The sequence below is a fragment of the Bacillus sp. ChL18 genome (assembly GCF_026241425.1).
Classification (GTDB): Bacteria; Bacillota; Bacilli; order Bacillales; family Bacillaceae; genus Bacillus; species Bacillus velezensis.
The window spans coordinates 57,672-173,014 of record NZ_JAPHWE010000004.1; the positions used below are offsets into that span (position 1 = coordinate 57,672).

93 protein-coding genes and 4 pseudogenes (2 of these 97 cut by a window edge) are annotated in these 115,343 nt (G+C 47.0%); 71 read left to right on the top strand and 26 right to left on the bottom strand.

Features of this window, described 5'->3' with window-relative positions:
* The 6 genes from purL to purD all read left to right on the top strand — a co-directional run.
* Nucleotides 1-203 carry the 3' portion of a phosphoribosylformylglycinamidine synthase subunit PurL gene (purL, locus tag OQ477_RS18715; protein WP_265973462.1) on the top strand. It extends 2,026 nt beyond the left edge of the window, so 203 of the gene's 2,229 nt are visible here — the last part of the coding sequence; the start codon falls outside the window, past its left edge; its stop codon occupies nt 201-203.
* Entirely contained in the window at nt 179-1,609 is a 1,431-nt protein-coding gene (purF, locus tag OQ477_RS18720) for an amidophosphoribosyltransferase (protein ID WP_007609856.1), read from the top strand. The genes purL and purF overlap by 25 nt, the downstream gene beginning before the upstream one ends.
* Nucleotides 1,610-1,700: 91 nt before the next feature.
* Nucleotides 1,701-2,741: a phosphoribosylformylglycinamidine cyclo-ligase gene (gene purM / locus OQ477_RS18725; protein WP_029973746.1), complete on the top strand. Its 1,041-nt coding sequence runs from the start codon at nt 1,701-1,703 to the stop codon at nt 2,739-2,741.
* Nucleotides 2,738-3,325 carry a phosphoribosylglycinamide formyltransferase gene (gene purN, locus OQ477_RS18730; RefSeq protein WP_007609858.1) on the top strand — a complete coding sequence of 196 codons (588 nt, stop codon included), beginning with the start codon at nt 2,738-2,740 and terminating at the stop codon, nt 3,323-3,325. Before purM ends, purN begins: the two co-directional genes overlap by 4 nt.
* On the top strand, nt 3,322-4,860 hold the full coding sequence (gene purH, locus OQ477_RS18735; RefSeq protein WP_265973463.1) for a bifunctional phosphoribosylaminoimidazolecarboxamide formyltransferase/IMP cyclohydrolase: 1,539 nt from the start codon (nt 3,322-3,324) through the stop codon (nt 4,858-4,860). Before purN ends, purH begins: the two co-directional genes overlap by 4 nt.
* Nucleotides 4,861-4,875: 15 nt before the next feature.
* On the top strand, nt 4,876-6,144 hold the full coding sequence (gene purD / locus OQ477_RS18740) for a phosphoribosylamine--glycine ligase (RefSeq protein WP_265973464.1): 1,269 nt from the start codon (nt 4,876-4,878) through the stop codon (nt 6,142-6,144).
* Between the two features lie 169 nt (nt 6,145-6,313).
* On the opposite strand, the gene OQ477_RS18745 is transcribed toward purD, so the two are convergent.
* A complete protein-coding gene (locus tag OQ477_RS18745) occupies nt 6,314-6,544 on the bottom strand; it encodes a DUF2892 domain-containing protein (protein ID WP_017419030.1) in 231 nt (76 codons plus the stop codon).
* Nucleotides 6,545-6,665: 121 nt separating this feature from the next.
* On the opposite strand from OQ477_RS18745, the gene OQ477_RS18750 reads away from it, so the two are divergent.
* Genes OQ477_RS18750 through OQ477_RS18760 form a run of 3 tightly spaced genes read left to right on the top strand, consistent with a single transcriptional unit; the run spans nt 6,666 to nt 9,742 of the window.
* Nucleotides 6,666-8,408 (top strand): adenine deaminase, encoded by a 1,743-nt coding sequence (locus tag OQ477_RS18750; protein WP_265973465.1) that lies wholly within the window; start codon nt 6,666-6,668, stop codon nt 8,406-8,408.
* Nucleotides 8,409-8,432: 24 nt separating this feature from the next.
* Nucleotides 8,433-9,428: a DUF3048 domain-containing protein gene (locus OQ477_RS18755; RefSeq protein ID WP_265973466.1), complete on the top strand. Its 996-nt coding sequence runs from the start codon at nt 8,433-8,435 to the stop codon at nt 9,426-9,428.
* A 2-nt stretch (nt 9,429-9,430) separates the two neighbouring features.
* Complete coding sequence (locus OQ477_RS18760) at nt 9,431-9,742, top strand: YerC/YecD family TrpR-related protein (protein WP_003155745.1); 312 nt, start codon at nt 9,431-9,433, stop codon at nt 9,740-9,742.
* 34 nt (nt 9,743-9,776) lie between these two features.
* Here the strand turns inward: OQ477_RS18760 and OQ477_RS18765 are convergent, their stop codons facing one another.
* Nucleotides 9,777-11,351 (bottom strand): FMN-binding glutamate synthase family protein, encoded by a 1,575-nt coding sequence (locus OQ477_RS18765; protein ID WP_265973467.1) that lies wholly within the window; start codon nt 11,349-11,351, stop codon nt 9,777-9,779.
* 195 nt (nt 11,352-11,546) lie between these two features.
* Between OQ477_RS18765 and OQ477_RS18770 the strand changes: the two genes are divergently transcribed.
* The 5 genes from OQ477_RS18770 (at nt 11,547) to OQ477_RS18790 (ending at nt 18,989) form a co-directional block, all read left to right on the top strand.
* Entirely contained in the window at nt 11,547-12,236 is a 690-nt protein-coding gene (locus OQ477_RS18770) for a heptaprenylglyceryl phosphate synthase (protein ID WP_003155740.1), read from the top strand.
* A 57-nt stretch (nt 12,237-12,293) separates the two neighbouring features.
* Complete coding sequence (gene pcrA, locus OQ477_RS18775) at nt 12,294-14,513, top strand: DNA helicase PcrA (protein ID WP_105938001.1); 2,220 nt, start codon at nt 12,294-12,296, stop codon at nt 14,511-14,513.
* 24 nt (nt 14,514-14,537) lie between these two features.
* The gene (gene ligA, locus OQ477_RS18780) at nt 14,538-16,544 is read left to right on the top strand and encodes an NAD-dependent DNA ligase LigA (RefSeq protein ID WP_032872523.1); all 2,007 of its coding nucleotides are present in this window, start codon (nt 14,538-14,540) and stop codon (nt 16,542-16,544) included.
* Between the two features lie 15 nt (nt 16,545-16,559).
* Complete coding sequence (locus tag OQ477_RS18785) at nt 16,560-17,756, top strand: CamS family sex pheromone protein (protein WP_007609871.1); 1,197 nt, start codon at nt 16,560-16,562, stop codon at nt 17,754-17,756.
* Nucleotides 17,757-17,993: 237 nt separating this feature from the next.
* Nucleotides 17,994-18,989 (top strand): phosphotransferase enzyme family protein, encoded by a 996-nt coding sequence (locus tag OQ477_RS18790; RefSeq protein WP_101670769.1) that lies wholly within the window; start codon nt 17,994-17,996, stop codon nt 18,987-18,989.
* Nucleotides 18,990-19,025: 36 nt separating this feature from the next.
* On the opposite strand, the gene OQ477_RS18795 is transcribed toward OQ477_RS18790, so the two are convergent.
* Together OQ477_RS18795 and putP are read right to left on the bottom strand one after the other, a co-directional pair.
* Entirely contained in the window at nt 19,026-19,718 is a 693-nt protein-coding gene (locus OQ477_RS18795) for an MgtC/SapB family protein (RefSeq protein ID WP_007609875.1), read from the bottom strand.
* A 120-nt stretch (nt 19,719-19,838) separates the two neighbouring features.
* Nucleotides 19,839-21,317: a sodium/proline symporter PutP gene (putP, locus tag OQ477_RS18800; protein ID WP_265973468.1), complete on the bottom strand. Its 1,479-nt coding sequence runs from the start codon at nt 21,315-21,317 to the stop codon at nt 19,839-19,841.
* 421 nt (nt 21,318-21,738) lie between these two features.
* Here putP and gatC point away from each other — a divergent pair, with 421 nt between their 5' ends.
* The 3 genes from gatC to gatB are packed head-to-tail and all read left to right on the top strand — an operon-like array spanning nt 21,739 to nt 24,945.
* Entirely contained in the window at nt 21,739-22,029 is a 291-nt protein-coding gene (gene gatC, locus OQ477_RS18805; protein ID WP_003155732.1) for an Asp-tRNA(Asn)/Glu-tRNA(Gln) amidotransferase subunit GatC, read from the top strand.
* 14 nt (nt 22,030-22,043) lie between these two features.
* Nucleotides 22,044-23,501 carry an Asp-tRNA(Asn)/Glu-tRNA(Gln) amidotransferase subunit GatA gene (gene gatA, locus OQ477_RS18810; RefSeq protein WP_007609878.1) on the top strand — a complete coding sequence of 486 codons (1,458 nt, stop codon included), beginning with the start codon at nt 22,044-22,046 and terminating at the stop codon, nt 23,499-23,501.
* A gap of 13 nt (nt 23,502-23,514) precedes the next feature.
* On the top strand, nt 23,515-24,945 hold the full coding sequence (gene gatB / locus OQ477_RS18815) for an Asp-tRNA(Asn)/Glu-tRNA(Gln) amidotransferase subunit GatB (protein ID WP_105937997.1): 1,431 nt from the start codon (nt 23,515-23,517) through the stop codon (nt 24,943-24,945).
* Nucleotides 24,946-25,006: 61 nt separating this feature from the next.
* Here gatB and OQ477_RS18820 read toward each other — a convergent pair whose 3' ends face one another.
* A complete protein-coding gene (locus OQ477_RS18820) occupies nt 25,007-25,855 on the bottom strand; it encodes a TetR/AcrR family transcriptional regulator (RefSeq protein WP_007609880.1) in 849 nt (282 codons plus the stop codon).
* 128 nt (nt 25,856-25,983) lie between these two features.
* Between OQ477_RS18820 and OQ477_RS18825 the strand changes: the two genes are divergently transcribed.
* The 6 genes and pseudogenes from OQ477_RS18825 to OQ477_RS18850 all read left to right on the top strand — a co-directional run bounded on the left by OQ477_RS18825 (nt 25,984) and on the right by OQ477_RS18850 (nt 35,825).
* Nucleotides 25,984-29,127 carry an efflux RND transporter permease subunit gene (locus OQ477_RS18825; RefSeq protein ID WP_265973470.1) on the top strand — a complete coding sequence of 1,048 codons (3,144 nt, stop codon included), beginning with the start codon at nt 25,984-25,986 and terminating at the stop codon, nt 29,125-29,127.
* 152 nt (nt 29,128-29,279) lie between these two features.
* Nucleotides 29,280-30,191, top strand: a complete 912-nt coding sequence (locus OQ477_RS18830; protein WP_007609891.1) for a diacylglycerol kinase — start codon at nt 29,280-29,282, stop codon at nt 30,189-30,191.
* A gap of 147 nt (nt 30,192-30,338) precedes the next feature.
* On the top strand, nt 30,339-31,715 hold the full coding sequence (gene rlmD, locus OQ477_RS18835) for a 23S rRNA (uracil(1939)-C(5))-methyltransferase RlmD (RefSeq protein WP_265973471.1): 1,377 nt from the start codon (nt 30,339-30,341) through the stop codon (nt 31,713-31,715).
* 205 nt (nt 31,716-31,920) lie between these two features.
* Nucleotides 31,921-32,167, top strand: a pseudogene (locus tag OQ477_RS21105) (ATP-binding protein); the annotation flags it as partial.
* An 881-nt stretch (nt 32,168-33,048) separates the two neighbouring features.
* Complete coding sequence (locus OQ477_RS18845) at nt 33,049-34,896, top strand: HsdM family class I SAM-dependent methyltransferase (RefSeq protein WP_265973472.1); 1,848 nt, start codon at nt 33,049-33,051, stop codon at nt 34,894-34,896.
* Complete coding sequence (locus OQ477_RS18850) at nt 34,896-35,825, top strand: restriction endonuclease subunit S (RefSeq protein WP_265973473.1); 930 nt, start codon at nt 34,896-34,898, stop codon at nt 35,823-35,825. Before OQ477_RS18845 ends, OQ477_RS18850 begins: the two co-directional genes overlap by 1 nt.
* A gap of 48 nt (nt 35,826-35,873) precedes the next feature.
* Here OQ477_RS18850 and OQ477_RS21110 read toward each other — a convergent pair whose 3' ends face one another.
* The 9 genes and pseudogenes from OQ477_RS21110 to OQ477_RS18890 form a co-directional block, all read right to left on the bottom strand.
* Nucleotides 35,874-36,005 carry an immunity protein YezG family protein gene (locus tag OQ477_RS21110; RefSeq protein ID WP_416346539.1) on the bottom strand — a complete coding sequence of 44 codons (132 nt, stop codon included), beginning with the start codon at nt 36,003-36,005 and terminating at the stop codon, nt 35,874-35,876.
* A gap of 28 nt (nt 36,006-36,033) precedes the next feature.
* Nucleotides 36,034-36,495 (bottom strand): annotated as a pseudogene (locus OQ477_RS18855) (immunity protein YezG family protein).
* Nucleotides 36,496-36,511: 16 nt separating this feature from the next.
* Nucleotides 36,512-37,000 (bottom strand): immunity protein YezG family protein, encoded by a 489-nt coding sequence (locus OQ477_RS18860; RefSeq protein WP_265973474.1) that lies wholly within the window; start codon nt 36,998-37,000, stop codon nt 36,512-36,514.
* 83 nt (nt 37,001-37,083) lie between these two features.
* Entirely contained in the window at nt 37,084-37,560 is a 477-nt protein-coding gene (locus tag OQ477_RS18865; RefSeq protein ID WP_265973475.1) for an antitoxin YezG family protein, read from the bottom strand.
* A 19-nt stretch (nt 37,561-37,579) separates the two neighbouring features.
* Nucleotides 37,580-38,050: a TIGR01741 family protein gene (locus OQ477_RS18870; RefSeq protein WP_265973476.1), complete on the bottom strand. Its 471-nt coding sequence runs from the start codon at nt 38,048-38,050 to the stop codon at nt 37,580-37,582.
* A gap of 76 nt (nt 38,051-38,126) precedes the next feature.
* Complete coding sequence (locus OQ477_RS18875) at nt 38,127-38,597, bottom strand: antitoxin YezG family protein (protein WP_265973477.1); 471 nt, start codon at nt 38,595-38,597, stop codon at nt 38,127-38,129.
* 4 nt (nt 38,598-38,601) lie between these two features.
* Nucleotides 38,602-40,605, bottom strand: a complete 2,004-nt coding sequence (locus OQ477_RS18880) for a T7SS effector LXG polymorphic toxin (protein WP_265973478.1) — start codon at nt 40,603-40,605, stop codon at nt 38,602-38,604.
* Between the two features lie 91 nt (nt 40,606-40,696).
* Entirely contained in the window at nt 40,697-40,996 is a 300-nt protein-coding gene (locus tag OQ477_RS18885) for a contact-dependent growth inhibition system immunity protein (protein ID WP_265973479.1), read from the bottom strand.
* A gap of 5 nt (nt 40,997-41,001) precedes the next feature.
* Nucleotides 41,002-42,882 carry a ribonuclease YeeF family protein gene (locus OQ477_RS18890; RefSeq protein WP_265973480.1) on the bottom strand — a complete coding sequence of 627 codons (1,881 nt, stop codon included), beginning with the start codon at nt 42,880-42,882 and terminating at the stop codon, nt 41,002-41,004.
* A gap of 299 nt (nt 42,883-43,181) precedes the next feature.
* On the opposite strand from OQ477_RS18890, the gene OQ477_RS18895 reads away from it, so the two are divergent.
* The 9 genes from OQ477_RS18895 to OQ477_RS18935 all read left to right on the top strand — a co-directional run bounded on the left by OQ477_RS18895 (nt 43,182) and on the right by OQ477_RS18935 (nt 48,379).
* Nucleotides 43,182-43,901, top strand: coding sequence for a YebC/PmpR family DNA-binding transcriptional regulator (locus tag OQ477_RS18895; protein WP_265973481.1), 720 nt, complete (start codon nt 43,182-43,184; stop codon nt 43,899-43,901).
* A 179-nt stretch (nt 43,902-44,080) separates the two neighbouring features.
* Nucleotides 44,081-44,374 carry a hypothetical protein gene (locus OQ477_RS18900; protein ID WP_265973482.1) on the top strand — a complete coding sequence of 98 codons (294 nt, stop codon included), beginning with the start codon at nt 44,081-44,083 and terminating at the stop codon, nt 44,372-44,374.
* A gap of 190 nt (nt 44,375-44,564) precedes the next feature.
* Nucleotides 44,565-45,434, top strand: coding sequence for an aminoglycoside 6-adenylyltransferase (gene ant(6), locus OQ477_RS18905; RefSeq protein ID WP_265973483.1), 870 nt, complete (start codon nt 44,565-44,567; stop codon nt 45,432-45,434).
* Nucleotides 45,435-45,567: 133 nt separating this feature from the next.
* Complete coding sequence (gene cotJA, locus OQ477_RS18910) at nt 45,568-45,816, top strand: spore coat-associated protein CotJA (RefSeq protein ID WP_003155704.1); 249 nt, start codon at nt 45,568-45,570, stop codon at nt 45,814-45,816.
* Nucleotides 45,800-46,063, top strand: a complete 264-nt coding sequence (gene cotJB / locus OQ477_RS18915) for a spore coat protein CotJB (protein WP_007408934.1) — start codon at nt 45,800-45,802, stop codon at nt 46,061-46,063. Before cotJA ends, cotJB begins: the two co-directional genes overlap by 17 nt.
* Before the next feature lie 14 nt (nt 46,064-46,077).
* Nucleotides 46,078-46,647 carry a spore coat protein CotJC gene (gene cotJC, locus OQ477_RS18920; RefSeq protein ID WP_003155700.1) on the top strand — a complete coding sequence of 190 codons (570 nt, stop codon included), beginning with the start codon at nt 46,078-46,080 and terminating at the stop codon, nt 46,645-46,647.
* An 88-nt stretch (nt 46,648-46,735) separates the two neighbouring features.
* The gene (locus tag OQ477_RS18925) at nt 46,736-47,269 is read left to right on the top strand and encodes a GNAT family N-acetyltransferase (protein ID WP_265973484.1); all 534 of its coding nucleotides are present in this window, start codon (nt 46,736-46,738) and stop codon (nt 47,267-47,269) included.
* 28 nt (nt 47,270-47,297) lie between these two features.
* Complete coding sequence (locus OQ477_RS18930; RefSeq protein ID WP_017419062.1) at nt 47,298-47,576, top strand: YesK-like family protein; 279 nt, start codon at nt 47,298-47,300, stop codon at nt 47,574-47,576.
* 113 nt (nt 47,577-47,689) lie between these two features.
* The gene (locus tag OQ477_RS18935) at nt 47,690-48,379 is read left to right on the top strand and encodes a YetF domain-containing protein (RefSeq protein WP_265973485.1); all 690 of its coding nucleotides are present in this window, start codon (nt 47,690-47,692) and stop codon (nt 48,377-48,379) included.
* Between the two features lie 32 nt (nt 48,380-48,411).
* Here OQ477_RS18935 and hmoA read toward each other — a convergent pair whose 3' ends face one another.
* Entirely contained in the window at nt 48,412-48,738 is a 327-nt protein-coding gene (hmoA, locus tag OQ477_RS18940) for a heme-degrading oxygenase HmoA (RefSeq protein ID WP_265973486.1), read from the bottom strand.
* 84 nt (nt 48,739-48,822) lie between these two features.
* A complete protein-coding gene (locus OQ477_RS18945) occupies nt 48,823-49,185 on the bottom strand; it encodes a VOC family protein (protein ID WP_265973487.1) in 363 nt (120 codons plus the stop codon).
* A 160-nt stretch (nt 49,186-49,345) separates the two neighbouring features.
* On the opposite strand from OQ477_RS18945, the gene OQ477_RS18950 reads away from it, so the two are divergent.
* From OQ477_RS18950 to OQ477_RS18965, 4 genes are all read left to right on the top strand, one after another.
* A complete protein-coding gene (locus tag OQ477_RS18950; protein ID WP_007408939.1) occupies nt 49,346-50,212 on the top strand; it encodes an STAS domain-containing protein in 867 nt (288 codons plus the stop codon).
* 312 nt (nt 50,213-50,524) lie between these two features.
* A complete protein-coding gene (locus OQ477_RS18955) occupies nt 50,525-50,698 on the top strand; it encodes a YezD family protein (protein ID WP_003155693.1) in 174 nt (57 codons plus the stop codon).
* Nucleotides 50,699-50,727: 29 nt separating this feature from the next.
* Nucleotides 50,728-51,030, top strand: a complete 303-nt coding sequence (locus OQ477_RS18960; RefSeq protein ID WP_015416995.1) for a hypothetical protein — start codon at nt 50,728-50,730, stop codon at nt 51,028-51,030.
* 90 nt (nt 51,031-51,120) lie between these two features.
* Complete coding sequence (locus OQ477_RS18965; protein WP_007408941.1) at nt 51,121-51,765, top strand: Bax inhibitor-1/YccA family protein; 645 nt, start codon at nt 51,121-51,123, stop codon at nt 51,763-51,765.
* Nucleotides 51,766-51,803: 38 nt separating this feature from the next.
* On the opposite strand, the gene OQ477_RS18970 is transcribed toward OQ477_RS18965, so the two are convergent.
* A complete protein-coding gene (locus OQ477_RS18970) occupies nt 51,804-52,316 on the bottom strand; it encodes a MarR family winged helix-turn-helix transcriptional regulator (protein ID WP_105937986.1) in 513 nt (170 codons plus the stop codon).
* A 150-nt stretch (nt 52,317-52,466) separates the two neighbouring features.
* Between OQ477_RS18970 and OQ477_RS18975 the strand changes: the two genes are divergently transcribed.
* Nucleotides 52,467-53,588 (top strand): FAD-dependent oxidoreductase, encoded by a 1,122-nt coding sequence (locus OQ477_RS18975; RefSeq protein WP_265973488.1) that lies wholly within the window; start codon nt 52,467-52,469, stop codon nt 53,586-53,588.
* Between the two features lie 36 nt (nt 53,589-53,624).
* Here OQ477_RS18975 and OQ477_RS18980 read toward each other — a convergent pair whose 3' ends face one another.
* Complete coding sequence (locus tag OQ477_RS18980) at nt 53,625-54,695, bottom strand: DUF3900 domain-containing protein (protein ID WP_007609950.1); 1,071 nt, start codon at nt 54,693-54,695, stop codon at nt 53,625-53,627.
* A gap of 164 nt (nt 54,696-54,859) precedes the next feature.
* Between OQ477_RS18980 and OQ477_RS18985 the strand changes: the two genes are divergently transcribed.
* From OQ477_RS18985 to OQ477_RS19035, 11 genes are all read left to right on the top strand, one after another.
* The gene (locus OQ477_RS18985; RefSeq protein WP_265973489.1) at nt 54,860-58,042 is read left to right on the top strand and encodes a bifunctional cytochrome P450/NADPH--P450 reductase; all 3,183 of its coding nucleotides are present in this window, start codon (nt 54,860-54,862) and stop codon (nt 58,040-58,042) included.
* A gap of 489 nt (nt 58,043-58,531) precedes the next feature.
* On the top strand, nt 58,532-59,125 hold the full coding sequence (locus OQ477_RS18990) for a hypothetical protein (RefSeq protein WP_167340539.1): 594 nt from the start codon (nt 58,532-58,534) through the stop codon (nt 59,123-59,125).
* Nucleotides 59,118-59,429: a winged helix-turn-helix domain-containing protein gene (locus OQ477_RS18995; protein ID WP_007609957.1), complete on the top strand. Its 312-nt coding sequence runs from the start codon at nt 59,118-59,120 to the stop codon at nt 59,427-59,429. The genes OQ477_RS18990 and OQ477_RS18995 overlap by 8 nt, the downstream gene beginning before the upstream one ends.
* Nucleotides 59,430-60,320, top strand: coding sequence for an ABC transporter ATP-binding protein (locus OQ477_RS19000; protein WP_265973490.1), 891 nt, complete (start codon nt 59,430-59,432; stop codon nt 60,318-60,320).
* Between the two features lie 14 nt (nt 60,321-60,334).
* Nucleotides 60,335-61,075, top strand: a complete 741-nt coding sequence (locus OQ477_RS19005) for an ABC transporter permease (protein WP_032867543.1) — start codon at nt 60,335-60,337, stop codon at nt 61,073-61,075.
* A 775-nt stretch (nt 61,076-61,850) separates the two neighbouring features.
* A complete protein-coding gene (locus OQ477_RS19010) occupies nt 61,851-63,779 on the top strand; it encodes an LTA synthase family protein (protein ID WP_003155677.1) in 1,929 nt (642 codons plus the stop codon).
* A gap of 215 nt (nt 63,780-63,994) precedes the next feature.
* Entirely contained in the window at nt 63,995-64,759 is a 765-nt protein-coding gene (rfbF, locus tag OQ477_RS19015) for a glucose-1-phosphate cytidylyltransferase (RefSeq protein WP_265973491.1), read from the top strand.
* Nucleotides 64,760-64,765: 6 nt separating this feature from the next.
* Nucleotides 64,766-65,734 (top strand): GDP-mannose 4,6-dehydratase, encoded by a 969-nt coding sequence (locus OQ477_RS19020; RefSeq protein WP_012117042.1) that lies wholly within the window; start codon nt 64,766-64,768, stop codon nt 65,732-65,734.
* Nucleotides 65,735-65,758: 24 nt separating this feature from the next.
* A complete protein-coding gene (locus tag OQ477_RS19025) occupies nt 65,759-66,670 on the top strand; it encodes a putative nucleotide-diphospho-sugar transferase (RefSeq protein ID WP_265973492.1) in 912 nt (303 codons plus the stop codon).
* Between the two features lie 28 nt (nt 66,671-66,698).
* Nucleotides 66,699-67,859, top strand: a complete 1,161-nt coding sequence (locus tag OQ477_RS19030) for a glycosyltransferase family 2 protein (RefSeq protein ID WP_031379279.1) — start codon at nt 66,699-66,701, stop codon at nt 67,857-67,859.
* Nucleotides 67,860-67,874: 15 nt separating this feature from the next.
* Nucleotides 67,875-68,813: a putative nucleotide-diphospho-sugar transferase gene (locus OQ477_RS19035; protein WP_265973493.1), complete on the top strand. Its 939-nt coding sequence runs from the start codon at nt 67,875-67,877 to the stop codon at nt 68,811-68,813.
* A 29-nt stretch (nt 68,814-68,842) separates the two neighbouring features.
* On the opposite strand, the gene OQ477_RS19040 is transcribed toward OQ477_RS19035, so the two are convergent.
* Both OQ477_RS19040 and OQ477_RS19045 read right to left on the bottom strand, forming a co-directional pair.
* The gene (locus OQ477_RS19040; RefSeq protein WP_061861244.1) at nt 68,843-70,072 is read right to left on the bottom strand and encodes an MFS transporter; all 1,230 of its coding nucleotides are present in this window, start codon (nt 70,070-70,072) and stop codon (nt 68,843-68,845) included.
* 117 nt (nt 70,073-70,189) lie between these two features.
* On the bottom strand, nt 70,190-71,575 hold the full coding sequence (locus tag OQ477_RS19045) for an amino acid permease (RefSeq protein WP_265973494.1): 1,386 nt from the start codon (nt 71,573-71,575) through the stop codon (nt 70,190-70,192).
* Between the two features lie 244 nt (nt 71,576-71,819).
* Between OQ477_RS19045 and OQ477_RS19050 the strand changes: the two genes are divergently transcribed.
* The 3 genes from OQ477_RS19050 to OQ477_RS19060 all read left to right on the top strand — a co-directional run bounded on the left by OQ477_RS19050 (nt 71,820) and on the right by OQ477_RS19060 (nt 75,175).
* Nucleotides 71,820-73,277, top strand: a complete 1,458-nt coding sequence (locus tag OQ477_RS19050; RefSeq protein ID WP_265973495.1) for an aldehyde dehydrogenase family protein — start codon at nt 71,820-71,822, stop codon at nt 73,275-73,277.
* 465 nt (nt 73,278-73,742) lie between these two features.
* Nucleotides 73,743-74,147, top strand: a complete 405-nt coding sequence (locus OQ477_RS21115; protein ID WP_370466150.1) for a methyl-accepting chemotaxis protein — start codon at nt 73,743-73,745, stop codon at nt 74,145-74,147.
* A gap of 128 nt (nt 74,148-74,275) precedes the next feature.
* The gene (locus tag OQ477_RS19060) at nt 74,276-75,175 is read left to right on the top strand and encodes an SDR family oxidoreductase (protein ID WP_007408956.1); all 900 of its coding nucleotides are present in this window, start codon (nt 74,276-74,278) and stop codon (nt 75,173-75,175) included.
* 49 nt (nt 75,176-75,224) lie between these two features.
* Here the strand turns inward: OQ477_RS19060 and OQ477_RS19065 are convergent, their stop codons facing one another.
* Nucleotides 75,225-76,292, bottom strand: a complete 1,068-nt coding sequence (locus OQ477_RS19065; protein WP_007609987.1) for a glycosyltransferase — start codon at nt 76,290-76,292, stop codon at nt 75,225-75,227.
* A gap of 158 nt (nt 76,293-76,450) precedes the next feature.
* On the opposite strand from OQ477_RS19065, the gene OQ477_RS19070 reads away from it, so the two are divergent.
* The 3 genes from OQ477_RS19070 (at nt 76,451) to OQ477_RS19080 (ending at nt 80,201) form a co-directional block, all read left to right on the top strand.
* On the top strand, nt 76,451-78,340 hold the full coding sequence (locus OQ477_RS19070; protein ID WP_132106422.1) for an ABC-F family ATP-binding cassette domain-containing protein: 1,890 nt from the start codon (nt 76,451-76,453) through the stop codon (nt 78,338-78,340).
* Nucleotides 78,341-78,530: 190 nt separating this feature from the next.
* Nucleotides 78,531-78,953, top strand: coding sequence for a MerR family transcriptional regulator (locus OQ477_RS19075; RefSeq protein WP_265973497.1), 423 nt, complete (start codon nt 78,531-78,533; stop codon nt 78,951-78,953).
* Between the two features lie 63 nt (nt 78,954-79,016).
* Nucleotides 79,017-80,201 (top strand): MFS transporter, encoded by a 1,185-nt coding sequence (locus OQ477_RS19080; RefSeq protein ID WP_265973498.1) that lies wholly within the window; start codon nt 79,017-79,019, stop codon nt 80,199-80,201.
* A gap of 43 nt (nt 80,202-80,244) precedes the next feature.
* Here OQ477_RS19080 and OQ477_RS19085 read toward each other — a convergent pair whose 3' ends face one another.
* The gene (locus OQ477_RS19085) at nt 80,245-81,801 is read right to left on the bottom strand and encodes an ABC-F family ATP-binding cassette domain-containing protein (protein WP_072588884.1); all 1,557 of its coding nucleotides are present in this window, start codon (nt 81,799-81,801) and stop codon (nt 80,245-80,247) included.
* Between the two features lie 171 nt (nt 81,802-81,972).
* Here OQ477_RS19085 and OQ477_RS19090 point away from each other — a divergent pair, with 171 nt between their 5' ends.
* Nucleotides 81,973-83,103: a DEAD/DEAH box helicase gene (locus tag OQ477_RS19090; protein ID WP_265973499.1), complete on the top strand. Its 1,131-nt coding sequence runs from the start codon at nt 81,973-81,975 to the stop codon at nt 83,101-83,103.
* Nucleotides 83,104-83,176: 73 nt separating this feature from the next.
* The gene (locus OQ477_RS19095; RefSeq protein WP_229041549.1) at nt 83,177-83,623 is read left to right on the top strand and encodes a GNAT family N-acetyltransferase; all 447 of its coding nucleotides are present in this window, start codon (nt 83,177-83,179) and stop codon (nt 83,621-83,623) included.
* 54 nt (nt 83,624-83,677) lie between these two features.
* Here OQ477_RS19095 and OQ477_RS19100 read toward each other — a convergent pair whose 3' ends face one another.
* Nucleotides 83,678-84,697 carry an NADP-dependent oxidoreductase gene (locus OQ477_RS19100; RefSeq protein WP_265973500.1) on the bottom strand — a complete coding sequence of 340 codons (1,020 nt, stop codon included), beginning with the start codon at nt 84,695-84,697 and terminating at the stop codon, nt 83,678-83,680.
* A 128-nt stretch (nt 84,698-84,825) separates the two neighbouring features.
* Nucleotides 84,826-85,176 (bottom strand): DUF3212 family protein, encoded by a 351-nt coding sequence (locus OQ477_RS19105; protein ID WP_265973501.1) that lies wholly within the window; start codon nt 85,174-85,176, stop codon nt 84,826-84,828.
* A gap of 191 nt (nt 85,177-85,367) precedes the next feature.
* Here OQ477_RS19105 and OQ477_RS19110 point away from each other — a divergent pair, with 191 nt between their 5' ends.
* From OQ477_RS19110 to OQ477_RS20965, 6 genes are all read left to right on the top strand, one after another.
* Entirely contained in the window at nt 85,368-85,715 is a 348-nt protein-coding gene (locus tag OQ477_RS19110; RefSeq protein ID WP_003155650.1) for a general stress protein, read from the top strand.
* 162 nt (nt 85,716-85,877) lie between these two features.
* Nucleotides 85,878-87,143, top strand: a complete 1,266-nt coding sequence (locus OQ477_RS19115) for a pectate lyase family protein (protein ID WP_265973502.1) — start codon at nt 85,878-85,880, stop codon at nt 87,141-87,143.
* A 124-nt stretch (nt 87,144-87,267) separates the two neighbouring features.
* On the top strand, nt 87,268-88,704 hold the full coding sequence (locus OQ477_RS19120) for an anion permease (protein ID WP_007408966.1): 1,437 nt from the start codon (nt 87,268-87,270) through the stop codon (nt 88,702-88,704).
* Between the two features lie 106 nt (nt 88,705-88,810).
* Nucleotides 88,811-89,509 carry a hypothetical protein gene (locus OQ477_RS19125; RefSeq protein ID WP_265973503.1) on the top strand — a complete coding sequence of 233 codons (699 nt, stop codon included), beginning with the start codon at nt 88,811-88,813 and terminating at the stop codon, nt 89,507-89,509.
* A 114-nt stretch (nt 89,510-89,623) separates the two neighbouring features.
* Nucleotides 89,624-95,080, top strand: a complete 5,457-nt coding sequence (locus tag OQ477_RS21120) for an NTTRR-F1 domain (protein WP_416346540.1) — start codon at nt 89,624-89,626, stop codon at nt 95,078-95,080.
* 179 nt (nt 95,081-95,259) lie between these two features.
* Nucleotides 95,260-97,908, top strand: coding sequence for an exosporium glycoprotein BclB-related protein (locus tag OQ477_RS20965; protein WP_323054523.1), 2,649 nt, complete (start codon nt 95,260-95,262; stop codon nt 97,906-97,908).
* 151 nt (nt 97,909-98,059) lie between these two features.
* On the opposite strand, the gene OQ477_RS19150 is transcribed toward OQ477_RS20965, so the two are convergent.
* Nucleotides 98,060-99,139, bottom strand: a complete 1,080-nt coding sequence (locus tag OQ477_RS19150) for a response regulator (protein WP_265973550.1) — start codon at nt 99,137-99,139, stop codon at nt 98,060-98,062.
* 72 nt (nt 99,140-99,211) lie between these two features.
* Nucleotides 99,212-101,095: pseudogene (locus OQ477_RS19155) on the bottom strand (ATP-binding protein); the annotation flags it as partial.
* A 234-nt stretch (nt 101,096-101,329) separates the two neighbouring features.
* On the opposite strand from OQ477_RS19155, the gene OQ477_RS19160 reads away from it, so the two are divergent.
* The 9 genes and pseudogenes from OQ477_RS19160 to nosA all read left to right on the top strand — a co-directional run.
* Nucleotides 101,330-102,406 carry a response regulator gene (locus OQ477_RS19160; protein WP_265973504.1) on the top strand — a complete coding sequence of 359 codons (1,077 nt, stop codon included), beginning with the start codon at nt 101,330-101,332 and terminating at the stop codon, nt 102,404-102,406.
* A gap of 179 nt (nt 102,407-102,585) precedes the next feature.
* Nucleotides 102,586-108,495, top strand: a complete 5,910-nt coding sequence (locus OQ477_RS19165; RefSeq protein ID WP_265973505.1) for a SpaA isopeptide-forming pilin-related protein — start codon at nt 102,586-102,588, stop codon at nt 108,493-108,495.
* A 107-nt stretch (nt 108,496-108,602) separates the two neighbouring features.
* Nucleotides 108,603-109,256 (top strand): class A sortase, encoded by a 654-nt coding sequence (locus OQ477_RS19170; RefSeq protein WP_265973506.1) that lies wholly within the window; start codon nt 108,603-108,605, stop codon nt 109,254-109,256.
* Nucleotides 109,257-109,498: 242 nt separating this feature from the next.
* Complete coding sequence (locus OQ477_RS19175) at nt 109,499-111,103, top strand: sensor histidine kinase (RefSeq protein ID WP_265973507.1); 1,605 nt, start codon at nt 109,499-109,501, stop codon at nt 111,101-111,103.
* On the top strand, nt 111,100-111,780 hold the full coding sequence (locus OQ477_RS19180) for a response regulator (RefSeq protein WP_007610021.1): 681 nt from the start codon (nt 111,100-111,102) through the stop codon (nt 111,778-111,780). Before OQ477_RS19175 ends, OQ477_RS19180 begins: the two co-directional genes overlap by 4 nt.
* A 12-nt stretch (nt 111,781-111,792) precedes the next feature.
* A pseudogene (locus tag OQ477_RS19185) lies at nt 111,793-112,756 on the top strand (tripartite tricarboxylate transporter substrate binding protein).
* A gap of 193 nt (nt 112,757-112,949) precedes the next feature.
* Entirely contained in the window at nt 112,950-114,248 is a 1,299-nt protein-coding gene (locus tag OQ477_RS19190; RefSeq protein ID WP_265973508.1) for a citrate:proton symporter, read from the top strand.
* A 51-nt stretch (nt 114,249-114,299) separates the two neighbouring features.
* Nucleotides 114,300-115,094 (top strand): MBL fold metallo-hydrolase, encoded by a 795-nt coding sequence (locus OQ477_RS19195; RefSeq protein ID WP_163114126.1) that lies wholly within the window; start codon nt 114,300-114,302, stop codon nt 115,092-115,094.
* A 123-nt stretch (nt 115,095-115,217) separates the two neighbouring features.
* A protein-coding gene (gene nosA / locus OQ477_RS19200; RefSeq protein WP_012117063.1) for a nitric oxide synthase crosses the window boundary here: on the top strand, nt 115,218-115,343 show its 5' portion. It continues 966 nt past the right edge of the window; the window shows 126 of its 1,092 coding nt (coding positions 1-126); it begins with the start codon at nt 115,218-115,220; its stop codon lies beyond the right edge, outside the window.

Here is a 115,343-nt window from a genome sequence, read left to right on the forward strand (position 1 = left end):
GCTTCGTCGTTTCGGTGAAAAAAGAACACCAAGCGGCGTTTGAAGCGGCTGTGGCCGATGCGGTTCATATCGGCGAGGTAACGGCTGACGGTCTTCTGGCGATTCAAAACCAGGACGGACAACAATTGGTTCACGCGCAAACGAAAGAACTTGAGCGCGCGTGGAAAGGAGCTATTCCATGCTTGCTGAAATCAAAGGCCTGAATGAAGAATGCGGTGTGTTTGGCATCTGGGGACATGAAGAAGCTCCGCAGATCACATATTACGGCCTGCACAGCCTCCAGCACAGAGGACAGGAAGGCGCGGGAATTGTCGCAACTGACGGTGAAAAACTGACGGCGCATAAAGGACAGGGGCTTATTACCGAGGTTTTTCAAAACGGCGAACTGAGCAAAGTGAAGGGAAAAGGCGCGATCGGGCACGTTCGTTATGCGACGGCAGGCGGAGGCGGATATGAAAATGTTCAGCCGCTCCTGTTCCGTTCGCAAAACAACGGCAGCCTCGCGCTCGCCCATAACGGCAACTTGGTCAACGCCACACAGTTGAAGCAGCAGCTTGAAAACCAAGGGAGCATCTTTCAGACTTCCTCCGATACGGAAGTACTGGCTCACCTGATTAAACGCAGCGGACACTTTTCGCTGAAGGATCAAATCAAAAATTCGCTGTCCATGCTGAAAGGCGCCTACGCGTTCCTGATTATGACTGAAACAGAAATGATCGTAGCGCTTGACCCGAACGGACTCAGACCGCTGTCAATCGGCATGATGGGTGATGCTTACGTCGTCGCTTCAGAAACGTGCGCATTCGATGTCGTCGGTGCGACATACCTTCGCGAGGTAGAGCCGGGCGAAATGCTGATCATCAATGATGAAGGCATGAAATCAGAGCGTTTCTCCATGAATATCAACCGTTCCATCTGCAGCATGGAGTACATTTATTTCTCAAGACCTGACAGCAATATCGACGGCATTAACGTGCACAGCGCCCGGAAAAATCTCGGAAAAATGCTTGCCCAGGAGTCCGCGGTTGAAGCGGATGTCGTCACAGGCGTGCCTGATTCCAGTATTTCTGCAGCCATCGGCTATGCCGAGGCAACGGGCATCCCGTACGAACTCGGTCTCATTAAAAATCGTTATGTCGGCAGAACGTTTATCCAGCCGTCACAGGCTCTCCGTGAGCAAGGCGTCAGAATGAAGCTGTCCGCCGTCCGCGGTGTTGTTGAAGGAAAACGGGTCGTCATGGTTGATGATTCCATCGTGCGCGGGACGACAAGCCGCCGGATTGTCACAATGCTCAGAGAAGCGGGAGCGACAGAGGTGCACGTCAAGATCAGTTCACCGCCGATCGCTCATCCGTGCTTTTACGGCATTGACACATCAACCCATGAGGAGCTGATCGCTTCTTCTCATTCCGTGGAAGAAATCCGTCAGATCATCGGTGCCGACACGCTTTCTTTCTTAAGTGTAGACGGATTGTTAAAAGGAGTCGGCCGAAAATTTGAAGACACCAACTGCGGACAATGCCTCGCTTGTTTTACGGGCAAATATCCGACGGAAATTTATCAGGATACAGTGCTTCCTCACGTAAAAGAAGCGGTGCTGACAAAATAAAATCTGAAAATGACATAAAGGCAGCGGGAATTCAGGCTGCCTTTCTCTTTCTGCCTTTTAAGGAGAAACGAATTGACAAGGAGTGATAGGGATGTCTGATGCTTATAAAAATGCCGGAGTTGACATCGAAGCCGGATACGAAGCCGTCAAACGAATGAAAAAACACGTGGAGCGCACGCAAAGGCTCGGCGTTATGGGAAGCCTGGGCGGTTTTGGCGGAATGTTTGATCTGTCAGAGCTTCCGTATCAAAAGCCTGTTTTAATTTCCGGAACAGACGGGGTCGGAACCAAGCTGAAACTCGCATTTTCAATGGATAAGCATGACACGATCGGCGTCGATGCGGTCGCGATGTGTGTAAATGATGTGCTTGCCCAAGGAGCGGAGCCGCTGTTTTTCCTTGATTATTTGGCGGTCGGCAAGGCTGATCCGGTAAAAATTGAGCAGATCGTTCAGGGCGTGGCGGACGGATGCGAGCAGTCAGGATCAGCGCTTATCGGCGGTGAGACGGCGGAAATGCCGGGGCTGTATACGGCTGATGAGTACGATATTGCGGGCTTTTCAGTCGGCGTCGCGGAAAAAGACGAAATCGTCACCGGTGAACATATCGAAGAGGGGCATCTCTTAATCGGACTTACTTCAAGCGGCCTTCACAGCAACGGATTTTCCCTTGTGAGAAAAGTGCTTCTTGATGACGGCGGACTTGATTTGGATACTGTCTATGAACCGTTTGCGCGTCCTCTCGGAGAAGAATTGCTGGAACCGACGAGAATATATGTGAAGCCGGTGCTCAAGGCGGTGAAAAGCGGTAAGGTGGACGGCATGGCGCATGTGACAGGCGGAGGATTCATCGAGAACATCCCGCGGATGCTGCCGGACGGATTGAGTGCGGAAATTGATCACGGATCATGGCCGATCCCGCCGATTTTTCCGTTTCTGCAGGAACACGGCAAGCTGAAAGAAGAAGAAATGTTCAATGTTTTTAATATGGGCATCGGTTTTGTCCTTGCCGTTAAAGAAGAAAACCTGACCGACGTCATCGACACGCTTGAAGCTCAGGGCGAGAAGGCTTATCTGATCGGCCGGGTCAAGCGGGGCGAAGGCATTTCTTTCGGCGGTGCGGCTCTTTCATGAAAAAGTTTGCGGTATTTGCTTCAGGAAACGGATCGAACTTCGAGGCCATTGCCAAACGCATGAGAGAAGAGAAGTGGGATGCGGAGCTCTCGCTTCTCGTGACGGATAAGCCTCAGGCAAAGGCGGTGGAAAGGGCGGAGGCTTTACACATTCCGTCATTCGCCTTTCAACCGTCATCTTTTGAAAACAAAGCGGCCTTTGAACGGGCCGTTATTGAACAGCTGCGCCTGCACGGGGCGGAATTAATCGTTCTCGCCGGCTATATGAGACTGATTGGAGATACGCTGCTTGAAGCATACGGGGGACGCATTATTAATATACATCCCTCGCTTCTTCCGGCATTCCCCGGGATTGACGCTGTCGGACAGGCGTATCGGGCCGGTGTGAAAGTGGCGGGCATTACCGTTCATTACGTCGACGAAGGCATGGACACCGGACCGATTATCGCGCAAAAAGCATTCGAAATACAGGAAAACGATACGCTTGAAGACATAGAGCATACAATACACGAGCTTGAGCACAAATGGTATCCGAGCGTTGTGAAACAGCTGCTGGGACTAAATAACAGAGGTGAAAAGGCATGACAATCAAACGCGCACTAATCAGTGTTTCTGATAAAACAAATCTCGTACCTTTCGTAAAGGAACTGACAGAGCTCGGCGTCGAAGTCATTTCGACCGGAGGAACAAAAAAACTTCTTCAGGAAAACGGTGTGGATGTCATCGGCATTTCAGAAGTGACCGGATTTCCTGAAATTATGGACGGACGGTTAAAAACCCTCCATCCTAATATTCACGGCGGCCTGCTTGCCGTAAGAGACAATGAAGAGCATATGGCGCAGATCAATGAGCACGGCATTGCACCGATTGACCTTGTGGTTGTCAACCTTTATCCGTTTAAAGAAACGATTTCAAAAGAAGACGTAACATACGATGAAGCGATAGAAAACATTGATATCGGCGGTCCCGGCATGCTGCGCGCCGCCTCGAAAAACCATCAGGATGTGACGGTCATCACAGATCCGGCCGATTACAGCTCCGTGCTCAATGAGATTAAAGAACACGGCGGCGTTTCGCTTAAAAGAAAACGCGAGCTTGCGGCCAAAGTATTCCGCCATACCGCGGCATACGACGCATTAATCGCTGATTACTTAACACGCGAGGCCGATGAGAAAGATCCTGAGCAATTCACCGTTACATTTGAGAAAAAACAATCGCTCCGCTATGGTGAAAACCCTCACCAAGAGGCGGTTTTCTACCAAAGTGCACTTCCCGTCTCCGGTTCCATCGCGGCGGCAAAACAGCTTCACGGCAAAGAGCTTTCTTACAACAACATTAAGGACGCGGATGCGGCCGTTCAAATCGTCCGGGAATTTACAGAACCCGCAGCTGTTGCCGTTAAACATATGAACCCGTGCGGAGTCGGTACGGGAGCTTCAATTGAGGAAGCATTCAATAAAGCGTATGAAGCTGATAAAACCTCCATTTTCGGCGGCATCATCGCGCTGAACCGTGAAGTTGATCAGGCAACGGCTGAAGCCCTTCACGGCATCTTTTTAGAAATCATTATCGCCCCTTCTTTCAGTGAAGAAGCGCTGAACGTACTGACGGCGAAGAAAAACCTTCGTCTGCTCACGCTTGACGTGTCCGCTTCAGGGAAGAAAGAAAAACAGCTGACATCCGTACAGGGCGGTCTTTTGATTCAAGATTTAGACGTCCATGGATTTGATGACGCCGACATCAGCATCCCGACAAAAAGAGAGCCGAGCGAGCAGGAATGGGAAGATCTGAAGCTGGCCTGGAAAGTCGTCAAACATGTGAAATCTAACGCGATCGTTCTTGCAAAAGACCATATGACGGTCGGTGTGGGCGCGGGGCAGATGAATCGCGTCGGTTCAGCTAAAATCGCCATTGAGCAGGCCGGAGAAAAAGCAAAAGGCAGCGCGCTCGGATCAGACGCGTTTTTCCCGATGCCGGATACAGTCGAAGAAGCCGCAAAAGCCGGTGTCACGGCGATTATCCAGCCAGGCGGATCAGTCCGCGATGAAGATTCGATTAAAAAAGCGGATGAATACGGGATCGCCATGGTATTCACCGGCATCAGACATTTCAAACATTAAGAGGGGGAACGAAGCGTGAATGTATTGATTATCGGAAAAGGCGGCAGAGAGCATACATTGGCTTGGAAAGCGGCGCAAAGCCCGCTTGTTGACACGGTGTACGCCGCGCCCGGAAATGACGGTATGGCAGACTGCGCGACGCTGGTCAACATTGAAGAAAGCGATCATGCCGCACTCATTGCGTTTGCGAAAGAACATCATGTCGGGCTGACGATTATCGGCCCCGAAGTTCCTCTGATTGAAGGGATAGCCGATGAGTTTGAAAAAGCCGGACTGCTTGTTTTCGGACCGTCTGAAAAAGCGGCAATCATTGAAGGGAGCAAACAGTTTGCCAAGGATTTAATGAAAAAATACGGCATTCCGACGGCGGAGTATGAGACGTTTACTTCATTTGAAGAGGCGAAAGCATATGTGCAGCAAAATGGCGCGCCGATTGTCATTAAAGCGGACGGACTTGCCGCCGGAAAAGGTGTCACGGTCGCGATGACGGAAGAAGAGGCGATTGAATGCCTGCACGATTTTCTTGAGGATGAGAAATTCGGCGAGGCGAGCGCATCCGTTGTCATTGAAGAGTTCCTCGCCGGCGAAGAATTTTCCTTAATGGCGTTTGTAAAAGGGGAGACCGTCTATCCGATGGTAATCGCTCAAGATCATAAACGCGCCTTCGATGGAGACAAAGGGCCGAATACGGGCGGAATGGGCGCCTACTCACCGGTGCCGCACATTTCCGATGATATCGTCAGAAGCGCAGTCGAAACGATTGTGAAGCCGGCGGCAAAAGCAATGGTCAAAGAGGGACGTTCCTTCACGGGCGTGCTGTACGCGGGGCTGATTCTGACGGAAAACGGATCAAAAGTCATTGAATTCAACGCGCGCTTCGGAGATCCGGAAACACAGGTTGTCGTGCCGAGAATGGAATCTGACCTCATCCAGGTGCTTTTGGATCTGCTGCATGAGAAGGATGTTGACCTAAGGTGGAAGGATACGGCCGCCGTCAGCGTTGTGCTGGCTTCTGAAGGCTATCCGGAAGGCTATGCAAAAGGCACGCCGATCGGCAGTTTGACGTCCGCTGAAGACGGGATCGCTGTTTTTCATGCCGGAACGAAAAAAGACGGCGGACAATTTGTTACAAACGGCGGCCGGGTCGCCAATGTCACGGCATTTGCTGAGACATTTGAAGCGGCGAGAGATAAAGTGTACAGCGCCGTTTCAGGGCTGACAAAACCCGGACTGTTTTACAGGAGCGACATCGGCGCCCGTGCGCTGAAAGCTTCTCAACGATAAAGAGGAAAACCCCGTGTCATATAAGATGCGGGTTTTCTTCTGAAAAGACGACTAAGACTGTCGGTTTGCCGTGTGACACGCAGTCATCGATGAAGTCTTCCGGCGTATAGACGGATTCTTCTCAGACTCGCGGGACAGGAGAAAATAAATAACAAGCCGAAACGGCTTGTTATTTTTCTTGCTGATGGCTGTCATCCTGATTCATTCCAGTTTGGAACATATATGTCACCGGACAGAAGCGGAGGATGCCGGACGCCGCTTTCATCGCGCCCATCATCATACAGAAGAGATGCATCTTGCACCAAGGTTTTCTCGTGTATTTCGCTGACGCAGCAGACAAAATGGTGAGGCCGCAAGTGATGCGCATAACGGCATTTAATAAACTGATATTCGGTTTCATCATTTCAGCTCCCTTAGAAAAAGTTTTTCATTCATCTTCAATAATTTGTAACGTTTTAGCCGTGCGATAATTGTGCGGATGTGATACGATGGGTCTAATATAAGCGAAGGAGAGTATGTGAATGTCCGAACGTACCTTTAACTGGAAAAATAAAGACATCAGATCACAGGCGGATGTTGTAGACTCAAAGCTGCTTCCAACGCTACTTTTACGGGATGCTCTCGTATTAAATCCTTTTTTAAAACAATGGCTGAAAAAGAATGTCTGGATTTATGGAGACCGAATTGTATATGTTGGTCATGAGCTTCCTGATGCAGCAGAGCACATTCATACCATAAATTGTGAAGGAAAATACATTGTGCCAGGTTACATTGAACCGCATACACATCCTTTTCAAATATATAATCCCCAAACGCTCGCCGAATATGTGTCTCAATTCGGAACAACGACGTTTGTTAATGATAACTTGTTTTTTCTTTTGCACAGCGGTAAAAAGAAAGCGCTTACTATATTAGAGGAACTGAAAAAACAGCCGGTGCAATACTTCTGGTGGTCCAGATATGATCTGCAGACTGAAGTGCTGAATGAGGATCAGCTTCTTTCTTTTGATGTCCGCAAGCAATGGATGGAGCACCCGGATGTCATTCAAGGCGGAGAATTGACCGGATGGCCGCGCCTCATGGACGGCGATGACTTGATGCTTCATTGCATGCAGGCGACAAAGAAACTGCGCAAGCGGATAGAAGGGCATTTTCCCGGAGCCTCTGAAAAAACACTGACGAAGATGAAACTGTTCGGAGCTGATTCCGACCACGAGGCGATGAATGGCGGCGAGGTGATGAGACGGCTTGAATTGGGCTACTATGTTTCGCTCAGACATTCATCCATCCGCCCTGATTTGAGAACGATTTTGCAGGATCTCCATCAAAAAGGCTTCCGGCATTATGATCATTTCTTCTACACGACGGATGGAGCGACGCCGCATTTTTATAAAGGCGGCATGACGAATGAATTAATCAAAATCGCTTTGGAGGAAGGAGTTCCGGCGATCGATGCCTACAATATGGCGTCCTTTAATATCGCGAAGTATTATCAGATGGACGACTTTCTCGGTGTGATCGGTCCGGGCCGGCTTGCTTCATTGAACATTCTCGATGACCCGATGAATCCGGACCCGGTCACGGTAATCTCCAAAGGCATCCTGCTGAGGGAAGACGGCCGAAATATGAATGCGTTTACAGAAACGGATTGGAAAAAGGGCGGTCTTGTCCCTCTTGAGCTTTCATATGATATGACGATGGATGATTTACAGTTTTCAATGCCGATGGGTGTGACCATGCGCAACGCGGTCATTATGGAGCCGTATATGATTGCGATTGATAATTCTGTTGACCAGCTTTCTTTTGATCATGATGAATGCTATCTCACGCTTCTCGATAAGCATGGAAAATGGCGGGTCAATACAATGCTGAAAGGTTTTGCCGATCGGGTGCAGGGCTTTGTCAGTTCCTACACGACAACCGGAGATATTATCGCTGCCGGAAAAAATAAGGAAGATATCCTGCTCGCTTTCTCTCGGATGAAAGAAATCGGCGGCGGAATCGTGCTTGCCGAAAACGGGAAGATTCTGCATGAGATTCCCCTCGCCTTAAACGGTTCTGCATCCGCGGAAAAGTATGAAGAAGTGCTTGAGAAAGAGCAAAAACTGAGGGCGTTGCTGGAGGAGCGGGGCTACCGATTCTGCGATCCGATCTATACGCTGCTCTTTTTGCAGAGCACACACCTGCCTTATATCCGCATTACGCCGAGAGGAATATTCGACGTGATGAAAAAAACTGTACTCTTTCCATCGATAATGCGTTAAAATATAAAAGCAGGGAGCCGACATATGAAAAGATGGAAAACCGTTTGTATGCTTTGTTTTGCGTTTTTGCTGCTTGCCGCCTGCCGGCAGAACAATGCCGATCAGGTGCAGCCGAAAGAAGCGGAAGCTCCTTTAACGGGGCTGAAAACTGAGCAGAAGCTTGCAGAACGCCGTCCGATTGCAGTCGCAGTGAACAATCATCCGAAGGCGAGGCCCCAATCCGGGCTGTCAAAGGCGGATGTTGTCATCGAAGCGCTCGCGGAGGGCCGGATTACGCGGTTTCTCGCGATTTTTCAAAGTGAGATGCCGGAAACGGTCGGGCCTGTGCGGAGCGCGAGGGAATATTTTGTCACGCTCAGCAGCGGGTTTAACAGCATATTTGTCCATCATGGCTGGAGTCCCGGCGCTAAAAAGCAGCTGGAGTCCGGAACTTACGATTATATAAACGGTTTGGATTTTGACGGCAGCCTGTTTTGGAGAGCCGATTTCAGCAAGCCGCCCCACAATTCCTACACGTCGTATGACAATATCAGGAAGGCGGCGGAACAAAAAGGATACAAGCTGAACGGAAAAACAGAACCGCTCCCATTTCAGACATCAGATGCAAAACCCGGAAACGAAACCTACAATATTCGGATAGATTATGGAACACAAAACGTTACAAATCTTGTCGAATACGATTATGATAAAAAAGCTGATACTTATACAAGAAGCTCTGATGGTGTGAAAGCGACAGACCGGGAGACCGGAAAGCCTTTAGCCATGCACAACATTTTTATTGTTGAAGCCGGCCATCGCATGACAGACAAAGATGGAAGGCGGGCCATCGATATTCAGTCAGGGGGGAAGGGCCTCCTGCTTCAGCACGGCGATGTTATGGAGTCAGACTGGGAATATAAAGACGGCCGTATTCTGCCCGTAAAAGGCGGTGAGATTCTTCCGTTTGTGCCAGGAAAGACATGGATTAATATCGTGCCTGATCTCGATGCAGCTTCCATTAGTAAAGGAGAAGGTGTTTGACGATGCAAATCGATAAATTACGCGGAAAAGAACTGGACCAGTTATTTTTATCTATTTTATCGCTGAAAGATCTGGAGGAATGCTATCGTTTCTTTGACGATCTTTGTACGATTAATGAAATCCAATCGCTGGCGCAGCGTTTGGAAGTGGCAAGAATGCTCCGCGAAGGAAATACGTATCACAAAATTGAAAGCGAAACGGGTGCTTCCACAGCGACGATTTCCCGGGTGAAGCGCTGCTTAAATTACGGAAACGACGCCTATGAAATGGCGCTTGACCGCGTAAACAAAGGAGAATCCTCCTCAGCTACGTAAAAAACCGCTCTGCCGATGACGGCAGGCGGTTTTTTTATGCGTGCTGATTCAAAAGGCCGGGAAGTTCCCTCAGACTTCCGTCTTCCTCCCGGTATACGATGTGTTCAGCTGAGAAATGAATCGGCGAGCTGATGCCCGCCGCCGCGGCGAGGTGAAACAGCCCTTCACGTAACGAGAGCACGTAGTTGCAGACGCGGTGCTGTTTATCCTCAATACTGAGCGCGCGCTGAAGTTTTGGATCGGTTGTCGCCACTCCGACAGGACAATGATTGGTGTGGCATACTTGAGCGCGGATACAGCCGACTGAAAACATCATTCCCCGGGCAATATTGACAAAATCCGCGCCTAACGCGAGGGCAACGGCAATCTTATCCGGAGTGAGCAGCTTTCCGGATGCGAAAATTTTCAGCTTATCTCTTATCCCGTATGTCTTCAAAAGGCCGTCAACAAGGGGGAGGCCGGTCAGAATCGGCAGGCCGACGGAATCCGCCAGCTCATGGAAAGAAGCTCCCGTTCCCCCTTCACTGCCGTCAATCGTAATAAAGTCGGGAAGTTTGCCTGATGAACTCATACAGGAAATAAGGTCTTCAAGGTCTTTGCGGCTGCCCGGGACAATTTTAATGCCGACCGGTTTTTCGCCGACAGTCCTTAATTTCTCAATGAAATCAAGCATGTCCGGAACATTTGAGAACTCGTTGAAGCGGTTTGGGCTGTCAATGGATTGTCCGGGCTGCACATTTCTGATGGCGGCAATTTCTTCGGTCACCTTTGAACCGTCAATATGCCCGCCTCTTGCTTTCGCCCCTTGCGCAAGCTTTAATTCAAAGGCTTTAATCTGCTCGAGGCGGCTTTTTTTCTTAAATTCTTCCCATGAAAATTCTCCTTCTTCGGTGCGGACGCCGAACAGCCCGGGGCCGATTTGGCAGATAATATCCGCGCCGCCTTTCAGATGATACTCAGACAGGCCGCCTTCGCCTGTATTCATCCATGTGCCGCCGGCCTGGTGCAGCCCTTTTGACAGGGCGGTGATTGCCCGGTCGCCAAGTGAGCCGTAGCTCATCGCTGATTGTCCGATTAACCCTTTCACATAAAACGGCTTCTTGCATGTATCGCGGCCGATCATTTGCACATCGTCCGGATGCAGGTAATAAGGGTCCGCCTTTGCTTTTTCGCGGTGTTCGCTGCGTTTCAGCAGGTTGTCTTTGTCAATCTTGTATATCATCGTGTCGATCTTCGGCGTCTGATCTGCGCGCAGCTCCTCCCTTTGTTTCGGGAAGAGGGCGTTACGGATATAATAGCCCGGCTGATTGAAATCCCGTTCTGAGCCGAAGCCCATCATTCTGCTTTTATACTTTCCCGACATGACCGTCTGTTCATATTCTCTCCGGGAAAACGGCTGTTCTTCGTTATCATTGCTGAATAAATACTGCCGCAGCTCAGGTCCGATTTTTTCAAATATATAGCGCAGTTTTCCCGCTGCGGGATAATTGCGCAGCACTGAATGTTCTTCCTGCTTTTCGTCTCTTATGTATATCCAGAGAAACAATACGGCGGGAACTAAAATAATAAAAATCAATATACAAATCAGTACGATAATGGCTTGTTCCATTGAGATCAGACTCCTTGTCTTTTTTCTCTTTGACATTCCACATATTGTCTGTTTTCAAACATAGCCGTTTCCCGTCCGGCGGAGCGCAATCTTTTTTTGTGAATCAGGTGAATGACGTCTTTTTCCGTTTTTCCGGGCCAAACGAATTTGTTATAATGTTTAAATGGCAAGAAACGAATGGAGGAACGAAAACGCATGTACGATGTTAACGAGTGGAAGCATGTTTTTAAACTCGATCCGAATAAAGATTTACCGGATGAACAGCTGGAACGGCTTTGTGAATCTGGGACTGACGCCATTGTGATCGGAGGAAGCGACAATATCACAGAGGACAATGTGCTGAGACTGATGTCAAAGGTGCGGCGTTTTTTAGTGCCGTGCGTACTTGAGGTGTCGACGATTGATTCCATTGTGCCCGGGTTTGATCTTTATTTCATTCCGAGTGTGCTCAACAGCAAAAAGGCGGACTGGATTGTCGGCATGCATCATCAGGCGATGAAAGAATACGGAGAGCTCATGTCAATGGAGGAAATTGTGACGGAGGGCTACTGCATCGTCAACCCTGATTGTAAGGCGGCCGCTTTGACGGAGGCGGATACACATATAGAAACAGAAGATATTCTCGCCTATGCGCGGGTCGCGGAACATTTGCTTCATCTCCCGATTTTTTATCTGGAATACAGCGGGATGCTGGCGGACATAGAAACGGTGGAGAAAACGAAGGCTGTGCTGGACAAGTCCGTCCTGTTTTACGGAGGCGGCATTAAAGACGCGGAAACGGCGGAACGGTTCGGCCGTCATGCCGATGTCATCGTTGTCGGAAATGCCGTATATGAAGATTTTGATCAGGCGCTTAAAACGGTGGCGGCTGTAAAGACAAAGTAGCCAAGCGGACGAAATTGATTTATGATAGAACATATGTTTGATAGGCGGTGAACGGATATGAATTACATTAGCAATCAATTATTAAGCGGATTAAATCCCGTTCAGCAGGAAGCGGTCAAGACGACGGACGGTCCGCTGCTTCTGATGGCGGGCGCGGGAAGCGGAAAAACACGTGTGCTGACGCACAGAATCGCATACTTAATGGCGGAAAAACACGTGGCGCCATGGAACATTCTGGCGATTACATTTACAAATAAAGCCGCCAGAGAAATGAAGGAGCGGGTGGAGAGCATTCTCGGACCCGGCGCGGATGAAATCTGGATATCCACTTTCCACAGCATGTGCGTGCGGATTCTGCGCAGGGATATTGACAGAATCGGCATCAACCGAAATTTCTCCATTCTTGATACGGCTGATCAGCTTTCCGTTATTAAAGGGATTCTGAAAGAGCGGAATATCGACCCGAAAAAGTTTGATCCGAGAAGTATTTTAGGCTCCATCAGCAGCGCAAAAAACGAGCTGATCGAACCTGAGGAATTCGCAAAAACGGCCGGCGGCTACTACGATCAGGTCACGAGTGACGTGTATACCGATTATCAAAAAAAACTGCTGAAAAACCAATCGCTCGATTTTGATGATTTAATCATGACGACAATTAAGCTTTTCGAGCGTGTGCCGGAAGTGCTTGAGTTTTATCAGCGCAAATTCCAGTACATTCACGTAGACGAGTATCAGGATACGAACAGGGCGCAATACCTGCTTGTGAAGCAGCTTGCGGCCCGTCTTGAAAATATCTGCGTCGTCGGTGACTCCGACCAGTCCATTTACAGATGGCGCGGGGCGGATATCGCGAATATCCTTTCCTTTGAAAAAGATTACCCGAGCGCAAACGTGATTCTGCTCGAGCAAAATTACCGCTCAACAAAGCGGATTCTGCAAGCGGCTAACGAAGTGATCAAAAACAACTCAAACCGCAAGCCGAAAAACCTGTGGACGGAAAATGACGAAGGCATCAAGCTTTCTTATTACAGCGGCGACAATGAATTCGGCGAAGGCCAATTCGTCGCGGGCAAAATTTATGAGCTGCACAGCTCGGGCCGGCGGAAGCTTTCCGATATCGCGATTTTATACCGGACAAACGCCCAGTCGCGCGTCATTGAGGAAACCCTTTTAAAATCCGGTCTGAACTACAATATCGTCGGCGGAACCAAGTTCTACGACAGGAAAGAAATTAAAGACATTCTCGCATACCTGCGACTTGTGTCAAACCCGGACGACGACATCAGTTTTACGCGGATCGTCAATGTGCCGAAGCGGGGCGTCGGCGCAACTTCGCTAGAAAAAATCGCTTCATATGCGGCGATGAACGGAATGTCAATGTTCCAGGCGATCAAACAGGTTGATTTCATCGGCGTCAGCGCGAAAGCGGCAAACGCGCTTGACGGCTTTGGCACGATGATTGAAAATCTGACGAATATGCAGGATTACCTGTCCATTACGGAACTCACGGAAGAAATTCTCGAAAAAACGGAATACAGAGAAATGCTGAAGGCTGAAAAATCAATCGAAGCCCAAAGCCGCCTTGAAAATATCGACGAGTTTCTTTCCGTGACGAAAAACTTCGAACAAAAAAGCGAAGACAAGTCTCTCGTCGCGTTTCTGACTGATTTGGCGCTGATTGCGGATATTGACCAGCTCGACCAGAAGGAAGAGGAATCAGGCGGAAAGGATGCCGTCACTTTAATGACACTGCACGCCGCTAAGGGGCTTGAATTTCCTGTCGTGTTCTTAATGGGCATGGAAGAAGGCGTGTTCCCGCACAGCCGCTCCCTGATGGAAGAAGCCGAGATGGAAGAAGAACGCAGGCTCGCATATGTAGGCATTACGAGGGCGGAAGAAGAACTGTATTTAACGAATGCCAAAATGCGCACCTTATTCGGCCGCACCAATATGAATCCGGAATCCCGCTTTATCAGGGAAATACCTGGCGATTTATTGGAGAACCTAAATGAGAAGAAAACACCTCGCATGCAGCCGGGAAGAAAAGTGCAGCCGAAACGCGGCCCCGTATCCCGTCCCGTTTCCTATGCGAACAAAACAGGCGGCGACTCGCTCAGCTGGGCGGTCGGCGATAAAGCGGGCCATAAAAAATGGGGCACCGGAACGGTTGTCAGCGTAAAAGGAGAAGGCGAAAGCACCGAGCTTGATATCGCATTCCCAAGCCCTGTCGGCGTGAAGCGTCTGCTTGCCGCTTTTGCGCCGATTGAAAAGCAGTAACCTGAAGAGGAAAGGAAGAACATGATGGACAAAGAAACAGCGAAACACCGGGCAGAAGAATTGCGCCGCACCATCGATCAGTACAGTTATGAATATTACACCTTAGATGAACCGAGCGTGCCGGATTCCGAGTACGACAGACTGATGCAGGAGCTGATTGCCATAGAGGAAGAGCACCCGGAGCTCAGAACGCCTGATTCGCCCACACAGCGGGTCGGGGGAGCGGTGCTTGAATCGTTTCAAAAGGTGCAGCACGGCACACCGATGCTCAGTCTCGGCAACGCATTTAACGATGATGATCTCCGCGATTTTGACCGCCGCGTCCGTCAGGCTGTCGGTGACGGCGTCGCTTATAATGTGGAGCTGAAAATAGACGGTCTTGCTGTTTCTCTCCGTTATGAAGACGGCTATTTCGTCAGAGGCGCGACAAGAGGAGACGGAACGACGGGCGAAGATATCACGGAAAACTTAAAAACGATCCGCAACATTCCGCTGAAAATGAAACGGAACCTTTCCATAGAAGTGCGCGGAGAGGCGTACATGCCGAAACAGTCATTTGAAGCGCTCAATGAAGAAAGGCTGAAACATGAAGAGGAGCCGTTCGCCAATCCCCGGAACGCGGCTGCGGGCTCACTCAGACAGCTTGATCCGAAAATTGCAGCGAAACGAAATCTTGACATCTTCGTCTACAGTATAGCGGAGCTTGACGAGATGGGTGTGGAAACACAGAGTCAGGGCCTGGATTTTCTGGATGAGCTCGGTTTTAAAACAAACCAGGAACGGAAAAAATGCGCCACGATAGATGAAGTCATTGAAATGATCGAAGAGCTGCAGGCGAAGCGGGCCGATCTCCCGTATGAAATTGACGGAATCGTCATCAAAGTCGATTCGCTCGACCAGCAGGAAGAGCTCGGGTATACGGCAAAAAGCCCGCGCTGGGCGATTGCTTATAAATTCCCGGCGGAAGAGGTCGTGACAAAACTTCTCGATATCGAACTGAATGTCGGAAGAACGGGCGTCATTACGCCGACCGCCGTTCTGGAACCGGTAAAAGTCGCGGGAACGACGGTCTCAAGAGCATCCCTTCATAACGAAGATTTAATTAAAGAGAAGGATATCCGCATTCTCGATAAAGTGGTCGTCAAAAAAGCGGGCGACATCATCCCTGAGGTCGTCAATGTCTTAATTGAACAGCGGACCGGAGAAGAAAAAGAATTCAATATGCCGACCAGCTGCCCTGAGTGCGAAAGCGAACTTGTCCGCATTGAAGGGGAAGTCGCGCTGCGCTGCATCAATCCGGAATGTCCGGCGCAGATCAGAGAAGGCCTGATTCACTTTGTCTCACGCAACGCGATGAATATTGACGGGCTCGGAGAACGTGTCATCACACAGCTTTTCCGTGAACATCTCGTCCGTAATGTCGCTGATTTGTATAAGCTGACGAAAGAACAGGTTATCCGGCTTGAGCGGATGGGGGAAAAATCAACTGACAATCTGATCAGCTCCATCCAAAAGTCAAAAGAGAATTCGCTGGAACGCCTGCTGTTCGGTCTCGGCATCCGTTTTATCGGCTCAAAAGCGGCCAAAACACTCGCCATGCATTTTGAAAGCCTGGAAAATCTGAAACAAGCCACGGAAGAAGAGCTGCTTGCGGTAGATGAAATCGGCGAAAAAATGGCCGATGCCGTTGTCACCTATTTCCGCAAAGAAGAAATGCTTGAGCTATTGAATGAACTTGAGGAACTCGGTGTGAACACACTCTACAAAGGCCCGAAAAAAGTAAAAGCGGCGGACAGCGACTCTTATTTTGCCGGCAAAACCATCGTGTTAACCGGAAAGCTTGAAGAGCTGTCCAGAAATGAAGCCAAGGCGCAGATTGAAGCGCTCGGCGGAAAGCTGACGGGATCTGTCAGCAAAAAAACAGACTTGCTGATTGCCGGAGAAGCGGCCGGAAGCAAGCTGACAAAAGCGCAGGAATTAAACATTGAAGTATGGAATGAAGCACAGCTATTGGGAGAGCTAAAGAAATAAGAGGAGTGTTTTCTATTGAAAAAGATGTTGGCATTGGCGGCGACGGCAACGGCGGCAGTACTCATGCTGTCGGCCTGTTCGCCGAGTTTCGGGGGGAACAAAGAGGAAGAGATCACGCAGAAAACGGCAAAGTCTTCTGAAAAAGCGATCATACCGAAATATAATATCTCTGATTCCTACTATAAAATGGTGCTTCCGTTTAAGGCCGGAAAAGCGCGCGGCCTGACCGCGGACCGGCTGAACACGAGGCTGGACATCGATGAATTCGAGACGGGTCTGATGCGGCTCGCTCAAGACACGTTCCCGACGGATGACTATTTGTATCAGGAAGGCCAGTATTTAGATGAGGACACGGTACTTAGCTGGCTTGACCGCAAAAAAGAGGGCAGTGATCTGAAAAAGGCGAAAAAGGCAGATGCCAATTTTCAGAATCTCGGCTTAAACCCTGTGCTGCCAAGCTCGGGATCGGCAAAAGAGAAAAATGAAAACAGCCCGATTTACTTAGCGTCCATGCTTGAACAGGATTACTTAGTTAGAAAAGATAAAAATTCCATCCAGCTTGGCGGTGTCATGATCGGTCTCGCTCTCAACTCTGTATACTATTACCGCGAAAACACAGGTGATCCGCAGCAGGAAGTTGAGCTCAGCGATAAAACGATCCGCAGCCACGGTGAAGAAATCGCCCAGGAAGTCGTTAACCGCCTTCGGAAAATGGATAACCTGAAAAATGTGCCGATCACCGTCGCCCTTTATAAACAAGCGCCGAAAACATCAATCGTACCGGGGAATTACATTGCGAAAACAGAAGTCAAGGCCGGCTCATCCACCATTTCAAACTGGGATGATGTCAAAGAAAAGTACGTCTTCTATCCGGCGGATACAGACACGGCAAAGAAATACCCTGATGATTCCGAAGTGTTTAAACGCTTCAAAAACGCCATCGACAGCTACTTCCCGAATTACACCGGAGTCGTCGGAACGGCAATGTACGAAAACGATGAAATGAGAAAAATGAAGATTGAAATCCCGATGCAATTTTACGGGAAAAGCGAAGTCATCGCCTTTACCCAATACTTAACAGGTGAGCTGATGGATTATTATTCAAAAGGCTCAGTTGATGTCGAGATTAACATTACCTCGTCTGACGGCCAGGAAGCGCTGATCGTCCGCAATGCGGGTGACAAAGAACCGACCGTCCATATTTACGATTAACCAAGATGCCCTTGTTCATTTCTGTATGAGCAAGGGTTTTTTTATTGTGAATATCGTTGGAGAGAGGGATGAGGTATGTTAAGATATTTGTATAATTAGGAATTAACAGGAAAACACATTTCGTTTCTAAGCGGATGTTACTAATCTGCTGTGAAAAAAGAAGGGCAGGAATGTTGATGAATGACATTTGCTGAGTACACACACCGCCTACAAACGTTATGAAAAGGGTGAATCAGCATGCATAAAGATATTAAAGCGATTTTTGAGGAAGATAAGGTACTGGCTGAGGCCGGTGAAATATACGGCTTTACCAAGTTTCAATTTATTGCGGACGCAGAGAACTACGTATACGAAATTGTGAAAGATAACGAACCGTATATCTTAAAAATTACGCATACGATCAGAAGAACACCGGAATATATTCTCGGAGAAATGGAATGGCTTCATCATCTGGCAAAGGGAGGGCTTTCAGCAGCAAAGCCGATTCCTTCATTAAATGGCAGAGATGTCGAAGAAGTGCCGGATGGAAAAGGCGGAGCGTTTTTAGTAAGAGTCTATGAAAAAGCGCCCGGACGCAAAGTGGAGGAATCAGACTGGAACGGAACTCTGTTTTATGAGCTTGGAAAGTACACGGGGAACATGCACCGGCTGACGAAAAGCTACCGTCTGAGCGATCCGGCATATAAAAGGCAGGAATGGGATGAAGAGGAGCAGCTGAAGCTGAGAAAATATGTGCCCGCAGATCAGCATCTCGTATTTGAGCGGGCGGATGCTCTAATGGAAAAACTGCGCCGTTTGCCGAAGAATCCCGAAAACTACGGCCTTGTGCACGCCGATCTGCACCATGGCAATTTCAATTGGGACAACGGAAAAATCACTGCATTTGATTTTGATGATATCGGCTACAATTGGTTTGTGAATGATATCAGTATTCTGCTGTACAACATGTTGTGGTATCCGGTCATCCCGTATGAAGACAAGGCCGCGTTTACGGGTGAGTTCATGACACACTTTATGAAAGGCTACAGGGAAGAAAATGACCTTGACCCCGCCTGGCTTGAACACATCCCGGATTTTCTCCGGCTGCGCCATATGCTGATCTACGGATTATTGCATCAGGCGTTTGACCTCAATTCACTCGGGGACGAGGAACGTGAGATGCTGAAAGCCCTCAGGCGCGATATCGAAAACGAAACCCCGATTACGGAGTATAACTTTTCTGCATTCGTATAAATAGAAAACGCCGGCTGAATCCAGCCCGGCGTTTTTTTATAACGTATCACACTTCACTCCGACGACACCCTGAATTTCTTTAATATCATAATAGACGTCAGTGGTGTAGCGGTTTTTGTGAACACTGACTTTCACTTCCATAATCGGAAATTCTTTTTCGCGCAGATCATCAATCCGGACGGAGTGAATGCGGAGCCGTTTGCTTTTCATTTCTTTTAGAATCTCGGTCATTTTGTCTTTATCGGAAAGAGACATTCTCACGCGGATATCCTTTTCCTTCAAGCGGTTGGGACCGATTTTTCTGATCAGCCACGGAAGAAATTCGACACTGATCAGGATAAACAAGAGGCTTGCGAACGCCTCTTTATAAAAGCCCGCGCCTGTAGCCAGACCGAGCCCGGCTGCGCCCCAGATGATGGCCGATGTCGTCAGGCCGGATATGACGTCATTGCTTTTACGCAGGATCACGCCCGCGCCGATAAAACCGACGCCGGAAATGATTTGGGCGGGGAGGCGGAGCGGATCCATCATGATACGGTAATATTTTGGGAAATGATATGCCGCGTTAATGCTGACGATCGTCAGCATACAGGAGCTGACGGCGATGACGATACAGGTTTTCAGTCCGAGCGGTTTGTTTTTCAGCTCGCGTTCAAGACCGATGATCATGCCGATCAGCGTGGCAATGCCCAGCTTTAATAAAATGTCTGGTTCGATAGGCCAGCTCAATTTGCACAGCACCTCCGCAATTTTTCTTATAATAAATTGATATGATTTTCTCACAGTATTTATAGCAGGACAAGTGCGGAAGAAAAAAGCCGTCAGGGATAAAATCTGACGGCTTTTTGTCTATTTCTTGTTTTTCAAAAGAGCTTCCATCCGGCTGAACAGCTGATAAGAAGCATCGGCCGGTTTTTTGGTCAGCAGGCTGACGGCAATACCGGCAATCAGACTGAGGAAGAACCCCGGAATGATTTCGTATACGCCGGTTGAAGCGGCAAGCCCTGTGGTGATCCAGATTAAAACGGCCGCGGCCCCGGTAATCATCGCCGCAAGCGCTCCCCATTCATTCATCCGTTTCCAGTACAGACTGAGCAAGAGCGCCGGGCCGATAGCCGAACCGAAGCCTGCCCACGCATATCCGACCAGATCAAGAATGGTGCTGTTCGGATTCATGGAAAGCAGGATGGCGATAACGGCCACGATCAATACCGACAGGCGTCCGGTCATGACCAATTCTTTATCGCTCGCTTCCCGTCTGAAAAAGGCGCGGTATAAATCTTCCGTAATGGCGCTTGCCGTTACGAGAAGCTGTGAAGAAATGGAACTCATGATCGCCGCTAAAATCGCGGACAGCAAGAAGCCTGTAATCAGCGGGTGGAACAGGATTTTAGAAAAAATAATGAAAATCGTTTCCGGGTCTTTTACGGAGACCCCGAAGTGATGGGTATACGCAACCCCGATAATCCCGGTAAGCAATGAGCCGACAACTGAAATGGCCATCCAGCTCATCCCGATTCTGCGGGCGGGTTTTAAATCTTTTACTTCTTTAATCGCCATAAACCGTACGATGATATGAGGCTGGCCGTAATAGCCGAGTCCCCATGCCAAGTAAGAAATAATGCTAATGACGCTCGCGCCTTTAAAGATATCCAATAGTTTCGGGTTAACGGCGTTGATCGAATCAATCGTCGTTGAAACGCTCCCGAGCTGGGTAAAAGCAACGATCGGCACAAGCACTAATGCCGCAAACATGATCGCTCCCTGCACAAAGTCAGTCAGACTGACAGCGAGGAAACCGCCAAACAGCGTGTAAAGCACAACAACACCGGCCGTTAAAAACAAACCGAATTTGTAGTCGGCGCCGAATGCCGATTCAAATAACCTGCCTCCGGATACCATCCCGGACGATGTGTACAGTGTGAAAAAGATCATAATAATCACGGCGGAAACAATTTTCAGCAATGATGACGAGTGGCGGAACCGTTTATCGAAAAAATCGGGAATCGTAATCGCATCATCCGCAACTTCCGTGTAAGCGCGCAGCCTCGGAGCAAGCAGCAGATAATTTGAATACGCGCCGATCGTCAAACCGAGCGCCAGCCATAAGGTCGATAACCCCGTTGCGAACATTGCGCCGGGAACTCCCATCAGCATCCATGCGCTCATATCGGCCGCACCTGCGGACAGCGCCGTTACGAACGGGCCTAGTCCTCTTCCGCCCAGCATGTAATCATTAATATTCGTTGTCTTTCTGAATGCGTACCAGCCGATTAACAGCATGGCAGCAAAGTAAATGCCAAGAGATATAATTAGTTCAATACTCACGTTTTTGGACCCTCTCTTCTTTCATGTAAATGTTGCATCACCTCTGTAGATTAGTAGTGCCGGAATATGCGCCGGCGATCCAGCCTTTAGTCATCATTCCATGCGGATCGCATGATTTAGTGCTGGCTATGGTTACTAAACCTAACAAAGTATCCCCGATCAATCAACTCTCGAAACCTGGCCCGCTCAAGGAAAAAATCCCCGCCAACATAGAACAGCTTAGAGATGAAAACGCTACCAATAAATTATAAAAGTAAAAATTTTCTGACATATAATTCGTTTCTCTTTCTCCCCGATTTAGGATAAAATAGAGAGGGTTTCATCATGCCTCAGAAGGCGGCGTTTTGTTGCTTTAGAGGGCTCATTTTTGATATGATCAGTATTATATGACGAAACGGAGAATTATGCGGAGGTGGATCTTATGTCACGAATTTCTATAGAAGAAGTAAAGCATGTCGCTCATTTGGCGAGACTCGCCATTACGGATGAAGAAGCTGAAATGTTCACAGAACAGCTTGACAGCATCATCTCGTTTGCCGAGGAGCTTAATGAAGTGGACACGGATAACGTGGAACCGACAACACACGTGCTGAAAATGAAAAACGTAATGAGAGAAGATGAAGCGGGTAAAGGCCTTCCGGTCGAGGATGTCATGAAAAATGCTCCCGATCATAAAGACGGCTATGTCCGTGTGCCATCTATTCTGGATTAAAGGAGGGAGACAGTATGTCATTATTTGATCACAAAATCACAGAACTGAAACAAATGATACATAAAAAAGAAATCAAGATTTCTGATCTTGTTGATGAATCTTACAAACGGATCGCATCCGTGGATGATAAGGTGCAGGCGTTTTTACAGCTTGATGAAGAAAGAGCCCGCGCTTACGCGAAAGAACTTGACGAAGCGGTTGACGGACGGTCTGAACACGGTCTTCTCTTCGGAATGCCGATCGGCGTCAAAGACAACATCGTGACCAAAGGGCTTCGCACAACATGCTCAAGCAAAATCCTCGAAAACTTCGATCCGATTTACGATGCGACGGTCGTGGAGCGCCTTCAAGCTGCTGAAGCCGTCACGATCGGAAAGCTGAATATGGACGAGTTCGCGATGGGTTCTTCTACTGAAAACTCCGCGTACAAAGCGACGAAAAACCCTTGGAATCTCGATACGGTTCCCGGCGGATCAAGCGGCGGTTCCGCAGCTGCGGTTGCCGCGGGCGAAGTGCCGTTTTCACTCGGATCTGATACGGGCGGCTCCATCCGCCAGCCGGCTTCTTTCTGCGGCGTCGTCGGATTAAAGCCTACATACGGACGCGTGTCGCGTTACGGTTTGGTCGCTTTTGCGTCTTCACTGGACCAGATCGGACCGATCACAAGAAACGTAGAAGATAACGCATTCCTGCTTCAGGCGATTTCAGGCCCGGACAAAATGGACTCTACGAGCGCCAATGTCGAAGTGCCGGACTTTCTTTCTTCATTAACTGGCGATATTAAAGGCTTAAAAATCGCCGTACCGAAAGAATATCTCGGAGAAGGCGTCGGCAAAGAAGCGAAAGAATCGGTTTTAGCCGCTTTAAAAGTGCTTGAAGACCTCGGAGCGACATGGGAAGAAGTATCTCTGCCGCACAGCAAATACGCGCTTGCGACGTATTATCTGCTGTCTTCTTCCGAAGCGTCTGCAAACCTTGCGCGCTTTGACGGCATCCGCTACGGCTACCGCTCAGACAATGCGGACAACCTGATCGACCTTTATAAACAGACACGCTCAGAAGGCTTCGGCAATGAAGTGAAGCGCCGCATCATGCTCGGCACCTTCGCGCTCAGCTCCGGCTACTATGACGCGTATTACAAAAAAGCGCAAAAAGTGCGCACGCTTATTAAAAAAGATTTTGAAGACGTATTTGAGAAATACGATGTCATCGTCGGACCGACAACGCCGACACCGGCATTCAAAATCGGCGAAAAAACCAGCGATCCGCTCACAATGTACGCCAACGATATTTTAACGATTCCTGTCAACCTCGCGGGTGTGCCGGGAATCAGCGTGCCGTGCGGATTTGCGGACGGACTGCCGCTCGGACTGCAAATCATCGGAAAACACTTCGATGAAGGCACTGTATACCGCGTCGCTCATGCTTTTGAGCAGGCAACAGATCATCATAAAGCGAAACCTGAACTGTAAGGGGTGAAATGAAGTGAACTTTGAAACGGTAATCGGACTTGAAGTCCATGTGGAATTAAAAACAAAATCTAAAATTTTCTCAAGCTCACCGACGCCATTCGGCGCGGAAGCGAATACCCAAACGAGCGTCATCGACCTCGGCTATCCCGGCGTGCTGCCCGTTTTGAACAAAGAAGCGGTCGAATTCGCGATGAAAGCCGCAATGGCTTTGAACTGCGAAATCGCAACGGATACGAAGTTTGACCGGAAAAACTATTTCTACCCGGACAACCCGAAGGCATATCAAATTTCTCAGTTTGACAAGCCGATCGGCGAAAACGGATGGATCGAAATCGAAGTCGGCGGAAAAACGAAAAAAATCGGCATTACCCGTCTTCACCTTGAAGAAGATGCGGGAAAACTGACGCATACGGGCGACGGCTATTCCCTCGTTGACTTCAACCGCCAGGGCACGCCGCTTGTCGAGATTGTATCTGAGCCGGATATCCGCACACCGGAGGAAGCTTACGCATATCTCGAAAAGCTGAAATCAATTATCCAATACACAGGCGTTTCCGACTGTAAAATGGAAGAAGGTTCACTGCGCTGTGACGCCAACATTTCCCTCCGTCCGATCGGCCAGGAGAAATTCGGCACAAAAACGGAGCTGAAAAACCTGAACTCCTTCGCGTTCGTGCAAAAAGGACTTGAGCATGAAGAAAAACGCCAAGAGCAGGTGCTTCTGTCAGGCGGAGTCATTCAGCAGGAGACGCGCCGCTACGATGAAGCGACGAAAAAAACCATTTTGATGCGTGTCAAAGAAGGTTCTGACGACTATCGTTATTTCCCTGAGCCTGACCTTGTCGAGCTCTACATTGATGACGAATGGAAAGAACGCGTAAGAGCAACCATTCCTGAGCTTCCGGACGAGCGCCGCAAGCGTTATATCGAAGAGCTCGGCCTGCCGGCTTATGACGCAATGGTTCTGACGCTGACGAAAGAAATGGCTGATTTCTTCGAAGAAACGGTCAATAAAGGCGCAGAAGCCAAGCAGGCATCAAACTGGCTGATGGGTGAAGTCTCAGCTTACCTGAACGCCGAACAAAAAGAGCTTGAGGATGTCGCGCTGACTCCTGAAGGCCTTGCCGACATGATTAAGCTGATTGAAAAAGGAACCATCTCGTCCAAAATCGCGAAGAAAGTCTTTAAAGAATTAATTGAAAAAGGCGGCGACGCAGAAAAAATCGTCAAAGAAAAAGGCCTCGTGCAGATTTCTGACGAAAGCGTGCTTCTGAAGCTGGTAACAGATGCGCTTGACAGCAACCCGCAGTCAATTGAAGACTTTAAAAACGGAAAAGACCGTGCGATCGGCTTCCTTGTCGGGCAGATTATGAAAGCCTCAAAAGGACAGGCCAACCCGCCGATGGTCAACAAGATCTTACTTGAAGAAATCAAAAAACGATAAAAAAAGCAGCCGCCTCTAAGGGCGCTGCTGACACGGAGACCGGTAAGCGCCGGTCTCTTTTTTATAAGCTGAAATAGGTTTCAATGGAAGCCCGCAGCGTTTCAATCTGCTCATTTCCGCTGCCTGCCAAGTTGGACAGCATTCCTTTAATAATCGGTTTTCGCGGCTCTTCCTTTGCGCATTCCTCTTCAATGACTTCAAGCGATACGAGGACGTCCTCAGGGAGCCCCTGCTGTGCTTTTATCTTTTGAATATCCGCAAGCAGTCTTTCTCTGTCCGCCGCGGGCTGTGTGAAGATATCCTCAGGCAGCAGCGGATCGGGGTTGTCTTTTATCAGTCCCGTAATCAGGTCATCGATTCTGGCAATCAGAAAGGCCGCCACGTTTTCCGTCCGGAATGCCGTATGTTCATTAAAAATCAAGAAATGAATATAGGAGCTCACAATTCCTTGCGCCATAACGGACGCATCCGCTAAAAACGGTGTGACGGCATCTCCGTAAACGGAGAGCAACGCATCCCGATACAGCATGTTAAATTGAATATTGGCCTCGTGAAAATACTGTTTGACCTTTTGATTTTCAGGAATGACCTTTTCGCTCAGCAAGAGAATGATAAAGTCCTTGTGCTCCATGAATTCCTGGAATTGATAAGCGATTTGTTTTCGGAATACGTCCTTAGGCGGTTTATGCTGATGTTCTGTTTTGATTTTCTTTATTTCTTCCATAGACATGCCGATGTAATACTCACATGCTGACAGCAAAAGGTCTTCTTTTGATTTGAAATGGAGATAGAAGGCTCCTTTTGAAATTCCGCATTCACCGGCGATTTCCTGAATGGTTGTTGAAGAAAACCCTTTTTTGGCAAATAAATGGATGCCTGTTTTTATGATTTTCTCTTTTTTTTCGTTCATGACGTGCTTCCCCTTAATCCTGAAAAATTTAGAAAAATTTACTGCCTTATTAGTTGACGATGTTGAGTTATACCGTTTAGTATTATATAGAATGACCAGTCAGTCAATAAAAATTAACGGAGGACATGATGAACCACATTATTAACTTTGTACTGAAGAACAAATTCGCAGTTTGGCTGATGACGATTATCGTTACTGTAGCAGGGCTGTATGCCGGTATGAATATGAAGCAGGAATCCATACCGGACGTCAACATGCCTTACCTTTCAGTAAATACGACTTATCCCGGAGCTGCTCCGAGTCAAGTTGCGGATGACGTGACAAAACCGATCGAGCAGGCGGTCCAGAATTTAGAAGGAGTGAGCGTCGTAACGTCCACATCCTCTGAAAACGTCTCATCGGTTATGATTGAATATGATTACAGCAAGGATATGGACAAGGCGAAAACCGAAGTCGCTGAAGCGCTGGACAGTGTCAGCCTTCCTGACGACGCGAAAAAACCTGACATTTCCCGTTACAGCCTCAACTCTTTCCCGATTTTGACGCTCAGTGTGACAAGCGGCAAAAGCTCGCTTGAAGACCTGACCAAAAATGTGGAAAACACTCTCGTTCCTAAGCTTGAAGGCATTCAGGGCGTTGCGTCTTTGCAAGTTTCCGGACAGCAGGAGGAGCAGGTGGAATTCTCTTTCAAAGACAAAAAAATGAAAGAGTACGGACTTGATGAAGATACCGTCAAGAAAGTGATCCAAGGCTCTGACGTCAATACGCCGCTTGGATTGTACACGTTCGGCAACAAAGAAAAATCAGTTGTCGTTAACGGAAATATTACGTCAATTAAAGATCTGAAAGATATGAGAATTCCGGTCACATCTTCTTCTGCCGCTCAAGGTCAAGCGGGCGGAGCCGGTGCGGCATCTGCGGCGGACGCTCAGGCTATGCAGCAGGCACAGCAAAGCGCGGCAGCAGGGGTGCCGACAGTCAAGCTTTCTGACATTGCTGACATTAAAGATGTGAAAAAAGCTGAATCCATTTCCCGCACGAACGGAAAGGACAGCATCGGAATTAATATCGTAAAAGCCAATGACGCCAACACGGTAGAAGTGGCCGATGCGATTAAAGATGAACTGAATCAATACAAAAAAGACCACAAAGGGTTCAAGTACAGCTCGACTCTTGATATGGCAGAGCCGATTACAGAGTCGGTGGATACGATGTTAAGCAAAGCGATTTTCGGCGCGATTTTTGCGGTCGTGATCATTCTCTTATTCTTAAGAGATATTAAGTCAACGATGATTTCTATCATTTCCATCCCGCTGTCACTGCTGATTGCGCTTCTTGTGCTGAATCAGCTTGATGTCACATTGAACATAATGACGCTCGGTGCGATGACGGTCGCCATCGGACGGGTAGTCGACGACTCGATTGTCGTGATCGAAAACATTTACCGCCGCATGAGGCTGAAAGATGAACCTTTACGCGGGAAGCAATTGGTGCGTGAAGCGACGAAAGAAATGTTTAAACCGATCATGTCATCAACGATCGTAACCATTGCCGTATTCCTGCCGCTTGCCATGGTCGGCGGACAGATCGGCGAACTGTTTATGCCGTTTGCATTAACAATCGTCTTCGCGCTTGCCGCATCGCTGTTGATTTCGATCACACTGGTGCCGATGCTTGCGCACAGCTTATTCAAAAAATCGCTCACAGGCGCGCCTGTTAAAGCGAAAGAGCATAAGCCGGGCAGATTGGCCAATTTCTATAAAAAAGTGCTGAATTGGTCATTAAGACATAAATGGATTACATCTATCATCGCGGTTCTGATGCTTGTCGGCAGTTTGTTCCTCGTACCTCTGATCGGCGCGAGCTACCTGCCTGCGCAAGCGGACAAAACGATGCAGCTCACATATACGCCTGAACCGGGCGAAACGAAAAGCGAAGCTGAAAAAGCTGCGCAAAAAGCGGAAGACATGCTGCTTAAACGCAAACATGTCGATACCGTTCAGTATTCTTTAGGTTCGCAAAGTCCGCTCGGCGGAAGCTCAAACGGCGCATTGTTCTACGTGAAATACGAGGATGACACGCCTGATTTTGACAAAGAAAAAGACAATGTCTTAAAAGAAATCAAAAAAACATCCAGCCGCGGCGAATGGAAATCACAAAATTTCAGCTCGTCAGGCAACAACAATGAATTAACGTACTATGTGTACGGAGATTCAGAGTCTGATATTAAAGGCACGGTCAAAGACATCGAAGGCATCATGAAAAAGCAGAAGGATCTGAAAGACATCAACTCAGGCCTTTCCAGCACATATGATGAGTACACGTTCACCGCTGACCAGGAGAAACTCAGCAAGCAGGGCCTGACGGCTTCGCAAATCTCCCAAGCCCTGATGTCCCAAACGTCACAGTCTCCTTTGACAACGGTGAAAAAAGACGGCAAAGAGCTTGACGTCAACATCAAAACAGAAAAAGACCAGTATAAGAGTGTAAAAGAATTAGAGGATAAAACCATCACATCGCCTGCAGGCCAAGAAGTAAAAATCGGCGATGTGGCGAAAGTGAAAAATGGCACGACATCCGATACCATTTCCAAACGCGACGGCAAAGTGTACGCTGACGTAACGGCAACCGTCACTTCTGACAACGTCACGAAGGTGTCATCAGCCGTTCAAAAGAAAGTTGACAAACTGGATAAGCCGGACAATGTATCCATTGATACCGGCGGTGTATCAGCGGATATTGCTGATTCCTTTACGAAACTCGGCTTAGCGATGCTTGCCGCAATCGCCATCGTATACCTCGTTCTTGTGATCACGTTCGGCGGAGCATTAGCGCCGTTTGCGATTCTGTTCTCGCTTCCGTTTACAGTCATCGGCGCATTAGCCGGCCTGTATGTATCCGGAGAGACGATCAGTCTGAATGCCATGATCGGTATGCTGATGCTGATCGGAATCGTCGTCACAAACGCCATTGTCTTAATTGACCGCGTCATCCATAAAGAAGCGGAAGGCTTATCGACGAGAGAAGCGCTCCTGGAGGCGGGTTCTACGAGATTGCGTCCGATTCTGATGACGGCGATCGCGACAATCGGTGCCCTGCTTCCATTGGCATTGGGCTTCGAAGGCGGCAGTCAGGTCATTTCTAAAGGACTCGGTGTCACCGTTATCGGCGGTTTAATCAGTTCGACTCTGCTTACCCTTCTGATTGTGCCGATCGTATATGAAGTATTAGCGAAATTCCGTAAGAAAAAACCTGGAACGGAAGAAGAGTAAGACAGCGGGCCTTGGCTCCTTAAACGGAGCCGGGGCCTTTTTTCTTCTGGGAATTCCTGTACATATTGTTGCGATTTTCTCAAGTCATAGTATAATTAAAGGTTGTTAGTGTTAATAATGGATCGGATACTCTTAAGTAGGATGATGAGATAATGAAACGTGCACGCATAATATACAATCCGACTTCAGGACGGGAGCTTTTTAAGAAAAATCTTGCCCAGGTCCTGCAAAAATTTGAACAAGCCGGTTATGAAACCTCCACCCATGCCACCACATGCGCGGGGGATGCCACCCACGCCGCAACAGAAGCCGCTTTGCGGGAGTTTGACCTGATTATCGCTGCCGGCGGAGACGGAACGATTAATGAAGTCGTCAACGGTCTTGCGCCGTTAGACAAACGCCCGACACTCGGCATCATTCCGGTCGGCACGACAAATGACTTCGCCAGAGCGCTGGGCATTCCGAGAGAGAATATACTGAATGCCGCTGATACCGTCATTAACGGCGTGGCCCGCCCGATCGACATCGGCCAGGTGAATGGTCAGTACTTTATCAACATCGCCGGAGGAGGCCGTCTGACGGAGCTGACGTATGATGTGCCGAGTAAACTGAAAACGATGCTTGGCCAGCTTGCTTATTATTTAAAGGGAATGGAAATGCTGCCTTCACTTCGACCGACAGAAGTCGAGATTGAATATGACGGCAAGCTGTTTCAAGGCGAAATTATGCTGTTTTTAGTGACGCTGACCAACTCGGTCGGCGGATTCGAGAAGCTGGCCCCTGATTCCAGCCTGAATGACGGCATGTTTGATTTGATTATTTTGAAAAAAGCCAATCTCGCGGAGTTTATCAGAGTCGCGAGCATGGCGCTCAGAGGCGATCATATTAACGATCAGCACATTATTTACACAAAAGCGAACCGCGTGAAAGTCAATGTATCAGAAAAGATGCAGCTGAACCTGGACGGCGAATACGGCGGCATGCTGCCGGGCGAATTCGTGAATCTGTACCGGCATATTCACGTCATCATGCCGAAAGAGAAAGCGGAACAGCTGGATGATTAATACGCGGACAAAATCCTAAAACAGTATTCGTTTTAGGATTTTGTCATCTTTTCAGCGTGATCGGAAACCTTTGAAGGCTGACATTGAATTTGAAGGTTTGCCAGCACGCTGAAACAAGGCAATTGGTAAAACTAGAGGTGATTATAGATGAAAATGAAACCCCCGATAGAAAAAAATGAATACTATGATGTGACATTTGAGGATTTGACGCACGAAGGAGCGGGCGTCGCAAAGGTTCAGGGCTTCCCGATCTTCGTGCCGAACGCCCTGCCTGAGGAAAAAGCGCAAATCAAAGTGACACGCGTCAAAAAAGGCTTCGCTTTCGGCCGCTTAATCGAGCTGAAGGAAGAAAGCCCGCACAGAACGGATGCCCCGTGCCCAATCTACAAACAATGCGGCGGCTGCCAGCTTCAGCACATGACCTATGAAGGCCAGCTTTTGTTTAAACAGAAACAAGTCAAAGACGTCTTAGAACGGATCGGCAAGCTGGACCTCTCAAAAGTCACCGTGCACCCGACGCTCGGCATGGAAGACCCGTGGAACTACAGAAACAAAGCGCAGGTGCCGGTAGGAGAAAGAGAAGGCGGACTCGTCGCCGGCTTCTATCAGCAAAGAAGCCATGACATCATCGACATGAGCGCCTGCCTGATCCAGCAATCCAAAAACGACGAAGCCGTCCAAGCCGTCAAAGACATCTGTGCAAATTACGGCGTCAAAGCCTATAACGAAGAACGCCACAAAGGCTGGCTCCGCCACATTATGGTCAGATACGGCGTCGTCACGGGCGAAATGATGATCGTCTTCATCACAAGAACAAGCGATTTTCCGCACAAAGCGAAAATCATCGAAAACATCACAGCGCAATTCCCGCACGTCAAATCCATCGTGCAAAACATCAATCCAAACAAAACAAACGTCATCTTTGGGAACGAAACAAACGTCATCTGGGGCGAAGAATACATCTACGACCTCATCGGAGACGTCAAATTCGCCATCTCCGCCAGATCGTTCTATCAGGTTAACCCGGAACAGACAAAAGTGCTCTACGACAAAGCGCTTGAGTACGCGGAGCTGCAAGGGGAAGAAACCGTCATCGACGCCTACTGCGGCATCGGAACCATTTCTCTATTTCTGGCGAAGCAGGCGAAGAAAGTATACGGCGTCGAAATCGTGCCGGAAGCCATCGAGGATGCGAAACGCAACGCTGAGCTGAACGGCATCACAAACGCGGAATTCGCAGTCGGAGAAGCGGAAACAGTCATTCCGAAATGGTATAAAGAAGGCATCACGGCCGACACCCTCGTCGTCGATCCGCCAAGAAAAGGCTGCGACGAAGCCCTCCTGCGGACAATCATCGACATGAAACCGAAGCGGGTGGTGTACGTGTCCTGCAATCCAGGAACGCTTGCAAGAGACCTGAGGGTGCTTGAGGATGGCGGGTATCAGACGCTAGAAGTGCAGCCGGTGGATATGTTCCCGCATACGAATCATGTGGAGTGTTGTGTGTTGCTTATAAAAAAATAGAAGGTATGTGGATGCGAGAATCTGTAAAAGATTCTCGTACTTCTGTCTTCCTTTTAACCGGTAAAGAAACTAGTTTGTTTTAATGTGGTGAAATTAACAAAAAGTTTATCGAATAAACAGTTAATAGATATTTATCCAAAGGTATTTTGAGCTATTTTATCATATTAAACTCAAATGCGTATTTATGAAATGAAAAGGTGAAACCATGATAGTTTATAAAGCTACAAAAGAAGAGTTGCTAAGTGATGTGTTAGACGATAAATTGGAACAAAAATCTGTAAAACTACAATGATAAAATTGGCAGAATAAATGAGAGAGAGGTTAGATCTTGGGTTAACTCTATGCATTATATGTATAGAGTATTAAGTGAAAGAGAAATTCCTAAGGAGGCAGGTATTGCTCTTGAGTTCAAAATACCCCATACTTCAAATTTTTTATGCACTCTTTGCAGTATCCTGTGATAACACTGTATCATTATTTACTGTAGTAATTGTCATAGTGAAAAGGAGAGAATACTTTGTGAGGTTAGATTTTAGCTCAGAAAGACAGGGATTACTTTACACTTTCGGAACAAATCGGATGAAAAGAGCTGTAAAATTTTAATGCTCATGATGGGCATAGGCGACTCTGAGGCAGGAGGCTATGTAGATACTTCCTTGACAGATTTTATGATAAGTCAAGGTTAAGTATAACAGCCATTAGCCAGGGCTATAGAGAAGCTCAAGAATATAGGTGTTTTTAAAGTGAAACATAATATAGGAATGTCTACAGACTACAAGTTACTACTGACAGGAGCTATAAAGGATAAAGCTGTTAAGCTGGATGAGGGGGAGAGGCATAAATGAGTAAGGTGACAAGCTGTTAAATGATAAGGACTTTATAGAAACTTCTGATTCTTATTATGATTACAAGATTACAATATTGAGTTTAGGACTAGGATGGCTAAGACATTTGCCAGGCATGAAAAAGAGCTTCAAGTTCAAGCTCCAAAAGACAATTACTCAGACTAAGAGACTGAGTATTTAAAAAGGACACTCAAGGAAATTGAGGAGGAGAGCTATTATAAAGCTCTACAAGAACAAGAAAATAAATAACTGTATAAGAGAGTGATGGAGTTGTAGTTGATGCTAGGACTCTTTTTTATCACTAAAGGTATTTTGAAGAGAATATAAAATGATGAATGAACTGCCCCATTATCTGCATTGGTGAAAGGTTAGAAAGGAAAGTAGCTAATATTATTTTGTCTGTTTTTCAAATACTATAAATTTATTTTTATTATATAGTATAATTACATAAAAGAAATTTTAAGGTTATTGGGTTTGGAGGATAAAGCATGTTAAGTAAGAATGAGAGAATTACTGAAAATTTAGTAAGGGATAAATTGAAACATTTGGGATATTTTGATAATGAATTTCTAAAAGTTGAAGAACAAATAAGCTATAATCCAACTATAAAAAATTGCTTAGCAAAAGCCAGTAAAAATGGTAAGGGTGTTGGAAAACCAGAGTTTATTGTTCATTCCTCTTTAAACAAAGATTTAATTATAGTTTTTGAGTGTAAAGCTGATGTTAAAAAGCATGAAAGTAAAGAGCAAAATAAATTTTCAGAGTTTGCAGTAGATGGTGTACTGAAGTATGCAAAGCACTTATCTACTTCATATAATGTGATTTCCATTGCTGTAAGTGGTCAGAGTGAAAAAGAATTAAAGACCTCTGTTTTTCTGTGGGCAAAGGAAGCTGATGCACCTAAGGTTTTAGTAAATCAATACAATGTTGAAATTGATATGATATTATCCTTTGATGAATTTTTTAAGATTGCAAGTTACAATCCTGATGTTGAAAAGAAAAGGTTTGAGGACTTATTAAGTTTCTCTAGAGAATTGCATAACTACATGAGGGATTATGCAAAGTTGACAGAAACAGAAAAGCCATTACTAGTTAGTGGAATATTAATTGCATTATCTGACTCTGCTTTTTCACTAAATTATCAGAGTTACCCTTTTTCTATACTGCCTACACAAATGTATGAAGCAATTAAAAGGGAGATTGAATCAGCTAAAATACCTAAAGCAAAGAAAAAAAATATGCTACAACCTTATTCATTCATTTCAGTACATCCTGAATTGGCGAAACTTGATAAGAAAACCAATGAAACTCCACTGTTTAGATTAGTATCAGATATTGATGAAAAGGTAAGACCCTTTATAACTATTTATGAAAACTTTGATGTGATAGGTCAATTCTATGGAGAATTCCTTAAATACACTGGTGGAGATAAAAAGGCACTAGGAATTGTTTTAACTCCAAGACATATTACAGATTTATTTTCTAGAATTGCAGGAGTAACATCAGCAAATAAGGTACTAGATACCTGCTGTGGAACAGGTGGCTTTTTAATCTCAGCCATGTCAGAAATGATGAGAAAGTCTAAATCTGAGGAAGAAAGAGAACACATTAGGGCTAATTGTCTTATTGGTGTAGAACAGCAACCTAATATGTTTGCCCTAGCTGCCTCTAATATGATACTTAGAGGAGATGGCAAAGCTAACTTATATCAAGGTAGCTGTTTTGATGAGGCAATTACTAAAGAAGTTAAAAGCCTTAAAGCTGATGTTGGTATGATCAATCCCCCTTATTCTCAAAAGGGAGAAGGCTTACATGAACTTGATTTTGTTTATCATATGTTAAATTGCTTAACACCAGGTGGTACAGGAATAGCAATTGTTCCAATGAGTTGTGCTATTGCATCACATCCTATGAAAGAAGTAATTTTAAAAGACCACACCCTTGAGGCTGTTATGTCAGTGCCTGATGAATTATTTTATCCTGTAGGTGTTATTCCTTGTATCATGGTATTCACTGCACACCAACCACACAGTAATAATAGTTATCATAAAACTTGGTTTGGTTATTGGAAAGATGATGGTTTTATAAAAACAAAACATTTAGGAAGAACAGATTTGTATTCTACATGGGAAAAAATTAGAGATAAATGGTTAGAAAACTATTTTTCAAAGAAAGAGGAAGCAGGGATAAGTGTAATGCAAAAAGTTACTGCACAAGATGAATGGTGTGCAGAAGCATATCTGGAAACAGATTACTCAAATATTTCTAAGGATGATTTTGTAAGTGAATTGAAAAAGTTTATGTTATTTTCTACTATGAATGAGAGTGACAATTAATGGTGATGATTAAGGACATTTTTCATATAGTCTATGGTAATATTTCTGATACAAAAAGAGACCTAAAAGAAGGGGAGATCCCTCTTATCGCTGCAGGAAGTAAGAATAATGGTGTGTTAGGTTATTATGATATAGAAAAAAGATTTAAAAACATCATAACTGTTCCTAGAACTGGGGCAAATAGATGCGAGGGTTTCTATCATCCATATGAATGTAATGTTGCAGATAGTGTATTAGTTCTAGTACCCAAAGAGGAATTAAATCAAAGATTAGCCTTTTATTATATTTTATTAATCAAAAAAGAAAAATATAGATACAACTTCGGGAGAAAAGTAACGCCAGAAAGGTTAGGAAATACAGTGATTCCCAATAAAATTCCAGACTGGGTTTACAATACATCAATACCTGACTTTGATAAGATTAAATTACCTGTTATTAAAGAAAGGACTATAAACTTAAATCCCGCAAATTGGAAAGAATTTATTTATACTGATTTATTTGAGATCAAGAAAGGGAAAAGGGTAACTAAAATGGATTTAAAACCAGGAGATACCCCTTTCATAACTGCTATTGATTCAAATAATGGGTTAAGAGAATATTGTGATTTACCTCCTTTATATCCTGAAAATGTAATAACGGTTCCTTATAATGGAAACGGTGTCGGTGAGGCTTTTTATCAACCTAAACCATTTTGGGCATCTGATGATATTAATGTTCTAATTCCAAAATTTGAATTAAACAAATTTACTGCAATGTTCATTATTACAGTTATTAGGAAAGAAAAGTATAGATTTAATTATGGCAGGAAGTGGCATAAAGAGAGAATGGAAGAAAGTACAATTAAATTACCTGTCAAGAGTAATGGTAAACCTGATTGGGACTATATGGAGGACTTTATTAAAGCATTACCATATACAAATGGTCTATAAGTGTTGAAGAACTAGAGCCTAAGGTTTTAATTAGGCTCTTTTTTATTCCTAGTTACTTTTTAAGCTATTTCTGATAACTACCTGTGAGTGAGGAGATACCCTTTCCCAATCAGACGGTATAATTACGTTTAGTTGCTCAGCGATTTTTTGATATAGTTCACCCATTTTTACAGCTACCATTGATGATCCTCTACCTTTGTTGATAGCATTATTTAATATTTAGATAATCCTTAACAAATTCTTTGTCCTCTTCGTCTTCAGGGAAAATCCCCAAGTTATTGAACTCCCAAATCATTTGTCTTTCGTATTCGTCCAAATCAGATTCAATAACATCTTAATAATCATAATCAATTGAGAACGTTCCATCGCTTTCAAGATTCAGTGTCAAATTTGTCCATGCTTCGGGGTTATTTTCTTTAAATTCAGTGTGTAACTGCATAAACAACTCTTGGAGGTCTAGTAGTAGTCCGGTATAAATTTTTTTACTGACCTGAAATTGTTCTGGAATGTCAAGAGAGTATATATATTCATCGTTTTCGGGTGTTTGAAAGAAAAAATACACTTCTCTGGAACCGTCTAGTATTTCTGCATACAGAACAACTTTGCTCCATTCAGAAGGAATTATTTTTCCTAGGACATCAGTTATTTTTAGATAAGCTTTTTCTAACATCATTATCCCAACTTTATTAAATTGGATTTTCAGGATATTCATCTAAATATTTTTTTATTAATTTTTGTAATGATGGATCCTTAGGTTCTTCCCTTAAATATTTGAATTTCCAGATGATAAGCTGATCACTGAAACTATAATCTGTCTTAAACCAATCTGTATAATCAAAGTTGACAGTTAATTTTCCTGATCTTTCTAGGCTAAGAGTGAAAGAATAAAATAATTCTTGATCATGATCTTTGAAAACATCTCTCATTTTTCCACTTAGTTTAAATAATTCCATCTCATACTGATCGAATTCATTTTCGTCAATATCAAATTCGAACGGAATTTCAAGACTGTACTTAAAATGATTAGGTTCATTTGGAGAATTGTAAAAAAAGTAAGTGCCTCCGCCTGTCTCTGAAATCTGAGCATAGAACAAAAATTTCTCCCATGGTTCTGGTATCATTTCGTTAACGGTTTCAGCCATGCTTCTATATAATGCATTTAATTCATTTTCCAACAAGAATCAGCCTCCAGCATTATAATTGGTAATTTGTAAGGATCATTTGTATCAACAAAACCCCCAATAAAGGAGGGGGAATTTTAATTTTGAGAATTTAGATACTGTTCTAAAAAGGATTTTAAAGGTTTACTCTTAGGATAAATTCCTACATTTTTATAAGTCCAGATTGTTTGTCTTTGAGAGATGGTATATGGAGATTGAATAACGTCTTCATAATTATAATCTATCGAAAATTCTCCGCTTATCCCAAGATTAAGTGTTAGATTAGTCCATATATCTTGATTGTTTTCTTTAAATTCATCTCGTAATTCCTCGAATAAGTCATGCAAGTCAAATAGTAGCTCCTCATAAATCTCCTCACTGACATGATAGTGTTCAGGAATATTATGAGAATAGATATAATCCTCACTTTGCGGAGGATTGAAATAAAAGAAAACTTCAGAAGAATCGTCGAGTATTTCTGCATAAAGAATGACCTTTTCCCATTCAGAAGGAATGATTTCGTTAATGCCTTCTACTATCTGTTGATATAATTCACCCATTTTTTCTGTTTCCATGCTAACCTCCAGTTCAAATTTATAGATTTAGGTAGCTAATTAAAAATTCTTGATCTTCCTCGTCTTCAGGCAAAATTCCAAGAGTTTTGTACTCCCATAATGCAATTCTTTGATACCCATCAAGCTCAGATGCCAAAATATCGTCATCATTATAATCAAGTTGGAATGGACCATTGCTCTCCAATGTCAATGTAAGGTTCGTCCAAACCTGATCATTATTATTTTTGTGCTCAGCTCGTAATTCCTCAAAAAGTTCACGGATTTCTCTTAATAAAGTTTTGAAGATATCTTTACTTACACTGTATCGGACTGGTATATCTTGCGAATAAATCAGTTGACATTTTTCTGGTGTCTTGAAGTGAAAGAGAACCATGGTAGAGTCAGCTAATACTTCTGCATAAAGATATATTTTTGTCCATTCACAAGGTATGATGTCATTTAATTTATCACAAATAATCTGGTGCAAATCTTGCATTTTTTTAGTTTCCAACCTTTTAAACTCCTATTGTCGAGAGATCTTAGTTATAAAAAACAGCCCAGCAGTAAAGTGCTGAGCCATTATTGATTTATAGACCGAAGTAGCTTATTACAAATTCTTTATCGTTCTCATCTTCAGGCAAAATCCCTAAATTTTTATATTCCCATACTACTTGCCGTTGAGTACCGTTTAAGTTTGAGGCGATGACATCGGTATAATCGTAGTCTATTGAGAATTTTCCAGTATTCTCTAGTTTGAGCGTTAAATTGGTCCAAATATCTTGGTTGTTTACTTTAAATTCTTCTCTTAACTCCTCGAATAACTCTTGAAGTTCAATTAATAAACTCACGTATATTTTTTTACTAACATCGAATTGTTTCGGTATATCATGAGAATAGATATTCTCTTCACTTTGTGGTGTATTGAAGAAAAAGAAAACTTCTGATGAATCATCTAATATTTCCGCATAAAGAATGATTTTTGTCCATTCAGATGGAATCATTTCATTAAGCTGTTCTGCTATTTGTTGATATAACTGTCCCATTTTCTCAGTTTCCATAGGTTTAACCTCCAGCTTGGTTTTTTATTGTCACGAATTTTGTTTTATTGCCAATCGTATATTCGATTATGAATTTTGTAGGTCTTAAAGAGTCACCTTTATATAGAGATTCTATGTTAACATTAACTCTTTTAGGAGGTTCTTCTTTAAGAGCTTTTGCCCATTCTTGCTCCATTTCATACCATCTGCCGCCGCTCCTATTAATCTGAGAATTCATCGGCACGATGTTGTCGAATTGGCCTGAGCCTTTGAATTGGGTGGCGATTAGGTGGCCTCCGTCGTCATCTGTCAGACGGTCTGGTTTACCTGCTTTTGACTGTGCATATTGGTTGCGTTTTGCTTCTCCCAGCTGCAAGTCTGCTTTGACACTTGTAATTCTACCATAGTTGTCAGTGGTGTACGTGTAGCCTTCCTTTGTTTTGTAGATGACATTCGGCTTCAATACTTTCTTTCTGGTCCATTTCGCAAAATGCTCGCCGTATTTGACCGTTACCGGCGGTACATGCGGTGCCGGTGTCCGCCTGCCGCTTGCGGAGGTTCCGTACGGTTTCGGCAGGATGACCTTGGCGAATTTCTGAAGTCCTTCTTTAAGTGTGACCCCGTTGACAGCATTGTAAGGCACGCCCGCCGGCACTAAGTCGTGACGCGGATGATACGGGAGAATATCAGCCAGGGTGAGATTTCCGATTTGATTCAACTTGGTTTTGACGCGTTTTTTTGAAACTTCCATGCCTGTGTTGACCTTTTGCTTGATGTGGTCAACGGTTTGTTTTGAGACCGTTATCACTTTTTGTGCTGTGGCGGATTTGCGTGCTGCTGTTTTGACTTTGGTTGTCACTTTGGCGGCTGTGCCTGTTTTTGAGACGGCGCCGACGCCTTTTGTGCCGACGACTGATGTCACAACGGTGCCCACTGCATATGACACCCATCTTGCTCTGGAGTAGGTGTCGCCATTCACCATGTCTTTTTGGTACGATTCTTCGATTGCCGCTGAAATGGCTTCATACGTTTTGATCGGGTGAGCCACCGCTCCTGTAATGGCTTCAACCGTTCCGCCCGGATCTGTGACCATATCCCACAGGCCTGTGACCGCGTCTTTTCCGGAATCATAAAGGCCGACGGCAACGCCTTTGAAACCGTCTGTAAGTTCACGCGTGTTTTCAATTTGAGTGAAGTAGCGCTGCTGTTCTTTTGTCAGGTTTTTATAGCCGATTGTTTTGGCCATTGAGTAGAATTCATCGGCATTCGCATAATCGTAGTTTTTCAGTCTTTCTTTCAGTTTTTCAATCTCCCGCTCTTTCGCTTCTTCCTTTTTAATCGTCAAATAAGCATCCGAATGTCTTGCGATATCGCCTTTTTTCTTATGAATATCACTTTCACGGTACGCTTTGGCGTTGTAGTGAAGCGGAGTAGCGTTTTTCCCTTTTCCCGTAGCGTTTTGGAGCTGCTGAAAATCGGTCTGGATGAACTGTTCGTTCGCTTCGGTTTCTGCGTATTCTTTCGTTAGATCGTGATCAAGTTTGCCGAGTTTATGTATCGTTTCGCTTCTTTTTTTGTCAGCTGAAGAAAGCTTCTGATCTGTGCTTTCGGTTGAAAACAGATCAAGCGAGATGATGTCTTCGATCTCTCTGAGGATGGACCCCATGTCCTTTTTTTGCCCTTCCATAATTGCCTTTGATTTACTGAGGGCGTGGGTGAGCTCATGCTCCAGAAATGATTCCTCCACATGTGAACCGGAAAGTCCGGCGTCTTCGACCTTGCCGGGAAGGCTTGTGAGAAATGCGATTTTCATGTCGATCAGATCAAGCCAGCTGTCTGTGACGCCGGCGTGGTCCTTGAAAAAAGCTTTGATGTTGTCTGCGCCCCGGCCGGAGAAATCATTGTCACCAAGATCAGCCATGCCTTGAAACGCTTTTTTCAGGTTGACCATCTGACCGCGCAGTTTTTTATATTCACCCGCGCGCTGTTTAGCAGCGGCGAGGAGGGTGGTTGCTTCGAAAACTTTCATGACCATATCCTTTCATTCGGGGATTTATAGAGGGAAAGATTAAGAAACTTATCAGAGACTGTGCAAACATAGGAATAAGGTTTCCCTGAATCTATAAAGCCTCAATATTCTTTTCGATTTTTTGAATGACTTGTCTGAGCCATAGTATTGGGGATAGTCCGTAACTATTGATATCTACACCATCTGCAGACTCTTCTATAAAATCATTTTTTTCTTCATCTGAGTAATTGCTATTTATAAACGTTTTGAGTGCTACTACATCGTTTTCTTGTTCTTTTTTAGGTATCTCTGCTAAGTATTCTTCAAGTGCTGTCTCAGGAGTGTCTATATCTTGATGGAAAGTCCCTCCTAAAAATTGAAATACAGGTTCAGAAATATTTGTTTCGATCATTGTTCTCACCTCGTGGGGTAGCCTGTTAATATAAAACTACCATCATTATTCTTTTTCAATATAATTTTAGCATTAGTTAAGTCAGAAATTTCGGTTGTGCCTTTGGTAATTCCTCTGCCTAACACTTCTGATCCTTTATAGGAGAGTACCAAAGGTTTTTTTACATCATTATTTAACCATTTTTCTATTTTATCTTTATTATCTGATAAGGTAATATTAGCAATCTTTTCTGCAGTTGCTCTATCCTTAAAAGTTGATGATCCGGATATTTTCTTGTTACTCATTTTGCTTTTTTCAAGCCTTTTCAGGAGTTCTTGGTCAGTCTTACCAACATGTCTTTCTATAAGGTGTCCGCCTTTTGCTTCGTGAGCAGCTAAACCCCCGCCCGGTGCGAGAGGACTGCTGTCTCCTTGTTTAACACTATGTATGCCGTTATTGTCAGAGGTCACAGATTTACTGAGAACACTCTCTTTCTGATCTTCAATAATACTTTTCAACAAAGGAGTATTCTTCACATTGTGAGTATTTTCAATATCCTGTGCTATTCCGGCAAGTGCGGGTTGGTACTTATTTTTCGAAACGGAATTGATATAGTCTTTTCCTTTTTCAATCCCTGTTTTTACATGTTTTGCAGCCGCTTTTTCACCGGCTTCCAAGACGTTATCCACTTTGGCGGCACCTGTTTTAGCGAGCTTGCTTGAGACTTTCACAGCTGAGCCGGAACCTTTGAGTCCGACAATGCTCCCGATGGCGTAGGTGATGTAATGGGATCTTGAATACGCATCCCCGTTAACCATTTTATCATTCCATGAATCCGCCAGGTTTGTCCATATGATTTTTGCGTAGGAGGGCGTGTTCAATACAGCCGATATGGTTTTAGTGACTTTTTGTTCATCAGAGAGATGGTAAAAATTCCATGCGCCGACAGCCAGATCTTTGACGCCTGTTATGGTGTCTTTCCCGACATCATAAAGGCCGACGCCTACTCCTTTAACGATATCCCAAGCTGTTTCTCCGACTTCTTCGAGCTGTTTTGCCTGTTCGAGCTGCATCACATATTCCACCTGAGCGGGTTCAAGGTTTTCATAGCCGATCTTCTTCGCGATTTCCAAATACTCATCCGGATCGGTGACACCATCAGCCAGCTTTTTCTTCAGATCCTTGATTTCCCGCTCTTTCGCTTCTTCCTTTTTAATCGTCAAATAAGCATCCGAATGTCTTGCGATATCGCCTTTTTTCTTATGGATGTCGCTTTCACGGTACGCTTTGGCGTTGTAGTGAAGCGGCATGGCGCTTTTTCCTTTGCCCGTGGCATTTTGAAGCTGCTGGAAGTCAGCTTGGATGAACTGTTCGTTCGCTTCGGTTTCTGCGTATTCATTCATTAGATCGTGATCGAGCTTGCCGAGCTTATGTATGGTTTCGCTTCTTTTTTTGTCTGCTGAAGAGAGCTTCTGATCCGTGTTTTCGGTTGAAAACAATTCGAGCGAGATGATGTCTTCGATCTCACCGAGGATGGAGCGCATGTCTTTTTTCTGCTCTTCCATAATCGCCTTTGATTTACTGAGGGCGTGGGTGAGCTCGTGCTCCAGAAATGATTCCTCCACATGCGAATTGGAAAGTCCGGCATCTTCGACCTTGCCGGGAAGACTTGTGAGAAATGCGATTTTCATGTCGATCAGATCAAGCCAGCTGTCTGTGACGCCGGCGTGGTCCTGGAAAAAGGCTTTGATGTTGTCGGCGCCCCGGCCTGAAAAGTCGCTGTCACCGAGGTCAGCCATACCTTGAAACGCTTTTTTTAGATTGACCATCTGGCCGCGCAGTTCTTTGTATTCACTCGCACGCTGTTTGGCGGCGGCCAGCAGGGTGGTTGCTTCGAAAACTTTCATGACCATATCCTTTCTTTTGTTCGATATCAAAATTTTACCACGTGAGTCAGGATATACAGTGTAGGAAATAGGTAATAAGAATAAAATGAATCTTTTGGCTTGCGACTTCCTTCCTGTATGAAGGGAGGCTTTTTATGTTTTGTACAATAACCCTCACATTCGGCTTACTGCGCTCCGGTGATTTTAAGCGTGCCTGTTTTTTCTAATGTCTTACACTCGAAACAACCCAACCGCTGAGGTATAATAGAAGGCAGAGTATTTATCATACAGATTCAATTCGTGAAAGAGAGTGGAACAAAATGGGCCGTAAGTGGAACAATATTAAAGAAAAGAAAGCATCAAAGGACGCAAATACGAGCCGGATTTACGCGAAGTTCGGCCGTGAGATTTATGTGGCGGCAAAACAAGGCGAGCCAGATCCGGAATCGAACCAGGCGTTAAAAGTGGTGCTTGAGCGCGCAAAGACGTACAGTGTGCCGAAAAATATTATTGAGCGTGCGATTGAAAAGGCGAAAGGCGGCGCGGAGGAGAACTTTGACGAGCTGCGTTACGAAGGTTTCGGGCCGCACGGTTCAATGATCATCGTTGATGCGTTAACCAATAATGTAAACCGCACGGCGCCTGAAGTGCGCGCCGCATTCGGGAAAAACGGCGGAAATATGGGTGTGAGCGGGTCTGTCGCTTACATGTTCGATGCGACTGCCGTTATCGGCGTTGAAGGCAAGACGGCGGATGAAGCGCTGGAATTGCTGATGGAAGCTGATGTGGACGTGCGCGATATATTAGAAGAGGATGACAGTGTTATCGTATATGCCGAGCCTGATCAATTCCATGCGGTACAGGAGGCATTCAAAAATGCCGGCGTTGAAGAGTTCACGGTTGCGGAGCTGACGATGCTTGCGCAAAATGAAGTCGAGCTTCCGGAAGATGCGAAAGCTCAATTTGAAAAGCTGATCGATGTGCTGGAAGACCTCGAAGACGTACAGCAGGTTTATCACAATGTAGATTTAGGCGAATAAAGACAAAAAGGCCGGGGCGGCATAAGTTCCGGCCTTTTTATTTTGCTTATGCGGTCGGCCTGTATCGAATTTCTCCGTAAGCAATTATTGATTATTTCGCCAAAACTGGGCGGATGCCCATACGTTTCCTTCCGGATGTCATAAACTGGACTGTAACCTATGTGAAGGAGCGATAAATCATGAATGAAAGAAGACCGATTTACGGCGGAGGCTTTGGCGGCGGCTATGGAGGCTTCGGAGGCTACCCGGGGTACGGTTTTGGCGGCTACGGAGGCTACGGAGGATATCCGGGACACGGTTTCGGCGGAGGCTACGGCTACCCGGGATACGGTTTTGGCGGTTACGGCGGTTACGGCGGTTTTGGCGGCTACGGCGGCTTCGGGGGATATCCGGGGTACGGTTTTGGCGGCTATGGCGGAGGCTACGGCGGCTACCCGTTCCATCATCATCATCGGGACAGCCAATATATCTGATCATTCGGGAAAAAGCACTCTTGGAACAGCAAGAGTGCTCTTCTCATGTTATTGCAGCTGTGTTACGATTGGAGCAAAATCATCAAATACATAGGACTTTTCTGTAAATCATGCAAGCTCACAACCTTTTCTTTCTGTTGTTTATAAACTGATGATCTGTAAAAAATCTCTTTATCGGGAGGTTTTACATGTGAGAAGTGAAGACGAAATGATGAAATTGATTCTTGATATTGCGATGAAGGACGAGAGAATCCGTCTTGTCACTTTAGAGGGATCAAGAACCAATAAAAATGTACCGAGAGACAAATTTCAAGACTATGATATTTCTTATTTTGTGACCGATATGGACTCCTTCACATCTGACGACAGCTGGCTGGATCAGTTTGGCGAAAGAATGATGATGCAAAAACCTGAAGATATGGAACTTTTCCCTCCGGAACTCGGAGACTGGTTCTCCTATCTAATGCTATTTAAAGATCATCATAAAATCGACTTAACTTTGATCCCTCTGAGTCAAACAGAGGATTATTTTACACAGAGTGATGGTTTGGCGGAAATAGTATTAGACAAGGATGACCGAATCAACCGTAAGATTATTGCGAGTGATGAACAATATCATATAAAGAAACCGACCTCCAGAGAGTTTGATGATTGCTGCAATGAATTTTGGATGGTTTCAACCTATGTGATTAAAGGATTAATGCGTAAAGAAATACTGTTTGCGCTGGATCATATGAATGACATTTTAAGGCCTAATGTTTTGCGTATGATTGCGTGGAATATCGGGATAGAGAATCAGTTTTCATTAAGTGTAGGGAAGAATTATAAGTATGTTCAACATTACATGAATGCGAAAGATTGGGAAATCCTGCTGAATACTTATGTCGGCAATACTTATGAAAGCGTGTGGAAGGCATTGTTTGACTGCCAAGGTCTCTTCAGAGCATATTCAAAGTCAGTGGCTGTTTTATTGAGATATGAATATCCTGAATATGATCAACAAATTACGGAATATACATTGAAACATTATCAGCGCTTTCAATCAGATTTTTCATTATGATTTTTTTACTTCAAATTCCAGATGAGTTACATTGAGTCCGTTTTTAACGGGCTTTTTTATTTTCTTACAGGGCATAAATGCCGTTACGGGTTCATACCTATTAAGGTCATGTGTTTAGGAAAGGAGGATCGTAATGAAAGAAAATCAGCCGTTTACACCGGTCAAATCCTATAAACCCTTCCACAGCCGGTTTGATCCCTGCCCGCCGATCGGGAGAAAATACTACAGAACGCCGCCGCATCTTTATATGCGGTTTCAGCCGTATCACTTGGAGCAGTTTTCTCCGATGGAGGCATTGAGAAAAGGGACCCTTTGGAAGGATCTTTACGATTTCTATGATAATCCTTATCGGGGGGGAATCGAATATGGCGAAAAAGATTGATGATGAATACTATCGGCTGCTGGAGCAAATTCAGGCGGCGGACTTTGTCTTGGTTGAGCTGACGCTTTATCTGGATACGCATCCCCATGACCGTCTCGCGCTTCAGCAGTTTCATGAATATTCCCGGTACTCAAGACAGCTGAGAAAGCGGTTTGAGCCTGAGTACGGACCGCTTCTGCAATTCGGCGTGAGTCAGGTCGGCGCTCAATGGGACTGGGGCCGCGGTCCTTGGCCATGGCAAGTATAAGGAGGGATCTGTAAATGTGGGTATATGAAAAAAAGCTGCAGTATCCGGTTAAAGTCAGTACATGCAACCCGATGCTGGCTAAGTTTCTCATTGAACAATACGGCGGGGCGGACGGCGAATTGGCCGCAGCGCTCCGGTACTTAAACCAGCGCTACACGATTCCTGACAAGGTGATCGGCCTGCTGACGGATATCGGCACGGAGGAGTTTGCGCATTTAGAAATGATTGCGACGATGATTTATAAGCTGACAAAAGATGCGACCCCGGAGCAGCTGCGTGATGCAGGGCTCAGTGATCATTACGTCAACCATGACAGCGCGCTGTTTTATCACAATGCGGCCGGAGTTCCGTTCACAGCGTCTTACATACAGGCGAAGGGAGATCCGATCGCTGATTTATATGAGGATATTGCGGCTGAAGAAAAGGCGAGAGCGACGTATCAATGGATTATTGATATTTCCGATGATCCTGACCTGAATGATTCACTCCGTTTTCTGCGTGAGCGTGAAATCGTCCACTCTATGCGTTTCAGGGAAGCGGTTGAGATTTTAAAAGAAGAACGTGATAAGAAGAAAATTTTTTAAACGGCCCTCAAACCCGACGGCTGTTTTTTTCCTTTCTGCGTTTGGTCTATAATAAAGGTGTCGAATATTCTGATTACAGGAGGATTTTATGACACCATTTACGATTACGGAGGAGAAGGCGGGGGCATTCCGTGTCACCTCCGCCCGGAAGGATGATGAAGAAGAGGTCATGGATCTGCTCGTGCAAGCGGCAGAATGGCTTCGCGATAAAGGGGCGAACCAGTGGAGCGGCCTTCTAGAAGGGGAAGATACCCACAATATGCGGGAGGCGATCGCCCAAGGGTATGTTTTTTTATTCAGGCAGAATGAAGAGCTGGCCGGCGTCGTCATGCTGCTTCCCGAAGCAAGCGGGTGGGACAGACGTCTATGGGGCGATGAAGGACATGAGGAGTCCGTATATCTCCACCGGCTGGCGATTAACAGGCGGTTTGCAGGGGCGGGGCTCGGCCGGACAATCATGACTTGGGCGGAGACGGGTGTGTCTTGCCCGGGAAAAACGAAAATCCGGCTCGATTGCGTGTCCGAAAACAAGGCGCTTCAGTCGTTTTACAGCGGAATGGGGTACGAATCAAAAGGACTCGCGCCGGGTTATCATTTGTTTGAAAAAAAGGTGAGTAAATAAAAAGCTTCTTATGACGGAGGTAAAAGACATGGGGTTTTTTTATCTGATCTGTCTGGCCGCATTTTGTCTTAACTTTGCCGTATCGGCTGTGCTCCGCAAGAAATGGCCGAAAAAGATGTGGCCTGAGTGCCTTTTGGCGGTGCTGGGCCTGACTGCTTTCGGTACGGTTGTTTACAGCATTTTCGGTGTCGGCGGCTGGGAAGGAATGGGCTTGGGGCTTGCCGCGATGTTTGCGGGTTCCGGAGCGGCCGCCGGTTATGCCGCTGAGGTGTGCTTACGGGTCGTCAGATCGAATCAAAAACAGTAAGCAGAAGTGAAAAAACGCGGCCTCGGCTGCGTTTTTTTGTGTGTTGCCGGCCGCTGTATAGAAAACAGGCGAATGTCCATAATGGTAATGACTTTTAAGAAGAAGGTGCGAATATGGGACATTTACTTACAGTGGCTTGGGAGTTAGTATGCGGTTTGGGTATTTTATTTGTGATTTTAAAATTGCTTGGAAAAACTCAATTCTCGCAAATTACGCCGTTTGATTTTATTTCCGCGCTCATCCTCGGCGAACTGGTCGGAAATGCGGTGTATGATAAAGGCGTCAGGATTTTTGAAATCATTTTTGCCTCTCTGTTATGGGGGATTTTAATTTATCTCATCGAACTGATTACGCAGAAAGTAAAAAGCTCCAGAAAGCTGTTGGAAGGCGAGCCGAGTATTATCATACATAAAGGAAAACTGAAATATGATGTGCTGAAAAAGAATAAGCTGGACATTAATCAATTGCAAAGCCTTCTCAGACAGGCGAATTGCTTTTCCATACAGGAAGCGGAGTACGCGATTTTAGAAACAAACGGGATGGTCAGTGTCCTGCCGAAATTTCAATATGACACGACGAAAAACGGCGACATGCAAATAAAGCCGAAGCAGGTCTCTTTGCCGGTCACGCTGATTATTGACGGCGAAGTGCTGTATGAAAATCTGAAAGAAGCCGGGCTGGAAGAAAAGCAGCTGAATCAGGAGCTGAAAAAGCTGAACATCAAAAAAACGGAGGACGTGCTGTATGCGGAATGGAAGCCCGATAAATCGCTGTTTGTCCTGCCGTATGAGGAGAAAAAATAAAAAGAGCATTGCCCTGGGGCAAATGCTCTTTATTATTTTTTGTGTACGCCTGTTTTAACGGCTCTGACATGATACATACCGACATCCGTTCCAAGCATATAATCAGGTTTCGGCTTGCCTTGGTTTGCTTTGTGGGCCGCGATGTGGTCTTCGCTTTTTTCCCATTGTTTCCAATGGTCTTCTGACTCCCAGCGGATTAACACGACGACTTCTTCATCACCGCGGCGGACTTTTTTTTCCAGGACCGTTACGTCTATCAAACCTTCCTGCTTTTCAATCACGCCTTCTGAACTGAAGCGTTCGATTACTTTGTCGGCATGTCCTTCTTTTACGGTCATTTTTCTGATTTGCACAAACATCTGGCAACTCTCCAATCCGTTTCACGCTTTATCCAACATTTTAAATGAAAATGATTCTCAAAGTCAATTGGGGTGCCTGACGGATTACGATTTCAGGAGAAAGACATGACCATCCTCATCTTTAAATTGCACAAAGCTGCCCCATTCCATTTGTTTCGGTTCATCTAAAAAGGCGATGCCGTTCTTTTTCATCTGTTCATATGCGGCGAAGACATCTTCACACTCAAATACGATAGAAGCCTTCATATGCTCGGCCCCTTTCATCATCGCTTTCGGATAAATAACCAAATGAGTGGCGGCTCCTTTGGGCGCTACCTCAAGCCAGAAGGCGCCCGGTCCCATCGGATGCTCGGCGACGGTTTCAAACCCCGCTTTTTCCGTCCAGAATGTTTTCGCTTTTTGCTGATCATCAGTGTATACGGCGACTGTCGCGATTTTTTTGATCATCATACTGACCTCCTGTTTCATTTCTTTTATAGTGTATCCTCCTGCCGAAAAAAGCAATCAAAAGCTTTAATGTGCGGGTTTTTTTAATTTCTCTAGTGCGATCGGCGATTCCGATTTATAATTTAGACAAAAGTACATATTCTTGAAAGAGGAGACGGCAGTGAACAAAGACCAATTACTTCATGATTATATTATTACACATTCGGCAGAGCTGACGGAAAAATGGCTCAAGCTGAGACGGAAGCTGAGAGGGCGTTTTTATTCTGCGGATCAATTAAGTGAGGAAATGAAACGGCTGCTGATCGAGCAGCATACCTTTACAAACACGGTCATCGCAAGCGCTTTTTTGGAAGATCCGGCCGTTTTTCAGCATAACAAAGAAAAATGGGCCGCACAGGTAGCGAAAAGCAGAGTGGAGCAAGACGCGGAGGTTCATGAGGTCGTTGAGGCGATCGGCAATTCAAGAACCGTCTTTTGGGAGGCGGTCACCCGTTTTATGGATGAGCATCAGGACATCGTAACAAACGAGGATGCCCGCCGCTGGAATCACCTTGTCAACGGCTCGTTTGATCAGCTGATGACGGATTTTACTGAACAGTTTCAGAAATTAATGATCGCGAGGCTGTCATCTCAGCAGGAGCTTATTTCCGAATTGAGCTGTCCGGTTATTTTGATCGCGGATACGATCGGCACTCTGCCGCTCATCGGATCGATTGATACGAGGCGGGCGCGCGTGATTTTGGAGTCGGTGCCGGAAAACTGTGTCGCCAAACGGATCACAAATCTTGTGATTGATCTGTCCGGTGTACCCATTGTCGATACGATGGTGGCGCAGCAATTGTATATGCTGTCGAAAACGTTATTTCTCCTCGGCATCAGAACCGTGTTTTCCGGCATTCGGCCTGATGTGGCACAGACTTCTATCCAATTGGGGCTAGATTTTTCAGAGTATCAAACTTACGGATCCCTGGAGCAGGCGCTCGCCAGCATGGGCGTCACATGTGTGATCGAGGAAGCAAAAGCATAGAAAAAAAGGTGCTCCGGCCAGAGGCGGGGCGCTTTTTTTGTCAGCGGAAAACAATTTAAATATGTCGGAACGGAAGATTGCGTTCTTAAAAAGAGCAATATGACGCCTTGGGGGCGGGGGTCGGCGGCACGGTTTATGTCAAAGCGAAGGAAGTGAAAGTTTTCGCAAAGAAAACATATCCAAAAATTGTGTAAATGTTATTGATTTCTGAATGAAAACATAATAGTATAATTATATATTTCTTATCAGAATAGTATGAATTAAAACACTCATTGTCAAAAGACGAACGGCCAGACATAAAGGGGGAGCATGATGACGTCCAAAGGAAACGTAGATCCGCATGTGATCGAAAAGATTATCAGTGCGCTGGAAACGCTCGATTTCGGGACTGTTCAGATTACGGTTCATAATTCCCAAGTGACACAAATTGATAAGGTGGAGAAATATCGATTTTCCCTGAAGAGCAAAGAAGTAAAACAATCTTAAAAAACAGCCAATGACAGGAGGCGGTACATATGAAGCATTCAACTGTTCCTTTCCGGGAGAGCCGGTATCTGCACCTGCCCGAAGTGCGCTTTCTGCATTGGTGCACGAAGCAATACGGCATTAACAAAGGCGTGCTCAATACAATTGACGGCTGGTTTTATGATGCGGGCGTCATTCCGATTCCCGTCAGGCGTCTTTATGTGCTGGCATTCCTCGATTTCGCGAAAACGCCGGGGCAGAAGGGGAAAATCCGATTCGGGCACGGCGGTTTGACGAAAAAACTGCATGATTTCATGGATATGCAGGAGTGCGCAGCAAAACGTCAGGCCTGACATCCTTAAAATCTTCTTAAAATCATACAAATTTCTCCCATTTTATTTATAATAGACCTATCACGATCATTTTTTGGGAGGACTTTTGACATGCAAACTGCTGCTTATGAGAGCAAACAATCTATTATGCAGCGCATTATAACGGTATTTGTGTTTACACTGTTAGTTGCGACAATCGGCCTGTATACGGGCCAGTTCATTCCGCCGGCATTGATGCTGCCGCTGTCGGTCTTAGAGGTCGTCATGATCATCGCCGCATTTTGGCTGCGCCGAAAAAAAGCCGTCGGATATGTGTTTGTGTTTTCATTCGCTTTCATTTCCGGAATGACGCTGTTTCCGATTATCAGCCATTATGCGTCCGCAGCGGGGGCCTATGTCGTATTGGAGGCATTCGGTTCATCGTTTGTGATTTTTGCGGTGCTCGGCACGATCGGCGCTAAGACGAAAAAGGACTTGTCGTTTTTATGGTCCTTCTTGCTTGTCGCTGTTATCGCGCTTCTCGCAGTGGGGATCTTTAATATTTTCAGCCCGCTGAATTCCGCCGCCATGATGGCGTATTCCGTCATCGGAACGATTGTGTTTTCAATGTATATCTTATACGATCTGAACCAGATCAAGCACCGGGACATCACGGCTGATTTGATTCCTTTGATGGCATTGACGCTTTATATCGACTTTATTAACTTGTTTATCAACCTGCTACGGTTTTTCGGAATTTTAAACAGTGATGATTAACCGCGCGAAAAAGGCGCCCTGCTGAGAGGGGCGCCTTTTTATGTTCTGCCGCCGGAAAACAGCAGAAGCTTATCAAATAATACTTCAAGCATTTTTGTCAATTCCGCTTTTTGTTCAGCGGTGAAGCTTTCCATGACTCCTGAAATATTGGAGAAGTGGCCGGGAAGAAACAGCATCAGCTTTTCTTTTCCTTCCCTTGTGAGTTCGATGCTGATTTTTCGTCTGTCGCCGGTATGCCGGCTGCGGTTTACAAAGCCGTCCCGTGCGAGTCCGTCGATCAATCCGGTGATGGTCGCTTTGGTGACATTGGATTTTTTCGCCAGCTCCGTCGGACTCAGGCTGTGGCCGGGTGCGTCAAACAGAAACATTAAAATTTTGAATTTCCCTTCGGACAATCCGTGACTTGAGAAATAATGCTCCATGACCTGATTCATTTTTTTAGACATATCAAATAACGTCAAAAATGTTTTCAATGATTCAGCATCCATATCGGCGTAAATCCCAGCGCGTCCGGCAATCTGCGAGTAATCCGGCAAATGTCTCAACTCCATTTTTGTAAGCCTCCGTACCATTTTAGTGATTCAAAGTATAAGCTTGCCGGATTCAAAAGGCAACCTATAAAGATTGACAGTTTTTCAGCCTATATAGTAAGGTGGCTAATAGTTAATGAATGATAAATAAATAGAGAAGGCGGTATCGGGATGAACCATGAAGTGAAAAAGATCATCATAGCGGGCGGAGGGATCGGCGGTCTGTCCGCAGCGATTTCTCTCGGCAGAGCGGGTTTTGAAGTGACCCTTTGCGAGGCGGCGTCCGGCATGCGAAAAAGCGGAGCGGGCATTCTCCAGCCTCAAAATGCGCTGCGGGTACTGCGGGAAATCGGTGTGTATGATGAATGCTGCCAACACGGCTTTCAAACGGAATGGCTGAAGCAGCATGATGAAAACGGAACGCTGCAGTTTAAAGTGAGTGAGGCGTTTTTAGATGATTCACTGCCGGGGCGGAATAATATATTGCGGCAAACGTTAAACGATATCCTCAAAAAGCATGCTGAAGCGGCGGGGGTCACGATTCTTCTCGGTAAAAAAGTCGTGTCTTACGAAGAAACAGCAGATGACATAACGGTGCATTGTGCAGACGGAACCGCGATGACGGCTGACATCCTCGCCGGCTTTGACGGCATCCGCTCCGCTGTCCGCGATCAAATGCTGCAAAGAGAAGTGAAAACGGAGTATCTCGGCATGGGAGCGCACAGATTTTACATCTCTTTTCCCGAGCCGGTTTTTTATGATTCGACACTGATGTATAAAAAAGGGCAGACGCAGGTCGGGGTCGTGCCGCTCTCTGAAAAAACAGGATACGTATTTATCATCCGGCCGTATGACGCTGACTTCAGGGATGACGAGGACACGCGTTTTGAACGGGTGAAAGACTTGCTGCGCGGAATTCCGGGAGTGAAGTTTGTGACAGAGAATATGTCAAAGGAATATCCCGTTTTGTTTCATAAGATTGAGCAGATGGCGGTTAAAGAACCGTGGCACAGAGGCCGCGTCGTTCTGGGCGGGGATGCCGTCCATGCAGGAGCGCCGACATTGGCCCAGGGAGCGGCGATGGCGATTGAAGACGCGATTGTGCTTAGTGAAGAACTGCAAAAGCACGAAAACCATGAAACTGCATGTCAAGCATACTTCGAAAGACGGGCGGAGCGGGCATTACAGGTGCAGAATCTCTCATCTGAAATCGTCCGCCGCGAGATAAAGGGAACGCCCGGCGTGCAAGACATCATCAGTGAATGCTATCGATTGCTCAAAGAGCCTTATTAAATAGAGAAAGTCCAGAACATGGCGTCTGGACTTTTGTCAGTCTTGTTCAGATTTATTCCGTATCCGCTCAATCACCTCATGCAGCCCCTCAGGCTTGTGAAACTCCACCGGCGAACTGCCTTTTTCAAACGAGATCGTCTCCGCCTCAATGAGCGCGACATAGCGCCCGTTCACTTTTGCGAGATGGATGGATTCGCCGAAATCAGCCAGTAATCCTTTAATCTCTGTTTCTCCGACTTTCATTTTCAGCTCGGCTTCCGGCGTGTGTTCAATGATCTGCGCGGATGCCTCGATGACTTGATGGGTGTCGAGGCGCTCCTGAATTTCCCGCTTTTCACTCGCTTCCCAAATTTCAATGTCGTGCTCAAACTGCTGAAGCTCTTCGCTGTTTTCTTCAAACGTTTCATACACGTGTTCCTGCACCATGTTCATGACTTGGCTTTTCATGATTTCCGGCATCGATTCGCCGTATTCGACAAATTTGAGAAAATCTTCGAAATAACGGGCGTGCGAGGCCTGGTGGATTTTCAGCTCATGCTCTTCCGTCATGCCTTCTTCCGGCATATACGGATATTGAATGCTTTTCATGTTTTTTGTCGTGATGGCCATTTCGACCTTTTTAATGAGAGACGAGGCGTCTGAGATGCGGGCGACTTTCGGCTCGAAATCGCATTTCATCATAAAGACGAATTTGTCTTCAAAATACTTGCGCGGAACGGCCGATGCCACGATAAAGACACCGCCGCGCACGGCGCTCGTGTCAAGGTAAGTGCGGACGAACTGCTCGCTTGCCTCGATAAATGCTTCCTTCGTATCCGCAAGTCTGGCGCGGTTGAAAAGGTTGTAATTCGGATTTGAATCAAGCTCATGGCCCGGCTCCGTGATAAAATGGCCGATTTTTGTGGGGACCTGCTCGGATTGCGGATGCCGTTCGGCTTTCCGTTTGACGATTTTCTTCAATTCCCCGTCAAGAAAATCCTTCAGCTCGCTTTCTTCAAATTCTTCCGTATCAAGCGTCTGGAAATGTTTGAACTGCTTGTTTGCCTGTTCGTCTTTTCCTTCCACTTGAATGACGTAAAACGATAAAAACTTGATTTCAAAATCCATATGTGAACTCACCTTATTTCTGTATTTAACAAGCCTCTCCAGTATAGAAAAAACCGTTATCGATCGTCAATCCGATGATTGATCCGTGACGGCGGATAATCGGCCGGTGAAAAGGGCAATGTAGTTGGAAGGAACGCATCAACGTGTTAGAAAGGGTGTTATTCATGAAGGAAACAGGTCCGATTCCGCAGCCGAAGACATTCGGCCCGCTCGGCAATCTTCCTTTGCTTGATAAAGACAAGCCTACAATGTCGCTTATCAAACTGGCAAACGAGCAGGGGCCTATTTTTCAGCTGCATACGCCGGCGGGCGCCATTATCGTTGTGTCCGGCCATGAACTGGTGAAAGAGGTTTGTGATGAAGAGCGGTTCGATAAAAGCATTGAAGGGGCTTTGGAGAAAGTCCGGGCATTTTCCGGTGACGGGCTGTTTACAAGCTGGACGCATGAGCCTAACTGGCGAAAGGCGCATAATATTCTGATGCCGACCTTCAGCCAGCGCGCGATGAAAGATTACCATTCGATGATGACTGATATCGCGGTGCAGCTGATTCAAAAATGGGCTAGGCTGAACCCGGATGAGGCCGTTGATGTGCCTGCTGATATGACCCGCCTGACGCTCGATACGATCGGGCTTTGCGGCTTTAACTATCGGTTTAACAGTTATTACAGGGAAACGCCTCATCCGTTTATCAACAGCATGGTGCGCGCCCTTGATGAAGCGATGCACCAAATGCAGCGCCTTGATGTTCAGGATAAGCTTATGATCAGGACGAAGCGCCAATTTCATCATGACATTCAGGCGATGTTTTCGTTAGTTGACAGTATTATCGCAGAGCGCCGGTCAGGCGGCCGGGATGAAAAGGATCTGCTGGCCAGAATGCTGAATGTGGAAGACCCGGAAACGGGCGAAAAACTTGATGATGAAAATATCCGGTTTCAAATCATCACGTTTTTAATTGCCGGCCACGAAACGACCAGCGGCCTGCTTTCCTTTGCCATCTACTTTCTGCTGAAACATCCCCGTGTTTTGGAAAAAGCCTATGAAGAAGCCGATCGGGTTTTGACTGATCCCGTTCCTTCATATAAACAAGTGCTGGATCTTACTTATATCCGAATGATTTTGCAGGAGTCATTGCGCTTATGGCCGACTGCGCCTGCGTTCAGCCTTTATGCGAAAGAGGATACGGTGATCGGCGGGAAATATCCGATCACGCCGAAAGACAGAATTTCCGTCTTAATTCCCCAGCTTCACCGTGATAAAGACGCGTGGGGAGACAATGCGGAGGAATTTTATCCGGAGCGGTTTGAACATCCTGATCAAGTGCCTCACCATGCGTATAAGCCGTTTGGAAACGGTCAGAGGGCGTGTATCGGTATGCAGTTCGCCCTGCATGAAGCAACCCTTGTTCTGGGGATGATTCTGCAGCATTTTACCTTTATCGATCACACCGATTATGAGCTCGATATTAAACAGACACTAACGATCAAGCCCGGCGACTTTCATATCCGGGTGCGGCCGAGAAACAAAGAAGCCGTTGCGGCTGCTCTCCCGGCGGCTGAAAAAGCGGCGGAAGACGTCGAAAAAGAAAAACGGGAAACAAAAGGCGCATCCATTATCGGGCTTGATAACCGACCGCTTCTGATTCTGTACGGCTCAGATACGGGAACCGCAGAAGGCGTGGCGCGGGAGCTTGCCGATACTGCCGGGATGCACGGCGTCCGGACTGAAACGGCGCCTCTAAATGACCGGATCGGAAAACTGCCGAAAGAAGGAGCTCTCTTGATCATTACGTCCTCTTATAACGGAAAGCCTCCGAGCAACGCGGGACAATTCGTTCAATGGCTTGAAGAAGTCAAACCCGGGGAGCTGGAAGGCGTCAGATATGCCGTCTTCGGCTGCGGTGATCATAACTGGGCGGCGACATATCAGGCTGTACCGAGGCTTATTGATGAGAAGCTTGCCGAAAAAGGGGCGGAACGCTTTTCCTCCCGAGGCGAAGGGGACGTCAGCGGCGATTTTGAAGGAAAGCTTGATGAATGGAAAAAAAGCATGTGGACGGACGCTATGAAGGCATTCGGCCTCAAGCTGAATGAAAATGCCGAAAAAGAGCGAAGTGCGCTGGGCCTTCAATTTGTCAGCGGGCTTGGCGGGTCCCCTTTGGCAAAGACGTATGAAGCGGTTTACGCATCCGTTGCGGAAAACAGGGAACTTCAGGCGCCGGAAAGCGGCCGGAGCACAAGGCATATCGAAATCACTCTTCCGAAAGAGGCTGCCTATCATGAAGGGGATCATCTCGGCGTGCTGCCGGTAAACAGCAAAGAGCAGGTCTGCCGTGTTCTCCGCCGGTTCAATCTGAACGGGAATGATCAAGTGCTGCTGACGGCCAGCGGACAGAGCGCGGCTCATCTCCCGCTCGATCGGCCGGTCAGGCTGCATGATCTTCTGAGCAGCTGTGTCGAATTGCAGGAAGCGGCATCAAGGGCTCAAATCCGGGAAATGGCCGCTTATACGGTCTGCCCGCCGCACAAACGGGAATTGGAAGATTTTCTGGAGGAGGGCGTCTATCAGGAGCAAATCTTAACATCGCGCGTCTCGATGCTCGATCTCCTTGAAAAATATGAAGCGTGTGAACTTCCGTTTGAGCGATTTCTGGAGCTTTTGCGTCCACTGAAGCCGCGGTATTATTCGATTTCAAGTTCGCCTCGGAAACATCCCGGGCAGGCCTCAATTACCGTCGGCGTCGTTCGCGGCCCCGCCCGGAGCGGTTTGGGTGAGTATCGCGGAGTCGCTTCGAATTATTTAGCGGACCGCGGCCCTGAGGATGGTATCGTGATGTTTGTCCGCACTCCGGAAACACGATTCCGGCTGCCGGAAGATCCGGAAAAACCGATTATTATGGTCGGTCCCGGCACAGGAGTCGCCCCGTTCCGCGGATTTCTGCAAGCCCGGGCGGCGTTAAAAAAAGAAGGAAAAGAGCTGGGGGAGGCTCATCTGTATTTCGGATGCAGAAACGATCATGATTTTATTTACCGTGACGAGCTTGAAGCTTATGAAAAAGACGGAATCGTGACGCTTCATACGGCTTTCTCCCGCAAAGAAGGCGTACCGAAAACGTATGTGCAGCACTTAATGGCGAAAGACGCCGGCGCTTTAATTTCCATCCTCGGCCGGGGAGGGCACCTCTACGTTTGCGGCGACGGCAGCAAAATGGCGCCCGATGTAGAGGCAACGCTGCAAAAAGCGTATCAGTCGGTCCACGAAACAGACGAACGGCAAGCGCAAGAATGGCTTTTGGACCTCCAGACAAAAGGCATTTACGCAAAAGATGTTTGGGCGGGGATTTGACCGATTTGATGAAAAGGACTGGATGACTCCAGTCCTTTTTCCTTTCTTTTTCCTTCAATAAAATGAATTGCTTTCCAATCGATATACATTCGGTTTGTCCAGCCGCCTGGTCAAGATGTCTTCCCTGCTTGACTCCGGGACCTTCTATTTTGGTCATTTCTAAAATCTGCAGAAATTGTTATCAGAAGTGTGTCTTTAAAAGCTTTACCGCAAGTTCCTCCGTTAAGCCAGAAATTCAGACAGCCATTGCATGCTATTAATTGATCATTTCATTTTGGTTGGAGATAAGCTTGCTTTGTTGTTTTTTATTAGCATGTTTATATAAAGGACGTCTCGGCTGTATTGGAGGCATACCGGCGCAAGAAGTCCCATCTGCTGTTTCCAGGACTAAATAGTTGCGCCTATTTTGGATAAAACCTCTTTACAAATATATGGAATTAGAATATACTCTGTTTCACAAAGTACTTTGCGAAAAGAGGAGCCTGTCTTATGTCAAATCAGAATTTTCGTGAATCAGAGATAGCCGAAAACTTATCTCATATCAAGGTCTTGACGAATTACAAGACTGAGTACTCAAGGCAAACCAGTCCATATTTCATTATTTGGGGCTGTATATGGATTATTGCGTACTCCGTTTCTTTATGTAAGGTACCTTCTGTAGTCCTCGCTTGTGTCTGGTTTATACTGGCAATAGTAGGGTGGATACTGACTTTGAAGACATATCTTAAGCAGAAACAATTTGATCCTATGCCCACTTTTTTAAAGAATCAATTAAAATATGCATGGATTGGATTCATATTAATGGTATTCATTTTTGTTTTCCTGATTTTAATGGGATTATTGCCTCGAACAGGAGAATTTCTATCATTTTTAATTGTTTTGATGGTGTCTATTATGTACATATTCTTAGGCATCGTGTTAACAAAAGAGATTTTTGTTATGGGGTTTTGGCTGAGCATACTCGGTATGCTTACATTCTGTTTATTTCCTGAGGCAATGAATATTGTTTTTGCATTTATTGGCGGAGGCAGCCTATTACTTACAGGAATGATTTTGAAAAGAAAAGGGCAAGGAAATGAGTAATGTTAACAATATCAATGATTTAATACATGCCAAAGTACGGTTGGGAATTATGAGTTTACTGATGACTTATGATCAATGTGATTTTACTTTCTTGAAAAAGTCATTAGACATCACAGATGGGAATTTAGGTTCGCATCTGAAAAAGTTAGAAGATGCAGCTTATATAGAACTAACCAAGAAGTTCGTATCCAAAAAGCCGAAGACTATTGTTCAGATTACGAAAGAAGGGAAAGCAGCCTACAAGGAGTACATTAATACAATTGAATCCATATTTAAAATAAATAACAGTGGGGGAATGGTGTAAATGCTGCAAGTTGAACATATAAGTAAGCGCTATGGCACGACTCTGGCTTTGGACAATGTGGCTTTAACAATTCCGAAAGGAGTCTGCTATGGACTTGTTGGACCGAACGGATCCGGCAAATCTACCTTAATTAAGATCATCTCACGCATCATCCGGGAATATGACGGTAAGGTTGAATTTGTCGGCAATGAAAATGGCAGGCTGGGTTATGTTCCACAGGATATCAGCCTTGAAGAAAAATTAACCGCAAAAACCAACATGGAATTTTTCGGAAAGTTACACGGGATGAATGGCTTAAAACTAAAGCAAACAACAAAAAAACTGTTAGAAGATATCGGGTTGTCAGAAAGGACAAACGACGTTGTGGAGAACTTTTCCGGAGGGATGAAGCGCCGTTTAAATATCGGGTGTGCATTAATGCACGATCCAGACTTAATTATTCTAGATGAGCCGACGGTAGGCGTGGATCCGCAATCACGCCGATACATTTTTAACATCGTAAATCGTCTCAAAAAAACCGGTAAAACCATTATTTATGTGAGTCATTACATGGAAGAGATTGAAACTCTATGTGACTATGTAGCTTTTATCGACAGAGGGCAGATTATCGATGAAGGAGAAATAAATGAACTGCTTAAACGACATGAAGAATCATCTATTATGTTTAACTCCTCATTGTCTCATGAATTAATAAAGAGCCATGGTTTTGAGTTTTCAGTCGTTAATTCAGGGCTGATAATAAAAACCAAAGAACCTTTAGAAACCATGGAGCACTTAATTAGGATCAGTAAGGAAAACAATATTGTGCCTCATCAGTTGTTTTTATATAAGCCAAAATTAGAAGATGTATTCTTTAAACTTACCGGCACTGATTTGCGTGATGAAGAATAAAGGGGGAATTTATCATGTTACCGCTCGCTCAAATTGAAACGCTAAAACAGTTAAAGGATAAGTCTCTGTTTTTTTGGACGATTATATTACCCATTGTGTCCATCATATTGCTGATTGAGCTATTTACGACAGACAGTACAAACAAAACTTTAGTAGCTTCTCAATCCGTAACCGGTATGAGCGTATTCTTTTCTACATTCATTATTATCTCCATCGTTATAAGTTTTGTAAAGGATCGGGAAAAAGGAATTGTATCAAGACTGGCAAGTACCCCTTTAAAGCCTTATAACTTCTTCTTAGGAAAAAGCATTCCTTTTTTAGTCATAACTTTTATGCAAATTCTTCTTCTTTCTGTTTTAGGAATATTTCTGTATGATATTGAAATTAATAATTTTCCGGCGTATCTGTGGGTTGTTGTGTTGATATCTTTACTGGTTACATCCTGGGGAGTTGCCATTTCAGTCTTTGCAAAGACTGAAAATACCGGCTTGGTCATGACAAATGTGATTGCATTAGGTACCGCTGTTGTATGTGGTTTATGGACCCCTTATGATCAATTGCCAAGCTATCTTCAAACTATTGGAATGCTCTTTCCTCAGTACTGGGCGCATCAAGGGTTAATTCAATCGGTCTCGACGATATCGGGAGGAGAAAGTCTAATATGGGTAACCCTTGTTGTACTGAGCTATACAATACTGGGATTTATAGTTTCTCTAATTGGATACCGGCATTACATTAAAATGGCAAGAAATTAGACCGCTGAAGAATGGATCATTAAAACGCAGCTGGGACTAAAAGGAGAGCGGGAAATGATAAGTGAAAAACTAAAACTGTATGTCGAGGCTCTATTTAAAAAGTACGAAAGAAATTCGTTACTGAGCAGAAAAAAAACGGAGCTAATTCCTTTATTGGCGGGTTTGATGAAACCAGTTCACAATTTTTTTCGCTAATTAGAAACAGAAATTTGCAAGACACGTTAAGGACCAGTGTTGGAGAACAGTTTAAGCAGTCACAAATGCCAGCTCTGCTGCATGGTTGGATTATAAAAAACAAAAGGTATACGTGAAGAAAGCATTTTTGTATATCTTTAGGGTCTAAGCGATAATTTGACAGGTAAAGGACTGGATGACTCCAGTCCTTTTTTTACATCAGCCAAAAAAACCTTCAAGTTTTTCAGCCCCTTTGCATACAATAACTTCAGCCCGCCTGTTGGGCGGCTGTCTTTGATATTCATTTTTCGTTTTTAGAAGTTTGTGTTATTCTTATATTTGGTATCTCCTATTTTCAGACCGGGTCTGAATACGGTACCTTTTAATGCCAGAAAAAAATGTGAAACGAAGAACGGATATCCTGCGTCTAATGGCTGGCGGGATAAGATGTTCAATGGGCATGACACGAATGATAAATATATCGTTTTTTTAAATGGTGTGTTTATGGGGCTGTGTGATGCTTTCGTTTTGCTCGGAAAGCAGGAATTGAAGCAAAAAGTAAGAATACAGATTTAAAGTGTTTAGGAAAGTAGAGGTTGCCATGAAGAAATTATTTTCTTACAGACTTAGTTTTTTTGTACTGGCTATTATTTTGTTTTGGGCCAAAACGTATTTAGCCTATCATGCTGAATTCAACCTTGGGGTGAAGGGTCCGACGCAGCAGTTTCTGCTTGTGATCAATCCGTTCTCAAGCGCCATTTTCTTTTTAGGACTGGCATTGTTTGCGAAAGGCCGCAAATCAGCGATTATCATGGTGATTATTGATTTCATCATGACGTTTATTTTGTATGCAAATATCCTATTCTATCGATTCTTCGATGATTTCTTGACATTCCCTAACTTAAAGCAATCAGGTAATGTCGGAAATATGGGAGACGGCATCTTCAGCATTATGTCCGGCCATGATATTTTATACTTTGTTGATATTATTATTTTAATCGCGCTTCTGGTGTGGAGACGTGAGCTGAAGGAATTCAAGCTGAAAAAACGGTATACGTCATTAATCATCGTGACGGGTATTGTTTTGTTCTTCGTGAACCTGGCGATTGCCGAAGAGGACCGCCCGGAGCTGCTGACAAGAACGTTTGACCGCAATTACATTGTAAAATACTTAGGCCTTTATAATTACACGATTTATGACGGCGTACAGACGGCGCAGACTGAATCACAGCGGGCATATGCCAGCAGCGATGACCTGACGAGCGTTGAAAACTACACATCGTCGCATTATGCGAAGCCGAACGCCGAGTATTTCGGCAAGGCCAAAGGCAAAAACATTATTAAGATTCACTTGGAAAGTTTCCAATCGTTTTTGATCAACTACAAACTTGACGGAAAAGAAGTCACGCCGTTCCTGAATAAACTCGCACGCGGCGGAGAGGACATGACGTACTTTGATAACTTTTTCCATCAAACGGGCCAAGGTAAAACATCTGACGCCGAGCTGATGATGGATAACAGCCTGTTCGGACTGCCTGAAGGGTCAGCCTTCGTGACAAAAGGGGAAAACACGTATCAATCGCTTCCTGCCATCCTTGACCAAAGTGAGGGCTATACAAGCGCCGTTTTACACGGTGACTACAAATCATTCTGGAACCGTGACCAGATTTACAAACATATCGGCTACGATAAATTCTTTGACGCCAGCACATACGATATGTCTGATGACAACCTTGTCAATATGGGTCTGAAGGATAAACCATTCTTCAAAGAATCCATTCCGAAGCTTCAATCGCTGAAACAGCCGTTCTACGCGCATTTGCTCACGCTGACGAACCATTATCCGTTTACGCTTGATGAAAAAGACGCAACGATCGAAAAAGCGAAAACGGGCGACGCGACTGTGGATGACTATTTCCAGACGGCGCGTTATCTCGACGAGGCGCTTGAACAGTTCTTTAAAGATCTGAAGTCATCCGGTTTATATGACAACTCGGTGATTATGCTTTACGGAGACCATTACGGGATCTCTGAAAACCATAACCGCGCGATGAAAGAAATTCTCGGCAAAGAAATTACGCCTTATCAAAACGCGCAGAATCAGCGTGTGCCGCTTATGCTTCGCATTCCCGGCAAAAAAGGCGGGGTGAACCATACGTACGGCGGTGAAATGGACGTTGTGCCGACGATCCTTCACTTGGAAGGCATCGATTCTAAGAAATATATTAATTTCGGCACCGATCTCTTCTCGAAAGACCATGATGATACGGTGACGTTCCGTAACGGAGATTACGTCACGCCGAAATATACTTCCATCTCCAATGTCGTATACGATACGAAGACAGGAAAAGAACTGAAAGGCAATCAGGAAACGAAAAACCTGAAAGCCAGAGTCACAGAGCAGCTGAAGCTGTCTGACAGCGTGATGTACAAAGACTTGCTCAGATTCCACAAATTGAGCGACTTTACGCCGGTTGATCCGTCTAAATATCATTACGGCAAAGAAAAGCTGAATCAGGATAATAAATAATAGAAAGAGCCTTACGGAATTTCCGTGAGGCTCTTTTTTTGTGTGTATCTTCACCAATCTGAAAAAAGAGAGAGCTTTTGGTCACAAAGGGCGCCAATCTCTCATATCTTACAGTAGATTTTGAAACCGGTGATAGAGAATCGGACAAATTATCGGGTTGGTTTCTCTTATACGGGCGGTTTCGAATCCAATATTCACAGAGAAGAGGGGTAGAGATGAAAGCAGTCATTCTCTGCGGCGGAAAAGGAACGAGAATGAGCGAAATCACCAATGAACGTCCCAAACCGCTCGCCATGATAGGCGGCAAACCGATTCTATGGCATATTATGAAACTCTATCAATACTATGGCGTGGACGAATTTATCCTGCTTCTTGGTTTCAAAGGAGAGATGATTAAGGAATATTTCTTAGATTATGACTGGAAGAATCACAGCATGACGCTGGACAGCTCTACCGGAGAAGTGCGGATATTGGGAAAATCCGAGCCGTGGAAAATCACTTTTTTAGACACGGGGGAACACACGCAGACAGCGGGGCGGCTTTTACAGGCGAAGGACATCATCGGTGATGAAACCTTTCTTATGACGTACGGGGACGGACTGGCCAACATCAACCTGTTTCATCTGATCAGCTATCATCAATCAAAAGGGGCTGCGGCGACCGTCACCGGTATAGAAAAGACCTCGCAATTCGGAACGCTGACGGTTGAAGACGGTATGGCGAAAAGCTTTTCTGAAAAAACCTCAAGTGACGGCATCATCAACGGCGGATTTTTCGTGCTCAGCCCGAAGGTATTTGATTATCTGCCGAAAGACAGGGACGTCATGTTTGAAGAAGAACCGCTGAAGGAGCTGGCGAAAGACGGCGAATTGGCGGTATACCGGCATTACGGTTTTTGGACGGCGATCGATACGTATAAAAATCTGCTGGAAATCAACAACATGTGGGACCGGGGACAACATGTATGGAAGGTATGGTGATCAAGTTTGAGTTTCTGGAAAAATAAAAATGTGTTTGTGACGGGATGTACAGGTCTTTTAGGAAGCTGCTTGGTGAAGGAACTGATCGATCAGGGGGCCAATGTGACGGGACTTGTCCGTGACACTGTGCCCAAGTCGAACCTGTATCAGGGAGAACAAGTGAAGCAAATGAATATCGTGCAGGGCGCGCTTGAAGATCTGGATGTGATTGAGCGGGCGCTGGGCGAATATGAAATTGACACGGTCTTTCATTTAGCCGCTCAGGCGATCGTCGGCGTCGCAAACCGCAATCCGATTTCCACATTTGAAGCCAATATTCTCGGCACATGGAACATCCTTGAAGCGTGCCGCAGGCATCCGCTCATCAAGCGGGTGATCGTCGCGTCCAGTGATAAAGCGTACGGCGACCAGCCGACACTGCCGTACGATGAAAACATGCCTCTTCAGGGCAAACATCCGTATGACGTATCAAAAAGCTGTGCCGATTTGTTAAGCCACACATATTTTAATACGTACGGACTTCCGGTCTGTATTACGCGCTGCGGCAACTTGTACGGCGGCGGAGATTTGAACTTCAATCGGATTATTCCGCAGACGATTCAGCTCGTGCTGAACGGTGAAGCGCCGGAAATCCGCAGCGACGGCACATTTATCCGTGATTATTTTTACATCGAGGATGCGGTCGAGGCATACCTTTTGCTGGCGGAAAAGATGGAGGAGCTCAATCTTGCGGGAGAAGCGTTCAACTTCAGCAATGAGATTCAGCTGACGGTGCTGGAGCTTGTAGAAAAAATTCTTAAGGCCATGGACAGTGACCTCAAGCCGAAAGTGCTCAACCAGGGAAGCCATGAAATCAAGCACCAATATTTATCGGCGGAAAAGGCGAGGAAGCTTCTGAATTGGACGCCCGCGCATACCATTGATGAAGGATTGGAAAAAACGATCGAATGGTATAAAGCCTTTTTTCAAAAGTAACAGAAACAGAGGTGAGAGAAAGACGTGACAAGCGCATATTGCACAGTTTTATCAAAAGGAAGGCTGTATCAGGCTATCGCTTTGTTCGGCTCATTGAAAGCGGTTCAGGCGGAAGCCCCCATTTTTACTTTGTGTATGGATCACGACACCTATGACGTGCTTCAGGCAATGCGGCCGGATAATGTCACCTTGATTCAGGTGTCCGCACTGGAAAATGAGGAGCTCCTTGAACTGAAGCGGACGAGGGATCAGAGCGAATACTGCTGGACGGTGAAGCCGGTATTTCTCGAATTCGTGCTGGACGGACATCCGGAATTAGAGTGTGTCACGTACATTGATGCCGATTTGTTTTTCTTCGCTGATCCCCGCGCGATTTTTGACAATCAGCCGGATTGTTCGGTGCTTCTGTCACGGGGCGATATCGTCATTCCCTCATTTGAAAAACAGGAAATCGACATGCTGCAGCGTCTTTTAGGCCGGTATAATTCCGGTTTTCTCAGCTTCAAAACCGACAGTGCCGGCACAGATTGTCTCAGATGGTGGAAAGAACGCTGCCTGGAAGAATGCAAAAATGCGCCGGGCGAAGGAAAATTCGGAGATCAAGGCTACTTGGATTACATGTCCGGCCTGTTCCCGAATGTGTGTGACATCACCACGCCCGGCGTGAATATCGGCCATTGGAATTACGGCCGCCACACATTTTCATGGAAGGACGGACGTCTTGTGCTTGAAGACGGAAGTCCGCTGATTTTCTACCATTTCAGCGGATACCGGATCGTTACAGCCGGCGACATTCGGCAGATTCATGAGACGGACCGGACCGATCTGCCGTTTGTCCATCAGCTTTATCAGGACATTCTGAAGCGGGTGATCGGGACGGTCAGCGCCGTCTGCCCGGAGTTCAGCGGCTTTGCATCTGAGGATGATAACAAATAAATGATCATATACAGGAAGTGAACGAAAAGTGAAGGCAAGCGTCATTGTTCCCGCATATAATTCCAAGGAGAGGCTTTATAACAGCCTGCTGTCCCTGAATGAACAGGAATGCACAGAGCCGTTCGAAGTGATTGTGGCTGACAACGGTTCGGAAGACGGAACCTTATCCATGCTTGAATCATTTAGCGCGAATTTTCCGCTGATTTTTGTGAGAATTAAAGAAAACAGAGGGATCGCTTACGGCCGGAATCAGGCGGTCCGCAATGCCAGAGGCGATATTTTGATCTTCCATGACAGCGATATGCTTGCTGAAAAAGATTTGGTGGCGAAGCATATCAAGGCTCATGAGAACCGGGACGATCTTGTCGTATGCGGTATGTTCTGGAAGCGGATTTACAGCTTTTATTATGACCGTTTTGAAAAAGAGCATAAGGAAAAACTCGCCGAACTGTATGAAGAGCTGCCGGGCGATAAAGAGCCGCTCCTCGATGAAAGTGACATCAGAGACGGAAGTTTTCTTGACCAATGCTTTGATTTAGATACCGACTTTATCCGTGTGCTGAAAAGCATTTTGGAAAAATACGGAGATGATTTGAAAGGCTACCGTCTGCCGTGGCGTTTTTTCATTACGAACAATTCGTCAGTCAAGAGACAGCACGTGGCAGATCTCGGCCTGTTTGATGAAGGCATTGTCAGATACGGCTTTGAAGATTATGATCTCGGCATCAGGCTTCATCAGTCGGGAATGAGATTTCAGCTGCGGCGCGATATCATGAGCGTCCATCAGGAGCATCCGAGCAACTGCGCTTCCGTTGATGACATCAGGGCGAATATCGCGTACATGTGCGACAAGTACAATGACATTCATTCGCTTGACGTGCACCTCGCGTTTAACGGCCCGTTTGACGCGGAGTTAACCAACAGCATGATGGCAGACATCGAAGTGCTGCTTGATTATGAGAAATATGAAAGCCTGCTGCACATTTTTCTCGAGCTGCTGCACGCGGTTAAAGACCGCAACCTCGACCCGGACTGGAAGACGAAAAGCCCGCGTATCACGGCGAACAGCTTCAATCTGCCGGAGGTCGGAAAGCTTTTGGCAAAAGCGGAAAAAAAGCTGGGCGTCACGCACTTTGCAAGGGCGTTCAAAGCGCTGGCTGCTGATTTACTGCATGTGGATCTTAAATAAATTGGATGTGATATGGTGAGTAAATATCATTTTTCAACCATTGTTTCCAGAACGCATATCTTTAAACTGATGCCGATGATTCATTCTCTCCATGAGCATTGCCGGGATTTTCATCTGTATGTGCTATGTGTCGACCAGAAAGCGTACGAACTGCTTCAGCAGGTGCCGTGGGAACATGTCACGGCGGTTCAGCTCCATGAAATGGAGGACCCGGAGCTGCTTGAAGCAAAGGGCGGCCGGACGTTTCATGAATATTGCTGGACGCTGAAGCCGGCTTTTTTGTTCCATGTGATGACAGAGTATGATGAAGCCGAATATTTTGCCCACTTGGACACCGATCTCTTTTTCTTCTCAGATGCGGGCGAGCTGTTTGCGGAAAAGCCGGATGCTTCCCTTTTTCTGACGGATCACCGCAATTCAGAACGGTTTGCGTCTTATTACAAGCTGACGGGGCAGTACAACACCGGGTTTGTCGGCGCGCGGAATACCGGGGAAGCGTATCGGGCGGTCTGGCAGTGGAGACAGGATTGCATCTCCTATTGTACGGTGGAGATGAATGAAGAAAAAAAGACATACGGTGACCAAAGGTATGTTGAAAAGTGGCCCACGCAGTTTGAAGACGTTCATGTCACGGAGTCGATCGGCGCAAATGCGGCGCTGTGGAATATTGAGCAATATGACGTCAGCCTGCGCGACGGGGCTGTATATGTCAATGACACCCCGCTGATTTTTTATCATTTTTCAGGCTTTACGCTCGTCACGGAGAACGAATTCAATCTGTGCTGGTACTATCACATTGATGACGAGGCGACAGTCAATATGATTTACGTGCCGTACATCAAAAACGTAAAAAAATGGATTGATGAAATTCAAAAAGCATTTCCTGATTTCAGAGACGGGTTTATTCCGAAATATGCGGTTCCTGACACTCATTTTTATACGGTTGAAACATAAAATCCCTGCCTTTTCGGCAGGGATTGTTTTTATGAATGCCATTCTTTTAATGTTTTGTCGCTCGGCAGGACAAAGGCGAGCAGACCTAAAACGGGCAGAAAGGCGACGGCTGTCATGGTCGGCGTCAATCCCGCTGAATCAATAAGAGCTCCGAGCGCAACGGCTCCGATCGCGCCCATTCCGAAGGCGAGCCCGACCGTAAGCCCTGACATCGTTCCGATTTTGCCTGGAACAAGCTCCTGCGCGTAGACAACCGTCACGGAGAAGCTGGACATCAGAACAACACCGATCAGCGCCAGTACGCCATAGGCGATGACAGGTCCCGCAAACGGAAGGAAAATCGTCAATGGAGCCGATGCTATCATCGAAACGATGATGACGTTCCGCTTTCCAAAACGGTCTGCAAGCGGCCCGCCGAGAAACGTTCCGACAGCTCCGAAAAATAAAAAGACGAAGATGTAGCTCTGTGCCTGCTGAATGCTGACATGATAGGCATTCATCGCATAGAACGTATAAAAGTTGCCGATCGCGCTCACATACCAGGAGCGCGCGAAAATTAAGAAGATAATCATGATAAGGGCGAGAATAATCGGTTTTGTAATGACGGTCTGCACAGCGGAGGCCGGTGATTTTTTACTTACGGCGCGCAAATGAATCAGGCGGCCTTTATACCATTTGGCGATATAAATGAGAAACAGAACAGCGATTGCGGCGACAAGCGTAAACCAGACAGAGCCGAATTGACCGAGCGGAACGAGAATCAGCGCGGTAATCAAGGGCGCCATCGCCTGGCCGGTATTTCCTCCGACTTGGTAAATCGATTGCGCCAAGCCGCGCTTTTCGCCGGCGGCCATGTAGGCGACACGCGATCCTTCAGGATGAAAGACGGCGGAGCCAAGGCCGATAAAAAAGACACAGCATAAAATCGTCAGAAAAGACGGGGCGAACGCGAGACCTAAAATGCCGAGCATGCTTGCGGTGAGTCCGAGCGGCAAAGCATACGGCATCGGGCGTTTATCCGTATACCAGCCGATGACGGGCTGCATCACGGAAGACACCATATTCAGCGTAAAGGCGATCATTCCGAGCTGCGTAAATGTAAGATTCATGGAACGTTCCAAAATCGGAAACATCGCCGGAATCACCGCTTGCAGTGAATCGTTCAGCAGATGACAGATCCCGATAATGAACAAAATAGAATACATGGTTGTCTCGGGACGATGGACAGGTTTTTCTTTAAGCGGGGCGGCAATGGCCAAAGTGATTCTCCTCCTTTTTATGTAAACGAAGCATACACCATATTATTCATAAGGTGAATGAATTATCAAGTGCAAAAAAGGCTCTTCTTTCTCAAACAGAAAAAAGAGCCTCCCTTTTTATTTATTTAACAAACTGTGTTTTCTCGAATACATCATATAAACGACGATCCCGGCGGCGATCCAGATGACAAAGGCGAGCCATGTCACGCCCGGCAGGCTGCTTGCGAGATACAGGCATAAGCATGCGCTGATGATCGGCACAACAGGCACGAAAGGAACACGGAAGGAAGATTTGATCTCCGGATGTTTCTTTCTTAAAACGATGACGGCGATCGCAATGACCGTAAAGGCCGCCAAGGTTCCCATATTGACGAGATGCGCCAAGGTTCCCAGATCAATAAAACCCGCGATCCCGGCGGCAACGATCCCCGTCACCCATGTGTTTTGAAACGGTGTTTTAAAACGCGGGTGAACCTTGGAAAACATGCGTGGCAAAAGGCCGTCTCTGCTCATCGCAAATGTAAGGCGCACCTGAGCGTAAAGCAGAGCGAGCATCACCGTTGTAATCCCGATAATCGCGCCGACGGAAATAATGCCTGCTATCTTGTTCTGGCCGACAAATTGGAGCGCGAAAGATACCGGATCCCCGACATTCAGCTTAGTGTACGAAAGCATTCCCGTCAGGACGAGCGATACCGTAATGTAAAGGATGGTGCAGATGGCAAGCGCGCCGATGATTCCGAACGGCATTGATTTCTGCGGGTTTTTCACTTCTTCCGACGCGTTTGACACGGCATCAAATCCGAGATACGCGAAGAAAACGGTCGCGGCGCTCGTGATGACGCCTTTCATTCCGAACGGCATAAACGGCGACCAGTTTTCCGGTTTCACGTAGCCGAAACCGACGATGATAAACAGCAGAATGATCGCAATTTTCATCAATACAATGACATTGTTAAAGCGGGTGCTTTCTTTCACGCCCCTTGAAACAATCGCGGTGATGACCAAAATAATGATAACGGCCGGCAGGTTGAACACGGCACCCGTTTTGCTGCCGGGTGCGGCGGTCAGCGCCTCCGGAAGATGCAGCCCGAAGCCCGCAAGAAGCGACTGGAAATAGGATGACCAGCCGGTTGCGACGGCGGCGAGCGCGATGACATATTCAAGCATTAAGTCCCATCCGATTAAAAACGCGAGACACTCCCCGAGAGTGACATATGAATACGTATATACGCTGCCTGAAATCGGAATGGATGAAGAAAATTCCGCATAACAAAACGCGGCGAGCGCGCAGGCAAGGCCCGCGAGCACAAACGACAGAATCAAAGCCGGTCCTGCGCCTGTCGCGGCCACAGTCCCGGTAATCACAAAAATCCCCGTGCCGACAACACAGCCGATTCCGAGCAAAACCAAGTCAAAAGCGCTTAACGAGCGGGACAGGCTGGTCTGTTTGCTCTGGGCCTTTAAGTCGGCCAGCGGCTTTTTCCGAAATAGTAAAGACATATGGGTCCTCCTGAAAATTCATAATATTCTTATCATTATATACACTGACGTTTGTATTATATTGTCGAAATTTCTCGCAGTCAATTAAAGAATTTTCCACTTTAAAAGGACAAAGCTAAAAAGCGTCGATGCACGGAAGGAACGGGAATTTTATTGTGAAATAGTTCAATTTTCTCACCTTAAGACCGATACAAAAGATGACTCATCAACTAATTTCAAGTTTCGGTGAAAGGGAGATGTTTACATGTTTCAATATGAAGAACTAAATAAGCAGTTTATCGGCGGCCGATGGAGGGATGGAAGCAGCCGGAACGTATTGGAAAACAGAAATCCTTATACTCAAAAAGTCATCACCTCATTCCAAAAAGCGACGTCTGATGACGTGGATGCGGCATATCGCGCCGCGGCTCTTGCGAAACAAGAATGGGACAAAGTAAACCCTTTTAAAAAGCGGGCCATTTTGGAAAACGCCGTTTCTTTCATTGAAGAGCACGAAGAAGCGATTATTTACTTAATCATGGAGGAGCTTGGCGGAACACGGCTGAAGGCTGAGTTTGAAATCGGACTTGTCAAAAATATGATAAAAGAAGCCGCAACATTTCCGGTGCGGATGGAAGGGAAAATTCTCCCGTCCACGATTGACGGAAAAGAAAACAGACTGTACAGAATACCCGCCGGAGTCGTGGGGGTGATCAGCCCGTTTAATTTCCCGTTTTTCCTTTCGATGAAATCTGTTGCGCCGGCACTCGGCGCGGGGAACGGCGTCGTGCTGAAGCCTCATGAAGAAACACCGATCTGCGGCGGAACGCTTATCGCGAAAATTTTTGAAGCGGCCGGCGTACCGGACGGGCTGCTGAATGTTATCGTGACGGATATCGGGGAGATCGGCGACAGCTTTGTTGAGCATCCCGTGCCGCGGATTATCTCATTTACAGGCTCAACCGGAGTGGGCAGCTATATCGGACAGCTTGCGGTCAAACACTTTAAAAAACCGCTGTTGGAGCTTGGCGGAAACAGCGCGCTGATCGTGCTTGAGGATGCTGATCTTGAATACGCCGTCAATGCGGCCGTATTCAGCCGGTTTACGCATCAAGGCCAGATCTGTATGTCGGCGAACCGCGTGCTCGTTCACACATCTGTATATGACAAATTTACAGAGCTTTACGAAGCGAAAGTGTCATCGCTGAAAGTCGGCGATCCGATGGACCCTGATACGGTTATCGGCCCTTTAATCAATGAAAGACAGGCGGAAGGTCTGAGACGGTCTGTCGAAAAAGCGATAGAAGAGGGAGCGGTTCCGGTGCTGTCCGGCCGATTCAGCGGAACGGTCGCTGAGCCCGTCATTTTAAAAGATGTGAAACCTGATATGAGCATCGCGAAGGAGGAGCTGTTCGGACCGGCCGTCTGCATCATGCCGTTTGAAACGGAGGATGAAGCGGTAAGCATCGCAAACGCGACACCGTTCGGTTTAAGCGGAGCCGTGCATACGGCAAACGTTGAGCGCGGCGTTGAGTTTGCCAAGCGGATCGAAACCGGCATGATTCACGTCAACGATACGACCATTAATGATGAACCGAACGTCGCGTTCGGCGGCGAGAAGCAATCAGGTCTCGGCAGGCTGAACGGCGAATGGAGCCTTGAAGAATTCACCACGCTGAAATGGATTTCGGTTCAGCATGAAAAACGGCAATTCCCATATTAAGAAGGAGTGAAAGAAATGAGTATACAGACGGAGCAGCACACGCACAGCCTGCTTGACGCTTTTGTCAAAGTTGCGCCTTTTTTAAACAGCCTGATCCAAGATGACATCACCATCGGAATTTATGATACAGAAAAATTAATCGTGAATATTCCGGCTAAAACGTTTTCTCTTAATGTAAAGCCGGGAGACCCGCTGCAAAAAGGGGACATCATTACAGACGCGATCCGCATGAATCAGAAGAAGACAAGCATGGTGCCGAAAGAGCTGTTCGGATTTCCGCTGATCGCCAGAGCGATTCCGCTTCACGATGAAAACGGAAAAGTCATCGGCGGCGTCGGTCTCGGCACGAGCCTTGAAAAATCAGCCAAGCTTCACGATGTCGCTGAAAGCCTGTCCGCCGTCGTGGAACAGACCGCTTCGGCCATCGCGGATATCTCAGAATCCATCAGCGGTTTCTCAGCACAGATGACCGGGATTTCCACTCAGGCGAAACAAGTCAGTGAAAGCGCGGGAGAAATCGCCGACATTTCCGTCACTGTCAAGGGCATCTCGGATCAAAGCAATCTGCTCGGTTTGAATGCGGCCATTGAAGCCGCGAGAGCAGGAGAATCCGGCAAGGGCTTTTCCGTGGTGGCGGATGAGATCCGCAAGCTTGCCACTCATTCAAAAGACAATGTCGGCCAAATTGACCAGATTACGAAAAAAATCCACAGCCTGCTGAAAGGGCTGGAGGACTCAATTGAATCCATCAACCAGAACACAAACGGCCAAGCGGCGGCGGTTGAACAAATTTCTGCCACGATGCAGGAAATTTCGGGAAGCGCCCAGCATTTAGCGAAAATGGCTGAAAACGTACTTGGAGAGTCATAAAAAAAGGGAGCTTACGGGCTCCTTTTTTGTTTTCCCTTTACCAATCGGAAACTGCACTTACACGTTTGATCCATCATGCTCAGGGGTACACATACGAATACATCACCAATGATAAAGGAGAGTCTTGTATGTCTGATGCAAATCTGCACAACCCGCTGACGAAATATGATCATGATGAATTTCCAAAACAATATCAAGAACCGCCCGGTTTGCAAAAAGAGATGAAGCCTGTGCCGGACTGCGGTGAAACAAGCTATAAAGGAGCCGGCAAGCTGAAGGGAAGAAAAGCCCTCGTCACCGGCGGCGATTCAGGTATCGGCCGGGCCGCCGCGATTGCTTATGCCCGGGAAGGGGCGGATGTGGCGATTAACTATCTGCCTGAGGAACAGCCGGATGCTGAAGAAGTGAAAGCGTTAATTGAAAAAGAGGGAAGAAAAGCCGTTCTGCTGCCGGGAGATTTAAGCGATGAAGCGTTTTGCGGAGAATTGGCGGAAAAAGCGTATCAAGAGCTTGGCGGTCTTGACACGCTCGCTCTTGTCGCCGGCAAACAGCAGGCAGTGGATGATATCAGCGATCTTGCCACAGAACAAATCTATCAAACATTTGAAGTCAACGTATTCTCGCTGTATTGGCTCGTCAAAGCCGCGCTTCCGTATCTGCCGGAAGGCGCGTCTATTATCACGACAACGTCCGTAGAAGGTTATAATCCAAGCCCGATGCTGTTGGATTATGCCGCGACGAAACATGCCATTATCGGTTTTACCGTCGGCTTAGGAAAACAGCTGGCGAATAAAGGAATCAGAGTCAACTCGGTAGCGCCGGGGCCGATCTGGACGCCGCTGCAGATTTCGGGAGGACAGCCCGGTGAAAACATTCCGAAATTCGGCAAGGAAACACCGGCCGTTCCATTAAAGCGCGCCGGACAGCCGGCGGAGCTAGCAGGGATTTATGTCTTTTTGGCCTCAGAAGAATCGAGCTATGTGACATCCCAAATTTACAGTGTAAGCGGAGGAATTCCGACAGCGTAATCAATAAGGAGCTGCCCTTCATACGGGGGCAGCTCTTTTTTTTTCGATGTTATGTGCCAAGCACGTTTTGATTATACAGGACACTCGGATGTGACGGATGATAGGAGGCGGCTTTGTCGTTATGAATCTTCGCTTTTTCTCTGTCGCCGAGCTGCCAGTGGCAGACGCAGAGCTGCAGATGGGGATACCAGGTGGAATATTCGAGCTGGGTAAAGCCTGCATCACTGCTTTTGGCGGATAGGGCGAGCTCATACCAAAACACGCCCTGCCGGTATTGCCGTTTCTCCGCAAAATAGTCGCCGAGCCTGCAGCAGAACTCCGGCCGCGGACAATCGATCAGAAATGATTTTAAGAGGGACGTCATGGCGGCCTCTTCATGGCCGACTGCCCTGTAGCAATCGGATAGATATTGGCACGTTCTGATCTCGTCTTCGATCCAGCACTGTTTTGTGGAAAGAAAATGGTGATAATACGTGATGGCGCGCTGATACTGGCCGTGATCCTTTAATTCATTCGCGAAGTAAAACAAATCGCGCGGTGTCATCGTTTCACTGTTTTCCGCCATTTTCTCATAAATCTTCAAGTTGCGGTCTGAGGGAGGCGAGTGCTTTTTCTCGGATTTCCGGTGTGTGACGGCAATATCGGTTTCTATGATGTTTCCGTATACTTCAAGATACTCATGCACGGCTCCGATCCAGCGGAACCCTTTTTCACGCTTGACGAGTCGGTTGCGGCGGTATCTGAAGCTGACCTCTCCCCGAGCATCAAAGCCGACGTGATAATACATGGATACCGCGTCCACCTCTTTTGAAAGCGACGCCTTCAGTTCAATCAGCTTTTCACGGTCCTTTTCCGTCAGTATATCGTCGGCGTCCAGCCACAGAATATAATCCATTTCCGCTTTCGAAAACACAAAATTACGGGCGGCCGCAAAGTGATCGATCCATTCAAAATCATAAATCTTATCCGTATAACGGGCCGCGATTTCTTTCGTCCGGTCGGTCGAGCCCGTATCAGCAATCACAATTTCATCCGCAATGTCTTTGACGGAATCAAGACAGCCCGCAAGCACTTCCTCTTCATTTTTCACGATAACGCACAAACTGACGCTGATCATGTCATCACCTCTTCACCTCCAGTGTATAAAAGGAGAGGCGGAAACATTCTTCGGACAAAATGATCTCTTCCAAGAAATTTGTCTGTCCTTTTACTAGTTTTATTCCAGCGCCTGATTTAAAATGAACACATGAACTTACGTGAGGATTGATAGGGACCATGAGCATCATAAAAGCGGAAAACCTTTATAAAACATACGGAGATAAGACATTATTCGACCATATCTCCTTTCATATTGAAGAGAATGAAAGAATCGGTTTAATCGGCCCGAACGGAACGGGGAAGTCTACGCTTCTGAAAACCATTGCCGGCCTTGAATCAACGGAGGAAGGCGAGATTACGGCTTCAGGAAACGTGCATATTGAGTTTTTGCATCAGGACCCTGAGCTTCCGGCCGGACAAACCGTACTTGAGCATATTTATTCCGGCGGATCAGCCGTCATGAGAACGATGAGAGAATACGAAAAAGCGCTTCAGGCGCTGAATGAAGAACCGGAAAATGACCAGCGCCAGAAACAGCTGCTTGATGCGCAGGCCCGAATGGACGCGAATGATGCGTGGGAGGCGAATACGTTAGCCAAAACGGTTTTAACCAAACTTGGCGTCACCGATCTGATGAAGGATGTCAGCGAGCTGTCCGGCGGCCAGAGAAAGCGCGTCGCGATTGCGAAAAACGTCATCCAGCCGGCTGACCTGCTCATTTTGGATGAACCGACAAACCACTTGGACAATGAAACGATTGAATGGCTGGAAGGCTACTTATCGCAATACCCGGGCGCCGTTATGCTTGTCACGCACGACAGATATTTTCTGAACAGGGTGACGAACAGAATTTACGAGCTTGAGAGAGGCAGCCTTTATACGTATAAAGGAAACTATGAAGTATTCTTGGAAAAACGGGCCGAACGGGAAGCGCTGGCGGAGCAAAAAGAAACAAAACGTCAAAACCTCCTGCGCCGCGAATTGGCGTGGCTCAGAAGAGGGGCGAAAGCGCGCTCGACGAAACAAAAAGCGAGAGTGGACAGAGCGGAGGCGCTCAAGGAGCAAAAAGGGCCGGCAGTCTCCGGATCACTCGATTTCGCGATCGGCTCACACCGTCTCGGAAAACAGGTGATCGAAGCCGATAACGTCACCATTACCTATAACGGCCAAGCGCTGATCAGCCAGTTTAATGAGCTTGTCATCCCGGGGGAACGAATCGGCATCATCGGGCCGAACGGAATCGGAAAAACGACACTTTTAAACAGCCTCGCCGGCAGAATTCAGCCTGACAGCGGCAATATCACCATCGGGCAGACGGTCCGGATCGGCTACTACACCCAGGACCACAGCGAAATGAACGGTGATATGAAAGTCATTGAATATATAAAAGAGACGGCTGAAATCGTCAAAACGGCGGAAGGCGATGTCATCACCGCGGAACAAATGCTTGAGCGTTTTCTGTTCCCGCGTCCGATGCAGCAGACGTATATCAGAAAGCTGTCGGGCGGGGAAAAGCGCCGTCTGTACTTGCTGAATGTACTGATGCAGGAACCGAATGTGCTGTTTTTAGATGAGCCGACCAATGATCTGGACACGGAAACATTAAGCGTGCTCGAAGATTATATCGAACAGTTCCCAGGCGTCGTCATCACCGTATCCCATGACCGCTATTTCCTTGACCGCGTCATTGACCGCCTGATCGTATTTGAAGGACAAGGTGTCATTTCCCGTTTCCAAGGTTCGTACAGTGAATACATGGAACACGCAAAAGCGAAGAAGACGGCGGTAAAACAGCCGGCCGAAGAGAAAAAGGCGGAAGAAGAGCCGAAGAAAAAGCGCAAAAAGCTTTCATATAAGGATCAGATCGAATGGGACGGCATCGAAGACAAAATCGCCGGCCTTGAAGAAAAGCATCAGCGTCTGGAAGCGGAAATCGCTGAAGCGGGAAGTGATTTCGGAAAGATTCAAGAACTGATGGCCGAACAGGCAAAAACGGCTGAAGAGCTTGAAGCGGCGATGGAGCGCTGGACCGAATTGTCACTGATGATTGAAGAACTTGAGAATTAAGAAAAGCCGGTACGGCCCCCGAGAAGATGGCGGGTCATACCGGCTTTTTTTATCTAACACAGATGTTTCCCGGCGCTTTAAAGACAAACGCTTTGTCCAAACCAAGTTTATCAGGCATAAAAAGTTTACGTTTACGTTAAGGTTCAAATGGTGTATAATAGAAACAGATACGACAAGAGGGGGATTCACCTTGGAATGGATGAAGATTGATCAAGTTGCCAAGCGAAGCGGATTGACAAAACGAACCATTCGTTTTTACGAGGAGATTGGTTTGATTCCTGCTCCTAAACGGACAGAAGGCGGCGTCCGGCTTTACTCTGAAGATGATATGGAGGAGCTCGAAAAAGTAACCAGCACAAAAGAAGTGCTCGGTTTTTCCCTTCAGGAGCTTCAGCAGTTTATGGAGATGAGCCGTCAGCTGGAATTAAACAAAGAGGGGTACTTGTTGTCACTGGATCCGAAGGAACGGAAAGAAAAGCTGGAAGAGATTCAGCACACTTTGAACCACCAGCTTGAGATGATTGATGAGAAGATCAGCACATTTCAGCATTTTAAAACGCGCCTTAACGGAATGAAAGAAAAAGCTGAACACGCCATTCAATCAATCGAATGATTTTGCTGTAAACGCTATGGATATAGCGTTTCTTTTAATGGATGAAACAGGAGGTCTGGTCAAATGGATACATCATCACAACAGAAAACAGGCTTATTCAGCCAGCCGAAAGCCGTTTGGGCGGTTGCGTTTGCCTGTGTTATTTCCTTTATGGGAATCGGTCTTGTCGATCCGATTCTTCCGGCGATCGCCGCACAATTACATGCTTCACCTAGTGAAGTATCTCTGTTATTTACAAGTTATTTGCTCGTTACCGGTTTTATGATGTTTTTCTCCGGCGCGATTTCAAGCCGGATCGGCGCAAAATGGACGCTGCTTCTCGGACTTATTTTTATCATCGTGTTTGCCGCCCTTGGCGGAAGCTCAAGTTCAATCGCTCAGCTTGTCGGCTATCGCGGCGGCTGGGGGCTTGGGAATGCTCTCTTTATTTCAACCGCGCTTGCCGTCATCGTCGGGGTATCTGTCGGCGGCAGCGCCAAAGCCATTATTCTGTATGAGGCCGCGCTCGGCTTGGGGATTTCCGTCGGGCCGCTTGCCGGCGGAGAGCTTGGCAGCATTTCATGGCGCGCTCCGTTCTTCGGTGTGTCTGTCCTCATGTTCATAGCGCTTTGCGCGATTTTACTCATGCTGCCGAAGCTGCCGAAACCGGCGAAACGCGTCGGTGTGTTTGATGCGATGAAGGCGCTCAAATATAAAGGCCTTTTGACAATGGCAGTATCTGCATTCTTATACAACTTTGGATTTTTTATTTTGCTTGCTTATTCTCCGTTCGTGCTGGATTTAGATGAACACGGCCTTGGATATGTCTTCTTCGGCTGGGGGTTATTGCTGGCAATTACGTCAGTCTTTACGGCGCCGCTCTTGCACAAAGCGCTGGGAACAGTGCGTTCGCTCGTCGTTCTCTTTATCGCCTTTGCGGTCATTCTCATCGTCATGGGGATCTGGACTGACCATCAGACGTTGATCATTACGTGTATCGTTGTCGCCGGTGCTGTTCTCGGTATGGTGAATACGATCATGACAACCGCTGTGATGGGTTCTGCGCCGGTTGAACGTTCAATCGCGTCTTCAGCCTACAGCTCAGTCCGTTTTATCGGCGGTGCGCTCGCTCCGTGGATTGCGGGAATGCTGTCAGAACACTTCACCGCAAGCACTCCATATACAGTAGGCGGGATCGTCGTTTTTGCCGGCATGCTTGTCCTTCTCATGGGACGCAAACATCTCGCCGGAATAAAAGCCGGACATTAAGAAAAAAAGGAACTTCCGCATGGGCGGGAGTTCCTTTTTGTGTTTACAGCACTTTCGTCGTCCAAGATTCACAATTCCATGTTTCCGTCGCGATATCCATGTAGAACTCGGGTTCGTGGGAAATCAGCAGAATGGAGCCTTTGTATTCTTTCAGCGCGCGTTTCAGCTCTTCTTTCGCATCGACATCCAGGTGGTTTGTCGGTTCGTCAAGCACGAGCAGGTTTGTTTCTGAATTGATCAGCTTGCACAATCTGACCTTCGCTTTTTCTCCTCCGCTGAGAACGGAGACGCGGCTTTCAATGTGTTTGGTCGTCAGGCCGCATTTGGCGAGGGCGGCGCGGATTTCGTACTGGGTAAAGGAAGGAAATTCGCTCCACACTTCTTCGATGCACGTATTGTTATTGGTTTCTTTCACTTCCTGCTCGAAATAGCCCGTGTATTGATGCTCGCCCCGTTCCACCGTGCCTTCCAGCGGCTGGATTTCACCGAGCAGGCTTTTTAACAGCGTCGTCTTCCCGATGCCGTTTGCGCCGTACAGGGCGACTTTCTGTCCGCGCTCCATTCTGAGATTGAGCGGTCGTGACAGCGGAGTATCGTAGCCGATGACTAAGTCCTTTGTTTCAAAAATGAGCTTGCCTGACGTTCTCGCAGGCTTGAAATGGAATTCCGGTTTCGGTTTTTCGGCCGCCAGTTCGATCATATCCATCTTATCAAGCTTTTTCTGGCGGGACATCGCCATATTTCTCGTGCTGACGCGCGCTTTGTTGCGGGCGACGAAATCTTTCAGCTCAGCCACTTCCTGCTGCTGTTTTTTATAGGCGGCTTCGAGCTGCTGTTTTTTCACTTCGTATACTTCCATAAACTGATGGTAGTCGCCGACATAACGCGTCAGCTCCTGATTTTCCACATGATAAATCAAATTGATCACGCTGTTTAAAAACGGAATGTCGTGAGAAATTAAGATGAACGCATTTTCATATTCCTGCAAATAGCGTTTCAGCCATTCAATATGCTGCTCATCAAGGTAGTTGGTCGGTTCGTCCAACAGAAGGATTTCCGGTTTTTCCAAAAGCAGTTTGGCGAGCAGCACTTTCGTCCGCTGTCCGCCGCTTAAATCTGTGACGTCGCGGTCAAGTCCGACATCCTGCAGGCCGAGGCCGCGGGCGATTTCTTCAACTTTGCTGTCAATCACGTAGAAATCATTGTTTGTCAGGGCGTCTTGAATGACACCGACATCTTCAAGCAGCTGCTCAAGCTCATCAGGGTCCGCTTCGCCCATTTTGTTGTAAATCTCATTCATTTCCTCTTCCATTGCAAATAAGTAATGGAACGCATCCTTCAGCACGTCGCGGATCGTTTTTCCTTTTTCAAGCACGGTATGCTGATCGAGGTAGCCGACACGCACGTTTTTCGACCATTCAACTTTACCCTCATCAGGCTCAAGTTTTCCGGTAATAATATTCATAAACGTTGATTTACCTTCGCCGTTTGCTCCGATTAAGCCGACGTGTTCCCCTTTTAAAAGACGGAACGATACATTGTTAAAAAGCGCACGGTCACCAAAGCCGTGGCTTAAATCTTTTACGGATAAAATACTCATCATTACACCTCTATCGTTATCAGACACGCATTTTTTATCATGTGTCTTTCTCATTTATGATTATAAAGGAGGAGACCGTTTGTTAAAAGGCTTGGAAGGAAAAAGAAAATTGCGTTTGGCGCGTGCATTTGAGATACTATGGAGTAGATTTTAAGAATTGAGGAGAACGACATGACCCAAACATGGCCATTTTTACAGCATACACAACCATTTATCGCCGAAAACTGGGAGGCCTCAGGCTTTCAGGAGCCGACCGTCATTCAGGAAAAAGCCGCTCAGGTGATTATGGAAGGGAAAGACGTCATCGCCGAATCCCCGACGGGAACGGGAAAAACATTGGCGTACACGCTTCCGGTTCTGGAGCGGATCAACCCGGAACAGAAACATCCGCAAGTGATCATTTTAGCGCCGTCCCGCGAGCTTGTGATGCAGATTTTCCAAGTGATTCAGGATTGGAAAAAAGGCTCCGATCTTCGCGCTTTGTCTTTGATCGGCGGGGCAAACGTGAAAAAGCAGGTGGAGAAGCTCAAAAATAAACCGCATATCATTGCGGGCACACCGGGCAGGGTGCTCGAATTGATTCAGGCGAAAAAGCTGAAAATGCATGAAGTCAAGACGATCGTTCTTGATGAAGCGGATCAGCTCGTGACAAAGGAACACCGCGAAACGATGAAAAAAATCATTAAAACGACGCTGAAAGACCGACAGCTTTTAAGCTTTTCCGCTACGCTGCAGCCGGAAACAGAACAGGTGCTGAATACCATCGCGCACGAACCGGCCGTTTTGAAAGTGGAGCGGAATACGGCGGAAAAAGCGCGCGTCACACATCAATATCTCGTCTGCGATCAGCGGGATAAAGTAAAGCTATTGCAAAAGCTGTCACGGTTGAACGGCATGCAGGCGCTCGTGTTCGTCAGAGATATCGGAAATTTAAGCGTCTATGCGGAAAAACTTGCCTATCATCACGTGGACCTCGGCATCCTGCACGGAGAAGCGAAAAAAATGGAGCGGGCAAAGATATTATCAGCGTTTGAACGGGGAGAATTTCCGCTGCTTCTGGCGACTGACATTGCGGCGCGCGGACTCGATATCGATGATCTTCCGTACGTCATTCACGCGGACATCCCGAATGAAGACGGGTACATTCACAGATCAGGCCGGACGGGGCGGGCCGGTAAAGAAGGAACCGTACTCAGCCTTGTCACGCCGATGGAAGAATCCAAATTGAAAAAAATGGCCAAATCACTCGGAATTGCGCTGAAAGAGGCCGTTTATTCAGGCGGAAAATTATCTGAGAAATAAGAAACGGAGGGCGGGAAGCCCTTCGTTTTTTTTGTTGTAAAATAATAGAAAAGGTTCAGGCGGGGGCGGGAAGATGGTGTCAATAGACAGATTTCAAATATTGAAGGAACGTGAGCTGAAAATACTTGAACACTGGTTTAAGAACGATAACATCAGACGGAGAATGGATGCGATGCTGCCATTAGACGCGTGGTATGCACGATTGAATAAAGATGAAGACGATACTGTCCTTATGGCATATAACGGGCAGCTTCCGGGAGGCATGGTCTCTATAGAGTTTGTGGAGGAGCGGGCGTATATCGGATTGATCGTCAATCCTTTGTACCAGCTTCAAGGGTACGGAAAACAGATCTTGAAAAAACTGCTGACTGATCCTGGGTTTACCAGCGTGCGGGAATGGGCGGCAAGCATCGAAAAAGACAATCAAATCAGTTTAGCCTGCTTTCAAGCAGCAGGATTCACTTTGGAAGATACGGAGCCTGATGAAGACGGCTTTCTTACTTTGATTCTTCGCGGCTGATCCCAAATAAACAGAAAAGGAGGGGACAAAGCCCTCCTTTTTTTCATCATCATGTTAACTTAGATCACTGACTTTGATGATCTGTTTGCCTTTGTTTTCTCCTTTAAACAGACCGAGGAACGCGTCAGGAATATTGCTGAATCCTTCCGTAATCGTTTCTTCATAATGAAGCTTTCCGTCCTTAAGCCATTCGGCCAATTGTTTCGCACCTTCGGAAAAGCGGTCAGCATAATCACTGACGATGAATCCCTGCATCAGCGCTTTTGTTTTGATCAGCTTCGGCTGGACGCGGGGGCCCATGTCTTCGTCTTCACTTTCGGTATTGTACGATGAGATCGCTCCGCATACCGGAATGCGGGCGAATTCATTCAGCAGGTTTATCACCGCATCTGAAATCGGTCCGCCGACATTGTCAAAATAGACATCGACGCCGTCAGGACATGCCTGTTCCAGCGCTTTTTGAATATCATCCGCCGTTTTGTAATTAATGGCTTCATCAAATTGAAGCTCCTCTTTCAAATACGCGATTTTTTCGTCAGATCCGGCGATGCCGACAACCCGCGCGCCTTTGATTTTGGCAATCTGTCCGACTGTTGAGCCGACGGCGCCCGCTGCGCCTGAAACGACGACGGTTTCGCCTTTTTTCGGACGGCCGATATCGAGCAGCCCGAAGTAAGCGGTCAGTCCGGTCATCCCTAAAATGCCGAGATACGCCTGGGCGGGTGCGATATCCGTATCCAACTTGCGGAGGGCGGACTCATTGACGGCTGAATATTCCTGCCACGCGAGATTTCCGATCACAACATCTCCTTTTTTCAGCTTATCGCCGTCTGTCAGAACCTCGGCAATCACTCCGCCTGTTATGGCTTCATCTAAAGCGAACGGCTCTACATATGATTTTGTATCTTGCATCCGTCCGCGCATGTACGGATCAACGGACACATAACTCGTTTTCACAAGCACTTCGCCGTCTTTCGGTTCGGGAACGGCAATCGTTTCAAAGCGGAAATCGTCATGGGCGGGAACGCCTTTGGGGCGTCTTGCCAATTGAATTTGCTGCTGATTATTCGGCATACTGAATCCTCCTTCAAGATAAGTGGTTGTTCCAAATGTAACACGAACCATTTCCCGATTACAAAATCAAACCGTCAGCGGCCATAAAAAAAGAAGGGCCCAGGGCCCTTCTTTCCTTATATGCATATTTAATAGAATAACCGGTACACATCGGTGTTTTTCTCATGTTCCAAATATTCATAGGCATTCGTTTTTGAAGAATGAAGCATGTCAGCGGTAACGACGGGCTGAAGCGCGATCAGATAAGAACCCAGCCTATTTTCAATTTCTTTCGGCAGAACGGATTCGATATCACCGATATTGATAATGATAGAGAAAACGAAATCGATATTAATATGAAAAGTATCTTCAGCAAAGGCCGTAAGCTCTTTTATTCCATCCGGGCAGCGGGTACGCCGGCGGAATACCTGCTTCACTAAATCACTGACAACCCAAGCGTTAAATCGCTGTTCCGGTGAAAAGTAATGAATAGGAACCACCTCCCTGCTTAATCGGCTCATGAAGATTTTTATTTTTCTGATAAATGTAGCTTTCTCTACTGTAACATGTCCCGCAAGAAAATATCCACCGACAACCTGCCCGTTTTTTCCCGGAACTCTCTTTCTTTTGTTTGATCCTTGGTTGAGCGGGTAAACATCCAATATACAAAAACAAAAGGGAGGACTTATCAATGAAACCGGTAGTAAGAGAATATACAAATGATCAAAAACTGATGCAGGACGTAAAAGAGCTTCAGCAGCTGGGTGTTGCAAAAGAGGACGTGTATGTGCTTTCACATGATGACGACAGAACGGACCGCCTGGCCGATAATACTGATGTCAATACCATCGGAGCGAAAGAAACGGGCATTAAACACGCGGTCGGCAATATGTTTAATAAAAAAGGTGACGAGCTCCGCAACAAAATTCACGAAATCGGCTTTTCAGAAGAGGAAGCGTCACAATTTGAAAAGCGCTTAGATGAAGGAAAAGTTCTTCTGTTTGTCACGGATAACGAAAAAGTAAAGTCATGGGCGTAAGCTGAACAGATCCCAAGGGGTTTTCGATCCCTTGGGATTTTTTGCGGTTTCCGCAATAAAACCGAAAGGCACATTCTGTACATTTTCGGTGCTGTTTCTCAACTGATTTGATACAATTCATTTGTAATAAATTGGAATAAAAAATCAGGAGGAGCACAATTCATGAAAAAAATGTTATTTATGCTGGCGGTTTGTTTATGTATGATCCCTGCGGACGTCTATGCCGCTGATCTGGGACGGCAGACGTTAGGAACAAATGACGGCTGGGGAGCCGCTTCCGGCGGGACAACCGGCGGCGCGAAAGCCTCTTCATCGAATGTATACACCGTATCAAACAGACAGCAGCTCGTTTCCGCATTAGGGGGAAGCGCCAACAGCACGCCGAAGATTATTTACATACAAGGCACAATCAATATGAATACGGACGACCGCAATAAAACGCTCGGCTTTAATGATTATAAAGATCCGGCATATGATCCGAACGCCTATCTGAAGGCGTACGACCCGGACAAATGGGGGAAAAAAGCGCCGTCAGGCACCCAGGAAGACGCCAGACAGCGATCGCAAAAAAACCAGAAGGCGCGGGTCGTGATTGACATTCCTTCAAATACGACGATCATCGGCTCGGGTTCAAATGCCAAAGTGACAGGCGGAAGTTTTAATATAAAGAACGGCGTCGACAATGTCATCATCCGCAACATTGAATTTCAAGACGCTTACGACTATTTTCCGCAATGGGACCCGACGGACGGCAGCAGCGGCAACTGGAACTCGGAATATGACAATATCACCATTAACGGCGCGACGCACATCTGGATCGATCATTGCACCTTTAATGACGGATCGAATCCCGACAGCGGTTTTCCCTACTATTACGGGAGAAAATATCAGCACCATGACGGCCAGACGGATATAGCCAACGGGGCGAATTATATTACATTGTCCTATAATAAATATCATGACCATGACAAAGGCTCCGTCATCGGAAACAGCGACAGCAAGACGTCGGATGAGGGAAAACTGAAGGTGACCCTTCACCATAACTATTACCAGAACATCGTCCAGCGCGCGCCGCGGGTCCGGTACGGACAGGTTCATATTTATAATAATTTTTACGCAGGCTCGAAAAGCGCCGCATACCCGTTCAGCTATGCGTGGGGCGCGGGCCACGCGTCAAAAATATATGCCCAGAATAATGTCTTTGAAGTGCCGGGGCTGGCTGCTGATAAAGTCATCAGCGTCTTCAGCGGCGGAAAAGCGCTTCATGAAGACGGCACTCTTTTAAACGGCGCCTCCATTAACGCGTCAGCCGCCAACGGATTAAGTCAGTCCGTCGGCTGGACACCGTCATTGCACGGTTCCATCGGCTCATCATCAAATGTAAAATCAGATGTTATATCTAAAGCCGGGTCGGGCATATTAAAATAATAAACAAGAAGCACAAAGGAAAATATTCCTTTGTGTTTTTTAATTAACAAAAACGTTTATTAACTTAGTTAAGTAGTAAAATGGGATAGGGGATGGAAGACAACAAAATAGGAGGAGACCTGTAATGGCTTCAGAAAAAGACGCAAAAAAACAGCAGGCAGTAAAAATCATTCCTTTGCTTATTACTGTTGCTGTGGGATTAATCATTTGGTTTATTCCCGCGCCGTCCGGACTTGAACCTAAAGCATGGCATTTGTTCGCTATTTTTGTCGCAACAATTATCGGCTTTATCTCCAAGCCCTTGCCAATGGGCGCAATTGCAATTTTTGCATTGGCAGTCACCGCGTTAACGGGAACGCTATCTATTGAAAATACGTTAAGCGGATTTGGAAACAAGACAATCTGGCTGATTGTCATCGCCTTTTTTATTTCCCGGGGGTTCATCAAAACCGGGCTCGGCGCCAGGATTTCTTACGTATTCGTACAACGGTTCGGGAAGAAAACACTCGGCCTTTCTTATTCACTGCTTTTCAGTGATTTAATTTTATCACCTGCCATTCCGAGCAACACGGCACGGGCGGGCGGCATTATTTTTCCTATTATCAGATCATTATCCGAAACTTTCGGATCAACGCCGGCAGACGGAACAGAGCGGAAAATCGGCGCTTTCTTATTAAAAACCGGTTTTCAAGGAAACTTGATTACGTCTGCGATGTTTTTGACGGCAATGGCGGCGAACCCGCTGATCGCCAAGCTGGCCCACGATGTCGCAGGGGTGGACATCACATGGACAAGCTGGGCAATCGCGGCCATTGTACCGGGATTGGCGAGCTTAATCATTACGCCGCTCGTCATTTATAAGCTGTATCCGCCGGAAATTAAAGAAACACCGGATGCGGCTAAAATCGCAACGGAAAAATTGAAAGAAATGGGTCCGTTTAAAAAATCCGAACTCTCCATGGTCATCGTCTTTTTATTGGTGCTTGCGCTGTGGATTTTCGGAGGAAGCTTAAATATTGACGCAACGACGACGGCCCTGATCGGATTATCCGTTTTGCTTTTGTCACAGGTATTAACATGGGAGGACATCAAAAAGGAACAAGGTGCATGGGATACGCTGACTTGGTTCGCGGCGCTTGTGATGCTGGCGAATTTCCTGAATGAGCTCGGTATGGTGTCTTGGTTCAGCAATATGATGAAATCTTCTGTTTCCGGTTTTTCATGGATTGTGGCATTTATGATTCTGATTGTCGTGTATTATTACACGCATTACTTCTTTGCGAGCGCAACCGCGCATATCAGCGCCATGTATGCGGCATTTCTCGCCGTCATCGTGGCGGCAGGCGCTCCGCCGCTGTTGGCGGCGCTCAGTCTGGCGTTTTTCAGCAACCTTTTCGGTTCAACGACGCATTACGGCTCAGGAGCGGCTCCGGTCTTTTTCGGAGCGGGTTATATATCGCAAAGCAAATGGTGGTCCATCGGCTTTATCCTGTCAATCGTCCATATTGTGACATGGCTTGTGATCGGCGGATTATGGTGGAAAGTATTAGGGTTATGGTAGAAGAAAAAGGCAGACTCAGGTCTGCCTTTTTTTTATTTCTGCAAGGAAGGGGAAGGGCCTGCACATGATGACTTCAGTGCGAATAGAATATGGCCGGGGTGATAATATGAGCAGCGGCCGTAATCAATACATGATATTGAAACAGAAACCTTACAAATATATGAGCAGACATATGAAACGCTGGTATGAACAATTACCATGTGAACTTGAAAGACCGGAAACAGGGACGGAAAAACGGTTTCCGTCTTCAGATGAAAATCGATCTGCCTTGTGCGTACCCGGGCTGCGAGGTCCCGAAGGCAAAAGAGGCCCCGCCGGCTCCCGCGGTCCGCAAGGGGAGGCGGGTCCGCCCGGTCCCCCGGGGCCTGAGGGGCCGCCGGGAGCGGTTCCGGCTGTAGCTTTTCAAAATACAGCAGACCAGATGATGATTCCGTTAGAAGGAACACCGATAAACGTGTTAAGCGCAGTGATAGCCGCGCCGACAGATCAATTGGTGAAAACGGATGCCGTCATACAAGTAAATGTGGAATTAGATCCGCTCGCGTCTCATTTCTCATTGGTCTTAGCTCTCGAGCTGCAAAGAAATGGCGTATCGATACAAACACAGAGACAAGAGCGGAACCTCTTTTCTTCAGGCGGACAAATCATAGGAATTCCTTTTACGTACATTGACGAAATGAAGGCGGATGAAACAGCCGCGTACCAGCTCTATTTATCCGTCCTTTCTTCGAATTACGTAACACAAGTCGCAGCGGCAAACCGCTCCCTCATTGCGACGGGATTCCCCATTCAAGGATCGGACTAAGGTGATGAATAGAAATCACCTTTTTTATTTAGGTTGTCAAAACACAGCCCGTATTAATATGCTGTCTTAATAAGTAAGACGGTCAACAACGGGAAGGAGAGGGAAAAAGATTGAATGAATAATCCGATTATAAACGGAAGCTTTGAAACCGGCACATTAGCGGGGTGGAGTTCGGCAAATACCCAGATTAACAGTTTGTTTGCACATTCAGGGAGATATTCTGCGCAATTTATTGGAGCTCAGCCATATGCTTACCTCAGTCAAATTGTTCCAATTTCAGCCAAGTCAGTGACTCTATTCGTATCACTCGCAACGCTCGGAAATGAGCCAAGTCCCCAAGTAACTCTCCAGATCATCTATGTCAGCGCAGCAGGTGAACAAATCAGTTCCATTCAAGAAAATATTACACCCGGAAATTTGCCGAACGTGCTCTTCCACACATGGTCTGAAATCTATAAAACAAGCAGTGTGCCTTCTGGCGCGGCCTCTGCCGTCATTGTATTAAGTAAAGTTTCTACCGGCACGGTTTTAATAGACGATGTTTCATTGGCGCAAACCGGGGGTGAACCTGGCGTAACAGGAATTACAGGTCCCACAGGAGTGACGGGTCCCACAGGAGTAACCGGAGTAACTGGTGTAACGGGATCAACTGGTTCAACCGGGGCAAGAGGAGCGACGGGGTCAACGGGTGCACCCGGGGTTACAGGCCCAACTGGCGCAACAGGTTCAACCGGTTCAACTGGAGTGACTGGGGTAACCGGAATAACGGGAGCCACCGGAGCAACAGGAGCGACCGGAGTAACGGGATCGACAGGAGCAATCGGTTCCACTGGCGCCACAGGTCCAACGGGTGCAACCGGGTCAACAGGAGGAACTGGTTCAACCGGAGCCACAGGTACAACCGGCTCAACTGGTATAACAGGAGCGACAGGAGTCACAGGATCAACGGGTGCATCCGGCCCGACTGGAGTCACAGGATCAACGGGTGCATCCGGCCCGACAGGAGTCACAGGATCAACGGGTGCATCCGGCCCGACTGGAGTAACTGGTCCAACTGGAGTAACCGGGTCGACGGGAGTAACAGGGGCAACCGGAGTCACAGGGGCAACAGGGGTTACTGGCCCAGCCGGAGTGACTGGTCCAACTGGATTGACCGGCTCAATTGGTGCGACCGGCTCAACCGGCGCAACGGGCGCCACGGGCATAACCGGAGCAACTGGGGTAGCAGGTTCAACCGGAGTAACGGGGTTAACCGGAGCAACTGGTGTGACTGGCCCGACGGGGGTCACGGGATCGACCGGTTCAACTGGAGCAACCGGCCCAACCGGCTCGACCGGTCCAACGGGAGTAACAGGAGCGACTGGGGTAACTGGTCCAACTGGCCCAACAGGAGCGACCGGAATAACAGGTCCGACCGGGGAGACAGGAGCGACTGGTGTAACGGGGACAACCGGGGTAACAGGTTCAACCGGAGCAACGGGGTTAACCGGATCAACTGGTGTGACTGGCCCGACGGGGGTCATGGGATCGACAGGAGTAACAGGGGTAACCGGGGCGACGGGAGAAACAGGCTCAACCGGAGCGGCAGGTCCAACCGGAGTAACAGGTGCATCGGGGGCAACCGGGTCAACTGGAGAAATCGGGCCAACTGGCTCAACCGGCGCAACTGGCCCAGCCGGAGTGACTGGTCCAACTGGCCCAACGGGAGTAACTGGAGTAACGGGGGTAACTGGAGAAATCGGCCCAACGGGAGAAACCGGGGCGACAGGAATAACCGGGCCGACAGGAGCAACCGGCTCAACGGGTGCAATGGGATCGACAGGATCGACTGGGGTAACGGGTGTAACAGGATCAACCGGAGAAATGGGTTCAACTGGAGTAACCGGGGCGACGGGAGTAACCGGAGAAACCGGGGCGACAGGAATAACCGGGCCGACAGGAGCAACGGGAACGACCGGCTCAACAGGCACAACTGGCCCAACGGGAGTAACAGGAGCGCCAGGAGAAACCGGGTCAACTGGGGAGACTGGTTCAACGGGATCGACAGGAGAAACTGGAGTGACTGGAACAACAGGTGTAACAGGCCCAACTGGCTCAACCGGAGTAACAGGCTCGACCGGCCCAACAGGAGTAGCCGGATCGACAGGAGAAACCGGAGCAACTGGAGCGACTGGATTAACTGGAGCGACCGGAGTAACAGGCCCAACTGGTGTAACAGGTTCAACCGGAGAAACCGGAGCAACTGGAGTGACTGGGTCAACGGGGATAATTGGAGCCACAGGGGTTACTGGCCCGATCGGTCCAACAGGATCAACAGGAGAAACGGGTGCAATCGGCCCAACAGGAGGAACTGGGTCAACCGGGGCAACAGGGGTAACTGGAGAAATCGGTCCAACCGGAGTAACCGGTGCAACGGGAGAAACCGGCTCGACAGGCTCAACAGGCCCAACTGGTGCGACTGGTGTAACCGGTCCAACTGGTGCAACCGGCTCAACCGGCCCAACTGGGGTCACGGGCTCAACAGGAGAAACTGGTGCAACGGGAGTAACGGGTCCAACAGGAGAAACCGGGTCGACAGGAATAACCGGAGCAACGGGAGTGACTGGTGCAACGGGGATAACCGGAGCAACTGGCTCAACAGGAGAAACTGGTGCAACGGGAGTAACGGGTCCAACCGGAGAAACCGGCTCAACTGGTGTAACTGGTTCAACCGGAACAACAGGAGCAACAGGGATTACTGGCTCAACCGGAGAAACCGGTGCAACTGGTGTAACTGGTTCAACAGGAGAAACTGGAGCGACAGGAGTAACCGGATCGACTGGCGCAACGGGCTCAACTGGAGTAACAGGAGCAACAGGTTCAACCGGAGAAACCGGCCCAACTGGGTCAACAGGAACAACCGGAGTAACAGGGGCGACTGGAGTAACAGGAGCGACTGGGGTAACGGGTGTAACGGGATCAACAGGAGCAACGGGGATAACGGGAGCCACAGGGGCTACTGGCCCGATCGGCCCAACAGGAGCGACCGGAATAACAGGTCCGACCGGGGAGACAGGAGCGACTGGTGTAACGGGGACAATCGGGGTAACAGGTTCAACCGGAGCAACGGGGCTGACTGGACCAACGGGGTTCACCGGAGAAACCGGAGCGACCGGTGTAACTGGGGAAACGGGAGTAACTGGTGCAACGGGAGAAACTGGCCCAACAGGAGTAACTGGGGCAACAGGATCAACAGGATCAACAGGAGTGACTGGCCCGACTGGGGTCACGGGCTCAACTGGTGTAACCGGATCAACAGGATCGACAGGAGAAACGGGGTCAACCGGGTCAACTGGGGAGACTGGTCCAACGGGATCGACAGGAGAAACTGGAGCGACTGGCTCAACTGGCTCAACTGGAGCAACAGGCCCAACTGGTGTGACTGGCCCAATTGGGGCGACTGGTGTAACTGGTCCAACGGGTGCAACTGGCTCGACCGGCTCAACTGGTGCGACGGGATTAACTGGAGAAACCGGTGCAACAGGAGCAACAGGAGAGACCGGAGAGACCGGAGTAACAGGGGCAACAGGAGTTACTGGCCCGACTGGGGTCACGGGCTCAACTGGTGTAACTGGCGCAACCGGAGAAACTGGCTCGACCGGAGATACCGGAGTGACTGGAGCAACGGGGATAACAGGAGCAACAGGAATAACCGGAACCACGGGCCCAACCGGCCCAACAGGGGCAACGGGAGTAACGGGCTCAACCGGAGTAACAGGCCCAACCGGCGCGACTGGCTCAACTGGAATCACGGGTCCAACCGGAGTAACCGGGACGACAGGAGAAACCGGAGCGACCGGTGTAACTGGGGCAACAGGAACAACGGGAGAAATCGGCTCGACTGGTGCAACAGGGTCGACTGGAGTAACAGGCCCAACTGGTGTAACTGGTTCAACCGGAGAAACCGGTGCAACAGGTGTAACTGGAGAAACCGGCCCAACAGGAGCAACAGGTGGAACCGGAGAAACCGGAGCAACGGGAGAAACCGGTGCAACAGGGTCGACTGGAGTAACAGGCCCAACTGGTGTAACTGGTTCAACCGGAGAAACCGGTGCAACGGGATCGACAGGCCCAACTGGTTCAACAGGATCAACGGGAGCCACCGGAGTAACAGGAGTTACTGGCCCGACCGGGGTCACAGGCTCAACTGGAGCAACTGGCACAACAGGAGAAAACGGTGCAACTGGAGTAACTGGGGCAACGGGGTCAACCGGGTCAACCGGGTCAACCGGGTCAACCGGGTCAACCGGGTCAACAGGGGCGACTGGAGTAACAGGCCCAACTGGTGTAACTGGTTCAACCGGAGCAACCGGCCCAACCGGCTCAACCGGAGCAACCGGCCCAACCGGAGCAACAGGTGCAACTGGAGAAACCGGCGCAACAGGAGTAACAGGCCCAACCGGAGCAACGGGAGAAACAGGATCAACCGGTCCAACCGGAGCAACGGGAGTAACCGGCTCAATCGGAGCAACGGGAGCAACGGGAGCAACGGGAGTAACCGGTCCAACCGGTCCAACCGGAGTAACTGGATCAACAGGAGTAACAGGTTCAACCGGAGCAACTGGTCCAACTGGTGTCACGGGAGTAACAGGAGCAACGGGAGTAACTGGAGTAACAGGAGCAACGGGAGTAACTGGAGTAACAGGAGTAACGGGTGCAACCGGAGTAACTGGAGTAACAGGAGTAACGGGTGCAACCGGAGTAACTGGAGTAACAGGAGTAACTGGAGTAACAGGAGTAACGGGTGCAACCGGAGTAACTGGAGTAACCGGAGCAACGGGTGCAACCGGAGTAACAGGGCCAACAGGCTCAACCGGATCGACCGGAGTAACCGGAATAACGGGCCCAACCGGATCGACAGGCCCAACCGGCTTGACTGGAGCAACTGGAGTAACGGGAGTAACCGGAGCAACTGGAGTAACGGGAGTAACGGGAGTAACCGGAGCAACTGGAGTAACGGGAGTAACCGGAGCAACTGGAGTAACGGGAGTAACCGGAGCAACTGGAGTAACCGGAGCAACGGGAGTAACGGGAGTAACAGGATCAACGGGAGTAACCGGAGCAACGGGAGTAACAGGATCAACCGGAGTAACCGGCTCAACAGGCCCAACCGGCGCCACAGGCAGTACACCAACCTTGCTCTTCACAAGAACCAACGGGCCGCTCACTGTTTATCCGCCGTTAAATACAGAAGTTCCCGTTGCTACGCTGGCAATCCCAGTTAATGCTTTGCAGAATGTAAAGCTTGATTATGCCCTCAGTGTCGCGTTAACATCTGCAGCCAATTCAAACTTTGTTTTTGAGGTGAGATTATATAGGGGAACAGTACAAATTCATACAAGAACTCTGTCGCGAACTAATACTACCGCAGCTACGGATAGTTTCTCGATTGCTGATACAACAGTGGATACAGCACCGACCGCAGGAACAAACACGTACCAGCTGAGGATTATTTTCACAACTGCTAATAATTTAACGGCAGCAACTGCTCTCAATATCGATTTTAACAGCATTCGTTTCCCGACAACCTAATGACAACAGCAGACTGATATTTTAAAGATGAAAGACCTGACTTATGCACAGTTAGGTCTTTTTTCTGTAAATGCTGCATGATGCAGCCTTAAAGAACATTTAAAAATTTGCCCAATAGAAGTGGGATTTTGCCACACCTTTTTTCTTCGTGGAAATATTATGAAAATAGAGGTGGTGTAATGAGAAAAGGAGATACTTGGTATAACAGATACGACTCTTGGGATTACGACTGCCGGAATTGCAATGATTGTTGCTGTCATTTTCAACATAAAAGAAGAAATCAAAGGCGCAGTTATCAAAATCGGGCACATTGCTGTGAAGGATTCTGTTGCGAAAACTCTTGCTGCCATGAAAGATGGTGTCCATGCTGTCATCCAAATCATTTTCATGTAAGAGGATTCACCGGAGCAACGGGGTTTACCGGAGCAACGGGGTGCACCGGAGCAACGGGGCTGACCGGAGCAACAGGGCTGACTGGAGCAACGGGATTCACTGGAGCAACGGGATTCACTGGAGCTACGGGCTCGACTGGGAATACCGGAGCGACTGGGGTAACCGGCGTCACTGGAGATCCCGGCGCGACTGGAGCCACCGGCGCCACGGGAGTAACGGGAGCAACGGGAGCAACAGGCTCGACCGGAGCAACCGGCGCCACCGGAGTAACGGGAGCCACAGGAGTAACAGGCTCGACCGGAGTAACCGGCGCAACTGGGATAACGGGAGCAACCGGGCTCACCGGTGCAACTGGAGTAACCGGAGCGACCGGAGTAACAGGTGCAACTGGGGTAACGGGAACAACCGGAATAACCGGAGATACTGGAGCCACTGGAGAAACCGGGATAACGGGAGCCACGGGAGTAACAGGCTCAACCGGAGTAACGGGGGCAACTGGGGTAACCGGAGATACTGGAGTAACGGGAGCAACCGGAGTAACTGGAGTAACCGGGGATACTGGAGCGACCGGAATAACGGGAGCTACTGGGGTAACCGGAGCCACTGGGATAACGGGAGCAACCGGGGTAACCGGAGATATCGGAGTGACCGGAACAACCGGAGCCGCCGGAGTAACGGGAGCAACCGGTGTAACAGGAGCGACCGGAGTAACGGGCGCAACTGGTATAACGGGAGTAACCGGAGATACTGGAGCGACGGGAATAACGGGCTCCACCGGAATAACGGGCTCCACCGGAATAACAGGAGCCACCGGAGTAACAGGAGCGACCGGAGATATTGGAGCCACTGGTGTAACGGGAGCCACCGGAGTAACGGGAGCAACCGGAGTAACAGGAGCAACCGGAGTAACGGGCGCCACTGGAGTAACAGGAGCCACTGGTGTAACGGGCGCCACTGGAGCGACAGGAGATACTGGATCCACTGGTGTAACGGGAGCCGCTGGAGTAACAGGAGCGACCGGAGTAACGGGCGCAACCGGAATAACGGGAGCCACTGGTGTAACGGGCGCCGCCGGAGTAACAGGAGCAACCGGGGTAACGGGAGTAACCGGAGCTACTGGAGCGACGGGAATAACGGGAGCAACCGGTGTAACAGGAGCAACCGGTGTAACAGGAGCCACTGGAGTAACAGGAGCGACTGGTGTAACGGGCTCCACCGGAGCGACAGGAGATACTGGATCCACTGGTGTAACGGGAGCCGCTGGAGTAACAGGAGCGACCGGAGTAACGGGCGCAACCGGAATAACGGGAGCCACTGGTGTAACGGGCGCGACAGGAGTAACGGGCGCCGCCGGAGTAACGGGAGCAACTGGTGTAACAGGCTCCACTGGAGTAACAGGAGCGACAGGAGATACTGGGGCGACCGGAATAACCGGAGCCACGGGAGCGACCGGAGCGACCGGAGTAACAGGCGCAACTGGTATAACGGGATCAACCGGTGTAACAGGAGCGACAGGAGATACTGGATCCACTGGTGTAACGGGAGCCGCTGGAGTAACAGGAGCCACCGGAGTAACGGGCGCCACCGGAGCAACAGGCGCAACTGGTATAACGGGAGTAACTGGAGATACTGGAGCGACCGGAGTAACAGGTGCTACCGGTGTAACCGGGGATACTGGAGTAACTGGAGCAACCGGGGTAACCGGCGCCACCGGAGTCACTGGAGTAACGGGATCAACAGGAGCAACCGGGGTAACGGGGGTAACAGGAGCAACAGGGATTACCGGCGCCACCGGGGCAACTGGAGCAACCGGGGTAACGGGAGTAACAGGAGCGACCGGAGTAACCGGCGCAACTGGGATAACAGGAGCAACCGGAGTAACAGGAGCGACCGGAGTAACCGGGGTAACCGGAGCAGGCGCGATCATTCCTTATGCTTCAGGTCTTCCAACTGCCGTGACGACCATTGCCGGCGGATTAATCGGAACGGTGAGCCTTGTCGGGTTCGGCAATTCTGTGACGGGCGTCAATGTCGGAGGGGGAGGTGCAATTGATCTTACCGGGGCCGGAGGAACTCTGCTGAACTTTGCTTTTTCTGCTCCGAGAAGCGGAACCATTACATCAATTGCCGCCTATTTCAGTACAACCGCAGCATTGTCGCTTGTCGGCTCGACTGTTACGATAACCGCACAATTATACAGTTCCACTGTGCCGAACAATACGTTCACGCCGATCCCCGGAGCATCCGTCACTTTAGCTCCTCCCCTCACCGGCATATTGTCAATCGGCAGCATCAGCAACGGAATCACGACAGGGCTGAACATTGCGGTAACTCCTCAAACCCGGCTGTTAATGGTATTCTCTGCCACTGCGACAGGCCTTTCGCTTATTAATACAGTGGCGGGATATGCAAGCGCGGGAGTTACGATTTCTTAAGTGAAAACGGCCAGACTGGTGCGGATCATCTAAGCTTGGAGAAGATATCACTTTTTCTTCAAGCTTTTTTGTTTTTACTTTTTGGGTAAATAAAGGCTGACGGGAATTTCCCGACAGCCGGCAGAAGTATTTACATGCCTTCGGTAGTTAATCAGTATATTAATGAAGACGTTTTTAGTGAGTTCGAATCATCCGTTGTGCCGGGAGTGTGAATCATCATCGAAACAGCGGTGCCCTCATCCGGGGTGCTGGTGATCGTCAATTCGCTTCCGCAAAAATGCTTCAGCCGCCGATTGATATTTTTCAGGCCGACACTGCGATTAACATCAGAAGACAAAATATCTTTCTGTATGTCCGGCATGATGCCGGTTCCATTATCCTCCACTTTGATAAAATACGTGTTTTCGCCTTGTTTTTTCGCTGTCAGCTTTATCCGTCCGCCGCCTCTTTTCTTACTGATCCCGTGATGAACGGCGTTTTCCACCAATGGCTGTATCATTAAAGGCGGAAGGGGGAAGTCAATGTCCTGTTCAATATCAAAAAGGATATCAATCCGTTTGCCGAAGCGTGTTTTTTCTATAGAAAGATATGACGTAATGATAGAAAGTTCGTTTCTGAATGAGCTGATGTCCGAAGTGTTTTGAAAATCAAAACTCATCCTTAAATAGTTTGTAAATGCAGCAGTCGTTTCCCGTGCTTTTTCAATATCCAAATGGCTGAGCGCGATGATCGTATTTAATACATTGTAAAGAAAATGAGGCTTAATCTGCGACTGAAGAAACGCCATTTCTAAATTTGTGGCTTGGTGAGCCGTATGCTTCATCAAAATTAAATTTTTAATACGCGCGGTGAATTCAGAGTAATGATAAGGCTTCTGTAAGATGTCGTTTGCTCCGGCATGAAACGCCTTGTATTTGTCATGGCTGATAATGGCTGCCGTAACGATAAGAACCGGCAGATCGACCATGCTGAATCTTTCGCGGATGTTTGTGCAGACTTCAAAACCCGTCATGTCGGGCATCATCAAGTCTAATATGACCAAGTCAAGCTTCGAGGAAGAGACAGCTTGAAGCGCCTCTTTTCCGCTTTTTACTGCGATTACGTTATAAGGAACACCTTCCAGCATATCCGTTAAAATTTTCAAACTCTCGATGTTATCGTCGACGATCAGAATCGTCGGAGCCTCGATTTTTTCTGAGTGATAAGGCGTGACCAGCGAAATATCCGACATTCTCTGCCCGGGCTGTGATTTAGGAAGTTCGGTCTTTGCTTCCGGTAAAGAATCAATTTGAGCGGCGGGTAACGTAAAATGAAAGGCTGATCCTTGCGCCGCCGCTGACTCCGCCCAGATGTCCCCGTTTTGGAGATTGACGAGCTGTTTCACAATACTTAAACCTAAACCCGTTCCATCTTCTTCCGTCCCTCCCGCTTGCTGAAAAGAATCAAAAATGGTTTCAAGATCAGCCTCAGGAATGCCGCTGCCGGTATCGGCCACCGTGATTTGAATCATTTTGTCATTCAGGCTTTCAGCAGAAAGAATAATGTTCCCCTCGGATGTGTACTTGATTGCGTTTTCAATAAGATTGGTTAAGATTTGCCGGAATCGGTTTTCATCTGCAAGCACCAAAGGGAGATCGTCCGGCACATGATTAAGAATGGCAAGTTTTTTATGTTTGGATAAAAGCCGGTAGAAGTTCATCTCACTGGATATGACGGCATGCACATCGACGGGAACCGGACGAATCTGCAGCATACCCTGCTTCATTTTTTCCAAATCAAGAATATCATTTACGAGATCAGAAAGTCTGTAGCCCATACGGATGATCAGCTGCATATTTTCTTTCTCTTCCTCTATCGTCTTCTTTTTTCTGCCGGCTACAAGGGTTTGGCATATATTAATAATGCTGTTCAGCGGCGTCTTGAATTCGTGTGAAGTTTTGGCGATAAATTCATCTTTCAGTTGGTCCATTTTGACTAATTTCCGTGAGAGGACTTCATTGTCCCGGAAAGCTCCGGCGAATTGCTGCGCCATCAGAAGAACCACCGCCAATAAAGCGATGACTGTCGGCAATGAATAGAGCGAATTAAAAGAAAAAGCCGTTTTGCCGCTGTAAGCCGAAATGGTCGTAAGAATCACAAAAGCGCTCATCGAGACGGATGCGAGTGTAAGGTACGTGCTTCCTTTTATTTTTCTTATGGCGGCAATCGTAAAAATATATGTAATATAAAACAGAGTCGTAACGGCAAGCACAGAATGTAAAATGTATGAGAGATGGTCAATGAAACTTCCGGACATAAAATCAGTGATCAAGATGGTCCCGGATAAAGCGGTTAAAATGGTGATCGTCGTTTTTGAGACAATTTCTCTGTATGCATAAAAGAGATAAAGAAAAACCGCTATGCTGACAAGCACGGTTGAGATGATACGCAAGGAATTCAGCAATGAAAATGAAATAGACGGAAAGAGGAGAAAGATAATTCTTTCTTTCCCGATCATAAGAATAATGGCAGAAAAAAGCAGACACATCACGGAAAAGAACAATAAATGTTTATCCTTTGTCCGTTGCAGAAAAAAGCCGAGAAAATATAAACCGGTAATGAAAAAAGCCGTAATCATAATGGAATCATTGAAAAAGGAAATTTGATTCTCGCGTATAATTTGTTCCTGAGTCCCAAACGTTATCGGTTTTGCGATCCCCCAGCCGGGAACTTTTCCGAAATTCGAAAAATGCAGGACAAGTTCATTGTCACCCTTGCGAAGCCTGAAAAAGCTGCTGTACGGTTTGTTCTGCGCCTTAAAATCAGCTTTTTCTGAAGGATTGCCGCTCTGTCCGATTACTTTTCCATTAAGATAAAGGCGGTTTGAACTGTAGATAAAAGATGTGCTGATCCCCAAAACCTGATTGTCTTCATTTGAGCGGATTGTCAGTTTGTACGTTCCGTAATCCACGTCGGCCGTTTTTCCGAACAGCTTCACATTGACGGGGACATCAACGAGTACGGGATTTTTTCCTTTTGCTGAATGAAGAGCCTGCGGTGACAGCATCTGATTTGGATAAAGAATCCATTTCCCGTTCAGCTGGACATTTCCATCCTTTTGAAAATCCCACTTTTCCAGATTGATCACGCCCTGTTCCGCTTGAGGGAGGGATGATCCTGAAAAATAATTCAGGACCATAAAAATCATAAAGAAAGCGGCATAGCCGCAAATAATCGAAATCGAAATAAATTTTTCTTTCACATCATTACTCCTTTATCCCATTCAGGGGCATTCTATTATCCTATGTAATGTATAAATATTGTAATCACAAACGTTATAATACAACAAGAGAAAGAAAAAGAATCCAACTATATAGGGCATTAGGCATGGTATAATTGAAATTATTTTCAGATATATCTATATTGACGGGTGGGATGCGGTTTGAAAGCGTTAATTGTGGATGATGAGGAACTGGCATTGCTTCATTTTAATCGTATGCTTGAGCGGACAAACGCCTTTCAATCTATTATAACGTTTCAAGATCCGGCGGAAGTTCTGGAGCACTCGGAGCTTTCAGCAGCTGATGCGGTGTTTCTTGACATTGAAATGCCCGGGATAAACGGTATTGAGCTTGCTGAATCGATTCAGGAGCTCAATGAAAATATTCAAGTTATTTTTATCACCGCTTATAATGAATTCGCGATCAAAGCGTTTGAATTAAATGCTGTCGATTATCTTTTAAAACCGGTTGACAATGCCCGGCTGCTGACAACTGTTGAGCGAATCCGAATGAATAAAAAACTCAGGACGGCAGAAGAGAATACCGGGACGGATTATGTTATACAATGTTTTGGGAACCTGGACTTTTATCAATCGGTAAATGGTGTCAAAACATACATAACAGTCAAGTGGAGAACATCCAAAGCCCGTGAACTGTATGCATTTTTACTTCTTAATCAAGGGCGCACAGTCAGTAAAGACATGCTGATGGAAATGTTTTGGCCTGCTTATGATATATCAAAAGCAAGCACCCAGCTCTATTCGACAATATATCAGATACGGAAATTAATCGGTCAGCTGCCCTTCAGCCAATCAATAGAAAATACCGATATAGGATACATTCTCCGGCTTTCCGGGGTAAAGATTGATACAGTTGAATGGGAAAAAACATTAAAAGAGGCTCCTCCGCTCAGCGCAGCTGCACTAACCCGGCACATGAACATTGTCATGTCATATGAGAACCATTATCTCATGGAGAATGGCTATCTGTGGGCGGAGCCGGAAAAAGCGCGTCTGGCCCATCTGTGGCTCAGCAAAGCGTACGAACTGATTGATTTTCTCATCCAAGAGAAGAACGATCATCAAGCGATGGATGTTTGCTTGCAGGTTGAGAAAATAGAGCCCGGTGACGATAAAATTATACAATACAAACTGCAGTTATTTAATAAACTGGGAAAGGTAGAAGAGGCGATAAAGGAATACGAACGCTATAAACAATTGAAGGATAAAATCAATTGACGATTGAATGACCGGACCGGCTGATGCCGGTCTTTTTTTGTGCGCTATTTCTGAAATGATCCCATGTACAGAATTTGTATAGGCCGATTTCATACAATGTAGTTTGGTTCGGATAAGGAGAATCCCATGCTTACCGGCTTGTTCGAACGTAAGTCTATATAAAAGGGGAGGAATAAGACTTGGGAGTGAGGAACTTTTCGTTCAGCCCGAAAAAAAGCAAAAGGCTGAGGCCGGCATTGATTTCATGCTTCACGCTGTTTTTCATCTTCAGCCAGGTTGTCAGCTTTACTCCGATCGCAGCCGCTTCCGGATCACAACAAAGCGAGAGCGGGTTCTTTGATTCAGTTGCAGTCAAAGACGGCAGACAGCAGACTGTTGACGGGTCAAAAGGGAGTGAGCCCGCTTTAGCACCGGGGGATAAAGTGACACTGACATACGAATGGTCACTAAAAAACAAGGAAGATGCAAGTGACCGGAATATCACCGTAAAGATTCCGGAAAGTTTTACATTAGATAACGATGCCGAAGGTGAGCTGACATCAGCTGATCGGGTGATCGGTATATATAAAGCTGAAGCAAAAAGCAGCACGCTGGAAGTGAAAGTGAACGATGCTGGAGCGGATGCCGGGAATGCCAAAAGCTCCATTACACTGTCGGCGAAGTTTACTCCCGACATAGCAGATGAGACGAAAATGGCAAAAGCTCTTTTTCAACTGGATGCCGGCAAGACCCAGCAGGTGTTAATACCTGTGAAGAAAGACGGAACAACGGATTCCGAAACAGAAAAAAACACCTCTTCAACACCTGCTGAACCTCAGGAAAAGACAGAGAAAAAGTCAGCACCTGCGGACGGCGGGGATAAAGCAGAACAGACAACGAAATCAAAACCTTCTGCTAAACGCAGTCAATCAAAAATGGTGATTTCAAGCAAATCTGCCGCTAAAAGCCTTCAATCAGGCGGAAGTCAGATTACGCAAAATATTTTAACTGATGTGAAATTGACGGATGAAAAAGGAAAACCATATGACAAAAACAACCCTGCGAATACGAACTCTCCGGCAAATATCACCATTCAATGGGCGATTCCGAATGAGCTGGGAAAAACAATAAACGACGGTGATCGATATGAATTTGATCTGCCTAAAGAATTTATCATGCATAATGACATTACGAACCAGCCATTGACCGACGGCGATAGTACGTACGGAACTTTTTCCATTAATACGAGCGGCCATGTCATCATGACGTTTAACGGCGAGGTAAAAGAAGATACTAACGTCAAGGGGTCATTGTATGTAAACACCCAATTCAATCAGAAAGAAATAAAAGGATCAACCACACAAAAGATTAAGTTTCCGGTTAACTCTGATACGCCGGACGTAACGGTTTATTTTAAACCGAATGTCAATAAAACCATTGAGAAATCAGGGTCATTGGATAAAGGTATTAATCCTGGAAAGGTAACGTGGACGGTTGATCTTAATAAAAAGGAAGAAGAAGTTAAACATGCGAAATTGACTGAAAGCCTTCCGGACGAATTGACTTTCCGCTCTGTGAAAGTGTATGAACTTGATGTGAATATTGACGGCTCGGTGAGTCAGGGAAATGAGATAACTTCAGGTTATACCGTTGACGAAAACGGTAATGTCACCTTCGCCGGGACAATTGATTCAGCCTACCGGCTCATATATGATACGGAAATTAAAGATGAGGCAAAGCCGGGTAAAGGCGGGAACATCACGCTGACAAACAAGGCGGCATTCAGCGGAGAAAATGCGGAGCCGATTTCTGCGGAAGCTTCCGTAACAGCGGGTTACGGAAAAATGATAGAAAAATCTTCGACAGGTTATAAAGGAGAAACCCAAACGTTCAGCTGGGCTGTTATGTACAACTACGGTGAGAAAAAGATTGATCAATCCAAAGCCGGCATCAAGGATACGTTCGGATCAGACGATCTGCATCTTGTTCCCGGTTCATTGAAAGTCCTTCCGATTACATTCAGCCAGAACGGCAGCGAACAAGAGGGCGCCCCATTAAAAGAGGGTGAGGATTATACGCTGACTGATAACGGGAACGGCTTTGACATAAAATTCAAGCAAACTGTCACAGGAGCATATAAGATCATTTATCAATCTCAAGTCAACGATGGGGTCATTATTGACAGTCCTGTCAAATACACCAACACAGCAGTGACAGATACAGGGGAATCAAAGGAAACTCCGGGAACCGCCATTCAGCAGAATCTGATTAAAAATTATTCAAACGCAGACTATGAGAAGAAGACGGTTGATTGGACAATCACAGTTAACAAAAACGGTTACACAATGAAAGACTGGACGCTGGATGATCAATTTACCAGCGGAGGCCTGGCGCTCATTGACGATTCATTTCACATGCAAGACACGACTGATAACAAAACGCTGAAAGAAGGAACAGACTATACATTAACAAAAAAACCCGGAAATCAAGGCTTTACAATAGCATTGATCGGGGACTACGCAGAAACAAACAGTCAGTTTAAGATCACGTATAAGACAAAATTCAACGCTGACTTTTCAAACGAAACGATTAAGAATACGGCGGAGTCCACATGGACCGATAAAAACGGCAACAAACGCACAAATAAGGAATCGAGCGGTTTCACACCGAACAATCAGACGTCCCATAACGGATTCAAAAACGGCTCATACAACGCCGTTTCAAAAGAAATCACATGGAAAGTCGGCATCAATTATAATGGCGAACCTTCAAAAAATCCTTATATAAAAGATACGATCACAGATGGTCAGCAATTTTTGCATGGATCGGTTGCTGTTAAAACGTATACCATCAGCAAAAACGGCTCCATCACTGAAGGAGAGGCGCTGGATTCTTCAAAATATGAAATAGAAGAGCCGTCAGACGGCAACAAAAATACGTTAATCGTACGTCTCAAAACAGATGACGCTGTACCATACCTGATTGAATTTAAAACGTCATTAAAAGGCCAGGTCATCAAACAGAGTCAATACACAAACAAAGCAGAGTACTTTAATAATGACCATGCAGACCGAACGCTGACGGGTTCAGTTTCCATCGCAAACGGAGGAAACCTGATTTCTAAAGGCGGCAAACAGAACGGAAACAATATCGATTGGAACATCAATGTCAATGCCAGCCAATCGACACTGGATGACGTAAAAGTCAAAGACACACCGGATGAGAATCAAATAATAGATGAAGATTCTTTTAAAGTATATCAAGCAAAATATAATGAGAACGGCGTTATGAAAGACAGCAGCGGAAATCTTATTCCGGGTGATGTGGAGCTTGAGAAAGATAAGGACTATAAAGTAGATATGAAAACTGACAATGCCACCGGTGAACAATCATTTGTCCTTACCTTTATAGGCGGCTATAAACAAATCGACCGCGCGTATGTCATACAATATCGTTCTCTCATTAATATTTCCGGCAGCAGCGGTCAGGTCAGCAACAAAGTGTCGATATCGGGGACGAATGTTGAGGAGCAGACCCAAGAGAACAACAGCTCAGTGTTTGTCGCCATTTCAAGCGGCGGCGGCTCAGGATCAGGAGAGAAGGGAAGCCTGACGATATCTAAAACAGGATCAGACGGAACATCTCTTTCAGGAGCAGATTTTCAATTATGGTCTAAAGACGGCAAGCAGCTGCTGCGTACGGGCACAACAGATGATGCCGGTAAACTTACGTTTGGGAATATCCGTTACGGAACCTATGTACTGAAAGAAATAAAAGCTCCGGACGGCTACACCATCAGCGATGCTTATGCAAACGGGGTCTCCGTTGCGATTGACGGCAAATCCTCGGCTGCAGGAGCACTCTATAAAGTCATAAATCAAAAAAATAAGGTGACGCTTATCAAAAAAGACGAAAACAACAAGCCTTTGGCCGGTGCTGTATTTAAGCTTGAGAAAAAATCAAGCGACGGTACCTATACTCTGATAAAAAATAATATTGAAAGCGATAAAAATGGGAAAGTTGAGATCAACGGTTTGCCCGCCGGATACTATCGGCTGATGGAGACGAAAGCCCCATCAGGGTTTATCGTAAACACAAAAGCCATTCACTTCTCAATCGCAAAGAACGAAAAGAATCAAGTACCTGATGTTGAATTGGGATCAATGGTGAATTATAAAGGAAAAGCCGCATTAACGAAGAAAGATGCAGACGGCGGGAATCTTGAAGGCGCAGTTTTCAAAATCATCGACAGTGATGGTAAAACGGTTCAGGAAGATCTGGTTTCAGATAAGGACGGAAAAATAGAAACATCCGGCCTTGCACCCGGTCATTACGCCTTCATTGAAACGAAAGCGCCCGACGGCTATGTGTTAAATACGGAGAAAGTGGAGTTTACCATCTCAGAAACAGCGGAAGGAAAGCCGGAGTCAATTGACGCAGGAACGGCCGTCAACTATAAAGGCTCTGTCCGGCTGACGAAGGAAGATGCGGAAGGCCGAAACCTTGAAGGTGCAGTCTTCAAAATCGTCGACAGTGATGGAAACACGGTTAAAGAAGATCTGGTTTCAGATAGTAACGGAAAAGTAGAAACATCCGGCCTTGCACCCGGTCATTACGCCTTCATCGAAACGAAAGCGCCTGACGGCTATGTGTTAAATACGGAGAAAATAGAGTTTACCATCTCAGAATCGGCGGAAGGAAAGCCGGCGTCAACTGACGCAGGAACGGCCGTCAACTATAAAGGCTCTGTCCGGCTGACGAAGGAAGATGCGGAAGGCAAGAAGCTTGAAGGCGCAGTCTTCAAAATCGTCGGCAGTGATGGAAACACGGTTAAAGAAGATCTGGTTTCAGATAAAGAAGGAAAAGTAGAAACGTCCGGTCTTGCACCGGGGCATTACGCCTTCATTGAAACGAAAGCACCCGACGGCTATGTGTTAAATACGGAGAAAAAAGAGTTTACCATCTCAGAAACAGCGGAAGGAAAGCCGAAGCCGTCTGATGCCGGCACCTTTGTCAACTATCAAGGCTCTGTCCAGCTGATCAAGAAGGATCAAGACGGAAACGTTTTAGACGGTGCAGTATTTAAAATCATTGACAGTGATGGAAAAACCGTAAGAGACGATCTGATGACAAAAGAAGGCGGCAAAATTGACGCCGGCGGTTTGGCGCCCGGAAACTATCAATTTGTTGAAACAAAAGCGCCGGATGGTTATCTGCTGTCAACAACCCCTGTGCCGTTTACGGTTAAGACTGAGAACAGCGGAAAACCGAATCAGGCTGCCCTGACTGCGGTTAACATCAAGAACAGCGTTGTTCTCACAAAATTGGATCAAGGTGACAAACGGAAAGTCCTGCAAGGTGCGAAGTTTAATCTGACAGATGCAAACGGCAAAGTACTGACAGAGGGTCTGACGACAGATGAGCACGGACAGATTATCGTACGGGGACTGAAAGCAGGCGAATATCAATTTATCGAAACAAAAGCGCCTGAACTTTACAGTTTGGATCAAACGCCAATATCATTCAAGATCACAAATACCGACATAAAACCAGTCGAAATCAGTGCGGAGAATACACTGACGCCTGGTGATGTCACACTGACAAAAGTGGATCATGACGATAAAAATAAGGTGCTGGAAGGTGCTGAATTCAAGATCACGGATTCTGCCGGACATCCGGTAAACACCGGCGGCAGCAAAGAACGGCCGGCGGTATGGAAGACGGATCAAAAGGGCCGGTTTACGGTGAAAGGATTAGCGCCCGGGCAGTATCGATTTATCGAAACAAAAGCGCCTGACGGCTATCAGCTGAACGAAAAACCAATTGAATTCACCATTGAAAAAGGACAGTCAAAAGCCGTTGAGGTCGTCGTTTCTAATAAGAAATTAAAAAATCCCGCACCTGGGAAAGACACACCGAATCATCAAACGAATCAAGGCGGGCATCACCCTGATACCAATGGTAAAACCAATCACTCGGATACAGGCAAAAACCTGCCGAAAACCGGTGATACGGACGGTATAATACCGGTCACGGCCGGTATTCTGCTGCTATTAGCCGGCGGAGCCGCGGCTGTTGTATCAAGAAAGAAGAAAGCAAGGAATAGATAGACGTTATCGCACCTGATCATGTAAGAATCGATCAGGTGCTTTTTTAAAAAGAGAATCATTACTCACCAAATACTCACCGCATGACGTACAAGAAAGGAATTTTCTTCATGGTAAAAAAAATGATCATTGCCGTTCTTATTTTGTCCGGGCTGCTTCTCATTTCCTCTCCTCTCATGAAAGGCTGTTTGATCGCGTACCTCAGTAAAAGCCAAATTGAATCGGAATTGACCGCAGAACAAGCGCGGAAAAATAACATGAAAAAAGCGGACTATGATTTTGAATCCATTCATCCGCCCGGTTTCAGGGAAACAGTTCAGTCAAGTTTTAATCGCAAACCAAAACCGATAATCGGACGGATAACCATCAGCAGCATCGATTTAGACCTTCCGATTTTAAAAGGCACAACCAATGAAAACCTGCTGATCGGCGCGGCAACTATGCGTCCGGATCAGAAAATGGGCGAGGGAAACTACCCGTTGGCAGGCCACCATCTGAAGCAGGAGAACCTATTGTTCGGCCCTCTTTTACACATAAAAAAAGGCGCGCAAATCGTGATTACCGACTTTAGAAAAGACTATATTTATTCTGTAACATCAAAAACCATGATTTCAGAAATAGAAGCAAACGCAATTCAGGAGACAAAAGATAAAGAGATTACATTAATCACATGCGACAAAGCGGTAAGAACCGAAGGGCGCCTGGCCGTCAAAGGAAAATTGATTGATATTTCCGGTCATTCAAATATATCTCAGCCATCATAGAGAATCATTCTGTCAACTGAATATACGTCCGTTGTTAAACATCCCGAGACTGGCTTCTGTCAGTCTTTTTTTTGCACAGCGATTATTAAAAGTTCATCCTTCTTATCTCCCTTGAGGGAAATTATACCAGACTGCACTTTTTGAAAGAAATGACAAGAGAAAAAGATCACGAAAATTCTCAAAAATGAGAAACAAAGATTTAAAAAGTGGTATGATTTTAGGAGGAAAGGACGGCTGGTGCTGTGTTGGAAGCGAAGCGGTTTTATGTCTCTCTGCAAATGAAAATCGCCGGATTAATCACGGCTTTATTAATACTTGTCATCGGAACGCTCACAGTTATATTTGCCTTTCAGCAATTAAAGGAAGGCCAGAAGCAGGCTGAACAGCTGGCGGTGCAAACGGCAAAAACCATTTCATACATGCCACCTGTAAAAGAGGCGTTCCGGCTTGCGGATCAAGCTGCTTTTACAAAGTTAGACGTCATTGAACAAATGAAAGAACAGGCAGGCGCGCACGCTGTCTATATTACTGATCAAAAAGGGCATGTTGCATTTCATTCGGCCCGCAGCAGCATTCCGAAAGAAAATCAAAATCTGCAAAACAAAACCGTCATGTTCGGCGGGTCTCCGGTTTCTGACGGAATGAAGGCCGTCCGGGGAAGCGCCCCGGTTATTCTGGAGGAAAAAAATCATAACGAAGTCGTCGGAACGGTGACAGTCGAGTTTTTACAAGATGAGATAGAAAAAGATATGAAAGCGCATCTGCGGCATTTAGGCTATTTTGCATGCTTGGTGTTTCTTATCGGCATCGGGGGAGCGGCGGCGCTCGCAAAAAGCATCCGTAAAGATACACTCGGCCTTGAACCGCATGAAATTGCAGCTCTGTACCGGGAGCGAAATGCGATGCTCCTTGCGATGAAAGAAGGGATTATCGCCGTAAACAAAGAAGGCGCGGTAACCATGATGAATTTATCTGCGGCTGATATGCTGAATCTTCCGGAACCGACGATCGGAAGGCATATAAAAGAAATCATGCCGGGCGCAAATCTCATGCCGGTTTTGGCAGGGGGAGAATTACCGCCGAACGTGGAGGTGCGTGCCGGAGATAAAGTATTTATCTTAAACGTGAAAGAAATGAAGCAGACCGGGCAAGTATACGGAGCGGTGATCAGCTTCCGCGAAAAAACGGAGCTCAAGAAACTGATTAACAAGCTGACTGAAATGAAAAAATACTCGGAGGATCTTCGGGCGCAAACGCATGAATTCTCGAATAAGCTTTACGCGATCCTCGGTCTGTTAGAGCTGGGAGAATATAATGAAGCCATTGAACTGATAAAAGAAGAGTACGCCATCCAGAATGAACAGCACGAAATCCTCTTTCAAAACATTCATTCACAGCGGGTTCAGGCCATACTATTAGGAAAAATGGGAAAGGCGTCTGAGAAGAAAGTGAAGCTTTCAATAGATGAAAACAGCTTTTTAGAATCGCTGCCGGAGCATGTGGGTTCATCCCAGCTCATTACGATCATCGGAAATCTTATTGATAACGCTTTCGAAGCCGTCGCCGAAAAAGAGAAAAAAGAGGTCGCCTTTTTTATGACCGATATCGGCAGGGATATCGTCATCGAAGTGGCGGATTCAGGAGACGGCGTGCCTCAGGAAAAAACAGAAACGATATTTGAAAAGGGCTACTCTTCAAAGGGGACGAGGAGAGGATACGGCTTAGCTAATCTGAAAGAAGCCGTCAGTGAATTGCAGGGATCGATAGAGATTTCGCAGCAAAAGAGCGGCGGTGCCGTATTTACGGTGTTTATACCGAAAGAAAGGCCAAAGGGGGAATCGGTGTGATTAACATCGCGATTGCAGAGGACGACTTTCGAATAGCGCAAATTCACGAAAAATTTATCGAACATCTTGATGGATTCAATGTCATCGGCAAAGCAATCAATGCCAAAGACACCATATCGCTGCTTGAGAAACGGCAGCCTGATCTGCTGCTTTTGGATATTTATATGCCGGATGAGCTGGGGACAGATCTGCTTCCCCTTATCCGCGGCCGTTTTCCTTCCGTTGATATCATCATTATTACGGCTTCTGCCGAAACAAGACTGCTGCAGGAAGCGCTCAGATCAGGCGTTTCCCACTATGTCATAAAGCCGGTGTCGGCACATAAATTTACAGAAGTGCTTTTGCAGTACCGTGAAAAAAGAGAATGGCTGCACTCACAGCCGGAGCTGAGCCAGTCCGTTATCGACATGTTTTTCGGAAGCGGTCAGAAAGAACAAAAACAGCTCAATGATCTGCCGACCGGGATTAATTCGATTACACTTCAAAAAATCAAAAACGCGCTCAGGGCAGCCCAAAAAGGGATGACGGCTGAAGAACTGGGCGAAAAAATGGGCGCCTCCAGAACAACGGCGCGGCGCTACGCCGAGTTTCTCGTTTCTCGGGAAGAAGCGCTCGCTGAATTAGAGTACGGCATTATCGGCAGGCCGGAACGGAAATATTATTTAGCACATGAATAAGGGATGGGAGAAATGAAGCGGTTGGGAGTGCTTCTTGTCATGCTGGCGGCGCTGGTTTCTTTTGACGGACGGCAGATGGCGGGCATCCGTTCAGCTGAAGGGCCGGTTGAAATTGTCGTCCCGGCAGCGCCTCAAGGGGGCTGGGACGTAACGGCAAAAGCGTTGCAATCGGTAATAGAGCGGAAGCAAATATTAGGCCGGCCCGTAAAGATCGTCTATAAACCCGGCGGAGGCGGAGACAGCGGCTGGAAATATGTAAACGAACGAAAAACGGATGTCATCAGTATGAATTCAAGCCTGCTGTTAAGCAATGAAATTTTGGGACAAAGCCGGCTGAAGGCAGCTGATTTTACGCCTTTGGCCATTATCGCAAAAGAGTGGCAGACCGTCGCTCTTCCGAAGGATTCAAAGATAAAAAGCGGAAAGCGGCTGCTCGGCGATATTAAAGCACATCCGGGCGGCATAAAAATCGGATTTGCGCCCGGCCTCGGAAATGATGACCAGCTCTCCTTTGCGAGAGCGGCGGAAATGGCCGGAATTTCTCCGTTTGATATCCGCTTTTTTCAATACGGGAGCAGCAATGAAGTCATTGAAGCTCTTATCAGCCACGAGATAGACGCCGCCTCAATGACCATTTCAGAAGCGAGAGACGCCTATCGGAAAGGGAAAATCACATTGGCGGCCGTTACGTCGGACAAAAGGCTCTCCGGCTTCAGCGATGTGCCGACATGGAAAGAGCAGGGGGTGCCGTTTGTCTTTGCGCACTGGAGAGGCATCATGGGGCCGAAAGACATGACCGAAGGCGAGATCGCCTATTGGGATCAGGCTTTGAAGCCAGATTACCTCATCCGCGGAGTGGAAGCAAATGTTGAAAAAACGGGATTGGGAGAGCTTTTATAAAAACAGCAGCGGCGCAAAACGCTTTTTAGAAGAGCAGACCGAGTTTTATAAAGAGATGATGAGCAGCGAAAAATAAGCCTTCCGCATATTTGCGGGGAGGCTTTTTATTTATAAATGAACAAAATGAACGAAAAGGTTATAAAAAATTAAAAATCTTTAAAATCCAAAATATTTACTTCAATATCCAATTCTCATAAGATAGCAAAAAGGCGGATAAAGGGGATCGGGCCTTTAAAATGTAAGCGTATTCATAATAAGGGGGACACACTGTGTTAGCAATCTTAGGCTTTCTTATGATGCTTGTTTTTATGGTGCTGATTATGACAAAATGGCTTTCCGTGTTAACGGCGCTCGTATTAACGCCGATCGTGTTTGCGCTGATTGCCGGGTTTTCTTTTAACCGGGTCGGCGAGATGATGATCTCCGGTATTGAACAGGTGGCGCCGATCGCAGTCATGATTATGTTTGCGATTCTTTATTTCGGCATTATGATCGATACCGGTTTATTTGATCCGATGGTGTCGCGTATTTTAAAGCTGGTTAAAGGCGACCCGCTCAAAATTGTAGTCGGAACAGCCGTCTTGACCATGCTTGTCGCACTGGACGGAGACGGCTCGACGACGTATATGATTACGACAAGCGCAATGCTGCCTTTGTATATTATGCTCGGAATCCGTCCGATTATTTTAGCGGGAATCGCCGGTGTCGGCATGGGTATCATGAACACGATACCATGGGGCGGCGCGACGCCGCGTGCGGCGAGTGCGCTCGGCGTTGACCCGGCAGAGCTGACGGGGCCGATGCTGCCTGTCATTGCCAGCGGAATGGTGTGTATGATTGTGGTCGCTTATGTACTCGGAAGGATGGAAAGGAAACGGCTCGGGGTGATCGAAATAAAGCAGCCGTCCCATACAAATGAAACGGCTGCGGCTGCGGAAGATGAATGGAAGCGGCCGAAACTGTGGTGGTTCAATTTACTGTTAACGCTTTCTTTAGTGGGATTTTTAGTATCAGGAAAAGTGAATTTAACCGTGCTGTTCATCATTGCGTTTTGTATCGCGCTGATTGTCAACTATCCGAAGCTTAACGATCAAAGGGAGCGTATTTCAGCCCATTCGAGCAATGTGCTTGCGATCGGTTCGATGATTTTTGCCGCAGGCGTGTTTACCGGCATTTTAACGGGGACGAAGATGGTTGATGAGATGGCCATTTCCCTCGTATCGCTTATTCCGGAACAGATGGGGGGATTTATTCCGGCGATTGTTGCCTTAACGAGCGGTATCTTTACGTTTCTGATGCCTAATGACGCCTATTTTTACGGCGTGCTGCCCATTTTGTCCGAGACCGCCGTGGCGTACGGTGTCGATAAGGTGGAAATCGCCCGCGCTTCGATCATCGGCCAGCCGATTCATATGTTAAGCCCGCTCGTGCCGTCGACGCATTTATTAGTCGGGCTTGCCGGGGTCACGATTGATGAGCACCAGAAATTTGCGATGAAATGGGCGGTTCTTGCCGTTATCGTCATGACGGCCTTTGCGCTCATCATCGGCGCAATCACGATTTTTTAACATAAAACACCCGGTTCGTCGCACACTAAAGGCATCAGAGGAGGTGCCATGATGAGTGATCCGTTTATGCCGCTTTTTTCAGTGAGAAGCGGAGCCGGTTTTAAAGCGGCGGACGGCGTTTACGGACTGACCGTGCAGATTGCGAATGTTTACTTTATCGAAAATCCCTCAGCTCCGCGGGAAATCATTCTGGTTGACGCGGGAATGCCGCAATCGGCGGAGATGATAACAGAAGAAATGAAACGCCGGTTCAAAGAGGGGTATCAGCTGAAGGCGGTCATTTTGACACACGGTCATTTTGATCATGTCGGTGCGATTGAAGAGCTGCTTGAGCTTTGGGATGTGCCGGTTTACATTCATGAAAAGGAGCTCCCGTACGTCACGGGGAAAGCGGATTATCCGCCTGCCAGGCCCGATGCGAAAAAAGGGCTTGTCGCAAAGCTGTCACCGCTGTTTCCGCGCCATACGATCCGCATTCCGTCCGTTCAGGCACTGCCTTCAGACGGTACCGTTCCGTTTCTTGAAGAATGGAAATGGGTGCATACGCCCGGTCACACCCCCGGCCATATTTCATTATTCCGGGATAAAGACCGCGTTCTGCTTGCCGGTGATGCCGTGATCACTGTTGAACAGGAATCGCTTGCGGACGTTGTCATTCAAAAACAAGAGCTTCACGGGCCGCCCGCCTATTTTACAGCGGATACGCAGACGGCGGCCGCGTCCGTTCAGAAACTGGCCGAACTGGAGCCGGAAGCGCTTTTGACGGGTCACGGAATTCCGATGACGGGAAAAAACTACCGTGAGGATTTGCTTAAACTGGCTGAAAAATTGCATTCCGTTTTGTAAAACACCTGCGAAAATCACAGGTGTTTTTTCTATGCAGTTTCCAGTATGATACAAAAAAACCATTGTGTTCACTCCTAAAAACGATACAATGGGAAACAGATGTAAATTGAAGGAGAGAGTTTTTTGAAACATACGGAAATACTTTGGGATGAGGCGAAGGATTTTATTGATGTCTGCTATCAGGAACTCGGAATGGAATCGCAAATCAACGCGCGTCTTCACGCGATAAAAGATGAGATAGATCGGACG

What these genes read in the sequence shown, in the direction of transcription:
- purF (WP_007609856.1), top strand. Translation starts at nt 179, where the DNA reads ATGCTTGCTGAAATCAAAGGCCTGAATGAAGAATGCGGTGTGTTTGGC.
- purM (WP_029973746.1), top strand. Translation starts at nt 1,701, where the DNA reads ATGTCTGATGCTTATAAAAATGCCGGAGTTGACATCGAAGCCGGATAC.
- purN (WP_007609858.1), top strand. Translation starts at nt 2,738, where the DNA reads ATGAAAAAGTTTGCGGTATTTGCTTCAGGAAACGGATCGAACTTCGAG.
- purH (WP_265973463.1), top strand. Translation starts at nt 3,322, where the DNA reads ATGACAATCAAACGCGCACTAATCAGTGTTTCTGATAAAACAAATCTC.
- OQ477_RS18745 (WP_017419030.1), bottom strand. Translation starts at nt 6,544, where the DNA reads ATGAAACCGAATATCAGTTTATTAAATGCCGTTATGCGCATCACTTGC.
- OQ477_RS18750 (WP_265973465.1), top strand. Translation starts at nt 6,666, where the DNA reads ATGTCCGAACGTACCTTTAACTGGAAAAATAAAGACATCAGATCACAG.
- OQ477_RS18755 (WP_265973466.1), top strand. Translation starts at nt 8,433, where the DNA reads ATGAAAAGATGGAAAACCGTTTGTATGCTTTGTTTTGCGTTTTTGCTG.
- OQ477_RS18760 (WP_003155745.1), top strand. Translation starts at nt 9,431, where the DNA reads ATGCAAATCGATAAATTACGCGGAAAAGAACTGGACCAGTTATTTTTA.
- OQ477_RS18765 (WP_265973467.1), bottom strand. Translation starts at nt 11,351, where the DNA reads ATGGAACAAGCCATTATCGTACTGATTTGTATATTGATTTTTATTATT.
- OQ477_RS18770 (WP_003155740.1), top strand. Translation starts at nt 11,547, where the DNA reads ATGTACGATGTTAACGAGTGGAAGCATGTTTTTAAACTCGATCCGAAT.
- pcrA (WP_105938001.1), top strand. Translation starts at nt 12,294, where the DNA reads ATGAATTACATTAGCAATCAATTATTAAGCGGATTAAATCCCGTTCAG.
- ligA (WP_032872523.1), top strand. Translation starts at nt 14,538, where the DNA reads ATGGACAAAGAAACAGCGAAACACCGGGCAGAAGAATTGCGCCGCACC.
- OQ477_RS18790 (WP_101670769.1), top strand. Translation starts at nt 17,994, where the DNA reads ATGCATAAAGATATTAAAGCGATTTTTGAGGAAGATAAGGTACTGGCT.
- gatC (WP_003155732.1), top strand. Translation starts at nt 21,739, where the DNA reads ATGTCACGAATTTCTATAGAAGAAGTAAAGCATGTCGCTCATTTGGCG.
- gatA (WP_007609878.1), top strand. Translation starts at nt 22,044, where the DNA reads ATGTCATTATTTGATCACAAAATCACAGAACTGAAACAAATGATACAT.
- OQ477_RS18820 (WP_007609880.1), bottom strand. Translation starts at nt 25,855, where the DNA reads ATGAACGAAAAAAAAGAGAAAATCATAAAAACAGGCATCCATTTATTT.
- OQ477_RS18825 (WP_265973470.1), top strand. Translation starts at nt 25,984, where the DNA reads ATGAACCACATTATTAACTTTGTACTGAAGAACAAATTCGCAGTTTGG.
- OQ477_RS18830 (WP_007609891.1), top strand. Translation starts at nt 29,280, where the DNA reads ATGAAACGTGCACGCATAATATACAATCCGACTTCAGGACGGGAGCTT.
- rlmD (WP_265973471.1), top strand. Translation starts at nt 30,339, where the DNA reads ATGAAAATGAAACCCCCGATAGAAAAAAATGAATACTATGATGTGACA.
- OQ477_RS18845 (WP_265973472.1), top strand. Translation starts at nt 33,049, where the DNA reads ATGTTAAGTAAGAATGAGAGAATTACTGAAAATTTAGTAAGGGATAAA.
- OQ477_RS18850 (WP_265973473.1), top strand. Translation starts at nt 34,896, where the DNA reads ATGGTGATGATTAAGGACATTTTTCATATAGTCTATGGTAATATTTCT.
- OQ477_RS21110 (WP_416346539.1), bottom strand. Translation starts at nt 36,005, where the DNA reads ATGGTAGCTGTAAAAATGGGTGAACTATATCAAAAAATCGCTGAGCAA.
- OQ477_RS18865 (WP_265973475.1), bottom strand. Translation starts at nt 37,560, where the DNA reads ATGGAAACAGAAAAAATGGGTGAATTATATCAACAGATAGTAGAAGGC.
- OQ477_RS18875 (WP_265973477.1), bottom strand. Translation starts at nt 38,597, where the DNA reads ATGGAAACTGAGAAAATGGGACAGTTATATCAACAAATAGCAGAACAG.
- OQ477_RS18880 (WP_265973478.1), bottom strand. Translation starts at nt 40,605, where the DNA reads ATGAAAGTTTTCGAAGCAACCACCCTCCTCGCCGCTGCTAAACAGCGC.
- OQ477_RS18885 (WP_265973479.1), bottom strand. Translation starts at nt 40,996, where the DNA reads ATGATCGAAACAAATATTTCTGAACCTGTATTTCAATTTTTAGGAGGG.
- OQ477_RS18890 (WP_265973480.1), bottom strand. Translation starts at nt 42,882, where the DNA reads ATGAAAGTTTTCGAAGCAACCACCCTGCTGGCCGCCGCCAAACAGCGT.
- OQ477_RS18895 (WP_265973481.1), top strand. Translation starts at nt 43,182, where the DNA reads ATGGGCCGTAAGTGGAACAATATTAAAGAAAAGAAAGCATCAAAGGAC.
- OQ477_RS18900 (WP_265973482.1), top strand. Translation starts at nt 44,081, where the DNA reads ATGAATGAAAGAAGACCGATTTACGGCGGAGGCTTTGGCGGCGGCTAT.
- cotJA (WP_003155704.1), top strand. Translation starts at nt 45,568, where the DNA reads ATGAAAGAAAATCAGCCGTTTACACCGGTCAAATCCTATAAACCCTTC.
- cotJB (WP_007408934.1), top strand. Translation starts at nt 45,800, where the DNA reads ATGGCGAAAAAGATTGATGATGAATACTATCGGCTGCTGGAGCAAATT.
- cotJC (WP_003155700.1), top strand. Translation starts at nt 46,078, where the DNA reads ATGTGGGTATATGAAAAAAAGCTGCAGTATCCGGTTAAAGTCAGTACA.
- OQ477_RS18925 (WP_265973484.1), top strand. Translation starts at nt 46,736, where the DNA reads ATGACACCATTTACGATTACGGAGGAGAAGGCGGGGGCATTCCGTGTC.
- OQ477_RS18930 (WP_017419062.1), top strand. Translation starts at nt 47,298, where the DNA reads ATGGGGTTTTTTTATCTGATCTGTCTGGCCGCATTTTGTCTTAACTTT.
- OQ477_RS18935 (WP_265973485.1), top strand. Translation starts at nt 47,690, where the DNA reads ATGGGACATTTACTTACAGTGGCTTGGGAGTTAGTATGCGGTTTGGGT.
- hmoA (WP_265973486.1), bottom strand. Translation starts at nt 48,738, where the DNA reads ATGTTTGTGCAAATCAGAAAAATGACCGTAAAAGAAGGACATGCCGAC.
- OQ477_RS18945 (WP_265973487.1), bottom strand. Translation starts at nt 49,185, where the DNA reads ATGATCAAAAAAATCGCGACAGTCGCCGTATACACTGATGATCAGCAA.
- OQ477_RS18955 (WP_003155693.1), top strand. Translation starts at nt 50,525, where the DNA reads ATGACGTCCAAAGGAAACGTAGATCCGCATGTGATCGAAAAGATTATC.
- OQ477_RS18960 (WP_015416995.1), top strand. Translation starts at nt 50,728, where the DNA reads ATGAAGCATTCAACTGTTCCTTTCCGGGAGAGCCGGTATCTGCACCTG.
- OQ477_RS18965 (WP_007408941.1), top strand. Translation starts at nt 51,121, where the DNA reads ATGCAAACTGCTGCTTATGAGAGCAAACAATCTATTATGCAGCGCATT.
- OQ477_RS18970 (WP_105937986.1), bottom strand. Translation starts at nt 52,316, where the DNA reads ATGGAGTTGAGACATTTGCCGGATTACTCGCAGATTGCCGGACGCGCT.
- OQ477_RS18975 (WP_265973488.1), top strand. Translation starts at nt 52,467, where the DNA reads ATGAACCATGAAGTGAAAAAGATCATCATAGCGGGCGGAGGGATCGGC.
- OQ477_RS18980 (WP_007609950.1), bottom strand. Translation starts at nt 54,695, where the DNA reads ATGGATTTTGAAATCAAGTTTTTATCGTTTTACGTCATTCAAGTGGAA.
- OQ477_RS18985 (WP_265973489.1), top strand. Translation starts at nt 54,860, where the DNA reads ATGAAGGAAACAGGTCCGATTCCGCAGCCGAAGACATTCGGCCCGCTC.
- OQ477_RS18990 (WP_167340539.1), top strand. Translation starts at nt 58,532, where the DNA reads ATGTCAAATCAGAATTTTCGTGAATCAGAGATAGCCGAAAACTTATCT.
- OQ477_RS18995 (WP_007609957.1), top strand. Translation starts at nt 59,118, where the DNA reads ATGAGTAATGTTAACAATATCAATGATTTAATACATGCCAAAGTACGG.
- OQ477_RS19000 (WP_265973490.1), top strand. Translation starts at nt 59,430, where the DNA reads ATGCTGCAAGTTGAACATATAAGTAAGCGCTATGGCACGACTCTGGCT.
- OQ477_RS19005 (WP_032867543.1), top strand. Translation starts at nt 60,335, where the DNA reads ATGTTACCGCTCGCTCAAATTGAAACGCTAAAACAGTTAAAGGATAAG.
- OQ477_RS19010 (WP_003155677.1), top strand. Translation starts at nt 61,851, where the DNA reads ATGAAGAAATTATTTTCTTACAGACTTAGTTTTTTTGTACTGGCTATT.
- rfbF (WP_265973491.1), top strand. Translation starts at nt 63,995, where the DNA reads ATGAAAGCAGTCATTCTCTGCGGCGGAAAAGGAACGAGAATGAGCGAA.
- OQ477_RS19045 (WP_265973494.1), bottom strand. Translation starts at nt 71,575, where the DNA reads ATGTCTTTACTATTTCGGAAAAAGCCGCTGGCCGACTTAAAGGCCCAG.
- OQ477_RS19050 (WP_265973495.1), top strand. Translation starts at nt 71,820, where the DNA reads ATGTTTCAATATGAAGAACTAAATAAGCAGTTTATCGGCGGCCGATGG.
- OQ477_RS21115 (WP_370466150.1), top strand. Translation starts at nt 73,743, where the DNA reads ATGACCGGGATTTCCACTCAGGCGAAACAAGTCAGTGAAAGCGCGGGA.
- OQ477_RS19060 (WP_007408956.1), top strand. Translation starts at nt 74,276, where the DNA reads ATGTCTGATGCAAATCTGCACAACCCGCTGACGAAATATGATCATGAT.
- OQ477_RS19065 (WP_007609987.1), bottom strand. Translation starts at nt 76,292, where the DNA reads ATGATCAGCGTCAGTTTGTGCGTTATCGTGAAAAATGAAGAGGAAGTG.
- OQ477_RS19070 (WP_132106422.1), top strand. Translation starts at nt 76,451, where the DNA reads ATGAGCATCATAAAAGCGGAAAACCTTTATAAAACATACGGAGATAAG.
- OQ477_RS19080 (WP_265973498.1), top strand. Translation starts at nt 79,017, where the DNA reads ATGGATACATCATCACAACAGAAAACAGGCTTATTCAGCCAGCCGAAA.
- OQ477_RS19085 (WP_072588884.1), bottom strand. Translation starts at nt 81,801, where the DNA reads ATGAGTATTTTATCCGTAAAAGATTTAAGCCACGGCTTTGGTGACCGT.
- OQ477_RS19090 (WP_265973499.1), top strand. Translation starts at nt 81,973, where the DNA reads ATGACCCAAACATGGCCATTTTTACAGCATACACAACCATTTATCGCC.
- OQ477_RS19095 (WP_229041549.1), top strand. Translation starts at nt 83,177, where the DNA reads ATGGTGTCAATAGACAGATTTCAAATATTGAAGGAACGTGAGCTGAAA.
- OQ477_RS19100 (WP_265973500.1), bottom strand. Translation starts at nt 84,697, where the DNA reads ATGCCGAATAATCAGCAGCAAATTCAATTGGCAAGACGCCCCAAAGGC.
- OQ477_RS19110 (WP_003155650.1), top strand. Translation starts at nt 85,368, where the DNA reads ATGAAACCGGTAGTAAGAGAATATACAAATGATCAAAAACTGATGCAG.
- OQ477_RS19115 (WP_265973502.1), top strand. Translation starts at nt 85,878, where the DNA reads ATGAAAAAAATGTTATTTATGCTGGCGGTTTGTTTATGTATGATCCCT.
- OQ477_RS19120 (WP_007408966.1), top strand. Translation starts at nt 87,268, where the DNA reads ATGGCTTCAGAAAAAGACGCAAAAAAACAGCAGGCAGTAAAAATCATT.
- OQ477_RS19125 (WP_265973503.1), top strand. Translation starts at nt 88,811, where the DNA reads ATGAGCAGCGGCCGTAATCAATACATGATATTGAAACAGAAACCTTAC.
- OQ477_RS21120 (WP_416346540.1), top strand. Translation starts at nt 89,624, where the DNA reads ATGAATAATCCGATTATAAACGGAAGCTTTGAAACCGGCACATTAGCG.
- OQ477_RS20965 (WP_323054523.1), top strand. Translation starts at nt 95,260, where the DNA reads ATGAGAAAAGGAGATACTTGGTATAACAGATACGACTCTTGGGATTAC.
- OQ477_RS19150 (WP_265973550.1), bottom strand. Translation starts at nt 99,139, where the DNA reads ATGTCGGATATTTCGCTGGTCACGCCTTATCACTCAGAAAAAATCGAG.
- OQ477_RS19170 (WP_265973506.1), top strand. Translation starts at nt 108,603, where the DNA reads ATGGTAAAAAAAATGATCATTGCCGTTCTTATTTTGTCCGGGCTGCTT.
- OQ477_RS19195 (WP_163114126.1), top strand. Translation starts at nt 114,300, where the DNA reads ATGAGTGATCCGTTTATGCCGCTTTTTTCAGTGAGAAGCGGAGCCGGT.